Annotated in this window: 108 protein-coding genes, 1 tRNA gene and 2 pseudogenes (1 of these 111 running past the window's edge); 63 read left to right on the forward strand and 48 right to left on the reverse strand. The window is 61.1% G+C overall.

Going from position 1 to position 115,343, the window contains the following annotated elements; genetic code table 11:
• Positions 1-138 precede the first annotated feature (138 nt).
• The 10 genes from nagZ to LB554_RS20175 all read left to right on the forward strand — a co-directional run bounded on the left by nagZ (position 139) and on the right by LB554_RS20175 (position 9,371).
• On the forward strand, positions 139-1,158 hold the full coding sequence (nagZ, locus tag LB554_RS20130) for a beta-N-acetylhexosaminidase (RefSeq protein ID WP_224528112.1): 1,020 nt from the start codon (positions 139-141) through the stop codon (positions 1,156-1,158).
• Between the two features lie 62 nt (positions 1,159-1,220).
• Positions 1,221-2,021 carry a segregation and condensation protein A gene (locus LB554_RS20135; protein ID WP_140874440.1) on the forward strand — a complete coding sequence of 267 codons (801 nt, stop codon included), beginning with the start codon at positions 1,221-1,223 and terminating at the stop codon, positions 2,019-2,021.
• Positions 2,018-2,782 carry an SMC-Scp complex subunit ScpB gene (gene scpB, locus LB554_RS20140; RefSeq protein ID WP_140616077.1) on the forward strand — a complete coding sequence of 255 codons (765 nt, stop codon included), beginning with the start codon at positions 2,018-2,020 and terminating at the stop codon, positions 2,780-2,782. The genes LB554_RS20135 and scpB overlap by 4 nt, the downstream gene beginning before the upstream one ends.
• Positions 2,783-2,962: 180 nt before the next feature.
• Complete coding sequence (locus tag LB554_RS20145) at positions 2,963-3,184, forward strand: twin-arginine translocase TatA/TatE family subunit (RefSeq protein WP_015317533.1); 222 nt, start codon at positions 2,963-2,965, stop codon at positions 3,182-3,184.
• 29 nt (positions 3,185-3,213) lie between these two features.
• Positions 3,214-3,981, forward strand: a complete 768-nt coding sequence (gene tatB / locus LB554_RS20150; protein WP_224528079.1) for a Sec-independent protein translocase protein TatB — start codon at positions 3,214-3,216, stop codon at positions 3,979-3,981.
• Positions 3,978-4,853, forward strand: a complete 876-nt coding sequence (gene tatC / locus LB554_RS20155; RefSeq protein ID WP_023769965.1) for a twin-arginine translocase subunit TatC — start codon at positions 3,978-3,980, stop codon at positions 4,851-4,853. The genes tatB and tatC overlap by 4 nt, the downstream gene beginning before the upstream one ends.
• 102 nt (positions 4,854-4,955) lie before the next feature.
• Positions 4,956-6,260: a serine--tRNA ligase gene (gene serS, locus LB554_RS20160; RefSeq protein ID WP_224586467.1), complete on the forward strand. Its 1,305-nt coding sequence runs from the start codon at positions 4,956-4,958 to the stop codon at positions 6,258-6,260.
• The gene (surE, locus tag LB554_RS20165; protein ID WP_224586468.1) at positions 6,260-7,018 is read left to right on the forward strand and encodes a 5'/3'-nucleotidase SurE; all 759 of its coding nucleotides are present in this window, start codon (positions 6,260-6,262) and stop codon (positions 7,016-7,018) included. Before serS ends, surE begins: the two co-directional genes overlap by 1 nt.
• Positions 7,015-7,674, forward strand: coding sequence for a protein-L-isoaspartate(D-aspartate) O-methyltransferase (locus LB554_RS20170; RefSeq protein WP_015317538.1), 660 nt, complete (start codon positions 7,015-7,017; stop codon positions 7,672-7,674). Before surE ends, LB554_RS20170 begins: the two co-directional genes overlap by 4 nt.
• Positions 7,675-7,838: 164 nt before the next feature.
• Positions 7,839-9,371 (forward strand): peptidoglycan DD-metalloendopeptidase family protein, encoded by a 1,533-nt coding sequence (locus LB554_RS20175; protein WP_140716636.1) that lies wholly within the window; start codon positions 7,839-7,841, stop codon positions 9,369-9,371.
• A 103-nt stretch (positions 9,372-9,474) separates the two neighbouring features.
• Here LB554_RS20175 and LB554_RS20180 read toward each other — a convergent pair whose 3' ends face one another.
• The gene (locus LB554_RS20180; RefSeq protein WP_224586684.1) at positions 9,475-10,371 is read right to left on the reverse strand and encodes an NAD-dependent epimerase/dehydratase family protein; all 897 of its coding nucleotides are present in this window, start codon (positions 10,369-10,371) and stop codon (positions 9,475-9,477) included.
• 115 nt (positions 10,372-10,486) lie between these two features.
• On the opposite strand from LB554_RS20180, the gene LB554_RS20185 reads away from it, so the two are divergent.
• Positions 10,487-11,305, forward strand: a complete 819-nt coding sequence (locus tag LB554_RS20185; protein WP_224586471.1) for an AraC family transcriptional regulator — start codon at positions 10,487-10,489, stop codon at positions 11,303-11,305.
• A 39-nt stretch (positions 11,306-11,344) separates the two neighbouring features.
• Here LB554_RS20185 and LB554_RS20190 read toward each other — a convergent pair whose 3' ends face one another.
• Complete coding sequence (locus LB554_RS20190) at positions 11,345-12,220, reverse strand: ATP-binding protein (RefSeq protein ID WP_015317542.1); 876 nt, start codon at positions 12,218-12,220, stop codon at positions 11,345-11,347.
• A 291-nt stretch (positions 12,221-12,511) separates the two neighbouring features.
• On the opposite strand from LB554_RS20190, the gene yajC reads away from it, so the two are divergent.
• The 6 genes from yajC (at position 12,512) to LB554_RS20220 (ending at position 18,193) form a co-directional block, all read left to right on the forward strand.
• The gene (gene yajC / locus LB554_RS20195) at positions 12,512-12,853 is read left to right on the forward strand and encodes a preprotein translocase subunit YajC (protein WP_010909882.1); all 342 of its coding nucleotides are present in this window, start codon (positions 12,512-12,514) and stop codon (positions 12,851-12,853) included.
• Positions 12,854-12,904: 51 nt separating this feature from the next.
• Positions 12,905-15,454: a protein translocase subunit SecDF gene (gene secDF, locus LB554_RS20200; protein WP_224586473.1), complete on the forward strand. Its 2,550-nt coding sequence runs from the start codon at positions 12,905-12,907 to the stop codon at positions 15,452-15,454.
• Between the two features lie 27 nt (positions 15,455-15,481).
• On the forward strand, positions 15,482-15,874 hold the full coding sequence (locus tag LB554_RS20205; RefSeq protein WP_224586474.1) for an Mth938-like domain-containing protein: 393 nt from the start codon (positions 15,482-15,484) through the stop codon (positions 15,872-15,874).
• Position 15,875: 1 nt separating this feature from the next.
• The gene (locus tag LB554_RS20210; RefSeq protein ID WP_224586476.1) at positions 15,876-16,724 is read left to right on the forward strand and encodes a phytoene/squalene synthase family protein; all 849 of its coding nucleotides are present in this window, start codon (positions 15,876-15,878) and stop codon (positions 16,722-16,724) included.
• Between the two features lie 84 nt (positions 16,725-16,808).
• Positions 16,809-17,243, forward strand: a complete 435-nt coding sequence (locus LB554_RS20215; RefSeq protein ID WP_224586478.1) for a hypothetical protein — start codon at positions 16,809-16,811, stop codon at positions 17,241-17,243.
• Positions 17,243-18,193, forward strand: a complete 951-nt coding sequence (locus LB554_RS20220; RefSeq protein WP_224586480.1) for a sterol desaturase family protein — start codon at positions 17,243-17,245, stop codon at positions 18,191-18,193. The genes LB554_RS20215 and LB554_RS20220 overlap by 1 nt, the downstream gene beginning before the upstream one ends.
• 8 nt (positions 18,194-18,201) lie before the next feature.
• On the opposite strand, the gene LB554_RS20225 is transcribed toward LB554_RS20220, so the two are convergent.
• The 5 genes from LB554_RS20225 to LB554_RS20245 form a co-directional block, all read right to left on the reverse strand.
• Complete coding sequence (locus LB554_RS20225) at positions 18,202-18,528, reverse strand: type II toxin-antitoxin system RelE/ParE family toxin (RefSeq protein ID WP_140661125.1); 327 nt, start codon at positions 18,526-18,528, stop codon at positions 18,202-18,204.
• Positions 18,500-18,802, reverse strand: coding sequence for a type II toxin-antitoxin system ParD family antitoxin (locus LB554_RS20230; protein ID WP_015317549.1), 303 nt, complete (start codon positions 18,800-18,802; stop codon positions 18,500-18,502). The genes LB554_RS20225 and LB554_RS20230 overlap by 29 nt, the downstream gene beginning before the upstream one ends.
• Positions 18,803-18,871: 69 nt before the next feature.
• Complete coding sequence (trmFO, locus tag LB554_RS20235; protein WP_224586481.1) at positions 18,872-20,284, reverse strand: methylenetetrahydrofolate--tRNA-(uracil(54)-C(5))-methyltransferase (FADH(2)-oxidizing) TrmFO; 1,413 nt, start codon at positions 20,282-20,284, stop codon at positions 18,872-18,874.
• A gap of 562 nt (positions 20,285-20,846) precedes the next feature.
• The gene (locus LB554_RS20240; RefSeq protein ID WP_224586686.1) at positions 20,847-20,987 is read right to left on the reverse strand and encodes a DUF1127 domain-containing protein; all 141 of its coding nucleotides are present in this window, start codon (positions 20,985-20,987) and stop codon (positions 20,847-20,849) included.
• 48 nt (positions 20,988-21,035) lie between these two features.
• Positions 21,036-21,176, reverse strand: coding sequence for a DUF1127 domain-containing protein (locus tag LB554_RS20245; protein WP_013531315.1), 141 nt, complete (start codon positions 21,174-21,176; stop codon positions 21,036-21,038).
• A 235-nt stretch (positions 21,177-21,411) separates the two neighbouring features.
• Here LB554_RS20245 and LB554_RS20250 point away from each other — a divergent pair, with 235 nt between their 5' ends.
• Positions 21,412-22,530 (forward strand): DUF2157 domain-containing protein, encoded by a 1,119-nt coding sequence (locus LB554_RS20250; RefSeq protein WP_224586483.1) that lies wholly within the window; start codon positions 21,412-21,414, stop codon positions 22,528-22,530.
• Positions 22,527-23,111, forward strand: coding sequence for a GDYXXLXY domain-containing protein (locus tag LB554_RS20255; RefSeq protein ID WP_015317553.1), 585 nt, complete (start codon positions 22,527-22,529; stop codon positions 23,109-23,111). Before LB554_RS20250 ends, LB554_RS20255 begins: the two co-directional genes overlap by 4 nt.
• Positions 23,112-23,223: 112 nt before the next feature.
• Here LB554_RS20255 and LB554_RS20260 read toward each other — a convergent pair.
• Positions 23,224-23,306, reverse strand: a tRNA-Leu gene (locus tag LB554_RS20260).
• 360 nt (positions 23,307-23,666) lie between these two features.
• On the opposite strand from LB554_RS20260, the gene tig reads away from it, so the two are divergent.
• Positions 23,667-25,151 carry a trigger factor gene (gene tig, locus LB554_RS20265; RefSeq protein ID WP_140723678.1) on the forward strand — a complete coding sequence of 495 codons (1,485 nt, stop codon included), beginning with the start codon at positions 23,667-23,669 and terminating at the stop codon, positions 25,149-25,151.
• A 176-nt stretch (positions 25,152-25,327) separates the two neighbouring features.
• Positions 25,328-25,828, forward strand: coding sequence for a hypothetical protein (locus tag LB554_RS20270; RefSeq protein WP_224586485.1), 501 nt, complete (start codon positions 25,328-25,330; stop codon positions 25,826-25,828).
• Between the two features lie 155 nt (positions 25,829-25,983).
• Here LB554_RS20270 and LB554_RS20275 read toward each other — a convergent pair.
• The 6 genes and pseudogenes from LB554_RS20275 to LB554_RS20300 all read right to left on the reverse strand — a co-directional run.
• A pseudogene (locus LB554_RS20275) lies at positions 25,984-26,148 on the reverse strand (JAB domain-containing protein); the annotation flags it as partial.
• 103 nt (positions 26,149-26,251) lie between these two features.
• On the reverse strand, positions 26,252-26,482 hold the full coding sequence (locus LB554_RS20280; RefSeq protein WP_224586487.1) for a DNA-binding protein: 231 nt from the start codon (positions 26,480-26,482) through the stop codon (positions 26,252-26,254).
• Positions 26,483-26,996: 514 nt separating this feature from the next.
• A complete protein-coding gene (locus tag LB554_RS20285) occupies positions 26,997-28,679 on the reverse strand; it encodes an ATP-dependent helicase (RefSeq protein WP_224586489.1) in 1,683 nt (560 codons plus the stop codon).
• A complete protein-coding gene (locus tag LB554_RS20290; RefSeq protein WP_224586491.1) occupies positions 28,676-30,613 on the reverse strand; it encodes an ATP-dependent nuclease in 1,938 nt (645 codons plus the stop codon). The genes LB554_RS20285 and LB554_RS20290 overlap by 4 nt, the downstream gene beginning before the upstream one ends.
• Positions 30,614-30,628: 15 nt before the next feature.
• Positions 30,629-32,314, reverse strand: coding sequence for a hypothetical protein (locus tag LB554_RS20295; RefSeq protein ID WP_224586493.1), 1,686 nt, complete (start codon positions 32,312-32,314; stop codon positions 30,629-30,631).
• A gap of 53 nt (positions 32,315-32,367) precedes the next feature.
• Positions 32,368-33,423, reverse strand: coding sequence for a dsDNA nuclease domain-containing protein (locus LB554_RS20300; protein ID WP_224586698.1), 1,056 nt, complete (start codon positions 33,421-33,423; stop codon positions 32,368-32,370).
• A 174-nt stretch (positions 33,424-33,597) separates the two neighbouring features.
• On the opposite strand from LB554_RS20300, the gene LB554_RS20305 reads away from it, so the two are divergent.
• Positions 33,598-34,254: a DUF2971 domain-containing protein gene (locus LB554_RS20305; protein WP_224586494.1), complete on the forward strand. Its 657-nt coding sequence runs from the start codon at positions 33,598-33,600 to the stop codon at positions 34,252-34,254.
• A gap of 3 nt (positions 34,255-34,257) precedes the next feature.
• Here LB554_RS20305 and LB554_RS20310 read toward each other — a convergent pair whose 3' ends face one another.
• The 6 genes from LB554_RS20310 to LB554_RS20335 all read right to left on the reverse strand — a co-directional run bounded on the left by LB554_RS20310 (position 34,258) and on the right by LB554_RS20335 (position 40,310).
• Positions 34,258-34,533 (reverse strand): Shedu anti-phage system protein SduA domain-containing protein, encoded by a 276-nt coding sequence (locus tag LB554_RS20310; protein ID WP_318013214.1) that lies wholly within the window; start codon positions 34,531-34,533, stop codon positions 34,258-34,260.
• Positions 34,534-34,844: 311 nt separating this feature from the next.
• Entirely contained in the window at positions 34,845-35,744 is a 900-nt protein-coding gene (locus tag LB554_RS20315) for a hypothetical protein (RefSeq protein ID WP_224586496.1), read from the reverse strand.
• Positions 35,745-36,302: 558 nt separating this feature from the next.
• On the reverse strand, positions 36,303-36,629 hold the full coding sequence (locus LB554_RS20320) for a DUF1294 domain-containing protein (RefSeq protein WP_224586499.1): 327 nt from the start codon (positions 36,627-36,629) through the stop codon (positions 36,303-36,305).
• A 652-nt stretch (positions 36,630-37,281) separates the two neighbouring features.
• Positions 37,282-38,286: a zinc-binding alcohol dehydrogenase family protein gene (locus LB554_RS20325; protein WP_224586500.1), complete on the reverse strand. Its 1,005-nt coding sequence runs from the start codon at positions 38,284-38,286 to the stop codon at positions 37,282-37,284.
• Between the two features lie 129 nt (positions 38,287-38,415).
• Positions 38,416-39,408 carry an NADPH:quinone reductase gene (locus LB554_RS20330; protein WP_224586501.1) on the reverse strand — a complete coding sequence of 331 codons (993 nt, stop codon included), beginning with the start codon at positions 39,406-39,408 and terminating at the stop codon, positions 38,416-38,418.
• 29 nt (positions 39,409-39,437) lie between these two features.
• Complete coding sequence (locus tag LB554_RS20335) at positions 39,438-40,310, reverse strand: NAD(P)-dependent oxidoreductase (RefSeq protein WP_224586503.1); 873 nt, start codon at positions 40,308-40,310, stop codon at positions 39,438-39,440.
• Positions 40,311-40,405: 95 nt separating this feature from the next.
• On the opposite strand from LB554_RS20335, the gene LB554_RS20340 reads away from it, so the two are divergent.
• Positions 40,406-41,191, forward strand: coding sequence for a helix-turn-helix domain-containing protein (locus LB554_RS20340; RefSeq protein ID WP_224586505.1), 786 nt, complete (start codon positions 40,406-40,408; stop codon positions 41,189-41,191).
• A gap of 175 nt (positions 41,192-41,366) precedes the next feature.
• Here LB554_RS20340 and LB554_RS20345 read toward each other — a convergent pair whose 3' ends face one another.
• Positions 41,367-42,260 (reverse strand): LysR family transcriptional regulator, encoded by an 894-nt coding sequence (locus LB554_RS20345; RefSeq protein ID WP_224586507.1) that lies wholly within the window; start codon positions 42,258-42,260, stop codon positions 41,367-41,369.
• Between the two features lie 89 nt (positions 42,261-42,349).
• On the opposite strand from LB554_RS20345, the gene LB554_RS20350 reads away from it, so the two are divergent.
• Positions 42,350-43,234 (forward strand): MBL fold metallo-hydrolase, encoded by an 885-nt coding sequence (locus tag LB554_RS20350; RefSeq protein WP_224586509.1) that lies wholly within the window; start codon positions 42,350-42,352, stop codon positions 43,232-43,234.
• A 61-nt stretch (positions 43,235-43,295) separates the two neighbouring features.
• On the opposite strand, the gene LB554_RS29650 is transcribed toward LB554_RS20350, so the two are convergent.
• Complete coding sequence (locus LB554_RS29650; protein WP_224586510.1) at positions 43,296-43,559, reverse strand: LysR substrate-binding domain-containing protein; 264 nt, start codon at positions 43,557-43,559, stop codon at positions 43,296-43,298.
• Positions 43,560-44,022: 463 nt separating this feature from the next.
• Between LB554_RS29650 and LB554_RS20360 the strand changes: the two genes are divergently transcribed.
• Positions 44,023-44,484, forward strand: a complete 462-nt coding sequence (locus LB554_RS20360) for a MarR family winged helix-turn-helix transcriptional regulator (RefSeq protein ID WP_224586511.1) — start codon at positions 44,023-44,025, stop codon at positions 44,482-44,484.
• A gap of 84 nt (positions 44,485-44,568) precedes the next feature.
• Positions 44,569-45,498 carry an NmrA family NAD(P)-binding protein gene (locus LB554_RS20365; protein ID WP_224586512.1) on the forward strand — a complete coding sequence of 310 codons (930 nt, stop codon included), beginning with the start codon at positions 44,569-44,571 and terminating at the stop codon, positions 45,496-45,498.
• Between the two features lie 401 nt (positions 45,499-45,899).
• Here LB554_RS20365 and LB554_RS20370 read toward each other — a convergent pair whose 3' ends face one another.
• Together LB554_RS20370 and LB554_RS20375 are read right to left on the reverse strand one after the other, a co-directional pair.
• Positions 45,900-47,048, reverse strand: a complete 1,149-nt coding sequence (locus LB554_RS20370; RefSeq protein WP_318013215.1) for an ATP phosphoribosyltransferase regulatory subunit — start codon at positions 47,046-47,048, stop codon at positions 45,900-45,902.
• An 80-nt stretch (positions 47,049-47,128) separates the two neighbouring features.
• Entirely contained in the window at positions 47,129-49,837 is a 2,709-nt protein-coding gene (locus tag LB554_RS20375) for a 2-oxoglutarate dehydrogenase E1 component (protein ID WP_224586513.1), read from the reverse strand.
• Positions 49,838-49,988: 151 nt separating this feature from the next.
• On the opposite strand from LB554_RS20375, the gene LB554_RS20380 reads away from it, so the two are divergent.
• Complete coding sequence (locus LB554_RS20380; protein WP_224586514.1) at positions 49,989-50,711, forward strand: UTRA domain-containing protein; 723 nt, start codon at positions 49,989-49,991, stop codon at positions 50,709-50,711.
• Positions 50,712-50,772: 61 nt separating this feature from the next.
• A complete protein-coding gene (locus tag LB554_RS20385; protein ID WP_224586515.1) occupies positions 50,773-51,666 on the forward strand; it encodes an HpcH/HpaI aldolase/citrate lyase family protein in 894 nt (297 codons plus the stop codon).
• On the opposite strand, the gene LB554_RS20390 is transcribed toward LB554_RS20385, so the two are convergent.
• The 3 genes from LB554_RS20390 to LB554_RS20400 form a co-directional block, all read right to left on the reverse strand.
• The gene (locus tag LB554_RS20390; RefSeq protein WP_224586516.1) at positions 51,652-52,272 is read right to left on the reverse strand and encodes a HutD family protein; all 621 of its coding nucleotides are present in this window, start codon (positions 52,270-52,272) and stop codon (positions 51,652-51,654) included. The two genes, LB554_RS20385 and LB554_RS20390, sit on opposite strands and share 15 nt — an antisense overlap.
• A 63-nt stretch (positions 52,273-52,335) precedes the next feature.
• Complete coding sequence (locus LB554_RS20395) at positions 52,336-53,238, reverse strand: branched-chain amino acid aminotransferase (RefSeq protein WP_224586517.1); 903 nt, start codon at positions 53,236-53,238, stop codon at positions 52,336-52,338.
• Positions 53,239-53,262: 24 nt separating this feature from the next.
• On the reverse strand, positions 53,263-54,057 hold the full coding sequence (locus LB554_RS20400) for an N-formylglutamate amidohydrolase (RefSeq protein ID WP_224586518.1): 795 nt from the start codon (positions 54,055-54,057) through the stop codon (positions 53,263-53,265).
• Positions 54,058-54,158: 101 nt separating this feature from the next.
• On the opposite strand from LB554_RS20400, the gene hutU reads away from it, so the two are divergent.
• The 4 genes from hutU to LB554_RS20420 all read left to right on the forward strand — a co-directional run bounded on the left by hutU (position 54,159) and on the right by LB554_RS20420 (position 60,200).
• Positions 54,159-55,814, forward strand: coding sequence for a urocanate hydratase (hutU, locus tag LB554_RS20405; protein WP_224586519.1), 1,656 nt, complete (start codon positions 54,159-54,161; stop codon positions 55,812-55,814).
• 34 nt (positions 55,815-55,848) lie between these two features.
• Positions 55,849-57,129, forward strand: coding sequence for an imidazolonepropionase (hutI, locus tag LB554_RS20410; RefSeq protein WP_224586520.1), 1,281 nt, complete (start codon positions 55,849-55,851; stop codon positions 57,127-57,129).
• A gap of 47 nt (positions 57,130-57,176) precedes the next feature.
• Positions 57,177-58,712, forward strand: a complete 1,536-nt coding sequence (gene hutH / locus LB554_RS20415) for a histidine ammonia-lyase (RefSeq protein WP_224586523.1) — start codon at positions 57,177-57,179, stop codon at positions 58,710-58,712.
• 75 nt (positions 58,713-58,787) lie between these two features.
• The gene (locus tag LB554_RS20420) at positions 58,788-60,200 is read left to right on the forward strand and encodes an FAD-binding oxidoreductase (RefSeq protein WP_224586525.1); all 1,413 of its coding nucleotides are present in this window, start codon (positions 58,788-58,790) and stop codon (positions 60,198-60,200) included.
• Here the strand turns inward: LB554_RS20420 and LB554_RS20425 are convergent.
• Entirely contained in the window at positions 60,197-60,961 is a 765-nt protein-coding gene (locus LB554_RS20425; RefSeq protein WP_224586527.1) for a hypothetical protein, read from the reverse strand. The two genes, LB554_RS20420 and LB554_RS20425, sit on opposite strands and share 4 nt — an antisense overlap.
• A gap of 83 nt (positions 60,962-61,044) precedes the next feature.
• Between LB554_RS20425 and hisC the strand changes: the two genes are divergently transcribed.
• The 15 genes from hisC (at position 61,045) to LB554_RS20500 (ending at position 78,269) form a co-directional block, all read left to right on the forward strand.
• Positions 61,045-62,145, forward strand: coding sequence for a histidinol-phosphate transaminase (hisC, locus tag LB554_RS20430; protein WP_224586529.1), 1,101 nt, complete (start codon positions 61,045-61,047; stop codon positions 62,143-62,145).
• A complete protein-coding gene (gene hutF / locus LB554_RS20435; protein WP_224586531.1) occupies positions 62,142-63,566 on the forward strand; it encodes a formimidoylglutamate deiminase in 1,425 nt (474 codons plus the stop codon). Before hisC ends, hutF begins: the two co-directional genes overlap by 4 nt.
• A gap of 30 nt (positions 63,567-63,596) precedes the next feature.
• Positions 63,597-64,760, forward strand: coding sequence for a CoA transferase (locus LB554_RS20440; protein WP_224586704.1), 1,164 nt, complete (start codon positions 63,597-63,599; stop codon positions 64,758-64,760).
• 47 nt (positions 64,761-64,807) lie between these two features.
• Complete coding sequence (locus tag LB554_RS20445; RefSeq protein WP_224586533.1) at positions 64,808-66,487, forward strand: acyl-CoA dehydrogenase family protein; 1,680 nt, start codon at positions 64,808-64,810, stop codon at positions 66,485-66,487.
• Positions 66,488-66,497: 10 nt separating this feature from the next.
• Positions 66,498-67,313 carry a MaoC family dehydratase N-terminal domain-containing protein gene (locus tag LB554_RS20450; RefSeq protein ID WP_224586534.1) on the forward strand — a complete coding sequence of 272 codons (816 nt, stop codon included), beginning with the start codon at positions 66,498-66,500 and terminating at the stop codon, positions 67,311-67,313.
• A 24-nt stretch (positions 67,314-67,337) separates the two neighbouring features.
• Positions 67,338-68,309: a succinylglutamate desuccinylase/aspartoacylase family protein gene (locus LB554_RS20455; protein ID WP_224586536.1), complete on the forward strand. Its 972-nt coding sequence runs from the start codon at positions 67,338-67,340 to the stop codon at positions 68,307-68,309.
• A 323-nt stretch (positions 68,310-68,632) separates the two neighbouring features.
• On the forward strand, positions 68,633-69,733 hold the full coding sequence (locus tag LB554_RS20460) for an ABC transporter ATP-binding protein (RefSeq protein ID WP_411962640.1): 1,101 nt from the start codon (positions 68,633-68,635) through the stop codon (positions 69,731-69,733).
• 44 nt (positions 69,734-69,777) lie between these two features.
• Complete coding sequence (locus LB554_RS20465) at positions 69,778-70,911, forward strand: PotD/PotF family extracellular solute-binding protein (protein ID WP_224586540.1); 1,134 nt, start codon at positions 69,778-69,780, stop codon at positions 70,909-70,911.
• A gap of 129 nt (positions 70,912-71,040) precedes the next feature.
• Positions 71,041-71,943 carry an ABC transporter permease gene (locus LB554_RS20470; RefSeq protein ID WP_224586543.1) on the forward strand — a complete coding sequence of 301 codons (903 nt, stop codon included), beginning with the start codon at positions 71,041-71,043 and terminating at the stop codon, positions 71,941-71,943.
• Positions 71,940-72,749, forward strand: a complete 810-nt coding sequence (locus LB554_RS20475; protein WP_224586545.1) for an ABC transporter permease — start codon at positions 71,940-71,942, stop codon at positions 72,747-72,749. The genes LB554_RS20470 and LB554_RS20475 overlap by 4 nt, the downstream gene beginning before the upstream one ends.
• A gap of 51 nt (positions 72,750-72,800) precedes the next feature.
• Entirely contained in the window at positions 72,801-74,039 is a 1,239-nt protein-coding gene (locus LB554_RS20480; RefSeq protein ID WP_224586547.1) for an alpha-hydroxy acid oxidase, read from the forward strand.
• A 116-nt stretch (positions 74,040-74,155) separates the two neighbouring features.
• Entirely contained in the window at positions 74,156-75,400 is a 1,245-nt protein-coding gene (locus tag LB554_RS20485) for an MFS transporter (RefSeq protein WP_224586549.1), read from the forward strand.
• A gap of 295 nt (positions 75,401-75,695) precedes the next feature.
• The gene (locus LB554_RS20490; RefSeq protein ID WP_224586551.1) at positions 75,696-76,412 is read left to right on the forward strand and encodes a LuxR family transcriptional regulator; all 717 of its coding nucleotides are present in this window, start codon (positions 75,696-75,698) and stop codon (positions 76,410-76,412) included.
• A 242-nt stretch (positions 76,413-76,654) separates the two neighbouring features.
• Positions 76,655-77,293: an acyl-homoserine-lactone synthase gene (locus tag LB554_RS20495; RefSeq protein ID WP_224586553.1), complete on the forward strand. Its 639-nt coding sequence runs from the start codon at positions 76,655-76,657 to the stop codon at positions 77,291-77,293.
• Positions 77,294-77,315: 22 nt separating this feature from the next.
• Complete coding sequence (locus LB554_RS20500; protein WP_224586555.1) at positions 77,316-78,269, forward strand: LysR family transcriptional regulator; 954 nt, start codon at positions 77,316-77,318, stop codon at positions 78,267-78,269.
• Here LB554_RS20500 and LB554_RS20505 read toward each other — a convergent pair.
• The 16 genes and pseudogenes from LB554_RS20505 to LB554_RS20575 form a co-directional block, all read right to left on the reverse strand.
• On the reverse strand, positions 78,217-78,441 hold the full coding sequence (locus tag LB554_RS20505) for a DUF2274 domain-containing protein (protein WP_224586557.1): 225 nt from the start codon (positions 78,439-78,441) through the stop codon (positions 78,217-78,219). The genes LB554_RS20500 and LB554_RS20505 overlap by 53 nt on opposite strands.
• Before the next feature lie 3 nt (positions 78,442-78,444).
• The gene (locus LB554_RS20510) at positions 78,445-79,644 is read right to left on the reverse strand and encodes a TrbI/VirB10 family protein (RefSeq protein WP_224586559.1); all 1,200 of its coding nucleotides are present in this window, start codon (positions 79,642-79,644) and stop codon (positions 78,445-78,447) included.
• A complete protein-coding gene (locus LB554_RS29475) occupies positions 79,641-79,820 on the reverse strand; it encodes a TrbG/VirB9 family P-type conjugative transfer protein (RefSeq protein WP_411962641.1) in 180 nt (59 codons plus the stop codon). The genes LB554_RS20510 and LB554_RS29475 overlap by 4 nt, the downstream gene beginning before the upstream one ends.
• A gap of 33 nt (positions 79,821-79,853) precedes the next feature.
• A pseudogene (locus LB554_RS20515) lies at positions 79,854-80,393 on the reverse strand (replication initiator protein A); the annotation flags it as partial.
• A 19-nt stretch (positions 80,394-80,412) separates the two neighbouring features.
• Positions 80,413-80,694, reverse strand: a complete 282-nt coding sequence (locus tag LB554_RS20520; RefSeq protein ID WP_224586562.1) for a helix-turn-helix transcriptional regulator — start codon at positions 80,692-80,694, stop codon at positions 80,413-80,415.
• 138 nt (positions 80,695-80,832) lie between these two features.
• Positions 80,833-81,342, reverse strand: a complete 510-nt coding sequence (locus tag LB554_RS20525) for a DUF2285 domain-containing protein (protein ID WP_224586564.1) — start codon at positions 81,340-81,342, stop codon at positions 80,833-80,835.
• Positions 81,284-81,610: a transcriptional regulator domain-containing protein gene (locus LB554_RS20530; RefSeq protein ID WP_224586566.1), complete on the reverse strand. Its 327-nt coding sequence runs from the start codon at positions 81,608-81,610 to the stop codon at positions 81,284-81,286. The genes LB554_RS20525 and LB554_RS20530 overlap by 59 nt, the downstream gene beginning before the upstream one ends.
• Positions 81,611-81,730: 120 nt before the next feature.
• Positions 81,731-81,994 (reverse strand): DNA -binding domain-containing protein, encoded by a 264-nt coding sequence (locus LB554_RS20535; RefSeq protein WP_224586568.1) that lies wholly within the window; start codon positions 81,992-81,994, stop codon positions 81,731-81,733.
• A 131-nt stretch (positions 81,995-82,125) separates the two neighbouring features.
• The gene (locus LB554_RS20540) at positions 82,126-82,380 is read right to left on the reverse strand and encodes a helix-turn-helix domain-containing protein (RefSeq protein ID WP_224586570.1); all 255 of its coding nucleotides are present in this window, start codon (positions 82,378-82,380) and stop codon (positions 82,126-82,128) included.
• Positions 82,381-82,570: 190 nt separating this feature from the next.
• The gene (locus LB554_RS20545; protein ID WP_224586572.1) at positions 82,571-82,894 is read right to left on the reverse strand and encodes a DUF736 domain-containing protein; all 324 of its coding nucleotides are present in this window, start codon (positions 82,892-82,894) and stop codon (positions 82,571-82,573) included.
• Between the two features lie 585 nt (positions 82,895-83,479).
• Entirely contained in the window at positions 83,480-83,809 is a 330-nt protein-coding gene (locus LB554_RS20550) for a hypothetical protein (protein ID WP_318013216.1), read from the reverse strand.
• A gap of 248 nt (positions 83,810-84,057) precedes the next feature.
• Positions 84,058-84,225, reverse strand: a complete 168-nt coding sequence (locus LB554_RS20555; protein WP_224586574.1) for a hypothetical protein — start codon at positions 84,223-84,225, stop codon at positions 84,058-84,060.
• 518 nt (positions 84,226-84,743) lie between these two features.
• The gene (locus tag LB554_RS20560; RefSeq protein ID WP_224586576.1) at positions 84,744-85,676 is read right to left on the reverse strand and encodes a DUF2493 domain-containing protein; all 933 of its coding nucleotides are present in this window, start codon (positions 85,674-85,676) and stop codon (positions 84,744-84,746) included.
• A 318-nt stretch (positions 85,677-85,994) separates the two neighbouring features.
• Positions 85,995-87,032 carry a toprim domain-containing protein gene (locus LB554_RS20565; protein WP_224586578.1) on the reverse strand — a complete coding sequence of 346 codons (1,038 nt, stop codon included), beginning with the start codon at positions 87,030-87,032 and terminating at the stop codon, positions 85,995-85,997.
• A gap of 62 nt (positions 87,033-87,094) precedes the next feature.
• Complete coding sequence (locus tag LB554_RS20570; protein WP_224586580.1) at positions 87,095-89,188, reverse strand: ParB/RepB/Spo0J family partition protein; 2,094 nt, start codon at positions 89,186-89,188, stop codon at positions 87,095-87,097.
• A gap of 166 nt (positions 89,189-89,354) precedes the next feature.
• Positions 89,355-90,554, reverse strand: coding sequence for a DUF932 domain-containing protein (locus LB554_RS20575; protein ID WP_224586708.1), 1,200 nt, complete (start codon positions 90,552-90,554; stop codon positions 89,355-89,357).
• Positions 90,555-90,809: 255 nt separating this feature from the next.
• Between LB554_RS20575 and LB554_RS20580 the strand changes: the two genes are divergently transcribed.
• Both LB554_RS20580 and LB554_RS20585 read left to right on the forward strand, forming a co-directional pair.
• On the forward strand, positions 90,810-91,403 hold the full coding sequence (locus LB554_RS20580) for an SOS response-associated peptidase (RefSeq protein ID WP_224586582.1): 594 nt from the start codon (positions 90,810-90,812) through the stop codon (positions 91,401-91,403).
• Positions 91,404-91,654: 251 nt separating this feature from the next.
• On the forward strand, positions 91,655-92,869 hold the full coding sequence (locus LB554_RS20585) for a hypothetical protein (protein ID WP_224586584.1): 1,215 nt from the start codon (positions 91,655-91,657) through the stop codon (positions 92,867-92,869).
• Between the two features lie 183 nt (positions 92,870-93,052).
• Here the strand turns inward: LB554_RS20585 and LB554_RS20590 are convergent, their stop codons facing one another.
• Genes LB554_RS20590 through LB554_RS20600 form a run of 3 tightly spaced genes read right to left on the reverse strand, consistent with a single transcriptional unit; the run spans position 93,053 to position 98,512 of the window.
• Positions 93,053-96,319 carry an error-prone DNA polymerase gene (locus LB554_RS20590; protein WP_224586586.1) on the reverse strand — a complete coding sequence of 1,089 codons (3,267 nt, stop codon included), beginning with the start codon at positions 96,317-96,319 and terminating at the stop codon, positions 93,053-93,055.
• Positions 96,316-97,836 carry a Y-family DNA polymerase gene (locus LB554_RS20595; protein WP_224586588.1) on the reverse strand — a complete coding sequence of 507 codons (1,521 nt, stop codon included), beginning with the start codon at positions 97,834-97,836 and terminating at the stop codon, positions 96,316-96,318. The genes LB554_RS20590 and LB554_RS20595 overlap by 4 nt, the downstream gene beginning before the upstream one ends.
• Positions 97,751-98,512 (reverse strand): ImuA family protein, encoded by a 762-nt coding sequence (locus tag LB554_RS20600; RefSeq protein ID WP_224586590.1) that lies wholly within the window; start codon positions 98,510-98,512, stop codon positions 97,751-97,753. Before LB554_RS20600 ends, LB554_RS20595 begins: the two co-directional genes overlap by 86 nt.
• 266 nt (positions 98,513-98,778) lie before the next feature.
• Here LB554_RS20600 and dinB point away from each other — a divergent pair, with 266 nt between their 5' ends.
• Entirely contained in the window at positions 98,779-99,819 is a 1,041-nt protein-coding gene (dinB, locus tag LB554_RS20605; protein ID WP_411962642.1) for a DNA polymerase IV, read from the forward strand.
• A gap of 12 nt (positions 99,820-99,831) precedes the next feature.
• Here dinB and ligD read toward each other — a convergent pair whose 3' ends face one another.
• Positions 99,832-101,769, reverse strand: coding sequence for a DNA ligase D (gene ligD / locus LB554_RS20610; RefSeq protein WP_224586595.1), 1,938 nt, complete (start codon positions 101,767-101,769; stop codon positions 99,832-99,834).
• A 131-nt stretch (positions 101,770-101,900) separates the two neighbouring features.
• On the opposite strand from ligD, the gene LB554_RS20615 reads away from it, so the two are divergent.
• From LB554_RS20615 to LB554_RS20675, 13 genes are all read left to right on the forward strand, one after another.
• Complete coding sequence (locus LB554_RS20615; protein ID WP_128177328.1) at positions 101,901-102,083, forward strand: DUF3606 domain-containing protein; 183 nt, start codon at positions 101,901-101,903, stop codon at positions 102,081-102,083.
• A 19-nt stretch (positions 102,084-102,102) separates the two neighbouring features.
• A complete protein-coding gene (gene xth, locus LB554_RS20620; RefSeq protein WP_224586596.1) occupies positions 102,103-102,879 on the forward strand; it encodes an exodeoxyribonuclease III in 777 nt (258 codons plus the stop codon).
• Positions 102,880-103,583: 704 nt separating this feature from the next.
• Positions 103,584-105,119, forward strand: coding sequence for an AAA family ATPase (locus tag LB554_RS20625; RefSeq protein WP_224586598.1), 1,536 nt, complete (start codon positions 103,584-103,586; stop codon positions 105,117-105,119).
• Positions 105,119-105,967, forward strand: a complete 849-nt coding sequence (locus tag LB554_RS20630) for an HNH endonuclease (RefSeq protein WP_224586600.1) — start codon at positions 105,119-105,121, stop codon at positions 105,965-105,967. The genes LB554_RS20625 and LB554_RS20630 overlap by 1 nt, the downstream gene beginning before the upstream one ends.
• Complete coding sequence (locus LB554_RS20635; protein ID WP_224586602.1) at positions 105,964-107,034, forward strand: hypothetical protein; 1,071 nt, start codon at positions 105,964-105,966, stop codon at positions 107,032-107,034. Before LB554_RS20630 ends, LB554_RS20635 begins: the two co-directional genes overlap by 4 nt.
• Before the next feature lie 230 nt (positions 107,035-107,264).
• A complete protein-coding gene (locus LB554_RS20640; RefSeq protein ID WP_027061126.1) occupies positions 107,265-107,468 on the forward strand; it encodes a ribbon-helix-helix domain-containing protein in 204 nt (67 codons plus the stop codon).
• The gene (locus tag LB554_RS20645) at positions 107,455-108,624 is read left to right on the forward strand and encodes a DNA cytosine methyltransferase (RefSeq protein ID WP_224586604.1); all 1,170 of its coding nucleotides are present in this window, start codon (positions 107,455-107,457) and stop codon (positions 108,622-108,624) included. Before LB554_RS20640 ends, LB554_RS20645 begins: the two co-directional genes overlap by 14 nt.
• A gap of 72 nt (positions 108,625-108,696) precedes the next feature.
• Positions 108,697-109,644 (forward strand): Eco29kI family restriction endonuclease, encoded by a 948-nt coding sequence (locus LB554_RS20650; protein ID WP_224586606.1) that lies wholly within the window; start codon positions 108,697-108,699, stop codon positions 109,642-109,644.
• Positions 109,616-110,077, forward strand: coding sequence for a very short patch repair endonuclease (locus LB554_RS20655; protein ID WP_224586608.1), 462 nt, complete (start codon positions 109,616-109,618; stop codon positions 110,075-110,077). Before LB554_RS20650 ends, LB554_RS20655 begins: the two co-directional genes overlap by 29 nt.
• Positions 110,078-110,101: 24 nt before the next feature.
• Complete coding sequence (locus tag LB554_RS20660) at positions 110,102-112,453, forward strand: ATP-binding protein (protein ID WP_224586610.1); 2,352 nt, start codon at positions 110,102-110,104, stop codon at positions 112,451-112,453.
• On the forward strand, positions 112,450-114,126 hold the full coding sequence (locus LB554_RS20665; RefSeq protein WP_224586612.1) for a DEAD/DEAH box helicase family protein: 1,677 nt from the start codon (positions 112,450-112,452) through the stop codon (positions 114,124-114,126). The genes LB554_RS20660 and LB554_RS20665 overlap by 4 nt, the downstream gene beginning before the upstream one ends.
• Positions 114,123-114,653 carry a hypothetical protein gene (locus LB554_RS20670; RefSeq protein WP_224586614.1) on the forward strand — a complete coding sequence of 177 codons (531 nt, stop codon included), beginning with the start codon at positions 114,123-114,125 and terminating at the stop codon, positions 114,651-114,653. Before LB554_RS20665 ends, LB554_RS20670 begins: the two co-directional genes overlap by 4 nt.
• A gap of 2 nt (positions 114,654-114,655) precedes the next feature.
• On the forward strand, positions 114,656-115,343 hold the 5' portion of the coding sequence (locus LB554_RS20675) for a PIN-like domain-containing protein (protein ID WP_224586616.1). 443 nt of this gene lie beyond the right edge of the window; the window shows 688 of its 1,131 coding nt (coding positions 1-688); the start codon lies at positions 114,656-114,658; the stop codon falls past the right edge of the window.

Below are 115,343 nucleotides of genomic sequence, written 5' to 3' on the forward strand. Positions count from 1 at the left end.
CCCCCCCCCCCCCCCCCCCCCCCCCCCCCCCCCCCCCCCCCCCCCCCCCGACTTTTTCATGTGGAAGCCTGTTTTGCAGCCCGTCCTATGCGGTCAGGGAAGATTCCCTTTGACCGCGCGAAGCCCTAGACTCCTGAAATGACCGAATCAAAATCCATGATCCTCGGCTGTGCCGGGAAAACGCTCACCCGCGAAGAGATCCGTTTCTATCGCAATGAGTGCCCGTGGGCCTTCATCCTGTTTGCCCGCAACATCGGCGAGGCCGAGCAGATCCGCGATCTCGTCGCCGAGATGCGCGATTGTATCGGGCGCCCGGACGCGCTGGTGTTCATCGACCAGGAAGGCGGCAGGGTGCAGCGCCTGCGACCGCCGCTGGCGCCGAACTATCCGGCCGGTGGCGCGCTGGGGGCGCTTTGGCGCGACGATCACGACGCGGGCGCGCGGGCCGCCTGGTTGATGGCGCGGCTGCATGCCTTCGACCTCCTGCGCTACGGCATATCGGCGGATTGCCTGCCGGTGCTCGACGTCCCGATCGAAGGGGCCAGCGATGTCATCGGCGCGCGCGCCTATGGCAAGGATCCGCGTCCGGTCATCGAACTCGGCCGCGCCGCGGCCGAAGGCCTGATGGCGGGCGGCGTGCTGCCCGTGATGAAGCATGTTCCGGGGCACGGCCGCGCGTTTGCCGACACGCATTTCGAGCTGCCTGTCGTCGACGCGTCGCTCAGCGACCTGCAACGGCACGACTTTGCCCCGTTCCGCGAACTCAACCATCTGCCGATGGCGATGACCGCGCATGTCGTCTACAGCGCGATCGATCCCAAGAACCCGGCGACCACCTCCGGCAAGGTCATCGACGAGATCATCCGCCGCGAGATCGGTTTTGACGGGCTCTTGATGAGCGACGACACCTCGATGAAGGCACTTTCTGGGGATTTCCCGACAAAGGCCGCCTCGATCCTTGCGGCCGGCTGTGATCTGGTCCTTCACTGCAACGGCGTCTTCGAGGAGATGGCGGGGATCGCATCGCGCACCAAAGGGCTTGAAGGCAAGTCGCTGGAGCGCGCCAAGCGAGCAATGACCTATATAAAGACAAGCGACACGGTAGAAGAAACCGAGATACGCGCTGAATTCGCCACCTATTTCGACGCGGTGGCATAGCCAAGGGAAGTGACAGGGCAGTGGCGGAAGCATTGGAAAGCAAGGCTCCGAAGGCCGCACCGATGGATCGCCTGTGGGCCGAGAATGACGATTCACGCGTCACCGGCGATCCGTCGCTGGTCGTCGACGTGGCCGGCTTCGAGGGCCCGCTCGACCTTCTCCTGCATCTTGCCCGTACCCAGAAGGTCGATCTGGCGCGCATTTCGATCCTGGCACTGGTCGAGCAATATCTGACCTTTGTCGAGACGGCGAGGGCGCTGCGGCTCGAACTTGCCGCCGACTATCTGGTGATGGCGGCTTGGCTGGCCTTCCTCAAGTCGAAGCTGCTGATCCCCAAGCAGCCGGGCGAGGAGGGCGAAAGCGGTGAGGAACTGGCGGCGGTGCTGCAGTTCCGGCTGAAGCGGCTCGAAGCCATGCGCGACGCGTCTGCGCGTCTGGTCAACCGCAACCGGCTCGGTCGCGACGTGTTCGCGCGCGGCATGCCGGAAATGGTGATCATCGAGAAGCGCAACGCCTATTCAGCGTCGCTCTACGACTTGCTGACTGCCTATGCCCAGCAGCGGCAGAAGCAGGCGATCAACAACGTGACGATCGCCAGGCGCGGTGTCTGGTCGCTCAAGGACGCACGCGATATCCTGACCCGCCTTGTCGGGGCTGTAAGCGACTGGACGACACTGGAAAGTTTCCTGATCGTGTACATGACCAGCCCCGAGGAAAGGCGCACGGCGATCGCCAGTTCCTTCGCGGCAACGTTGGAACTGGTGCGCGACGGCACGATGGACGTGCGGCAGGATCAGACATTTGCCCCGATCTATTTGCGCGGCCGCACGCAAGCAATCAAGGCAGTCGAGGTGGCAACATGAGCGAACGCGCCAACGCTTCGGTTATCCCGTTCAAGGTCGAGGACGAGCCTGGGCAGGAGTTGTTCTCCGAGGATGTGGCCGAGCAGGTGCAGAACCCGGCCGAGCGTCTGCATATGGCGGAAGCCGTGCGCATGGCGGAGGCGATCGTGTTCGCCAGCGCCGAACCCGTCAGCGAAAAGCAGCTTGCCGCACGCCTCCCCGATGGCATCAATGTAGCGCTAGCCATGAGAGAGCTGCAGCAGATCTACGCCCGGCGCGGCGTCAATCTGGTGCGGGTCGGCGATGCTTGGGCCTTCCGAACCGCCGGCGACCTGGCCTTCCTGATGAGCCGCGATACGGTGCAGCAGCGCAAACTGTCACGGGCGGCGCTCGAGGTGCTGGCGATCATAGCCTACCACCAGCCGGTGACGCGCGCCGAGATCGAGGACATCAGAGGTGTCGAAACCTCGAAGGGCACGCTCGACACGCTGCTCGAAACGGAATGGGTGCGCATGCGCGGCCGCCGCAAAACGCCCGGCCGCCCCGTCACCTATGGCACCACCGAAACCTTCCTCGACCATTTCGCACTCGAGGAAATCCGTGATCTTCCAGGCATGGAGGAACTGAAGGGCGCCGGCCTGCTATCGGGCCGCATGCCGTCGAATTTCTCCATCCCGCAACCGCCGGCCGATCCCGACGCGCTGACCGAGGACGAGGATCCGCTGACCGACATCGACCTCGAGGAGCTCGGTCTGCTGACGCCGCGCGTCACGGAAGATTGACCACGAGCGCCTTTCAAAAGCTGCTTTGCGGCTTTACATGCGCCGTTTGGTAGCGGGCCGCATCGCCGAAAATGCGTGACATCCGTCGGCCTTTCATAAACTCTGTCGCGGTTGTGTTTGAATCCCAAAGCGAAAACGCATAGATCATCGCCAGGGAAAACATTCGAGAGAGATTTGGTTATGGGTTCATTTTCGATTTGGCACTGGATGATCGTGCTGGTGATCGTGCTGCTGGTGTTCGGCCGCGGCAAGATTCCCGAGCTGATGGGTGACATGGCCAAGGGCATCAAGAGCTTCAAGAAGGGCATGGCCGACGACGACGTTGCCGACGACAAGCGCACCGTCGAACACCGTGCCGATGAGACCGTTTCGGCCGCGAAGGAAAAGGCCAGCAAGAGCTGAGCCAAAAGTTCTAGTCGGAACAGATTGCCATGTTTGAAGTCGGCTGGACCGAAATGCTGGTGATCGCGATCGTCATGATCGTGGTCGTCGGGCCCAAGGATTTGCCCAACATGCTGCGCACATTCGGCCGCACGACGGCGAAGCTGCGCGCCATGGCCGCCGATTTCCAGAAGCAATTCAACGAGGCCTTGAAGGAAGCCGAGCTCGACGACGTCAAGAAGTCGGTCGACGAACTCCGGGGTCTCAGCCCAGTCGCCGAGATCAAGAAGCAGCTCAATCCGTTCGAGCAGGCGGCAGCCGATGTGCGCGCCGGCGTCGACGCGGCGATGAAGCCGAAGCCGGCCGCCGATCCATCGGCCCCTGCAGCGGCGACGCCCCAGGCGGCCGAGCCGTTGAAAAACGGTGCAACGACCATGCCTGGCGTCAATGGCCCGGAAGTCACGCCCCCAGCATCGATGTTCCCGGCGATGACCGATGAATCGGTGGTGGCGGCTTCCACGGAACCGAAGGCATCCAGGAAAACCGCCAAGGCGGTGCCGGCTTCAAAAGCGCCATCCATTAAGGTGGTGGCGGCAAAAGCCTCACCCGCGGGGGCGGCAAAAACCGCACCCACGCCCAAGGCGTCGACAAAGGCCACGACAGCGGCAGTTCCTGAAACCGCGGCTGTGACGAAGCCTGCCGTCGCCAAGGCGCCTGCAGCCAAGGCGCCTGCTGCCAAGGCGCCTGCGAAAACCGAACCGAAACCTGCTGGGGCCAAGAAGCCGGTAGCCAAAAAGACGGCTGGAGCCGCCAAGTGAGCGTTTCGGACAAGGAAAAGGACGAGATCGAAAAATCGTCGGCGCCTCTGATGGAGCATCTGATCGAGCTGCGCAGGCGGTTGATCTGGTCTCTCGGTGGCTTCTTCGTTGCCTTCCTGGTTTGCTTTTTCTTTGCCAAGAGGCTGTTCAACCTTCTGGTTGTCCCCTTCAAGTGGGCGACGAAATGGGCAGGGCTGGACCCGCACAAGGTCGAGCTGATCTATACCGCGCCGCAGGAATTCTTCTTCACGCAGGTCAAGCTCGCCATGTTCGGCGGCATGGTCATCGCCTTTCCGCTGATCGCCACGCAGATCTACAAATTCATTGCGCCCGGGCTCTACAAGAACGAGCGCAATGCCTTCCTGCCGTTCCTGATCGCATCGCCCATCCTGTTCCTGATGGGCGCCTCGCTGGTCTATTTCTTCTTCACGCCGATGGTGATGTGGTTCTTCCTCGCCATGCAGCAGGTCGGCACCGACGACCAGGTACAGATTTCGCTGCTGCCGAAAGTGTCGGAATATCTCAGCCTGATCATGACGCTGATCTTCTCCTTCGGCCTGGTGTTCCAGCTGCCGGTGGTAACCAGCCTGATGACGCGCGTCGGCATGCTGTCGTCCAAGGCGTTGGCCGAAAAACGCAAATGGGCGATCGTCATCGCCTTCATCGTTGCCGCGGTGCTGACACCTCCGGATCCGATGAGCCAGATCGGCTTGGCCATTCCGACCATCCTGCTCTACGAGGTTTCCATCTGGGCCGCGCGGTGGATCGAGCGCGACCAGGAGAAACAGCGGCTTGCGCGCGAGAAGCAGGAAGCCGGCGAGACCGTGGCCGACAAGGCGCCGGACGAGCCGCCAGCGCCGGCGGCCTCGTAGGGCATCGGCGGCGGCGGAAAACGACAACCGCCGCCCGGCCCATCTTGCATCGATCAAGGATGCGGTTTACGCCCCTCAAACCTAGCTTGAGGACGGATAACCATGCTTGACATCAAATGGATTCGCGACAACCCGAAGGCCCTTGTCGAGGCGCTCACCAAGCGCTCGTGGCCGGCGGATGAGGCGCAGTCCACAGTTGACGGGCTGATCGCCAAGGATGAGGCGCGGCGCGAACATGTCACCGAGCTGCAGACCAGGCAGGAGCGCCGCAACGCCGCCTCGAAGGAGATCGGCAACGCCATGCGTTCGGGCGATGCCGCCCTTGCCGAGAAACTCAAGGCCGAAGTCGGCGAGATCAAGACCTTCATCCAGAACGGCGAGGCGCGCGAGCGCGAGCTCGACAAGGCGCTGAACGATGCGCTGGCGGTGCTGCCGAATGTGCCGTTCGACGACGTGCCGGTCGGCAAGGACGAGCACGACAATGTCGTCAAGCATGTCGTCGGCAAGGTGCCGACACGGCCGAACTGGGTGAAGGAGCATTTCGAGATCGGCGAAGCGCTCGGCATGATGGATTTCGAGCGCGCGGCGAAACTGTCGGGATCGCGCTTCACCGTGCTCAGGAGTGGCCTGGCGCGGATGGAACGCGCCATCGGCCAGTTCATGCTCGACCTGCACACGACGGAGCACGGCTATGAGGAAGCGATCCCGCCGCTGATGGTGAAGGACGACGTTCTGTTCGGCACCAACCAGTTGCCGAAGTTCGAGGAGGATCTGTTCTTCACGCCACATGGGGAGGGCAGGCTTGGCCTGATCCCGACCGCCGAGGTGCCGCTCACCAACCTCGTGCGCGAAGAAATCACGGCGCATGAAAAGCTGCCGCTGCGCTTCACGGCGCTGACGCCCTGCTTTCGTTCGGAGGCAGGCTCGGCGGGACGCGATACGCGCGGCATGCTGCGCCAGCATCAATTCTACAAGGTCGAGCTGGTCTCGATCACCGACCAGGAATCCTCACTCGCCGAGCATGAGCGGATGACACAATGCGCCGAGGAAGTCTTGAAGCGGCTTGAGCTGCCGTTCCGGACCATGGTGCTCTGCACCGGCGACATGGGTTTTGGCGCGCGCAAGACCTATGACATCGAGGTCTGGTTGCCCGGCCAGAACGCCTATCGCGAAATCTCGTCCTGCTCTGTCTGCGGCGATTTCCAGGCGCGCCGCATGGATGCCCGTTACAAGGACAAGGATGGCAAGGGCAACCACTTCGTCCATACGCTGAACGGTTCGGGCACCGCTGTCGGCCGCGCGCTCATAGCTGTCATCGAAAACTACCAGAATGAGGATGGCAGCGTAACCATTCCTGAAGTGCTGCGGCCTTACATGGGCGGGCTGGAAAAGATCGAATCGAAATAATGCGCATTCTTCTGACCAATGACGACGGCATTCATGCCGAGGGCCTGGCCTCGCTCGAGCGCGTCGCCCGCACCCTGTCCGACGATGTCTGGGTGGTGGCGCCGGAACAGGACCAGTCGGGCTATGCGCATTCGCTGTCGATTTCGGAGCCGCTGCGGTTGCGGAAAATCGGCGAAAGGCATTTTGCCGTGCGCGGCACGCCAACCGATTGCGTCATCATGGGCGTCAAGAAGATCCTGCCCGGTGCGCCCGACCTGATCCTGTCCGGTATCAATTCGGGCGCCAACATCGCCGACGACGTCACCTATTCCGGTACCGTCGCCGGCGCCATGGAAGGCGCGCTGCTCGGCATCCGGTCGATAGCGCTCAGCCAGGGCTACAGCACTGTCGACGAGGATCGCGTCGTCCCCTATGAGACCACCGAAGCGCTGGCGCCGGCACTGCTGAAGAAGCTCGTCGCGACGCCGCTGCCGGACGGCGTCCTGCTCAACGTCAATTTTCCCAACTGCCTTCCCGAGGAAGTGGCCGGCACGGTGGTCACCACGCAGGGCAAGCTGGTGCACAGCCTGTGGGTCGACGAGCGCCGCGACGGGCGCGGCCTGCCTTATTACTGGCTGCGCTTCGGCCGCGAGCCGGTCGAGGGCAAGCAAGGCACCGATCTCTTTGCCCTGCGCAACAGGCTGGTGTCGGTGACGCCGCTGCAGCTTGACCTTACCGCGCATGAGATCCGTGACCAGCTGAGCAAGGCGCTTGCATGAATCAGGGCTTTCCAATCGATGATCGCGAAGGATTTGCCGCTTTCCTGCTGCGGCTGCGCGGCAGGGGAACGGTGCCGAAGGCGCTGATCGCGGCTTTCGAGGCAACGCCGCGACGCGGCTTCCTGGCAGCGCAATACCACCAGATCGCCTGGTCGGACCGCATGCTGCCGATCGAATGCGGCGAAGCGATCGAAGGGGCGGATCTGCAGGCGGCGGTGATCGCCGCATTGGCCATTGAAACGGGAAACCGCGTGCTCGAGATCGGCACCGGTTCCGGCTACACATCGGCTGTCATGTCGCGGCTGGCGGCGCGGATCGTGACCGTGGATCGGTACAAGACGCTGGTCGAGCAAGCCAGGCAGCGTTTCGAGGCACTCGGCATAGGCAATGCCATCGTGCGGCAGGCCGATGGTTCCAACGGATTGCCCAATGAAGGGCCGTTTGACCGCATCGTCGCCTGGGCTGCATTCGATAGTTTGCCGCGCTTCCTGCTCGACCAATTGTCGAGCGGCGGCATCGTCATCGCGCCGATCGGACCGGAGGAGGGCGAGCAGGTGCTGGCCAAGCTCACCAAGGTCGGCAGCCGTTTCGAGCGCGAGGATATCGGCCTCGTGCGGCTGCAGCCGATCCTGCGAAGCATTGCAGCGGTTATCTAGTTTCCGGCCGGCCGCCGGATCTCTTTCGGGCTCGCCATCGTGCCGCTGATCATCCCCAAATGTTTTAAGAAAATTTTCGTCGGATTCTAATGGGTTAACCGGCCAGTAACATTAACGCGCTTTAATCCTGTCCAGTTGGTGCAGCGTTTGTGCGGGTTAGTGCGATGCAACTCAGTGTTTTGAAGACAAATAGTCGCAATCTGGCGCGGGGCTGCGCTGTTCTGATGATTGCAGGCGCGGCGGCCGGGTGCAGTTCCCAGGCTTCGCGGTTCAACAGTGTCGACGACGTCTTCACGTCCTCGACCAACAATCAACGTGCCATCATCAACAAGCAGGATGCGGTGCAGCCTTATCCGGGCGACGTCTCGGCTGCTCCGCTTGATGGCAGCCACACGCAGTCGGTGAGCCGTTCCAGCCTCGATCCGGTTTCGAGCCGGCCTTTGCCGCCGCCGGCTTCCGCGCAAGCGCAGCCGGCTCCAGCGCTCGCGCCTGCCGCCAATCCGGTGCGTGTCGCATCGGCGCCGGCCTTGGTTCGGCCCGCTCCTCATGTCGACAGGACGACGACCGGCACTGTCGCGCCGGCCGCCAAGCCTTTCAAGAATGCCCAGCCCGACGAGCCGAGGATGGCCCAGGCAGGCACGCCGCACGCGACCGAAATCACCGTCAGGGACGGCGAGACCATTTCCGGCCTGGCGGCGCATTACAAGGTGCCGGCCGATGTCATCATGAAGGTGAATGGCCTGAGCCCGACCAAGGGGCTGAAGACCGGCCAGAAGATCGTCATCCCGGCCTATGCCTATTCGAGCAAGGCCGAGCCGAAGGTCGCCGACGCAAAGCCGGCAAAGGACGGCAAGCATGACCTGCCGGCCAGCGCGCCGGACAAGGTGGCGGTGCTGCCGCAGCAGCCTAAGCTGAAGGAGGGCAAGTCCGCCGCCCAGGTCGATGCGTCGGCCACGGCGAACCAGCCCAAGGAACCCAAGCCGGCGCAGATGGCCAAGGCAACCGGCGCCGCCGGTACGTATACGGTCCAGTCGGGTGACACGATGTCCTCGATTGCCAGAAAGACCGGCGTCGGCGTGGTCGCGCTGAAGCAGGCCAACGGCATGAAGGACGGCATATTGAAAATCGGCCAGACCTTGAAGGTGCCGGGCGGCGGAACGGCGACAGTCGCCAGCGCCAAGCCGGCCAAGGTCGATCCGGTGACCACCGCGACAACGCAAGCCCCGGCAAAGGCCACGCCTTCGGAAACGCTGGCCTCCTACACGCCGCCGAAGAAGGACGCCAAGGTCATCCAGCAGGCCGAGGACGACGACGCGGTGGCACCCGATGCCACCGGCATCGGCAAGATGCGCTGGCCGGTGCGCGGCCGGGTGATCTCCGGTTTCGGATCCGGCAAGGACGGCGTCGATATCGCCGTGCCCACAGGCACTCCGGTCAAGGCGGCCGAGAACGGTGTTGTCATCTATGCAGGCGACGGCCTCAAGGAATTCGGCAACACGGTGCTGGTGCGCCACGAGAACGGCCTGGTCACCGTCTATGGCCATGCCAGCTCGATCGAGGTCCAGCGCGGCCAGAAGGTCAAGCGCGGCCAGGAAATCGCGCTCTCGGGCATGAGCGGCACGACGGATTCGCCGAAGCTGCACTTCGAAGTGCGCAAGAACTCCGCCCCGGTCGATCCGTCAGGCTATCTCGAATAGAAGAAAAAAAGCGATATGCGGGCCGCCTGACCTCCAGTCCAGCCCGCCGGCTCAGCCCGTTCCGCAAGGAGCGGGCTTTTTCAGTTCTGTCGAAGGCCGGCCCTCAAGCGCGGAGATGATCACGCAGCGTGTCGGCGATCATGACCTCAAGGCTGCTGGCCTTGATACCGAGAAGCACCTCGGCGTCGGAAGAATCCACCAGCAAGGGGTTCTCGAAAAGATAGCTCATCTCGATGAGCTCATGCATACCCAATGCTTCCATCTCGGCAATCGAATAAGAACGGATTTCTGAAACCTCCTGTCGAAGCATCGCAGCGGTTTTCTGGATGAGCTCCCGGGGTGAGGCGTATTGCGAGGGGACGTGAAACGCCCGTCCCCATTCGCCCGTGAAGCGGGAAGCCGCGACCAGCGTCCTGGCGACGTCCTTGGTGAAGGCCGAGGCATGCGTCGCATCGAGGTTTCCAATGAAAGCGGTAGGCTTCCCTTCGATGATGGAGGGCAGGGCGACCAGCGAGAAGTAGCTGATCGCGCTGTGGCCGAGATAGTCGCTGGACCGCACTTCGATTGCCGGCACGTCGGCACGGGCGGCTCGCTGCCACATGATCGTCCTGGCCGTTCCCTTCTTCGAAGTAGGATCCAGGGACAGGTCGGAACGAAGCGGGCTATCGGCATTTTCCCCATAGCCATAGAGGTTGCCCAACACGATGAGTTTCGCGCCGACCGCTTCGGCCGCGCGCACGGTGCCGTCGATGATGGGGAAAAAATCGGTTGGCCACCTGTGATAGGTGGCCATGGCGCACATGAAGATGGCATCGGCGCCTTGGCAGACACGCGCGAGTTCCGACGCATCGGTAGCATCGGCCTGCATGGGCCGCACGTTCCGCAATGCGTTGGAGCCGACGCTTCGGCTGGTGAGAACGACATCATGTCCTTCCTCGCCAAGAAGGCGAGCGGTTTCGCGACCGACCGGGCCCGCTCCGACAACAACATAGAAACTCATGGTGTAACCTCTCGTCCAAGTTTGATGGAGAGGCGTGAGTACAGGTCGACGGCATTGAAAATCGCGCGGGAATTGCCAAATCTCGGACAGGTTTTGCCATGAATCGAGAGAGAGCATGCGGTCGCAATACGCTCCGGCTCAAGCCGTGTCCGATGTAACAATGGCCTCCCGGCATATCGAAGCCGGAGTCCACCGCCTGTCCCGGGCTCCACACCATCGCATCATGGTGCATGCCAGCGCGGCGACACGCTCCTACTGCGATCAGGTTGGGCGATATTTCGTCAGGCGCGCCGGGGATATCGACCTGGTGCCAGCCGGCCAGGAGGGCGGCTTCGAGGCCGAAACCCCGTTCGACACGATCGAGATTGCGTTGCAGCCAGCGCTGATGGAAAGGGTGGTGGCGGAGCTTGGCGGCAAGGGGCAAGCATTGCGGCTCGACACGCGCCACCTGCTTCGCGACCAGCGCATCGAACATCTCGCCCGGGCGCTCGGGAGCGAACTGAATGCAGATTCGCCGAGCGGCCCTTTGTTTGCCGACAGCATTGGCGCCGCACTGGCGGTGAGGCTGCTTGGCCTTGGTGAACCTGATATCCGCCGAACGAACCGGTTGTCGGATACCCAGCTCAAACGCGTGCTGGAGCACATCGAGGCGGCTCTTCACGAGCCGCTTTCGATTCATCGACTGAGCCGCGTTGCCGGCGCGAGCAGCTCGCATTTGCGGACATGGTTCAAAGTGGCGACGGGCGTCACCTTGCACCGCTATGTGTTACGGCGTCGCGTTGAACGCGCACGCGTTCTGCTTCAGCGAGGCGACCTCAGCACAAGCGAAGTAGCTGAAATGACGGGCTTCGCGCACCAGTCACACCTGGCGCATTGGATGCGCCGCGAGATCGGTCAAACGCCGCGCGATTTGCGACGGACGCCGCCCAAATGACGCTGTCGGTTGATCGGGTTGGCGACGCGATCCAACGCCTCAATCCTTCAATGGCTTGCCGAGCCTGCCGGCCAGATCCTGGGTGAATTGCCAGGCGACGCGGCCTGAGCGGCTGCCGCGTGTGGTGGCCCATTCCAGCGCTTCGGCGCGCAACTGCTCGGGGTCGATGTCGAGGCCATGATGGCTGGCATAGCCGTTGACCATGTCGAGATATTCGTCCTGCGAGCATTTATGGAAGCCGAGCCACAGCCCGAAACGGTCGGATAGCGAGACCTTTTCCTCGACCGCTTCCGATGGGTTGATGGCGGTCGAGCGCTCATTGTCGATCATGTCGCGCGGCAACAGGTGGCGGCGGTTCGAGGTCGCGTAGAAGATGACGTTGGCCGGACGGCCCTCGACGCCGCCTTCGAGTGCTGCCTTCAGCGACTTGTAGGACGTATCGTCATGGTCAAAGGACAGATCGTCGCAAAACAGGATGACGCGGAAGGGGGCCGCCTTCAGCAGGCCCATCAGCTTCGGCAGCGTGTCGATGTCCTCGCGGTGGATTTCTATCAGCTTGAGTGGCAGGCCGGGCTTCGCCTTGGCATTGATCCGCGCGTGTACGGCTTTGACCAGCGACGATTTGCCCATGCCGCGGGCACCCCACAACAGGACGTTGTTGGCGGCGAAACCGGCGGCGAAGCGCTCAGTGTTGTCGACGAGGATGTCGCGGACGCGGTCGACACCGCGGATCAGGCCGATATCGACGCGGTTGACCTTGCGCACCGGCTCCAGATATCCGGGATCGGCCTGCCAGACGAAGCAGTCGGCCACGTTGAGGTCGGTTTCAGGCGCCGGCGGCGGCGCGAGGCGGCTGACCGCCTCGATCAGGCGGTCAAGTTTCTGGTTCAGGGCGTCGATGCTGGTATCGGTCATGTCGGGTCTTTTTTGCTTCGGTTTTTGCGGTGGCAGGTAGGTCCGGTTCGATTCCGGCGGTTTCGAAACCGGTTGCAACCATTTGTTCGAGCGTGATCTTTTCCGAAAACCGGCTCGCGGTTTTCGCGATCCTGCTCTAACACGGCTAAACAGGCCGGAAAAGCAGCCGATTTGCCCGGCCGCGCAGTTGCATTGACAACTTTACCGACTATATTCCGGCCAAATTTCTAGGGGCCGCCAAATCCCGCTTGATCGTTTGGTGGCTGTTTTTCAAAATTCAGGAGTACCTCGATGTTCGTGACACCGGCATACGCCCAAGGCATCGGCGGCGCCTCTCCCGATATGTTCATCAGCATTTTGCCGTTTGTCCTGATTTTCGTGATCATGTATTTTCTGATCATCCGCCCGCAGCGGACGCAGCTGAAGAAGCGCGGCGAGATGCTGGCGGCGGTTCGTCGCGGCGACACTGTCGTCACCGGCGGCGGCTTTGTCGGCAAGGTGACGAAAGTGATCGACGACAACGAGCTGGAGATCGATCTTGGCGGCGGCACCAAGGTGACGGCGCTGCGCTCGACGATCGCCGATGTGCGAGTCAAGGGCGAACCGGTCGCCAACCAGAACGCCAAGAAATAACCAGATTCAAGGCGGAGCGATCCGCGGACACGCTCTGACGGACGACGCCCTATGCTTTATTTCTCGCGCTTCAAGATGATCCTGATCTGGCTGGCCGTGGCCGCCACAGTGATCCTCGCCGCGCCCAACCTGTTCCCCGCCAGCACGCTGGCTCAGCTGCCCAGTTGGGTGCCGAAGCGGCAGATGACGCTCGGCCTCGACCTGCAGGGCGGTTCGCACATCCTGCTGGAGATGAACCAGAACGATCTGATCAAGGATCGGTTGGAGACGACCCGCGACGAAATCCGCACACTGCTGCGCGATGCCAAGATCGGCTATACCGGTCTTGCCGGCAGCGGCAAGACCCTGCAGGTCCGCATCACCGATCCCGCCCAGCTCGATGCCGCCAAGAAGGCATTGAAGAGTTTGACCGATCCTGTCGCCGCCGGCTTGTTCACCGGCGGTTCCATCCAGGAAATGGCGCTCGATGATTCCGAGCCGGGCCTGCTCAAGTTCACCGTCACCGACGCCGGCATCAAATACCGCACGTCGACCGCGTTGGCACAATCGATCGAGGTGGTCGAGCGCCGCGTCAACGAACTCGGCACGACCGAGCCTATCGTGCAGCGGCAAGGCGAGGACCGCATCCTCGTCCAGGTGCCTGGCCTGCAGGATCCGCAGCGGCTGAAGGAAATTCTCGGCCAGACCGCGAAGCTGACCTTCCAGATGGTCGACCAGTCGATGCCGGTGCAGGACGCGCTCAAGGGGCGCCCGCCAGCCGGTTCGTCGGTGCTCTATTCCCAGGACGATCCGCCAGTTCCATACCTGATCGAGAACCGCGTTATCGTGTCGGGTGAAAACCTCGTCGACGCACAGGCGACGTACAATTCGCAGAACAACGAGCCGGTGGTTTCGTTCCGCTTCGATTCCAAGGGTGCCGCCCGCTTCGGCCAGGCCACCGCGCAGAACGTCGGCAAGCTGTTCGCCATCATCCTCGACAACCAGGTGATTTCGGCGCCGCAGATCCGTGAACCGATCCTTGGCGGCACCGGCCAGATCTCCGGCAATTTCACAGCCCAAAGCGCCAACGACCTCGCCGTGCTGCTGCGCGCCGGCGCGCTGCCCGCGACATTGACGGTCATCGAGGAGCGTACCGTGGGTCCGGGCCTGGGCCAGGATTCGATCCATGCGGGCAAGGTCGCGGGCATCATCGGTTCGATCCTCGTCGTGGCATTCATGTTCGTCGCCTACGGTTTCCTCGGCTTCCTCGCCAATATCGCGCTGGCGGTGCACGTGGCTATGATCGTCGGGCTGCTGTCGCTGCTCGGCGCGACGCTGACCTTGCCCGGTATTGCCGGTATCGTGCTGACCATCGGCATGGCGGTCGATTCCAACGTGCTGATCTACGAGCGTATCCGCGAGGAGCGACGCGCCGGCCGCTCGGTGATCCAGGCGATCGACACCGGCTTCTCGAAGGCGCTGGCGACCATCGTCGATTCCAATGTCACCTCGCTGATTGCGACTGTGGTGCTGTTCTATCTCGGTACCGGACCCGTGAAGGGCTTTGCCATCACCTATGCCATCGGCATCCTGACCACGGTCTTCACCGCTTTCACCTTCACCCGCCTGCTGGTGTCGATCTGGCTGCGCCGCGCACGTCCGAAGGAACTGCCGCGCGCACCGGTGACTTTCGTTCCGCCCGGCACGAAAATTCCGTTCATGGGTATCCGCCGGTGGACGTTCGCGCTGTCCAGCACATTGTCGATATTGTCCGTCGTGTTGTTCATGAGCGTCGGCATCAATTACGGCATCGACTTCAAGGGCGGTTCCCTGATCGAGGTGCAGTCGAAGAGCGGCGATGCCAATATTGGTGACATCCGCAGCAGATTGACGGAACTGAACATCGGCGAAGTGCAGGTGCAGCAGTTCGGTGCACCCAACGACGTGTTGATCCGCGTCGGCACGCAGGATGCCGGTGAAAATGCCGAGCAGACCGTGATCGACAAGGTGCGCGGCGAGCTGCAGGATCAGTATAATTTCCGTCGCGTCGAAGTGGTGGGCCCGACGGTTTCCGGCGAGTTGGCCAAGCAAGGCACGATCGCCATGATCGTCGCGCTGGCCGGCATCCTGATCTATGTCTGGTTCCGCTTCGAATGGCAGTTCGCGGTCGGCGCCATTGTCGCGACAGTGCACGATGTGGTCATGACGCTCGGTTTCTTCGTCATCACCGGGCTCGAGTTCAACCAGTCGTCACTGGCGGCGATCCTGACCATTATCGGGTATTCGCTGAACGACACGATCGTGGTCTATGACCGCGTCCGCGAGGATCTGCGAAAATACAAGCGAATGCCGTTGCCGCAGCTGTTGAACAACGCCATCAACGAGACGTTGTCGAGAACGACGCTGACGTCCGTGACGACCAGCTTGGCGCTGCTGGCGCTGGTGCTGTTCGGCGGCGAAGTGATCCGCTCCTTCACGCTGGCGATGCTGTTCGGCGTCGTGTTCGGCACGTATTCGTCGATCTTCATCGCGGCGCCGTTGCTCATCCTGTTCAAGCTGCGGCCGCAGGCTTCGGCCGACGAGGAAAAGCCGGTCAGCGGCGGCAAGGCCGTCGCGACCTGACGCGCGGCCCCGAGGGGTGATAGAGTGATGGCCGGCAAAGGCATCATTATCCGCGAGGCGCATTTCCCCGGCCGCGCGCAGATCGAGGCCTATGGCAATGGCGGCTTCCGCTTTGCCGACATGTCGCATCGCGGCTCTCTCATGTGCCTGCCCACAGGCATCCATGGTTGGGAGCCGGCAAATCCCCAAGCGCTGACCGTGGCGGATTTCGACAGGCTGCTCGCCGAGGCCGACAAGGTCGAGATCCTGCTGGTTGGCATGGGTCGGGATCTCAGGCCGTTGCCGGCGGCGCTGCGGGCCGCGCTGAAGGATGCCGGCATAGCGTCCGACCCGATGTCGACTGGGGCAGCAGTGCGGACCTACAATGTCCTTCTGGCTGAAAACCGCGCCGTGGCGGCCGCGCTCATCGCCGTCGATTGATATGTCGCAGAATACTGAAATCGTCATGGATGCGGTGCGCGTCGCCGACCATGATCGGTATCTCACCGCGCTCTACGCGCCGGCCGACAAGCGCAAGGCGCTGTTTTCGCTGTACGCATTCAATGCCGAGATATCAGGCATTCGTGACCGCATCCATGAGCCTTTGCCCGGGGAGGTCCGGCTGCAATGGTGGCGCGATGTCATCGCCGCCGGCGGCGAGGCGGGCGCGGGCCATCCCGTTGCCGAAGCCTTGAACACCACCATTGCGGCGTTCAAGCTGCCGAAACTGGCCTTTGAGAACATGCTCGAAGCACGCATTTTCGATCTCTACGACGATCCGATGCCGTCGCGCACCGATCTGGAAGGCTATTGCGGCGAGACGGCAGCCGCGCTGATCCAGCTTGCGGCAATGGTGCTCGATCCTGTCGAGGCGCCAAGGTTCGCCGAACTGGCCGGCAGGGCGGGCTGCGCGCAGGCAATGACGGGCCTTTTGCTTCTGTTGCCGCTGCACCGCGGGCGCGGGCAGTGTTTTGTCCCGGCTGACATCCTGGCGGCGGCGGGCTCGTCGCCGGAAGAATTTATTGCCGGCAATGGCGGTCCTGGTGCCCAGCGCGCCGTGGCCGCGATGATCTCGCTGGCGCGCGAACATCTTTCCGCCTTCGAACGGGGTGCTGCCGCGCTGCCGGGGTCGTTGCGTCCGGCATTCCTGCCGCTGGCGCTGTCGCGCGCTTATCTCGACAAGATGGAAGGCTCGCGCCGGGCTCCGCTCGGGGGCGTGGCGCGGCTGTCGGCATTGCGTCGGCACTGGCTGCTGTTGCGCCATGCGGGCAAGGGCTGGCCGACACATTGACGTAAACGTCAATCGTGTTAAGAAGTCCGCCTGCCGAGAACTGTCGCCTAAGACGACAGGCTGGCCCGAAGGAGATCCCCGTCCATGAGCTTGCCCGTGCTGGTCGTGATCGTCGTTCTGGGCATCGCGCTGTCGGTAGCCGCCGTGCATTTCACCGGCGGCAGCAATATGGTCACTCTGACCGGCGCGGATCAAGCCATGGGCCGTTTCGCACAGGACTTTCCCGACGAGATCGCGACCGCGGTTCGACTAACCGCGGACAGCCGGTCCGCTTTTCTCGATCTTGGCCATGGCCGCACGGGCATCGTCCACGGTATCGGCGACTGCTTTCTGACCCGCGTCGTGACGCCTCGGGACGTCGTTGTGTCCCATGCCGACGAGACGGACACGATCCAGCTGCGGTTGACGGACTTCACCTGGAAGGGCGGCCGCTTCCGCTTCGCCAACGCCGCCGACGTGCAGGCCTTGCTGAACGCTCTTGGGCCGCGAGACACGAGTTCCGGGAAGGAGGCAGCGTGATGGACAGCTACGACTTTCCGCAGGTCACCCAACTGGCCATTCCGTTTTTCGTCGTCGCGATCCTGATCGAGCTCTGGCTGGTGCGGACCGGTCGCGCCAAGGGCTCGTTCGAGACCCGCGACACGCTGACCAGCCTGATGATGGGCACCGGCAACGTCGTCGCCGGGCTGCTGCTCGGCGTCGTGTCCTACTGGGCGCTGTTGTGGCTGTGGCAGTTCCGAGTCTCCAATCTCGGCCTGTCGGTTTGGGTGTTCCTGGCGGCCTTCCTGCTCGATGATCTGCGCTACTACGTCTACCACCGCATCGCGCACCGGGTGCGCTGGGTGTGGGCGGAGCACGTCAACCATCATTCCAGCCAGCACTACAATTTGTCGACGGCGCTCAGGCAAAGCTGGACCGGCCTGTTCACCTTCATGTTCGTGCTGCAGGCGCCGCTGGTGCTGCTCGGCTTCCATCCGGCGGTGATTGCCTTCACCTTCGGTTTCAACCTGGTCTGGCAGTTCTGGATCCACACCGAGACGATCGGCAAGATGTGGAACTGGTTCGAGTTCATCTTCAACACGCCCTCGCACCACCGCGTCCATCACGCCACCAACCCGCGCTATCTCGACGCCAACTATGCGGGCACGCTGATCATATGGGACCGCATGTTCGGCACCTTCGTCGAGGAGTTGGAAGAGGACCGGCCGCGCTACGGCATCGTGAAAAATCTCGGCACTTTCAATCCGCTGAAAGTGGCGTTCCACGAATGGATCGGCATGTTCAGGGATGCCTTCGCGCCGGGGCTGACAGTGAGCGAGCGACTGAACTACCTGATCAAGCCACCAGGCTGGAGCCATGACGGCTCACGCGAAACTTCGGAGACGCTGAAGGCTGCTTATGTCAGGCGAAATCCTGCGGAGGCGGGCAAGCCAGGCTTGCCGTTAGCGACCGCCGAGCCGGCCGAGTAGCTGTCCGATCAAGAGGGCTTGTCGCTATCGCGCATCAGCGCTTCGTAGTCGCGGCCGCCGTAGAAGATGTTGACGATGTGAACGACATCGCTTTCGACCACGTAGGCTATAACAGCGGAGTGTTCGAAAGGAACCGTCCTCAGTCCCGGCGCGATGTCATCACGCGGGCGACCGCCACGAGGGACGTTTCCAACGCCCAGGCAGCGTTCCTTGATCCGGTCAACGAAACCGTTGGTGATGCTTTCGCTTCCGCTGCTCTCAAGCACATAGGCGGCGATAGCCTCAAGGTCGGATATAGCTCCTTCGCTAAGAACGACGGCGAGACGCTGAATCATCATTGTCTCGCGCCAGTTGCGAAATGCGGTTCTTTACTCTGTCGATTGCCTCATTGAGCGGAACGGCGGGTCTCGTATCCTCGATCGACGCCTTCACACGCGCCCTGATCGAGGCCATGCGCTCGGCGTGTTCCTCTTCTTCGCGTTGGAAAGCGCGAAGAGCTGCGCGGATAACCTCGCTGGCCGAGCCGAACGAACCGTCCTCGACTCTTTCGCGGATCATGCGTGCCATCGCGGGTGTGACGGTGACGGATAGTTTCTCGGCTGCTTCCATGGAACGGCTCCGCTCGGCGTAAAGTAGGATAGTATCCTACTTTACGCCGAGCGTCCATCAGGCCGCGAGCTATTCGGCAGCCTCAGCCGTCTGCGCCGGCACACCCAGCCATTCACGGCAGTCTTGCAGGGCACGCGAGGTGATGGCGTGGCGCTTGGCGACGGTCTTGTCCTTGCCGCGCATGCGCTTGCCCTCGCTCTTCGGCGCCTCGACCGGCGGGAACAGGCCGAAATTGACGTTCATCGGCTGGAAAGAGCGTTTGCCCGGCTCATCGTCGGAGACGATGTGGCCGCCGGTGATGTGGTTGAGCAGCGCGCCGAAGGCGGTGGTAAGCGGCGGCAGCGATGGTGCATGGCCGAGCCGCTCGGCCGCGGCGAAGCGCCCGGCGAGCAGGCCGATGGCGGCGCTCTCGACATAGCCTTCGCAGCCGGTGATCTGGCCGGCAAAGCGCAGGCCGGGTCGCGACTTCAGCTGCAGCGAGGCGTCCAGCAAGGTCGGCGAGTTGATGTAGGTGTTGCGGTGCAGGCCGCCCAGGCGGGCGAAGTCGGCGTTTTCGAGACCCGGAATGGTGCGGAACACGCGCACCTGTTCGGCGTGCTTCAGCTTGGTCTGGAAGCCGACCATGTTGTAGAGCGTGCCCAGCGCATTGTCCTGGCGCAACTGGACGACCGCATAGGCCTTCACCGTCGGATTGTGCGCATTGGTGAGGCCCATCGGCTTCATCGGCCCGTAACGCAGCGTCTCGACGCCGCGTTCGGCCATGATCTCGATCGGCAGGCAACCGTCGAAATAGGGCGTGCCTTCCCATTGCTTGAACTCGGTCTTCTGGCCATCGACCAGCGCCTGCACGAAGGCGAGGTACTGATCCTTGTCCATCGGACAGTTGATATAATCCTTGCCGGTGCCGCCAGGCCCGACCTTGTCGTAGCGCGACTGGAACCAGCAGGTATCCATGTCGATCGTGTCGAAATGGATGATCGGCGCGATGGCATCGAAGAAGGCGAGCGCATCGGCGCCGGTCGCTTCGGCGATCGACTGGGCAAGCGATGGCGCGGTCAGCGGCCCGGTGGCAATGATCGCCTGGTCCCACTCCGCCGGCGGCAGGCCGGGAACTTCCTCGCGCTCGATGGTGATCAGCGGATGTGCCTCGAGCTTTTTCGTCACCGCGTCGGAAAAACCATCGCGGTCGACGGCCAGCGCGCCGCCTGCCGGCACCTGGTTGGCGTCGCCGGCGCTCATGATCAGCGAGCCGGCCAGCCGCATTTCGGCATGTAGCAGGCCGACGGCGTTGTTTTCGGCGTCGTCGGAGCGAAAGGAATTGGAACAGACGAGTTCGGCCAGGCCATGGGTCTTGTGGGCATCGGTGCCGCGAACCGGGCGCATTTCATGCAGGATGACGGGAAGACCGGCCTCGGCCGCCTGCCATGCCGCTTCGGAACCGGCGAGGCCGCCGCCGATGATATGGATTGGATTTTTGCTCATGGCCGCCGGAATAATCGCTTGCCGCGGCGATTGCAATTGTCGCGTGGCGAAACGCCTGGGTTGGGAACACCTGCCCCTGAATACAACAACACCCGCCGGGGGAGGAGGTCCGGCGGGTGTCGTTTTGGGGGCCGACCCTCGGGAGGAGGTGAAGGCCGACCGTATTCGTCATCGCCGGGGAGGAGGTCGGCTCAGACGAAATTCTCTTCGCATTTTTAGAGAGGGCGAAACCTCTGGGGCAAAATTCGTTTGCCCCGGGGAAACAGCGCCCGCCGCGGGAGGAGGTGCGGCGGGCGCCGTTTGGGTGGCCAACCTTCGGGAGGAGGTGAAGGTTAGGCCTATTCGTCATCGCCGGGGAGGAGGTCGGCTTTGACGAAATTCTGTCCGCCATTCTGAGAGGGGCGAAACCTCTGGAGCAAATCATTTTGTTCCGGGGAAACAACGCCCGCCGCGGGAGGAGGTGCGGCGGGCGCCGTTTTGGTGATCATCCCTTGGGAGGAGGTAAGGGCTGACCGTATTCGCTTGGGTCGGGGAGGAGGTCGACCCCAGCGAAATTCCTTGATTAGATCGCCTGGCGGGCGATGATCTTGATTTCGTCGCGGACGATACCGAGATCATGCAGTTGGCGGTTCGAAAGGCGACCCAGCTCGGTAACCGTCTCGCGATAAACGCGCCAGTTACGGTAGTTGCGCATCAGGTTCATTGTCATGCTCTTCTCAAAACTGGTTCGGACCATTCGCGGTCCGAAGGATTAGACCGCCTTGCGAGCGACGTAAGGAATGTCGCTGCGGCTGATGCCGAGGTCGGTCAGTTCACGGTTGCTCAGGCGGCTCAGCTCGGAGACGGTGTCCCGGTAGCGGCGCCAGTTGCGGTAGTTGCGGATCAGGTTCATGGTAGTTCTCGTTTCGTCTTTCTTGCGGATCATTCCGTTTGTGTACGAACCATAAGTAGGGGGACCCATATCGATTTAAAAGCGCTATGGCTGCATGGCAGCAATGCAAATTGTGCAATGCAACATTAACGCGGCTTCACCGACCTGACACAAAGAAGCCAGAAATCAGAAAGTGCCGTGACGTCAACGGTTTGGGCTGATCGGCTGAAAAAAGACCAACTGGGGGAGAAGGGGAATGGCGGGCTATTCATCACGACTAAGGTCCGATATCGCGCGGTGGCGGCAGGCAGGCCTGATCGACGCCGCCACAGCCGATTCCCTGGTCCGTGACGTCGACGCCAACGCCCGCCAGTCGCTCAGCTTCGGCTCGATCCTCGCGATGATGGCGGCCCTGCTCTTTGGAGCGGCCATCCTGATCTTCGTCGCCGCCAATTGGGAAGCGATCCCGCGGCTGGCGCGGGTGGCCGCGCTGTTCGCCGTTATCCTTGGCGGCTATGTCGGCGGGGCGGTGCTGAAGACGCGCGACCATGCGGCGATCGGCGAAGCCCTGTGGATCGTGGCGGCGGCCGCGTTCGGCGCTTCGATCGCGCTGATCGGGCAGATGTACAATTTGTCCGGCGACGAGGCTTCCGCCCTGGTCACCTGGGGCGCCGGCACGGCATTGGCGGCGGTTGCGCTGCGCTCCAACGCGCTGACCGTGGCAGCGATCGGCATCGCCGACGCCTGGCTGTTCCTGAAAGGGTTCGACTATTACAGCCGCAGCGAGTTTCCGCACGCCTTCGTCGTCATGGCGGTGGTGCTGTTTGCTGTTTCGTTCTGGACCCGCAGCCAGCCGGCGCGGCATCTGATCATCCTGTCGCTGCTTTTCTATCTGGTGCTCCTGGCCATGGATCACGCGACGCTGCCGGTAGCGATCCCTCTGGTCATCGTCTCTGTCGCGCTTTTTGCTGCTGCCGCCCTTGCGCCGGAACCGGTCGACAGGATCGTGCAACTCGGCGGTCGTTTGCCCCTGCACGCGCTGCTTGGCTTCCTCACCGGCCTGGCCATCATCCAGTTCGAACTGGCTGGCGAGAGCACCTACAACAGCGGTTTCGCCATCGCTTCGGTCGTCGCATTGGCGGGGATCGTCGCGGCAGTCGTGTTCGCAGGCCGTGAGAGCCGTGGCCTGCGCTGGCTGGCCTATCTCGGCTTCGCCTTCGAACTCGCCATGATTTATGTCGTGACGCTTCAGTCGATGCTCGACACCGCCGGCTTCTTCCTTGCCGCCGCGTTGCTGCTCGGCGTGCTTGCGATCGTCATCATCCGCGTCGAAAAACGCATGAAGGGTCCGGCCATTGGGGGAGCCACGGCATGATGACCGGGAAGAGGCTTGTCATCTCGGCGCTGGTGCTGGCGCTCGTCCAACTCGGTTTTCTCAGTTGGATCATCGCCAGCCGGGCGGCGATCCTGCGTAACGGCAAGGAAGTGCTGCTGAAGATCGAACCAGTCGATCCGCGCGACTTGCTGCGCGGCGACTATATCGTCCTCGGCTATGACATCTCGCGCATACCGGTGAAAATGATCGCCAACATTGCGTCCGACAAACAGTCCAGCGACGACACCTCGATCGTGGTCCGGCTGAAGAAGGGCGCCGACGGCTACTGGACGCCGACCGCCGCCTGGTTCGGCACGGCGCCGACGCCGGCCGCCGCGGACGAAGCCGACATTTCGGGCCATGTCGCCGCAGGTTGGGACCTTCGCGGCGAAGGCATGACGATCGCCCCGGATTACGGCATCGAGCGCTTCTATCTGCCCGAAGGCGAGGGGATGGCGATCCAGAGCGACATGCGGGTGCGCCCGTTCGGGATCAAGCTGGCGCTCGCCGCCGACGGCACGGCGCAGATCAAGGCGCTGATGGATGGCGACAAGACGCTTTTCGAGGAGCCGCTTTATTAGGCCGTGGCACGCGCGATAACGACGCCGGTCCTCTTCGCCAGGTCTCGCAGGACGCTCCTTCGTCTAGCGAGCGTCGGGTGGCCTGCCACCCGACGCTCAAAGCGCGAAAAAGTGGTGCGGGTAGAGGGACTCGAACCCCCACGATCTCTCGCCAGAACCTAAATCTGGTGCGTCTACCAGTTCCGCCATACCCGCGTGGCCCGGCAATCCCATGTAGCCATCATTCTGTCAATGTCGGAGACAAGATGTCGGCTCAGGGCCGGAATGTTGGTTATTCGCCTAAACGCGAAGACTGTTGAAAATTAGGCTCGCCTGTGACAAAAGGCGTGTCAAATGTGACGGAACGCGACGATCCGCTTCTACAAGATGTGATAAGAAGTAGGAAAAACAAGAACTTATTCACATTTTGGAACGCAGTTTGGGAGAGTTTGAGCCGTATTTCCGGTCAAATCGCCAGGTTCCGTACCAAAAGCCATTCCCGGCAAGAATTACCGGCAGGCTGTGAACGGCAGGGAGCCGTATGGCAGCCTCATTGGTGAAAACAAAGGTTTTACGATGCAGGTCACCGAAACTCTCAATTCCGGTCTCAAGCGCGAGATCAAGATCACCGTGCCGGCCGGTGATATGGAAGCCAAGCTGATGGCGCGGCTGTCGGACGCCCGCAACAAGGTCCGCATCAACGGCTTCCGTCCGGGCAAGGTGCCGGTGCAGCACCTGCGCAAGGTCTATGGCAAGTCGTTCATGGCCGAAGTGGTCAACGAGATCCTCAACGACTCGACCCGCTCGATCATCACCGGGCGCGGCGAAAAGGCCGCCATGCAGCCTGAGGTCATCATGACCGAGGACGAGAAGGAAGCCGAGAAGATCCTGGCCGGAGGCGCCGACTTCGAGTTCCGCCTCAACTATGAGGTCATTCCGGCGATCGAGATCAAGGATTTCTCCGACATCAAGGTGACGCGCCAGGTGTTCGACGTTCCGGATTCGGAAATCGACGACCAGGTCAAGCGCGTCGCCGAATCGGCGCGCAGCTACGAGCCGAAGACCGGCAAGGCCGTCGAAGGCGACCGCGTCACGATCGACTATGTCGGCAAGATCGACGGCGAGGCTTTCGCTGGCGGCGCCGGCAACGACCAGCCGCTGGTGCTGGGCTCCAAGGAGTTCATTCCGGGCTTCGAGGATCAACTGATCGGCGCCAAGGCCGGTGACGAGAAGCAGATCACCGTGACCTTCCCGGAAAACTACCAGGCGGCGCATCTGGCCGGCAAGGAAGCGACCTTCGAGGTCACCGTCAAGGAAGTGTCGAAGCCCGGCGAGCTCGAAATCAACGACGAGACCGCCAAGAACCTTGGCCTGGAATCGCTCGAGCGCCTGCGTGACATCGTGCGCGGCCAGATCGAGAACCAGTTCGGTTCGATGACGCGCCAGAAGGTCAAGCGCCAGCTGCTCGACCAGCTCGATGCGGCCTATTCGTTCGAAGCGCCGTCGAAGCTCGTCGAAGCCGAGTTCAACAACATCTGGGCGCAGGTCAACCGCGACCTGGAAGCCGCCGGCCGCACCTTCGCCGACGAAGAGACGACCGAGGAAGAAGCGCGCGCCGAATACATGCGCCTTGCCGAGCGCCGCGTGCGCCTTGGCCTGGTGCTGGCCGAGATCGGCGAGAAGGCCGGCGTCACGGTTTCGGACGAGGAACTGCAGCGCGGCCTGTTCGAGCAGGTTCGCCGCTTCCCGGCCAACCAGCAGCAGGAAGCCTTCGAGTTTTATCGCAGCAATCCCGAGGCGCTCAACGCGCTGAGGGCGCCGATGTTCGAGGAGAAGGTTGTCGACCACCTGCTCGAACAGATCTCGGTCACCGACGTCAAGGTCAGCAAGGAAGAGCTGATGGCCGACGACGAGGAAGACGAGACCAAGGCCAAGGCGAAGCCGGCCAAGAAAGCCGCGTCGAAGAAGGCCGAAGCCAAGGCAAGCGATGCCGCTGACGAGACGGAAGAGCCGAAGAAAAAGGCCGCGCCGAAAAAGAAGGCCGCCAAGGACGCCGAATAGGCCGCTCATTGCAGCGAATTCCGAAAGGCCGCCTCCGGGCGGCCTTTTTTCGTTGCCAAACTGCAACATCGGATTCGTTCCTGATGGGCACCGGTGGCGATACGAAGCCTTGATCATTATCTGGTTGGTTGGAAGGCCAGAGGTAATTGGTGATGTCGTTGGGGGTGTTCGTGGGAATGAGGCGCGCTGCCGCCACGGTGCTTTTCCTTGCCTTGACCTGCGGCGCTGCCGGGGCCGGTACGGAGAATTGGCGTTTTGACACGGCCAATGACGGCCTCGTCACGGCGTCGGTCTATGCCACCAACAAGCTGATCACCGGCGGCGGCGCGCTGAGCTACAGCCCGGTGCTGACCATCGCTTGCCGGGCTGACGGCGAGCCGGCCTGGACCGAATGGCTGCAATTGAACGACGCAGTCTCCGCCAGCCGGAAGATCACCATGTCGGTGACCATCGACGGCGCCGGCAAATTCGACGAGAGCTGGTCGGTCGGCACGCGCGGCAGGCAGCTGATGCACGACGGCGCCGATGGCATCAAGCGCCTCGTTCCGGCAAACCGCCTGCTGCTGTCATGGCGCTTCGGATTGTTGTCGGGGCGTGGCCAAGCCGATTTCGACCTCGCCGGCTTCGACGAGGCGGTCAGCCAGATTGCCGGCAGCTGCAAGACCGATCGGCCTTGATTTTAGAAGAGTGGCGATCTTTTGGGCTGTCGCCACTGGAAGATTGATCCGCGAGTGCGCGGCATCAGCATCGTTCTTTCCACAATTGAATGATTTCAAATTCCGGCCAGGATAATCGCCAGCGCCGTGGCGTTGCCGTCTCGCGAATACAAGATCTAGATCAGCAGCAGGCCCTTCATGCTGGAATAGCCCTTTCGCCCGATGATGATGTGGTCGTGCACGGAAATGCCCAGCCGCTTGGCGGCTTCGATGATCTCTTTCGTCATCTCGATATCGGCACGCGACGGCGTCGGGTCGCCGGAGGGGTGATTGTGGACCACCCGTGGCCACTCCGTATCTACTTGATAGTTAACGTGAAAATTTTGATGGCGAAGTTGGTGAGGGCGGTTTCTGGGGTGTGTAGGGAGCTCTATTCGAGGAGGTTCACGATTGCTCATGTTCCTTCCCGTTGAGTCGATTTGTCGCGCGGCACTTAACGGTTTGCTCATTCGCCCACTGGTTTAGGTCGGCCACGGGATAGACGATGGACTTTCCAATCTTCACGAAAGCCGGCCCGACGCGCATTGCTCGCCAGTTGGCCAATGTCCCGGTCGAGATCGCGCCGCGAAAACGTTCGATCACTTCCTCCGGTTTCAGATACAGTGGTTCCGTCATCTTCTACCTCAAACCAAAGCTTGGTTGGGATGGTCGTGCCCGCGAATGATGAACGGAGACGACCTCCTACGCTCGGATCGACAAGGCAATCTTCATTGAGAACATTTGTCGATACCGGTGCCTCACGCATCTCTACGCTGACTTCGCGCAGGACTGAAAGGGGGTTCTGACCACGGTAGGACCGTCTCGGGCTGCCGGCTAGAAAAAGGCCGGAGGGAAGCGCGATCATTAAGTCTGATGCTCCGGGCAGGATCAACCAGCAGGGCCCTCCGAAGGCTGAGGGAACACGGTCGAATCCTTTCGGCCCGCCACCGCGCTGGTTACTGCCGAGGCGTCGGGAGCACCCCAGCGTAGCGTTGGCAGCGACCGATGGCCGAAAAAATGCTCCAACCGCGTCAGGCGATGACTGCTTAGCGCCTAATCTCGGTCGTAGAGGCACATTTTCGTGGTGCCTGAAAGCGGACCTTGCTGTCGATCCCGCGGAAGTTCGCGCCTGCGCCACCGACGATGACATTCAGAAGAGAGTGAGCGGAGGCTCTTCGGGTTCGGACTCCGTATAGGCCAGGAACTCGGCGTGCGGAACTCGGTTGACGGACCAGTTCCCTGCGCCCGCCGGGCGGGTACGTGTGCTGCAGGTGGTAAGGAACAGTCGCTCCTTCGCCCTCGAACAGGCGACGAAGAATGCCCGGCGCTCAGTGTCGGCGTTGCCCCAGAAGGTCTGCTCTTCGACCCCGAGCACTATGACCGTTCGGAATTCGAGACCCTTGCTTTTGTGGATCGTCATCACCCTTACGGCCCGGTCGGTCGAAAAGGCCTTGAGTGCCTTGACGATGTTGGGCTCGGCGGCCAACTGCTCATGCAGGAGGTCCACACATGTGCCGATAACCTCCTCAAGCCTTCCGGCCCGGGCATACTCGGGAGAAAGCGCCACAACTGTTTCCCTGCCGAGAGCAGAAACGAGGGCCTGCGCGAGCGCGGCCAGCGCATCCCGTGCGGCCAGGTCAAGCTGCCCCAATCTAATCCGTTTTCTTGTTTCGTCGACGAAGGCGTTCCATTTGCCGCGCGCTCGGTACTCGTCATCTTCATCGAGGTCCTGACCGTAAACGACCAAATCCAGCAATCGCTTGAAGGCCTCGGGATGCGGGCCTCCGACCGTTACGAGAAGCAGGTCTGTCAGCAACACGCATGCTGGCTCGGCTCCCGTGCTCTGGGACTGATCTTCGACACGGAAGGCGATGTGCGCGTCCCGCAGCGCCTGACGCAGCTTACGACCATAGAGATCCTCGCGCCTTGATATCAGTATCGCGATCTCTGACGGATTCTCGCCCTCGTCAATCCAGGTCTGAATGCGCGCAGCGAGCGTCGTCGCTTCCTCTGCATCATCCTGGAAGCCGAGGACCTCAATCTCCCCCTCTTCGCCCACGATATCGCAGTCGTCGACGGCTGCGTCCGCATCCATCACCTTTACCATTGCGTTCTGCATTCGGCGCAATACGGGCGCGGACCTGAAGTTCTGGTAGAGGTGGAGGGTCGTAGCGTGGAAATCTTCGGTGTAGGCCTCGAAGATGCCGTCCATCGCGCCGGCGAAACCCATAATGGATTGCTTGACATCCCCTACGGCTACGAGTTGCGAGCCGGTTCCAAGGAAACAGGCCCTAATGAGGCCGTACTGGAGATCGGTGCAGTCCTGGAACTCGTCCAAGAATACCTGGCTGTATGTTTTCCTCAGCGCGTTCCGCGCGATCACGCTGCCCTCGACGATCGTCTTCGCAAGAGGGATCATGTCGCTGAATGTAATCGACTGGCCCTGGATGCGAGCCGGCCCGACGGAGAAGTCCGCAGCCAGTACGTCCTGCCCGGTAAGCGCGAGCCGGAACTGCTGGATTATGCGGAGCGCGAAGCCATGGAATGTGAAGCTGTCGAAGCGTCCCGCAAGCTGGTGGCCGCACCGGCGCCTCACGCGCGCCTTGAGGTTCGTGCTGGCGTCGAGCTTGAAGGAGATCGCAAGGAGTCGCTTTGGGTATCTGCAGCTTCGCGTGCGCAGGAGAAAGTCGGCGCGTTGCGCAAGCATCTCCGTCTTGCCGGCTCCCGGTCCGGCAGTGAGCGCTAGGTTGGCTTCGGTCTCTGTTGCTGCCGCCAGGGCATTGGGTTCCAGAATGAATCCGTCCGAAGGTTTCCAATGTTCCGCACGGATCATTCAGGAAGATTTCCCAGCATTGTCCTCACGCGTTCGAGAAGCCGTTCGAGGACGTCCGGCATGTCGTCGCGGAGTTGCTCGTCGGTGAGGCTCGCCATCGCCTCGATATGAGATGAAGGTTTGCTTCCGAGCTGGAACTTGGAATGATAGGCATCGAAGTAGGAAAGCTCCGCCGCGACATAGTCGTGGGTGTTTCCGTGCGACTTTCCGATAACCTGCGTGATCGTGGTCGCATCCGGAGCTTCGAGGTCTGCCTCGGCGATGTCGTATTGGTCGCGGAACGCAGTCATCATCATGAAGTCAAGATCGAGCGGAGCCGAGAAGAACACGTCGTGTCCCTCGAGCCGCGCGAGCCATCCCTTATCGTCGGAGACGACGGAGTCGTTGCTATTCCACGTGGGTATCGAGGCTAAGGAAATTCCGTCCATCTCACCCTCCGGCGCCAGTCCGTAGTCGGAAAGCTTGTTGGCGGCGTTCCGTATCCTTCCCCATCCGCCCTGATAGCGACCGGCATCGAGATCCAGCAAGGTCACGAACGGGATCCCCAGGCCGCTCAGCAGTCGCCAGAAATGGTTCACGTGCCGGCCGCCCAACGGGACCACAGAGATCGACGCATCGTCGGCAAGGATTTCTTTCGCTGCCAGAAGGCGGGGCAGTACGATTTCTTCGCTGTCACCTTCTCCAAGCACGACGAGCCTGGAGAAATACAATTCGGGGAACGCCTGGACCGCCTCGCGAACGAACTTCCTTTCCTCCGTTCCAGTAGCTGGCAACCTGATGGTCCTGACCATTGTCGTACGGTCGGAGGCCAACCTCAGGTATCGGACGTATTCGGGAGGAATCCGGCGCATCATGGCCGGTGAGTGCGTTGCCAATACCGCCTGTCCTGCAACGCCGTTCCCGAACACTTTTAGCACCTTCACGACGCGCCCAAGATAGTGAGGGGAGAGACTGTTCTCGGGTTCCTCGATCGCGATTAAGGTGAAGACTGCGGGCCGAAGCTTGTCTACATCGAAGGCGCCGTCGAGGTCTCCGGCCATGGTCTTGATCCCGATCTCGTGCATTCCCAGTACGATCGAGAGGTAGAGCAGCGATTGCTGTCCGTCGCTCAGCCGCGAGAAGTCGACCAAGTTCTCGCCGTGGCCGGGTGTGAAGTCGATGCTGAGATGCCGGAGCAGTCGTTCGATATCACTGCGGGCGAAGGAGATCGATGGATCCTTGTAGAAATCGCCCTTGTGCAGAGCGCTCCAACGATCGGAAAGCGCATGCGTCATGCCATCGATTGCGGCGTTCGCTGAAAGCGTACTGCTGATCTGCTGGGTGAGGTCGCCTATGTGCTCCTTTTGCGCCGACCAGTCCGCAGCCCGCAAGGCACGTCCTATAAGGGCGTTCGCCGAATACGAGATGTGGTCGGCAGGATCACGGCGGGCAGGAAGGTAGTGTACCTGGATCGCATTCCGCTCCTGCTTCGATACCCTGCCTTCGGTTGCTGGTATCCCATGTTCGTCGACGGTGATTACGTATGTGAAGCGCTCTTCGATGTCCTCGTCGCCGTCCATCTCGGCAAGCAGCCGATAGCGTACTTGGGCAGGCCCGGTTTCGCCCATCAGCTGCATGTGGGTGAACTGAGTGGGTACGGCAGGATCATCGTCTCCGTTCGCTTCAAGGTCCGGGAACTCGAAATCCGCTTCGAGCCAAAGGACTCGTGACGCTGGCGCGTTGGCGGAATCCTCGTCGAATGGGACATGGAAGTCGGACTTCTGGATCCGGCGCTCCGCGGGGTCCAGGCTGAACATACTTGCCAGGGCCTGAAGTACAGTGGTCTTGCCCGCGCCGTTCGGCCCGAGCAGGAAAGTGGTGTCGTTGAAGGTGATTTCCTTCGCTTCGGGGCCGAATGAGCGGAAGTTGTAGATGCGGAATCGAACAAGCTTCACTGTGTCCTCCCGCCCCTAGGTCATCTGGTCAAGAAATGGTCGGAAGCGGGCCGCTACGGAGTCATACTTGTCAGCGGCGAGCACGGCACCCTTCTCGTGAAAGGTTATGACCTTGCCGTCAACGATCTCCTGATCGTGTAGCGAAACGGTCCCAAGGATCGTCTGTCCGTCCCAGGGGCGGCTTTCCACGATCAGCGAGATCATCGCTGCTACGTTTCCGGCATCCTGGTCCTGCTGGTTGGGGCTGTCGATAACCATCGGCGCCGTGAGAGCCGTTGAGAACTTGAAGATGGTTCGCATCAGGGCGAGATGGTACGACAGGACCGCGCGTGGTAGGTCGCTGCCTGTGTCGTTAATTTTACGGTCGATCTTCGTCACCGAGTCGTGATCAATGTTCTGTACCGCCAAAGCCTTGAGGAAGCTCAGCATCTCAGCCGCGTAAAAAGCCTCGATCTCCTTCTTGCGCTTCCGGGAACCCTTCTCGAATTCCTTGAGCTTATCATCGGCCGCCGCGATGTCGCCTGCGATGCTGGCCATCTGTTCCGAAAGTTCGGACACCTGCGCGTCCAACATAGCCCGGGCGCTCCTCCGGCTTTCGGCCTTGATCACGTCCTCGAGGGTGAGGTCGCCCCGCTTGTGTGCCAGGATCCGTGAAATCTCCTCCATGGTGTGGTCGGTCTCCCGCATGGAGTTCTCGATCACTTTTGCCCGGGATGCGATAACCCTCATGCGTTCGAGACAGTCGCTGACGAAATCAGAACATGCCTCGCTGTCGTCGACGATGGCAAATTTGTTGGCGAAATTGTTCTGGTGGACCGTACCGCAGGTCGGACACATTATCTCGCTGTCGTCGACTTTCGACACCCAGCGGAAATCCTCGTCGAATTCCTTTGCGGCGGCGGTTGCGATCTCCATTTGCTCGCGGACTATCGAGCGTTCGTCAACCAGGACGGTTAGCTCTGCGGCACGTCGCTGTCGTGCGTCCCTCAACGTCCGGAAGCGCACGAGCAGTTGCTCGACGGAAGCCTCATGTTCAACTCTACTGAGTTCAAGACCAGTGAAATCAGGTTCCAGGCCCAGCTTTGCGATGGCGTTTGCGACGGCCTTCTTGTCGCGTCCGACTTCATCCCGTTCGATCATGGCCTTCCGCTTTTCGGCGGTCAGTTCGTAAAATTCGTTGGAGCGGATACCGGAATGGAACTCGACGACACTTCTGCGGACGCCGGGGTATTGCTGGATGTTGTCGAATGATTCCAGCGTCTGGCCCCAGCCGTTGTCCTGATCAATGTAGAACGGCAGCAGGGCGAAGGCCGGAGGCGGCGTCCCTGACGAGCCATTCTTGTCGGTAAGGACCAGCCGGAAGTTCATCAATTCGGCAAAGGCAGGCCCCAGCTCGGAGGTGATGCTAGTGGTCGACAGCATCACCTTTGAGTCCTTATCGAACAGCGCGATCCTGGAACCGTCGCGGACGATAAAATGACGGTTTCCGTCGACGGTGAAGGTCACGAGCGCCTTCACCTTCGCCCTCTTCCAGGACGGGTGGGTCTTGGTCGATGCGCCGAACGCCCAGTACAGGCTCTTTATGACCGAGGATTTGCCGACGTCATTCTCCCCGTTGATCACCGTCAGCCGAGGGTGGAACTCCACCGTCTTCGCTTTCTTCTCGATAGTCGACAGGAGCTCTAACTTCTCGAAGCGCAAGCTTTTCATTCTGTCGCTTTCTCAGATTACGGATGAGGAGTCGGAACCTGGCACTATCCGACATAGCAATACTCGTAGAGCATGATTGCCCTCAGGTAGTCGTTGGACAGGAGCCCGTCGCTGGACCAATGGGATGCGATCTTCCGGACCTCGGGGAGCGCGGCGTCGAGCATCTCCATCAAAGATCTGCCTGTTTCCATATGCGGCACGACTAGCTTCCTCACGTCGCCTTGGAACTTCAGGGCAGACGCGCCAAGCCTGCTCTTGCGCTCGATATCGTAGGAGAAGAAGTGCGGCTTGATCGCTTGTGCCTCGGTGATGCTGGCAAACCAGCCCGAGACCTCGGACCACTGCACCCGGTTCTCATTCTTGTCCTTCAATTCCTGGAGCCACTGCTCCATGTCCGCCCGGGTCACAAACTTCGATTTCAGCAGCGCCGAGAGGTCGCTTATGTCCGAGAGCTGCCTCGACCGCCTGCGGCACTGGTCGACGAGCATGAGAGCGAACGCCTTCGGGCCGATGTTGTCGAGGCCCGTCTGATCGTGGATGAACGTGGTGACCTCGCCAAGTAGGGCCTTGTCGAAGCTCCCGAGGTTGAACGGCGAGTATGAGAAACTGAAGAGGCTCAAATGCTCTTCCTTGAACGAGCCGTCTTCTGCCTGCAGTGATTTGAGGAAGGATTCGAGTTCCTTCTTGGGAGCGTCCGTGAAGGAATAGTCCTTGTGATCGTTCCCGAGCGCCGGACACGGCTGGTTGCTGACGAACACCAGGCGTCGTGCGACCGCGCCAAACTTCTTCCGGTTCTCGAACATCCGCCATGCAAACGAAGGGGTGTGAACGCCCTTCACCTTCTTCCTTGCTGCGATCCTGTTCAGCGTCCAGTCTTTGGCCTTGTCGGTCTTGACCTGGTAGAAGGAAGCCTTGTCGGAGCTGTCTGAGCCGTTCAACTCGACGATATCATCATGGAACTCGAAGCCGACAGCGTATGGTTCACCGCCAGAGTGGAGCACCATCGCCCGCGATAGACCCCAGGCAGTCTGATAATCCAACCGCTCGATGGCGACCTTGCCGCCCCCTGCGGCGTCGGGGATCGTAAGTAACGACGCCACAACCGACAATGCATTCCCTCCGATTCAATCCTTGGATTGAACTGCCCCGAGCGGTTATAGATGTACTCTTTAGATTCATACAAGTTGCTTATTTGCTCTTGGGTCAGCTCCTCAAAGAGAAAATCGACGCAAAAGAGTGTCATGAGCATAGCGCGGGTGCATGGGGGACGCGAAATGAAGCTCTATCGATTCTTGGGTGCCGAGTACGGAATGCGCTCGATCTTGGAACGCCGGGTCAGGATCGGGCGAATCGAAGAGCTCAACGACGACTATGAATTCATCGGCGTGGCGCTGTCTGAAAAGGCCGATCGGATGGCACTGCGAGAAATGCGCAGGCACCTCAGCGTCAAGAACGGCGTGATCTGCATGAGCAAGGACTGGGACAGCCCCCTCATGTGGGCGCACTACGCCGACAGCCATAAGGGTATAGTCCTCGGCTTCGACGTGCCTGAAAAGGCATTCTATGAAGTCAACTATGTGAAAAAGCGTCCGACGCTCACAGACATGGGCCTCAACATTCTGGATGAAATCACCCCCGAAGACATCAAGCGTCTAATCCGGACCAAGGCCGATGGGTGGGCCTACGAGCAAGAATATCGCGCTTTCGTCGCGCTCAACGACGGCGTCGAGATCAATGGTGAGATGCACTATTTCATGCCCCTTTCGGAGAACATGACGCTGCGCGAGGTGATCGTGGGCTCACGCTACAAAGGCACGCGGACCGAAATGGTGGCGGCCGTCAACGACCCGAGCGTCGACGTCTACATGGCGCGCGGATCGTTCGAGGAATTCAAGGTGGTGCGACAGAACCAAGAGAGCATGTGGCCCTGACAATTACGGCTTGGGCGGCCCAGCTTTGGTGTCGCTGCTAAGGGCGGCGATGGTGTTGTTCAGCCGACGCAGCAGATCGTCGTATGTGATGACTTCATCATGTTCGCGTACTTCCTCTTGATGAGCTCGAAGTCGAGGAGTTGGCCACCAGTCATATCGGCGCCGCCGATTTTGATCGCGACCGACGATGATGATGGCTTTCGGGTTTGAAATCCGAATCGACATTCCCTTGGGCAATTCACCCGCATACCGTGCCGTGAGCGTCTTCTCGCCTTTCACGCCCCATTTCGAGAGGTGGAACAGGTATTTCTCGGCTGCATGATGCTGCCGCTCAGCTCCGAGGTAGGGATATTTCCGAAGATTTTGTCTTCGAAAGGCTTCTTAACCTCGATGACGTCGAGGTTCGCCTGTAGAACGGCAGCTTATCGCAAATCCCAGCCGAAACCCGCCAAGCCGGTAACGGCCCCACAAATGCTTCACTCGTCGGCCCGCCGGCACTGCATAGGACCGACCGCTCGTTCGGACATGGTGACCATCTTTCGCTACCAGCCGCTATTTTGCAGCCTTCGTGACGGAGGTGAGGCTGAGACTCAGCGACCGCTAGTTGCCTTTGTACGGAAGTGGGGAAGGAGAGAGCGCACCGTCGTCGCCATGCTCGGCGCATCGATCGAGAATGCCCAGGCCTGCGCTTGCGCGAGCGCCGTTATTTCAGCAAGCAGTGCTGCATCGAGAAGCGGATGAATGTCCGGTACAAAGAGGTGCGCCCTGATTGCACTCGCTTGCCCAATATCATGCGGGAAAACGCGCACGTTTGGGTCGATATTACCAGCGCTGAAGGACAATCTACCGTCCTTCGCCTCTTTCAGTAGGCAGGCGTAGAACATCAGTTCAGAGAGTGCGCCGACGGCGATCGCGCCGGGTTTCTTAAGTTCGAAGATATGCACTGCGCCCGTGCGATCGACGCCGATCAAATCGATTGCGCTCTTGCCCTTGGGGCAGAATAGCCTCCAGTTCTTCTTCCGAGGATCCTTATCGAACACACCGACCGGAAATTGGCGGCAAAGCGCGTAGCCCGAAGGGGAACTTGGACGCGGGGCAAGATTGAAGGCATGCGCGAGCTCTGCGACGAAGGGCGGGTGCTGACATAAGGCCAATTCCCAGTCGTCCTCGCTCCTAAGTGGGAATACGCCGCTGAACGTTCGATTCCGGCCCGAACCGCTAACATTGAGCCAACCCGTCACGTCGGGCCGCCAAGGATGCTGTTGGATGAAAGACGTCAAGCGATTGCCAATCTCAACCTCCTTGCCGAGTAACGCGATCAGCATCCGTATGCGAAACACGAGACGGCCTGAATGAGGGCTATAGGGCTCGTTCGCTGCTGGGAGGACAACATCGTCGCCAATCTCGATTATGAAGCGACGCACTCCACACCAATGGCGGATTGTCCAAAGCCAACCGTCGAAGGCACCGGCGGAGTGCTGCATGTTCAACGTGTTCACCGCCTGGTCACTAAGCCAGATCTCGAGCTGCTCCGGCCCTCCGCCGAGCTTCAGATGTCGTGGTTCTGGTGCGCGTATGGTCCTCGCCTTGATGTCAGGGTAGCGGGCCCGGTGAGCTGCCTTGAGCGCAGCCCCCCAAGCAGCATTGTCCCTCGTTCGTGGGGTCGAGCTGAACGTTGTCATGCTTCCTTCTTATTCCAGGATAATGCAGATGTGGGTGTAGAAACCATCCACTCGCGCTGCGGAATCACCGTTCAAGAGGTTACGCGACAAAAGCGCGATAAAATCCCATAGCGCTGCCGTCGACTACTAGATCCAATCTGCTCGATACGCCTTCCTCGGCGCTCGCTCCCTTCATTGCTACACCCATCTCGCCGCTGCTTGCGGCCCTGCTGCGGCAACAGAACTCATTGAGACGGGGTCTTTACTAACTGATCTAAGGAGGATGGACATCTGATCGGTTATTTCCGACGCTCAGGAATGGGAGCGGCCGCTTTCGCCGTAGCATTCTTCGAAGGTGCCATTCCACAGGCGGCCCAGGAACTCACCTCATAATGCAAGGAATTGCCAGAGCGCTTGGGGCGATCCCGTAAAGAGCAATCCGACTATAAGTGCGATTAGGGCGAGGAGTTGGAGCAGGACGATACCAACAAGCGTGGAGCGGAACGGCTCCTTGCGCGTCTTGTGTCGGATCGTTTGCTGCGCGATGACAGTTCCGATGCTACCGCCGATCATAGCGAGGCTCAGAAGCGTCGACTCGGGAATGCGTTGTAAACTGTTTTTGGCCCTCGCCTTGTCGAACGCCATAGCGGCGTACGCCAGCAAGTTTACCGCTAAAACGTAGCCGATGACACCGATTGCAAACTGCCCCGACATGCGCCCCCTCCGTCTTCGGGAAAGTATAACCGAAGCCCGTTAAGCCAACGCGAATGACAGCGGATCCAGCGGGTTTTCTGAAATCTCAGTCGTTGGTGTCCTCAAAAGACGGCTTTCGACAGTCGGGAGTCCAAAAGCCGTCATTCCGATTCCGGCCCCGTTGCGGTCAAGCGCTCGCGAACCGGAACGGGCGAAGCAGTGCGGCGATCTGCGCTGCAAGCTGCAAGGAGGCCCATCCAAAAAGCAAGAGCCGAAGCCTGTTCTGGCGGATGGCAAGCTGCCAACCGCCGCTGATGGATAAAGCCCACGCTGACTGCTCCGCCCCATTGCGAATGGTCGCTCTCGCCAGCGGCTTCGTCAAGCAGACCGTCGGGCGGCGCGGTGATCGGAAAGAGTTCGGCGTCTCCGCCGATGCGCGCTACCGTCCTCGAAATCTGCTTGGCGATGGCGAGTACCGGTCATGCGCGCACCTTTCTGCTCGACACAAGAACCCCGCAGTATCGCCGAGTTGCACCCAGTCCTGCGAAGGAGATCCGGCCTGCTCTGGCAGGCAATGGACGTCAGATAGCGGCATGCCAGTCCAGAAATCGTCAAGGGCTTGGATCGAGAAGTGCCTAGCGCAAGAGGACGGACGCTCGCCGCGGGGCGTCTCCTATGCCTGAAGGCTCACCACTATCTTTGCGCCCGACACCCCGCGTTTATGAATGTGCAGGGCTGTTTGGAGGCTCTCCAATCCGTGGCCAGCGATCTGCGCCGTTGGCGCAGGTTGGAATTTCCCTCCGGCGAGCGCATCGGGGAGAAAGTCGACATACACGATTTCGCTGACCTCGTTCTCTTTGAGGCTCGTCCCGAAGATCAGTCTGGTTTCGACGCCAGCCGCTAGGTCCGTTGGAGGGGGCAGCGTTGTGGACACGAACCGTCTCCCTTCGCAAACGGTGACTGCAGAAAAGCAATCCTGGATGTTCCCTGTCGCATGCAGGGCGCCAACGAATTCTCTCCCGCGCAGAGCTCCCACCACCTGATCTAAGACGTTTGCATCGGTGTGGTCGAACACCAGTGTTGCGCCGAGGCTCTTCACCATATCCATGTTGTGAGGCGATGCCGTCGTCACGCACTCGTAGCCAGCTGCAACAGCGAGCTGAATTGCGTTGCACCCGACACTAGATGAGCCGCCCCAGATCAAGATGGTCTTCCCGGTCGCTCTGGGTGTTAGCGACGGGTATTCCAGACCTAGATGATCCTTCTCAAACAAACCGCAAGCCGCAGTGCCGAGGCCGAGCGGCACGACGGCGGCATCCACATAGGAAATCTGCGACGGGATTTTCGAAGCCATGTTTGAGAGAACCAAGGTGAAGGTCTGAAATGCGCCATGCGCGGGCCGATTTGTGGTCGCCCCGACCGCTTGCCCGAGGACACGGTCGCCAACCCTAAACCTGTCGACATTGGTGCCGACGGCAACGACGTCTCCTGCGACATCGCTGCCGAGGATCGCGGGATAGTCCAGCCATGGGAACAGCGCGGTGTCCTGCAGCAACCAGTCCACCGGATTGATTGCGATTGCCCTGTTTCGGACAAGGATTTCGTTCGGACCGGGTTGCGGCACTTCAATGGGGGCCAACTGAAGTGGTTGACCTAGATGGGGCTGCCAAGCAGCCATAGAATGGTCCATGTTTTCCTACCCGATGTTTAAGAGTTGTTTGACTGCGGAGGTTGCCAACCGCCACCACGCCGACCGGTATTGTCCTGACTGGTTGCATGCCGATGCGCGCGTTTTTGCCCGGCACTTTCAATCACCGATCCGGACAAGAATTTTGCCGACGATCTTTCCGGACTCCTGGGCTGCATGTGCTTGGGCAATGTGCTGCATTGGCATGTCGAGGCCGATGTGCGGCCGATAGCGACCTGCGGCAACGCACGCCGTCACCTCCTTGACGGCGCGTTGAAATGCCCCGTCGGGAATGGTGGTGAAAAACACGAAGCGAAACACATAGCTTCCGAACATCGCTGTCCGGAACGGCATTATCAGTTTTGCTGCGGGGTCTTCTGTGGCATAGGCAGCGACAATCCCCCCTGGCGCCAAAGATGCGATGTCGACGTCGACATTCTTGGCGAGATCGACGTCAACTATCCGTTCAACACCTGCGCCTTTCGTCGCATGCCTGATGGCCGCAGCAACATCTTCGGAATGCCTGTTGATGGCTAGGTCGGCGCCAGCGTCGAGTGCCACCTTCTCCTGTTCCGGGCGACTGACGGTCGCTGCGACCCATGCTCCGGCCCACTTTGCGAGCAGAATGGCAGCAGTGCCGACAGCACCGCCGCCGCCCTGGACTAGGACCCGTCGCCCGCGGAGACCTCCATCGGCAAACAGGCACCGGTGAGCGGTAATCGCCGCAACGCCCAAACAAGCACCGGTCTCGAAGGAGGCGCTGTCCGGCAGAGGCACCGCCAGGTTGCTTGGAACCACCACAAACTCTGCAGCGGTTCCATATGGCCGATCGTATTGCGCGCGATAGAGCCAGACCCGTTCTCCCAGCCGTGCTTCGGCAACGCCTGGGCCGACCTTGTCGATCGTGCCTGCGCCATCGTGATGAGGAATGATGCGAGGATACGCCATCGGCGCGCCGGCAAAGCCCTTCCTGGCTTTGATATCGGTCGGGTTGACCCCGGAGATCGCGACCCTCACGCGGACCTCGCCGAAACCGGGTTCAGGATCGGCAACTGCTCCAACCACAAGGACGTCGTCGGCGGTCCCTTGCCGATCATAATAGGCTGCTAGCATGGTGCGCACTCACTTCTAGGGATGATCGTCTATGAAACGGCGCTGGCCATTCGGGCCGAACGTCCCAATGCGGTGGACCAGTCCTCGCCTCCAAAGCCCAGGTCTTGCGCTTGAGACAGGCTTTCACGGAGGGCCTTCAGAACTCGGTTGCTCAAGTGATATTCGGCGGAGATCGCCGCCAGCAGCCCCATATCCTTGATCGGCATCGCAAGTCCGCTCGCAGGAAGCGGCCGAGCACCAGTGATGGATGGCGCGTAGTTTTTGTAGATTGGCGACGCAAATATGGTCTCTGTCATCAGGGTCATGAAAGCCCCGGCATCGGCTTTCTCAGCCCTCAGTATGCCTGTCGTTTCCGCCATGGCTGCAATCGCGGCGCCGATCAGGAAGTTGCCGCAGAGCTTTGCGACGTTCGCTTGACGAGGCTCATCGCCTAGTGCCCAGACACGACCAAAGCTCTCGAGATAAGGACGTGCCTTCTCAAGCAGCCCGGGGTCGCCAGCGACGCATATATTAGCCGCCTTTTGCTCAACAGCTTCGGGTCGTCCGAACAGCGGCGCAGCCAGATAGCCCATACCCAAACTCTGATGCGTCAAGGTAAGCTCATCGGCGAGGATTGGGCTTAGCGTTGACAGACAGACGTGCAGAGTCTCTCGACTGGTCGCCGAAGCAATTGCCTCGTGCGTGATGACCTCGCGAACGGCGGCATCGTCGAACAGGATGGATAAGACCAACTCGGAAGCGAACGCGGCGCGGACGTCATTCAGCGGAGCTGCGCCCAGAGCGACCATCTTTTCGACGGCGGCAGGCGACCGGTTCCAAACCCTCACCTCTTCGCCGAGAGTGAGAAGGTGGGGGACAATGGCCGTCCCCATTTTCCCAAGGCCGACAACAGAAACCGACATAAACTTCTCTCCATTGCCAAGACAATATCGAGAGGCTTAAGGTGTTACTATGTGACTTTTATCCTGTTACTAAAGTAATAACTGAGGATGCTAGGATGACGGCGGAGCGATTGGCACGACCAGCGGCGCGAAACGAGTTGTCGGAGTTCGTCCGGTATTGTCGCGAGCAAGCCTCACCCGAAGAACTTGGCATAAACCCCGGACCCCGCAGACGGACAAAGGGTCTTCGCCGGGAGGAGGTTGCGACCTTAGCTGGCGTTGGCATCACCTGGTACACGTGGTTCGAGCAAGGGCGCGATATCCAGGTTTCCGATGATTTCCTCAGTCGCCTGGTCCGCGGTCTTCGGCTCGACCGTGCCGAGCAGGAACATCTTTACGCTTTGGCGGGGCGGGTGGCCCGGCGGTCTCAAGCGCAGGCTTCAGAGTTGCCCGTCGGGCTTTTGACCATGATCAACGCTCTTTCCGATCCCGCCTACATTCTCGACGAAAGGTGGGATGTCTTGGCCTTCAACAAGGCGGCGTCTGAGCAGTTTCCGATGTTCGGTGAGCAAAACCCGAACATTCTTCGCATCGTCTTTTTTTCCGACGCTTACCGGAACAGCGTGCGTGACTGGCAATCGACAGCCCGGCTTATGTTCCTCAAAGCCCGTCATGACTACCTTACCGGCGGCTCGGATCCGATCCTTCGTGGTTTGCTGGATGAAATAGTGGATGCGTTTCCTCTTGCGAAGAAGTGGTGGAGCGACCCGGAAATCGTCCGAATTGGCGACAGCCGAAAGGAATTGCATTCGGCCAACTTTGGCTGGCGGACCTTTCATCTCAGCGTGCTCGTTTACGAGGAGAGGCCCGACATTCGGATCATCGTCTACAGTATTGGGTGAGGATTTCTGATGGGCAGCCCGGAGGCTGCCAGGCCGTTACGGTCCGAAAGCGATGTCGGCTTAGTACGAATATCGCATCGGAGACCACTTCCGGTGCCGTAATGGCCGATGGAAGTCCTCGGATTTGCAACGATTGACTGCGTCGCGCGGGATAGCGCCGCTTCGCCAGGCAGTCTCAAAGGCCCGGCTGACGAATTGCCCGTTCCAGTTCCCACAAGGGGGAGGGAAGGTTGCCGCGGTGGACGTACATCAGATGAAAACCGGCGACTGGCTGCTGCCAGTCGGGCATGACCAGATGGAGCAGGCCTGCCTTCACCTGTGCGGCGACAAACTCGTGCGCGAGGAGTGCTATTCCCAGGCCTGCGATTGCGAATTGTCGCGCAGCGATTGCGCTGTCGACCGTAAGGCTGACCTCGCCGTCAATGCGCACGGTTTCGCGGTTGCGACTGAGCGACCAGGGCAGTCCGGCGCCGGACCGCGGCCGGCGGATCAGAATGCGGTGCCGAGCCAGGTGGTGCGGATCGGTAAAGGGGCCGGCGTGAGCCAGATAACTCTCGGACGCCACGAGGACGAGCCGGTCGTCCTTGCTCAGGCGACGCGCGATCATGTCCTTTTCCAACAGATTGCCGCGCCGGATGACAGCGTCCAAGCGCCGCGCCACCGGGTCCGCCAGCCTGTCCTCTACCACGATCTCGAGGGCGAAATCGGGATGGGCATCCCTGAAGCCCGGAAGGATCGGGGCGATCAGCAACTCCATCGCCGCCGCCGACACGCTTATGCGCGCGCGTCCGGTCGGGTGGCCCTGGTGGTCCGCAACCATTCTGTCGGCTGTCGAGAGCTGATCTAGGGCCGGTTTCACCTGACGAACAAGGGCATCCCCGGCTTCTGTAAGGGCAACGCTACGAGTCGTTCGGACGAACAGCCGGATGCCGAGCCGGGCCTCTAGCCGCCGGATCGATTGGCTGACTGCCGAGGGTGTCACCCCCAACCGAACCGCGGCCGATGCGAAGCGCCCTTCCTCGGCAACGGCCAAGAAGGTGTTGAGCTCAAGAATCTCGCCAGCGCGCATTCGTAAGGCTCAGTCACCAATGAATGAAGCTACAAACCGTTCATTCCTAATGAATTCAGTCCCATGTTCAAGGGAGAAAGGAGACTACGATGACCGGACCGGGCATCTATACGGTAGGCGACGCGCGCGTGGCCTGCGTGGTGGACTGCGTGCTTGATTCCTTCACACCACAGCGATTGCTGCCGGAATGGCAGGATGACGACGAGCGACTGGCGGGACAGATGTCAGGAGCCCTGACCACCGACGGGCGCCATGTGCTCTTGAGCATCCATAGCTGGGTCATTTGGCATGAGGGCAAGACGATTATCGTGGATACGGGCGCGGGCAATGACAAGGACCGTCCGTACGCACCCTATTTCAACCACATCAAAACGCCGTATCTCTCCCGCCTTGCGGCAGTCGGCGTTGCGCCGGAGAATGTCGATTATGTTCTTCATACGCATTTGCATGTGGATCACGTCGGATGGAATACGATGCTGGTCAACGGTCGCTGGCAGCCGACTTTCCCGAAAGCGAGACATGTCTTCTCAAGGAAAGAATACGCCTATTTCACGGACCCGGCCAACCTGACAAAGCGGCACCGGACGAGTTTTCAGGTCCAGGCCGATAGCGTTACGCCCATCGTCGAGGCCGGCCTCTCCGATATGATCGAGGTGACCGGAGATGAGGTCATTCCTGGCTTCTCATTTCACGCGACGCCAGGCCATACTATGGACCATGCGTCAATCATTCTTGATAGCGGGGGAGCCAAGGCGCTGTTCCCCGGCGACGTCCTGCACCACCCGCTTCAGGTCCTGAAGCCCGAACTTATGTCGGTTTTCGATCCAAACCACGAACTGTCTTTGCAGTCGCGGCGCTGGGCGCTTGACTATGCGGCGGACAAGAATGCGATCTGCTTCAGTTCGCATTTTCCGATGCCTTCCGCAGGATGCGTAACGCGCGTAGCTGAGGGTTATAACTGGCGCTTCGATTAACCGGAAGACGCCTGCATCGGCTGGGAAAACTGGAGAAGCACCAACACCGTATGGGCCGATTTCAAATCGTTGACCGTATTTGCGGCAAGGCGAAGCTAGTCACCAGGAAGTCGAGCAGCGCGCGGACGGCCGGTATCATGCCGCGTCTGGATGGGAACACCGTATGTACAACGCCGCCGGGCGTTTTCCATTCTGGTAGGAGCCAGGTGAGCACGCCCGTCTCGACTTCCTCTGCTACCAAGTGCTCCGGAACTAGCGCGGCACCAAGGCCGCCTAAAGCCGCGCCTTTCAGCGTGAGAAGATCATCGGTTGCGAGCCGTGGCACGATGGCGACTTCTGATTTCAGACCGGGTACGTGGGTCAGCCGCGGAATGGCAGGTCGTTTGAGCTCCGTTCGCTCTGCACCTGAAGGTGCAAAACGGCAAGATCAATCATCTTCAACTCTACGAGGACCTTCTGCTGATCACTCTGGCATTCGGTGCAGCCGACGGACCTCCGGCGGTGGGGCCGGGCGATCTGCCCAAGAGTCTCGAGACTGCTGAGAAGGCCGGGCTGAACAAGGCGCCCTAACACGACGCCGCTTCCTAGAGGGGATCAGAAACACTCGACTGTTGCCTGCGAACGTCGGTCGAGCCGCCCAATATCGGAGCACAAGGAGTGGCGACGGCATTTACCATCCATATTCCCGATCAACGCCTTGATAAGATCAGGCGCAAAGCGGCCGCGCTTCTCTCCTATCCTGATGAAGGAGCCCTTGACATTTGTCTGGCGGTTGACATTATTGTCAGGTGGCAGACAAAATCGAACCTCCCGACGTTGACTTGATCGCTACGTGGGTGAAGCGGTGCTACCTCGCAACCCGCGTCGCGATGGAAAGCGCCCTTCGGCCTTACGGGCTTGGTGCGACACAATGGTACGTGCTGCAACGGTTGGCCCAGCAAGGGCCGACCATGCAGCGCGACCTGCAGCGCCTGCTTCAGGTCGAACGTGCGACTCTGAGCGCCGTTGCCGGTGTACTGGTGGGCAAGGGTCTTATTGCGCAGGTGCCCGACCGCGTCGACCAGCGACAGAAGCTTCTGCAGATCACCCCAGAGGGAAAGGCGCTTTGGGATGAACTCCCTGACCTCGGCGCCATTTGTAGGGTCGCCTTCGGTGGCCTCGACGCCGGGGCGATCGCTGCCGCAATCGCGGTTCTCCGGACCGCCACCGACCAACTTGAGAAATTATCCCTCAAAGGAGGCGATTTATGACAATTCTGGTAACAGGCGCTTCAAGCCTTGTCGGTAAGAACCGCCTGGCAAGCCACACAAGAAATCCGTTGTGAGGCTGGCGATATGGGTTCGCTGATCGACGAAACAAAACAGCCGGATACTCGCCCTGTCCTAATCACCGGCGCGACCGGCGGTCAGGGCGGCAGTGTGGCCGCTCACGCCTTTAAAAGAGGCCTGCGCGTGCGCGCGCTCGTGCGCGATCTGAACAGCGAGGCTGCGCGGTCGCTGGCGGACACCGGCATTGAGTTAGCGGTTGGCGACTTCAACGACGCAAGCGCTCTTGCGGGCGCCATGGAAGGCGTGCGCGGTGTTTTCTCGATGCAGCAGGACGGGGCACCCTTGTCGGAGTTCCGCACGCTGCTTGATGCTGCGATTGCCGCAGGGGTGGAGCAATATGTTCACTCCACCGTCTCGGGCGTGCCCCAACAGGAAGAGATCTATCGGCATGACGCGGATGAACTGAAGCCAGACTATTGGCCGTCGAAGATCAATCAGGAGCGGTGGGTGCGTTCGGCCCCGTTTCGCTACCGTGCCTTCCTGCGGCCAGCTCTGATCCTGGACAACCTAGTGCTGCGCGCCAGCTTCCTCTATCCGCGCCTAGGAACGAACGGCGACATCCTGATCGCCATGCCGCCAGACCAGCCGTTATCGTTTGTTTCCTATGATACGATTGGCCGGGCGGGCGCCGAGATGCTCGCCGATCCACAGCGGTTCCACGGAGCGGAAATTGAGCTTGCCGATGCTTATGTCTCCTATGCTGAATTGGCCCGCGTGCTCCAAAGCGGCAGCGGAAAAGCGGTGAGCGTAACATCCGTTGACGTAGATGAGGCTGTTGCGCTCGGGCTGCCGACGAGGGTGGCCCGTTCACATGTCTGGTTGGCGAATGTCGGCTATCCCGCGCGCCCAGAAATGCTGAAGCGTCACGGAATCGAGCCTCTCGCCGTGACCGACTGGGTCAGCCGCTACATCGGCAGAATCAGGATAGGAAACTGAGAAGCGATACTGCTGGGTGCTGAATTTCCTGTATCGGCACGCACCCCGACATCTCGCGGCCGCATCGTCAATATATCCGATGAAGGGCCGACGACGGTCTATGAACTGGCGGAACTGGTGGGCCAGAAAATGGAACCCTCAGCCGAGGCAATGCAAAATCCATGGTACCTCCATGTTGACGCATCGCTCGCGCGGAGTCTTGGTTTCCGGCCGACCGTGAGGACGGTGTATCAGGTCGCGCAGTAAGGAATACTGTAGGACAATAATGCATGAGAAGCAGCGATCAGGCCGGCTGTCGCTGGTTGGATCTGTATCCGATTTCGGTGTGCGGGTTTAGGGCGGCCAGCCGCTCGCGAAGCTACTCAACAGGAGTTTCAATAATCACGCCTTTGTGAGTCTGTTTACGTCGTTTCATTGCGATAGAGCAGCTCCGGCCACAGTGAGAAGCCCACAGCTGGGATATCTGTCTCGGATCCCAGGAAGCTCAGGAGTCGGTCAAATCGGCCCCCTCCTACAAGAACAGCTGCATTCTTGTGTCGGGTGATCTCGAACACCAATCCAGTGTAGTAGTCCAGATGCCGGCCAAATCCGGCTTTATATGAAACACGGTCCATGTCGATGTCGGTATCGGCGAGTGCCTGGACCCTTGTTTCGAAATCTCCGAGCCCGACGTCAACGATAAGCCCGTTGTCTCTCAGAAATCTGTGGAGCGCGGCCGGTGCGTCAGCAAGGGGCATTTCCAACCCCAGAAAAAGCCTCAACGCCTCCAAATTCGCGTGTGAGAGTCGAGTTCCGTCCATCTCCATTTTTTCCAGCAAGCGGGATGCTATTTCGTTTGGTGAGCGCGACCGGCTGGTCGTATAGCCCGCCTCTTTCATGAAGGTGGCGATGTATCCTGAAAGTCGTTCCTGATCGCGAGTGCCAATTATCGCGCTAACGGCGGGATCGAATCCTGCTGCCGGGGTCTCGACATCGAGCTTCGCAAGCAGAATTTCGATCTGCGCGGTATTTCCGAAGGCACGGACCAATCGTCTTTGCCAGCCGCTTGGCAGACCAAGAGCCCTGATAACAGCCTCAAACATGGCCTGGTCACCGACAATTGCACTCAAGTCGGTAGACCGGGTCAGCCTTTTCGCAATCCCATACGCATCGGCTATTGCGCGAGCATCAGCCAGCGGAATGTTAGCATCACCAATGTCTTCTATTCCTCCTTGCATTATTTCACTCGGGCCATGCCGCTGCTGGCGGAATACCGTGCCCAAGTAAGAATAACGCTTTTGGGCGGAGAGCCCGCTGTTCAAGTGGTGCAGGCAAATCGGGATAGTAAAATCTGGACGCAGGCAAAGACTGGCTCCCGAATCGTTTTCCGTCATGAAGATCTTGCGCCGCAAATCTTCCCCAACTGCATCAAGGAAGGGAGCCGCCGATTGAACGACCGGAACGTCCACCAAGTCGGTTTCAAGGACAGCAAACATCTCAAGGAGTTCATCGAGTAGGGCAGGGCGATAAGGTTGTTCCATGACTTTGGAGCCAGCTATTATCAGTGCCATGATGACGAGTGCATCCAAAGACTCGCCAGCAGCGTCCAGCAGGTTGGCGTGACAATCTGATTTCGGCTGCGTGCAAGATCTTATTGAAATGCATCCGCAGTGAGCGCCGACTTAACCAGTTCATTTTGCTCATCTTCATGTCGCTCGATAGCGCCACCTGCCGGAGCCGGGATCGCTGGCCTGGAGACGACTTCAAGTTTGGGCTTCCTGCCACCCTTTGGTTTCGACAACGCCGGCTCAAGAATATCTCGAACGAAGGTCCAGCCACCTTGATTGCGAGGTTCCTCCTGGCACCAGATTAGCCGGGCTTCTCCATAAGGCTTGCACGCCTCGAGAACGGCTTGGAGAGGAAAGGGGTACAGCTGCTCAACGCGGATGATGGCGATCTTGTCCTCAAGAGAGAGCTCAGCGCGCATCCGCTCCAGATCGTACGCGACCTTGCCCGAACAAAGCATCACGCGATCGATCGATTTGCGGTGTTGAAAGGCAGTCTCATCCGGGATCACGGTTCGAAATCCGGTTCCAGGTGCAAAGTCCTCAATTTTTGAGACGCAGGCGCGATTTCTAAATAGCGACTTGGGGGCGGCGACGAACAGCGGCTTCCTGTAAGGCGCAACGATCTGACGCCTCAAGACATGGAAGAAGTTCGCCGGCGTCGAGCAGTTGACTACGAAGATATTGCCTCCGGCGCACATCTGGAGCAGGCGCTCAATACGGGCGGACGAATGCTCGGGGCCTTGCCCCTCCAACCCGTGCGGAAGAAGGACCGCCAGTCCCGACATTCGCATCCATTTGGGTTCGCCCGCCACGATGAACTGGTCGATGGCGATCTGTGCCCCATTTACAAAGTCCCCGAACTGGGCTTCCCAGACGGTTAGCCGGTTCGGATCGACAAGACTATGGCCATACTCGAACGACAGGACGGCAAATTCAGAAAGCGGGCTGTTTATCGCTTCGAAACGCGCGACGTCACCGCCGATACGGGAATGAACCAGATGCGTCTTCCCATTGACCGCGTCATGAAGGGCGAGATGCCGCTGGGTGAAAGTTCCGCGCACTGCGTCCTGGCCCGAGAGGCGCACCGAGTGTCCTTCCCCGACCAGGGACGCAAACGCCAGGGCCTCGGCCGTCGCCCAGTTCAGTCCTTCTCCGACGGCAATGGTGTCGCGGCGCGCCTTCAGGAAGGCCGCAACTTTGGGATGGACATTGAAGTCGGCGGGCACGGTACAAATCTGGTCACCGTACAGGCGCAGTTGTTCGATCGAGACGCCTGACGCGACGGGGCGGAGCATTTCCTCCTCGCCGGCGACTTGTATTGATTGCCAAAGACCGGTTAGCCAGCGCGACCTGTTCGGGCGGTAGCTTGCGATCTGGCCGTAACCATCTTCCAGCTTGGTGTGGAAGGCGTGAGCCACCTGTGTGGCAATCTCCTCGCCATTCGGCACTTGGCGCCGGTAAGAAAGCGCGACGGACTCCTTGAGGTCGATTGCTTCGTAGTCGCGCGGCTGGGTGAACCGCGGCTCATCCAGCTCGTTGTGGCCGTTGCGCCTGTAACACCTGAGGTCGATCAGCACATCTTTGCCGTAGCGCAGACGCCACTGGACGGCGATGGCGCCGATCCGTGCGACGGCCTCAACATCCTCGGCGTTCACGTGGAAGATCGGCGCGTCGATCATCCTGCCGATATCAGTGCAATAACGGGACGAACGCCCTTCTGACGCGGTTGTTGTGAACCCGACGTGATTGTTCAGGATGCAGTGAATCGTTCCGCCGACAGTGTAGCCGGCCAGCTGGCTGAGCTGAAGCAATTCGCTGATGAGGCCTTGCCCGCTGAACGCAGCGTCGGTGTGCAAGATCAGCGCCATCGTCTCCGGCGAGCCAACATCGCGTTTCGCGCGCGCCTTTCCGGCCGTTACGGGTGCGACAGCTATCAAATGGGACGGGTGCGGCAGCAAGCTTAGGCGCAGGTTCCGACCGTCGACCACCCGATCCGTCGAGTAGCCGAGATGATATGGAACGTCGCCGAGCAAGCCGGCCCCGTCGCTATAAAGGTCCCGCCCTTTGACTTCGGCCAGGATTTCCGCCGGCGGCTTGTCCATCACATTGACAAGCATGTTCAACCGCCCGCGATGCATCCCACCGATGACGATCTGGGCGACCTCGGCGCGGCTTGCGGCTTTGATGATTTCATCCACGAGAACCAGAAAGGACTCGCCGCCTTCCAGGCCGAATCGCTTCTTGGTTGGAAACTTGGAGTGAAGAAATCTCTCAAACTCAAATGCCTTGGTCAAAGCCTCGAGAATGGCCGACTGCCCATCCGGCCCGATCTGCGCATCCATGCTGGATTCGTAGAGCGACTGAAGCCATTCGCGGCTTTCACGATCTCGAAGATGCGCGGCCTCCAGCGTGGCACATCGCGTGTAGGCGGAGCTCATCCGGGCTATGAGGTAGTCGATTTCCGCCCAACGAGCCGCAGCCGAGTTGTCGGCATCGCTTGACCGGTGTCGCTCTACCCGCGCCAGACAGTCGGCAAGCTCAGGCGCCATGCCGCTGACCTCCATACCCAGGGGATCGACTTCGGCTGACAGATAGCCCCAACTGCGAAAGGTATCCCTGATTTCTCGCTTGGTCGCCTCGAACCAATCCTGATCGACTTTCTGCGGGAGGTCAGCGTCATCCAGGAGCAAGCGCCAATCCGCCGGGCAGCTGTTCGGGTCTCGGCGATAACGGGAAAGCATCTGGAGGTAGTAAGACATATCGCCGCCGAGAGCGATCAGACTAGCATTCATGTTGGTTACCTGATATGTTTATACCGGTATATACCAGATAGGCTCGGACTTGTAAACCAGCGGAGAGGCGCTATTGGTTAAGCGTCTTTCCCGTACTGGTCCCGCCTTTACGGGCGCAGGATCCCGAGATTGCAAGAAATGGGAATTGGATATGGCGAAGCAGGACGACGAGCGACCCTCAGCCCTCTATCACATGGTGAAACGCCACGTGCGCTCCAAGATTGAGAGCGGGGAATGGAAGCCTAATGACCGGCTTCCTTCCGAAGTCGATCTGGTCGCCCAGCTGGGGGTTTCGAGGATGACAGTGCATCGAGCTCTTCGGGAACTCACCACGTCCGGCGTGCTGTTCAGGATTTCTGGTGTCGGGACCTTCGTGTCGGACGAAGTTCCTGCCTCAGTGCCGCTGGCATTGCGGGATATCTCGGCTGAGATAGCCGCGCACGGAGGCGTCCATTCGGCAGAGGTCGTGAAGCTAGAGAAGATAGCTGCCGAAGGCGAGGTGGCTCGAGCCCTGGAAGTCAAGCCTGGAACCAAGATATTCCATTCACTTATCGTCCATCGCGAAAATGAAAAGGAAGTGCAGCTGGAGGAGCGCCACATATTGCCTGTTTATGCTCCCGAGTACCTCAAGGCAGATTTCACGCGAGAGACCACATTCCAGCACCTTTGGAAAAACTCAAAGCCAACGTTGATGGAGCAATTCGTTTACGCAGTCACGGCGGGCGATACTATATCCAAACTGCTCTCGGTTGGTAAGAATGAGCCCTGCCTTCTGCTTGTCAGAAGAACATGGGTTGGAGAGACGGTGGCCACGTTCGGTCGATTTTATTATCCGGGCAGTCGCTACAGACTCAAAGATCTGCACCAGTATTAGACCTACAAACTTGACGGCCGACACACTCTGGTAGGGTTACGTCCTGCTGAAAGGGGAACCCATGGACACGCGCAATGAAGAGGTCTCCGGCAATCCCGCGTGGCGTTCGATGCTGTTTGTGCCCGCAACCCGTGACCGATACATCGAGAAGGCGGCATCCTGTGGCGCTGACGCCATCGTCGTGGATCTGGAGGATTCGATCCTGCCGGAGGAAAAGGATGCCGCGCGCGCTCGCGTTGCGGCTGTTGCCCGGCGATTGCGCCTTGAAAACATTGACATCCTGGTCAGGATAAACCGCCCGTTTGACCTTGCTGTGCGTGACATCGAGGCGTCGGTGGGTGAAGACGTGGCAGGCCTGATGATCGCCAAGGCCGAATCCCCCGCTCACCTGGCGTATCTTTGCGAGGTTGTAGAAAATTGCGAGCGAAAGGCGGGGATCCCAATCGGAAAGACGGCAATCGTTCCGCTTGTGGAGACGGCCAGAGCGATCCACAATCTGGCCGAAATCTGCCTGGCGCCGCGCGTGGCTGCGGTAGCGTGCGGCGATGAGGACCTGGCGGCAGAGCTGGGCTGCGCACCCGATTCTCCGACAATAACCTCGGTCAAGTATGATCTGGTCGTTGCTGCTGCGCGGGGAAACTGTCATCCGATCGGCATGGTCGGGTCGATCACCGAGTTCAGGAATCTGGACAAGTATCGAGACAGTCTCGAGCTGACCAGGGCTGTCGGCATGCGAGGAACACTTTGCATTCACCCGGACCAGGTTGCGGTCGCCAACGAAGCCTTCCTTCCGACGCCCGGCGAAATCCGGCAAGCTCAAGACATTGTCGAGGCAGCACGCCTTGCGCACCTGAACGGCCTCGGCACGACGTCGGTGGGAGGCAAGATGGTGGACCTGCCTGTCATTCGCCGCGCCGAGCGCCTCATCCAACGCCTTGGGTCAGGCAACGCCTGAAGCCCGCGCTGGCGAGATCATGAACAGCACCAGCTCAGCGCCTGGAGTAGCCGTTTTCAGGAAGAAGCTGAATCCGGTGCTCGGATCCGGGTTGTTGCAGATGAAAGTTTCCCCCGCGCTGATTGTGTGCGCGCTTTCAGCGTCCACGCCCAGATCAATGATGCCGCTGAGGGCGAAACAGATAACGACGTTCACCCCCGTCCAGCCTAATTGACGGCTAACACTGAGCTTGATCGTCTCCGCCCGGGCGTCGATATCGCTCCTGCGGAAAAGCAGGTTCAGATCACGGCATTCCTCAGAGCTTGGCAGGTGCGCCTGGAGTGGGCGGTCACAGGAAAAGCGTCGCGGCACTGCTGGGTTGAGCTCAAGCGTCTCGCCATCCTCAAAATGAAGGACCATTGATGGTCCTTCGATGAGCGCGATGATGCGGTCAAGGCCCGGGAACAGCGAGAAAGGGCCGCTCTTTGTTATCGTGGCGAGACTCAGTCGCCAGACCAGGCCTTCTGAATCGTCCTGGCGCGCGATTTCCCGGGTCTGGCCGCCGCCATTCTTCCAGCTCATTTCAATATGGTCGCCATATCGAATCAAACGCGTGAGCGGCGCCATGGGCAGACCTCACCATCCAAGAGTTATCTGGTTGCGGAAGTGCAGGAGGCCGGCGGCGCCAAGCTAGCCAAGCTGCGCCTGGAATTGCATATCGATGGCGCTGACATTCTTCGACCGCACTAGGTCGGCATAAGCGCCTGTGAGCCAGCCTGTGACGCTTCCAGGTTTGTAGGTGACCGCATCTATGGCGCCGACCGGCGTTATTTCAGACGCAGTTCCGGTTAGAAAGCACTCCGTGAATGCCAATGTCTCGGCATGAGATATCTCCCGTTCGATCACCTTGAACCCCATGTTTTGGGCGAGAGCGATCACCGTCTGGCGTGTTATCCCGTTCAGGAAGCAATCCGGTGTGGGGGTGTGGATTTCCTCGCCAGCGACAAAAAAGATGTTTGCCGCCGACGCTTCCGCGACGTTTCCGCGCCAGTCGAGCAAGAGGGCGTCCTGAAATCCGTTCTTCAAGGCCGCGTGCTTGGCGAGCGTGGTGATCGGATAGTTCGAAGCGGCCTTTGCTTGCGGAGGGCTACATTCGGGTGGCGGCCTCCGCCATGACGCGGTCTGTATCTTGATTCCGTTCAGCCGGTCCTGCTCGTTGAAGTATGACGGCCAATCCCAGGCCGCGATGGCCATATGTATTCGATTGTTGGGGGCGGCCGCCGATATCGTCTCGCTGCCGCGCCAGACGACCGGCCGGATGTATGCATCCTTCAGCTCATTTGCCGAAAGCACGGCCAGCGTCGCCTCATTCAGCTCCTGCTCGCTGAACGGCAGTTTCATATCGAGCAACGCAGCCGACTGGATCAGGCGCTGCGTATGGCGTGTCAGCTCGAAAACGGAGCCGCCGTAAGACCGCTCGCCCTCGAACACGGAGCTCGCGTAGTGGAGCCCATGGGTAAGGACATGAAGCCTGGCTTCGCGCCAGGGACAGATCTCCCCATCAACCCAGATAAAGCCTTCACGTTCGTTCATAGGTACAGGCACAGCAATTTTCCTTTACGTGTTGGGCTTCCAGTTCGTTGCTGCCGCAACGAAAGCCTCAAGCGTCGGCTGGAGGAGTTCGCATTTCTCAAGAGCGATCGTCGGGGAGGGGTGCTCGCGCATATAGACCGCACGAGACATTTCCAGCTGGAAGGCATGAATGCCATTTTCGGGCGAGCCGTAGTGCCGGGTTATGAAGCCGCCCTTGAAGACCCCGTCCACCGCGACCGAGTACATCCCCGATAGGTTCAACGCGGACGCAAGGCTCTCGCGAAGCTCCGCCGCGCAACTTGTTCCGCCGGCCGTTCCCAGATTGAGATCAGGGATCTGTCCGGGGAAATACCTTGTCACGACTGAGCGGATCGAGTGGCAATCGAAAAGAACCGCGTAGCCGTGCCGGGCTCGCGCGGCACTCAAAGCGGCGGAAAGCCGGTCGTGATAGGGACGCCAGTAGCGCGCGACCCGCAAAGCGATTTCTTTAGGATGGGGCTCCCGTTCGCTCTGGTAGAGGGGAACATCATCAAAGTCTGTCGTCGGTACCAGACCGGGGTGCTTGATCGCCGCATCGAGCGGTTTTCCGGTGGGGTCGCGGGCGAGGTCGATCACATAGCGTGACAGGCGGGACGAGATGATCGTGGCATCGCTGTCCCATAAGAAACGATACACCAGGTCCAGATCCCAATCGGTATCGCTCACCATGCGTCCAGCAGCCGACATGCGCTGCTGCATCTCGATCGGAATGTAGCTGCCGATATGCGGCATGCTGACGACCAATGGGGATGCCCCCTGCCTGTATTCGTAGCTGTGCACAGCTCCTCCCAAATCGCCGTTGACGTTTATCTTAGACCGGTATAGACCGGACTATACAAAATGACAACTGCTCAATGTGAGCTCTGATAGGAAGGACGCCAATGAGATTGCCTCCCAATGAACGGATACTGGCCCCGCGCGGCTTGGAGCTGAACACCAAGGGCTGGCAGCAGGAGACGCCGTTCCGGCTGCTGATGAACAATCTGGAGGTCGCTGAAAAGCCTCGGGAGCTGATCGTCTATGGAGGGCGCGGAAAGGCGGCCAGGAATTGGGAAAGCTACTTCCAGATCCTTGAAAGCCTTCGCAATCTGGAGGGTGACGAAACCCTGATCGTCCAGTCAGGCAAGCCCGTTGCGGTCTGGCAGACCAATGAGTGGGCGCCGCGCGTCCTCATCTCGAACGCGATGCTGGTCCCCTATTGGAGCACGCTTGAGCACTTCAACGAGCTCGAGGCCAAAGGGCTGACGATGTATGGGCAGATGACTGCCGGCAGCTGGTGCAACATCGGGTCCCAAGGCATCGTGCAGGGAACCTACGAGACCTTCGCCACAATCGCCAAGATGAAGTTTGGCGGGACGCTGAAGGGCCGCATCTCGATCACTGGCGGCCTCGGCATGTTCAGCGGGATCATGCCCCATTGCATCACCTTGAACGGCGGTGTGAGCATCGGCGTCGAGATCGATCCGGAGCGGATCGCCCGCCGCATCGAGCTCGGGTTTGTCCACGAACAGGTCGACAATGCTGATGAGGCCTATCGTAGGGCTCAGGAATATGCCGCCCGCGGCGAAGCGCGGGCAATCGCCTTGCTCGGCAACATTGCGGATGTGCTGGATTATTACCTTGAAAAGGGCAACCACTTCGACATCGTGACCGATCAGTCCTCGGCCCACGATATGCTGGAGGGCTACGTTCCTGGCGGGATGACTTATCCCGAGGCTCTGGCACTCAGGCGTAGCGACCCGACCGACTATATCCGGCGGGCGCGCGAGACCAGTGTCAAGCAGGTCAAGGCGATGGTCGGCTATCAGCGCCGCGGGGCGATGGTCTTCGACTATGGAAACAACGTCCGGCAAGAGGCCCTCAACGCGGGCTACAAGGATGCCTTTGCATTTCCCGGCTTCGTCGAGGCATTCATCCGGCCGCTGTTTTGCGAGGGCCGCGGACCGTTCCGCTGGATCTGCCTTTCCGGCGAGGAAAGCGACTTGCGCAAGACAGAGGCGGCGGCGCTGCACGAGTTCGGTGACGACGAAGTCTTCGCCAACTGGATCAAGCTGGCCTCGAAGCACCAGCCCATCGAGGGGCTGCCCGCGCGTCTCGGCTATCTCGGTTTTGGCCAAAGGGCGCATTTCGGCCTCGTTCTCAACGAGATGGTGCGTTCGGGCGAACTCAAGGGTCCCGTCGCGATCAGCCGTGATCATCTTGACACTGGCTCGGTCGCGTCACCGAACCGCGAAACCGAGCGAATGCTCGACGGCAGCGACGCCGTTGCGGATTGGCCCATTCTTAACGCGATGCTCAACGTGGCATGCGGCGCCACCTATGTCGCCATGCATAATGGCGGTGGCGTTGGCATCGGCTATTCCACGCACAGTGGCGTGGTCGTGCTTGCCGACGGCACGGATCTCGGCGCCAAGAAGGTTGAACGCTGCCTGACGGTCGACTGCGGCATGGGTGTCGTGCGCCATGCTGACGCCGGCTACGACATCGCGATCAGAACCGCGAAAGCGAAAGGCATCAGAATGCCGATGCTTGCCTAAGTGCCAAAATCGCTCCGCAACAAAGGTGGCATAAATGCTGGCAGACCTGATTGTCCAAAACACGCGTGAGATCGTCACCCCCGTCGCAACGGGGGCGCCATTGAAGGGGGCTGAGCTTGGCGCGCCCCGTGTGCTGGCCGATGGCGCGCTCGCCTCGTATGAGGGCCGCATCGTCGCGGTCGGGCCCCGCAAGGATCTGCTTGCGGGGATCGAGCTTACTCCTGACGCCCTTGTCTTGGATGCAGGGCAACGTGTTGTCGTCCCAGGACTGGTCGACCCTCACACGCATCTGCTCTTCGCAGGCGGACGCGAAGATGAATTCCAGATGCGTGTGAGGGGGGAGAGTTATCTGGAGATCGGTCGCAAGGGCGGCGGCATAGTCAGGACCACGGCCGCAACCCGCTCTGCCTCGCAAGATGCGCTGGTGGAGCAGGGGCGGGCTCATCTCCGGATGATGATGCGCCAGGGCACAACATCGGTGGAGATCAAAAGCGGGTATGGCCTCTCGACCGAAAGCGAATTGGCGATGCTCCGCGCCATCCGGATCCTGCGTGAGACCGACAAGGCCAGCATTCGCTCGACCTTCCTCGGCGCTCACGCAGTGCCACCTGAGTACAAGGCAAGTCCCGACCGCTATGTCGATCTGGTCATCTCCGAAATGTTGCCGGCTGTCCATGCCGCAGGTCTCGCCGACTATTGCGACGTATTCTGTGAAACGGGCTACTTCGATGTCGACCAATCACGAGAGATCCTGCGTGCGGCCAAAAGCCTGGGCATGAAACTCAAGGTTCATGGCAATGAGCTTGCACCGTCTGGCGGATGCCGCCTGGCGGCGGAGATGGGAGCGGTCAGTGTCGATCATTGCAACTGCTTGGACGACGGTGACCTCGAAGCGCTGAGGGCCGTAGGAACGATGGCGGTTGGGCTGCCCGGCACTCCGTTCTTCAAGCTGGCTCCGACTTATGCCAATGGCCGGCGCATCGTCGATGCCGGCGTGGCCCTCGCATTGGCCACCGACTACAACCCGACAGCTTCCATCTCCTCGATGCATTTCGTGATGTTCCTCGGCTGTCTGGAGATGGGGCTGGAGCCGGCCGAAGCGCTGTGCGCTTCAACGCTCAACGCCGCTTTCGCCATGGGCGTCGAAGATAGCGCGGGCTCGCTCGAGGTCGGCAAATCCGCCGATCTCCTGATTCTCGATGTGGAGGACTTCCGTCATGTGCCGTTTTACGTTGGCCGCGACATCATCGATCTCGTCGTTAAGGGCGGCAAGCCGGTCGCCGGCAAGCGGCTCGCAGGCGGCACCTGGCATTGAATCCGCGATCGGCTGCCAGCAAAATCAGCTAACCTTGGAGTGCGCCTGTGACCATACAAAAAATCGAACTCAATCCCGGAGCAGTGACGCTCAAAACGTTGAAAAGGGTATTCTATCACAATGATCAGATCGAGCTCGCTCCAGGAGCCCGAGGCCAGGTCGAGGCCTGCGCCCGGCAGGTTCAGTCCATCATCGATAGCGGACAAGTCGTTTACGCGCTGAATACCGGATTCGGCAAGTTCTCGCAGACACGGGTAACGACGGAGCAAATGGAACTCCTTCAGCGCAATCTAGTGCTGTCGCACAGCACCGGGATCGGGGACCTGTTGCCGGACGAAACCGTTCGGCTCATGCTCGTCTTGAAGGTCATCGCCCTGGCCCGCGGCTTCTCGGGCGTGCGTTATGACGTCATCGATTTTCTGCTGAGGTTGATCAATGCGGAGGTCTATCCCTGCATTCCCGCCAAGGGATCGGTGGGCGCATCAGGGGATCTGGCACCGCTCTCGCACATGGCGTCGGCGATGATCGGCGTCGGTCAGATGCGCGTCAAAGGGCACGTCGTGCCGGCACAGGAAGGCCTGCGCGCCGCCGGGCTCGAGCCTTACAGACTTGGTCCGAAAGAAGGTGTCGGGCTGGTGAACGGCACGCAGACGTCCACCGCTCTCGCCCTTCAAGGGCTGTTTGTGGCCGAGCACGCCATGGCGGCGGCGATCTGCACCGGCGCCTTGTCCGTCGAGGCGGCGGCCGGCCTGCACGGCCCTTACGATCCGCGCATCCATGCCGCCCGGGGGCAGGCTGGCCAGCAGAAAGTGGCAGCCGAGATCCTTCGCCTCGTCACTGGCAGCGGGATCCGCCACGCCAACGGCAACAGCGGCAAGGTCCAGGACCCTTACTCCTTGCGCTGTCAATCGCAGGTTCTGGGTGCTGCCCTCGACGCCATGCATTACGCGGCTGGTGTGCTGGAGATCGAAAGCAACGGTGTTTCAGACAGTCCGCTTGTCTTCACCGAGGAGGGCGACGTGGTGTCGGGCGGCAATTTCCACGCCGAGCCGGTGGCCATTGCCGCGGACGTGCTCGCGATCGCGACCGCAGAGACCGGCGCGATTTCGGAACGCCGACTTGCCCTCCTGATCGATCCGATCTTCAGCGGCCTGCCAGCCTTCCTGATCAAGGACGGAGGCATCAATTCCGGCTTCATGAACGTCCAGGTTTCAGCCGCTGCCCTTGCCTCGGAAAACAAGTCGCTCGCGCACCCGGCCAGCGTTGACTCGATCCCCACGTCGGCAGGCCAGGAAGACCACGTGTCTATGGCGACCTTCGCCGCGCGAAGGACGGTCGATATGGCACGCAATACGAGCGCGATCGTCGGCTGCGAGCTTCTCGGCGCCGCGCAAGGCATCGATCTGCGCAGACCGCTGCAGACGACGCCGGTGCTCGAAGACTTCGTGTCGGCCGTCAGACAGCGTTCCAGCTTTCTGGAGGTCGATCGGTTCATGGCGCCCGACATCGAGGCGACGACCGGCATGGTCGTGGATGGATATTTCTATGACACCGTATCCGGGGTGCTGCCTTCGGCCGCGTGAGATCAGATCATCGTGTTGCGAGCGCCCCAGCCGTTGTTCGCGGCTGGGGCGGCCGGTCGCTTGCAGGAGGAGTCCATGGTGCTGTCCCCGGTTGAAAATGTCATTGCCCGAATCCGCGAGATCGCGGGAGACCGCGTCTCCCAAGGCCAAGCTGATCGAGAGGCGCATTCGCATGGGGAGTCCTGGCATGCTGCGCCATTGCCGGACGCCGTCGTCTACGCCCAGAATGCGGAAGAGGTCGCCCGCATCGCAAGGATATGTCACGACGCGCGTGTGCCGCTGATACCCTTCGGTACGGGCACATCGCTGGAGGGGCACGTCACCGCCGTGAAGGGCGGCATCACGCTCGATCTCAGCAGGATGAACAAGATCGTCGAGGTCAACTCGGAGGATCTGGATTGCACCATCGAGCCTGGCGTTACCCGGCTTCAGCTAAACGACCATATTCGTGATCGCGGCCTGTTCTTCCCGATCGACCCCGGGGCGGACGCATCACTCGGAGGAATGGCCTCCACGCGCGCCTCGGGTACCAACGCTGTCCGGTATGGCACGATGCGGGAGAATGTGCTCGCCCTTGAGGTGGTGCTGGCTGACGGGACAGCTCTACGCACGGGCACGCGAGCGCGCAAGTCCGCGGCCGGCTACGATTTGACAAAGCTATTTGTCGGTGCCGAGGGGACGCTTGGAATCATCACTAGGCTTAGTCTGCGGCTGCACGGGATCCCCGAGACGATCGTTGCCGCGGTATGCTCGTTCGAAACGCTCGGTGGAGCTGTCGATACGGTCATTCAAACAATACAGTCGGGCATTCCCATCGCCCGAGTCGAACTCCTGGATGACGTGCAGATGGACGCTGTCAACCGCTATTCCAAGCTTAGTTATGCGGCGACATCTACCCTGTTCTTTGAGTTTCATGGGACGCCTCGCGCCGTTGAGGAGCATGTGGCTAGGGTTCGTGAAATCGCTTCGGAGAACGGCGGCGGCGCGTTCTCCTGGGCCGAGAATACCGAACAGCGCAACGCATTGTGGAAGGCGCGCCACACAGCCTACTATGCCGCTCTTGCCTTGCGGCCCGGCTCCAAGGGCTGGTCGACCGACGTCTGCGTGCCGATATCGCGCTTGACGCAATGTGTTCTACAAACGAAGGCGGACATCGAAGCAAGCGGCCTCCTTGCACCAATCGTTGGTCACGTGGGCGATGGCAATTTTCACCTTGCTCATGTGATAGATCCAGACGACAGAGATCTGTTGGCGCGCACTTATGCCTTCAACGAGCGCCTGGCGGACCGGGCGCTCGCCTTTGGCGGCACTTGCACCGGCGAGCATGGCATCGGGACAGGGAAGATGCGTTTTCTCGAGATCGAGGCCGGCGAGGGCGCGATCGAGACCATGTCCCGAATCAAGCGAACTCTTGATCCCAACAACATCATGAATCCTGGGAAAATCTTGCGGCTTCCCGAAAACAGCGACGCCGCCAAGCTTTTTTAGCCTGCCATCAACTGGTCAAGAGAGTTCGGCAGGTCGGTGCCATCCGCGAGGCACATTGCATGTGTCATCATCGCCTGATTGCCGGTGAGCACGCGCCCTCGGAGCAGTGAAGCGTGCAGCTTCGGCAGTGCCTGCCAGGTTCTCATGGCGGTACAGGGAACGAGCAGCACGTCGGCCGATGGATCATCCGCTTCTGCCAGTGCCTGCCGGATCGACCCGATGCTGAGGGTGGACATGGCACGATCGTCCGCCAGCGACAATGTCAGCGCGCGCGCCACTTCAAATCCTTCGGCTTCATAGGCAGCTACTGTTTTCTGGTTGATGGCGGAATCCGCGGTGGTCAGCAGCAGCCCAATGCGCCGGACGCCTGCGGCTCTGAGCACGGCAATGGCCGCTGCCCCAGGATCTGTCACCTTCAAATTCGGCCGTCCGAGCTTCAGCATGGCCGACAGTTCGTCGCGGCCGATCGCGAGCGCGGCAGCAGCGCAGGCCACCGCAATGACGTCGAGCCTGTCGTCGCGAAGCAATGTGTCGGCTACCTTGGCGATTGGCTGGGCAAGATCGGCAAGGGATTGGCGAGTGAAGTCGCGCGGATCGGCAATCCGGGCGACATGTAGCGTTTGATCTTCTCTCGTCAGCGCATGGGCGCACTCGGTCTCGCAAACCGGATCACGGCCCAGAACCAGAAGCCCGATCCGACCGCGGGCGCCCGGGCCCGCATCGAAATTTTTGTCGGTCGTCACCGGCAGTACAGAAGGCATCTGAAACCTCGATTTCCTATTGACGGGTTCATGAGCAGTGATAAAAGTATATACCGGTATGAACAGCACAGCAAGGACGTCGCATGTCCCTTACAGTACGACCCGGAATCGAGCAGATCGTTGGTTATGTTCCGGGAGAAGCGCGATCGCCGGCGAACACGCGGCCCTTGCGCCTTGCGTCGAACGAACTGCCATTTGGTCCCTCCAAGGCCGTCAAAAGCGCGGCGTCGGCGATCTGCGCGGTGGCGAATAGATATCCTGACGGAGGCGCGGTGCTGCTCAGAGAGCAGATAGGCCGACTTCACCGGCTCGAGGTCGACCGGGTCCTTGCGGGATCGGGATCGGAGGAGCTGCTGCAGCTGGTATGCCGTGCATTCGCCAAGGACGGAGACGAGGTGCTTAGCAGCCAGTACGGCTTCATGATGTATCCGATCATCGCCAGAAGTGTTGGTGCCACCCCGACATTTGCGGAGGAACGGGACTTTCACGTCGATGTGCGCGCCATGCTGGCGGCCGTGACGCCGGCGACGCGCGTGGTGTTCTTGACCAATCCGGCAAATCCAGCGGGCACCTACGTCCCAAGGTCGGACCTTGAATTGCTCATCCGCGAGCTGCCTTCGGACGTCGTCTTGGTAATCGATGAGGCCTATGCGGAATTTGTCGACGCACCGGACTTTGCTTCCGCGCTGCCCTATGCGCGCGAGGCGTCGAACGTGGTCGTTACCAGAACGTTCTCGAAAATCTTCGGATTGGGTGGACTGCGGGTCGGATGGGCATACGCGCCGCGCGAAGTGGTCGAAGCGGTCAACAAGATCCGCCTGCCTTTCAATGTCTCGGCCGTCGGCCAGGCAGCCGCGATCGCCGCAATGCACGAGCCCGACCACGTCCAGCGGACACGCGCTTACATACGCCAGGCGCGCGAATGGACGTCGGAGCGCTTGCTCAAGCTGGGACTGCAGGTGGCGCCGAGCGTCACGAGCTTTATCTTAGTGGGATTCCCGACCGGGTGCCCCGGGACGGCCGCAGAAGCCGTTGTCGACTTGCGGTCAAGCGGCATTCTCGTGCGGCCACTAGGCGCCTACGGATTGCACAATCACATACGCATCACGATCGGGGCGCATTCGGACATGCGTCGGGTCGCAGCGAGGCTTGCCTCGTACCTGAAGCGAGCGGCACGTAAATGAGTTCGGCGTCACTGGCCGCGGATCAACCTGTAGCGTCGGTCAAGGCTTCGAGCGAGCGGCTGTTTGCTCGCACGGCCTTGCTGCCGCAGGGCTGGGCGCAGGATGTCGCAATCGACATCGACGGAGACAGGATCGTTTCGGTGACAGCCGGCGCAAAGCCGGCGGGCGAGATTCTCGACGTCGTGATACCGGGTATCCCAAATCTCCATTCGCACGCCTTTCAGCGGCTAGTCGCCGGTCTGGCGGAATCGAGAGGCGCGCGCTCGGATTCGTTCTGGTCTTGGCGCGACTTCATGTTCCGCGTGCTTGGCGCTCTCGATCCGGACACGCTTGAGGACATCTATGCTTTCGTCTTCGCTTCGATGGTTGAAGCGGGCTACACGTCCGTCGCGGAATTCCATTACGTCCACAACAATCCCGATGGCGGCTCCTACGATAACGATGCGGAAATGTCGTTGCGCGCGGTTGCGGCGGCGCGAACCGCCGGTCTGCCGATAACGCACCTGCCGGTTGTGTATTGCAGGGGTGGATTTCGTGACGAACCTTTAAGCGCTCACCAAAGGCGGCTCGCCTGCGAACTCGACCGTTCGCAGGCCATAGCCATCGCGGTGCGCGAGGCGTTCAAGGATTGGGATAGCCTCAACGTCGGGCTGGCACCGCACTCGCTTCGGGCGGTCGCGCCGTCACTGTTACGTCCGCTCGCCGATGCCGTCAGCGAGCTTGGGCCGGCCTCGGTGATGCACATTCACGTTTCCGAGCAGGTCCAGGAAGTCCAGGAGTGCCTGTCCGTCCATGGGCTGACCCCGATCGAACTTTTGTCTCGATCAGTCGACCTGAACGAGCGATGGAGCCTTGTTCATTGTACGCAGGCCAAGCCTGAGGAGCTTGCGGAGATCGCGCGCTGCGGCGCCACGGTTGTTCTGTGCCCAGTTACCGAGGCGAACCTTGGCGACGGTGCGATCGACTTGCCAGCCTTGGTCCAAAGCGGCGCGCGCTTCGGTATCGGCTCAGACTCGCAGGCATCGCTCGACCCGTGGCGTGAGTTCATGCTCCTTGAGTATTCGCAACGCTTCCGACTGAGGCAGCGCAATATTGCGTGCGACGATCGCCGGTCGGTTGGCCGCTTTCTTTCCCAGGACTGCGCCTCGGCAGGCGCAAAGGCTCTCGGCAGATCAACCGGGCAGCTTGCACCCGGCTACAAGGCCGACATAGTCGAGTTGCGGCGTGACGCGGATCCATGTCTGGCACTCCTGTCGGGCGACCAATTCCTGGACGCCTGGATCTTTGCTGCCCACCGGTCCCGCCCCGCTTCGGTCTTTGTGGGCGGCCGCCGCATGGTCGAGAATGGAATGCACAAGGCGTCACGGGCGTTGAAGCAACGCTATCTCAAAGCCGTCGAACGACTGCGCGGACAGCTCTAGGAGGTCGCGATTTACCAGCTGCTGCAAGATATTAAAGTCGTTGAGTGGAGCGCCTTTGTTGCTGCTCCGCTCGCCGGAATGACGCTTGCGCTGCTTGGCGCGGAGGTGATCAAAGTGCAGCCGAAACGCGGCGCGCCGGATCAAGGGCGATGGCCGCTCTCTGAAGAAGGCGCGAGCCTGTTTTGGCATGAATTGAACAAAGCCAAACAGACAGTCACCTGGGACTTCTCCGATACCGCGTCCCACGAGGCCTTTGTTGATCTTCTTGCCCATAACGGACGAATCCTGATTTCGAGTCTGCCGCTTCCCGACCCTGTCTCGATCGTCAGGCTGAAGGAGCGCATCCCGGACCTGATCGTGCTTGAGCTTCAGGGGCATCCCGACGGATCGCCGGCGGTCGACTATACAGTGCAGGCCATGACCGGCTGGCCAGAAGCGACCGGTCCCTCCCAAGGGGCCGAGCCGATCAACAATCCCGTCCCCACCTGGGATATTGCCACAGGCTATCTGGCTGCCGTCAGTGTTCTGGCGGCGGTCGACAGGCGGCGCCGCACTGGCGCAGGCGCGCATATCCGGCTCGCGCTGACGGATGTGGCGCTGTCGACGATGTGCGGTCTTGGTCTCGCCGCCGAAGTTGCGCTGACAGGCGCGACCACGCGCGCGCGTTTCGGCAACAACGTCTACGGCACCTTCGGCCAGGATTTCCAAACCAGGGACGGCCACCGCGTGATGGTGGTGGCAGTCACGCGGCGCCAGTGGACGGCCTTCGTCAACGCCATCGGCGTTGCGGCGGATCTTGCGAAGCTCAGCGAAACGACAGGGCTGAAGCTCGATGACGAGGGGCATCGCTTCCGTCTGCGCGAAGAGATCCGGCTGATCTGCGCGCCGTGGTTCCTCGATCGCGATGTCGACGGGATCGCAGCGGTTCTTGATCGGGCAGGAATCCTATGGTCGCGGTATAGGTCGATTGCTGAAGCTCTTTCAGACCCGTCCCGGTTTACCCACGGGACCGACATCGTGGAAACGATCGATCACCCTGGTGTTCCTCCGGTGCCGACAGCCGGGCTGCCGCTTCGTCTGGTTGACGAACCCCGTCTCGCCACCGCGCCAAGCCCCGAAGCTGTCCGCGCCTCGGCCCATGATGGCGACAAAAACATGATCGCCAGCGCCGATGACGGCAGGCGTCCAAAATAATCGACGATCGATTGATTAGCACAAGCAAGGCAGGAGCGGTTCGAGCAGTGGCCCTTGATGATGAATGTTTCGACGGCTTTTCACCCGCGCGCATTACCGCGCTTGAGGAAGCAATCGATGGATACGCCAGGCAGGCGATCGCGGTTGCGGCAACCGACCTCGCCGAGGCGACCGAGCCACGCGGGTTTGAGCACAGCCAGGGCCGTACCCACGGCGTGGCATGGATCGCGGCCTATGCCGAGGCGCTGCGCTCGACCATCAGATGGTACGCCGCTCTCCAGGAGAGCGGACAAGAAAAGCCGATCGATCGTCTGCTGTTTGCCGTGGGCGTGGGTCGCTACCTGGACGACATGACGCATGGGATTGCGTTGAGCGCGACGGAGACCGTCCGGCCCGCCACCGTCGGCCTTGGCCCCGCCGCGAGCGAGCTGGAAGCCAACCCTGACGTTGCTGCGCTGATTGGCTGCGCTCAAAGCGACAAGTACAAAAGAAGGCTTGCTGAGGAACTGCGCAGTCAACCGCGCGGTGAGTTGGGGAGCTTTGCGCAAGATGAGTCCCTTGAGTTGATACGTGGGCAGTTCCGGCGGATCGCGGAAGATCTCATCACGCCGGTTTGCTCGACCTGGCATGCCCGCGATCTTCTCATTCCGGACGCGCTGGTCAGCGAGCTTGGCGAGATGGGTGCGTACGGGATTACCATGCCCGAGCAGTTCGGTGGTTCCAATCTCGGCCTGGAAGCGCAGTGTGTTGTCACCGAGGAACTCTCGCGTGGCTACCTCGGTGCGGGCTCCCTGGTAACGCGAGCAGAAATCGCCTGCACTCTCATCCACGCCAATGGCACGCAGGATCAGAAGCGGCGCTACCTGGAGCCGCTCGCCACTGGTCGCTCTCTTGCCACCGCCGTGTTTACCGAGCCTGGAGCGGGATCGGACCTTGGCAGCCTCAAGACCAGGGCGGTTCGCGATGGCGATTGCTATCGCATTTCAGGTGCAAAGACATGGATCACCCACGCCGCTCGGGCCGACATCATGATGGTCCTGGCGCGCACCGATGCCGACCAGCCGGGCTATGCGGGTCTGTCTATGTTTGTCGTGGAGAAGCCGCGCGGCACCGACAGGGATCCGTTTCCCGCAGCAGGAATGAGCGGCGGTGAGATACCCGTCCTGGGTTACCGGGGCATGCGGGAATATGAAATATCCTTCGACAATTTCGAAGTCCCAGCTTCCGCTTTGCTTGGAGGCGAGGAGGGGCAGGGATTCCGGCAGCTCATGGCCACCTTCGAGTCAGCGCGCATCCAGACGGCCGCGCGCGCCCTCGGGGTGGCGCATAACGCGCTGGACCTCGCGCTTGACTATGCGAAGCAGCGAACTCAGTTCGACCGTCCGATCATCGAGTTCTCGCGTATCGCCAACAAGATCGCCAACATCGCCGCAGAGATCATGGTCGTCCGCCAGGCCGTCTACAGTGCCGCCAGACAACACGCGACCGGAGCTCGCTGCGACGTGGAGGCTGGCATGGCCAAGCTACTGGCCGCGCGCATAGCCTGGCTTGCCGCGGACGATTCCCTGCAAATCCACGGCGGCAACGGCTACGCGCTCGAATTCCCGATCAGCCGCGTTCTCTGCGACTCCCGCATCCTGTCGGTGTTCGAGGGTGCGGCCGAAATCCAGGCCCATGTGGTGGTTCGCGGGCTCGTTGCCCGAGCAAGGAACCTGCGCAATGCATAGTCAAACCGCGATGGTCGCGATCAACGTGGAAGGCGCGCGGTTGCTGGCGGCCACACTCAGCCTGGAGCTTGATCTCAGAGAGGGAACGGCTCTGCCCCCCTGCTGGCATTGGGTCTATCTCCATCCCCATGCCAGGACCGAGGACCTGCGTCAGGATGGCCACCCGCTGGAGGCGGCGCCTCATCCGGAGGCATCGCAGTGGCCGCGGATGTGGGGATCGGGATCTCTGCGCTGGCATGATGAGATCAGGCTTGGAGAGATGCTGCGCCACGAGCGCTCCATCGCCGATGTCAAAATGAAGACCGGAAGGTCCGGCCGCCTTTGCGTCTGCGACATCGTTCATCGATGGAGCCGGGACGCAGACCTGCTTCTCGAGGAAGTCCAGACGATCGTCTATCGCGAGCCAGGCGAAGCGCCGCAGGCGCGGCCCGACCGCCCGAGCAATAACGACCCGGTCACTTCCTGCCTCGCCGCGCCATCGTGGGAACATACTTTTTGCGAAACGGAGTTGTTCCGCTATTCGGCGCTAACGTTCAATGCGCACCGCATACATTATGACGCCGACTATGCGCGCGACGTCGAAGGCCATCCAGGCCTGGTGGTGCACGGTCCCTTGCTGGCCACGCTGACGGCAGGCTTCGCGCAGGCGTCGACTGGAGACCTCTCGCGCCTGTCGCAGTTTGAATACCGCATCATGGCTCCCGTGTTCTGCCGGCAGGAAGCGAGGTTCTTGTTCGACGCCAGCAGCGGAGCGGCCTGCGTCGTGTCAAATGGAAGAACCACTCTGACCGCCCAATGCCGGTTCACCGGCGAACGGCCGGCGTGACCAGCATTGCAACGAGGTGTGTTTATGCAACCGCGATTTGATCGGGACGGCAAAAACTGGGGCATACTGCCGGTTCCGCACTCAAGCCACGAATCGGCTTACGGACAGATCGAAGTACCGGTGGGCGTCATCAGGAACGGCGCAGGTCCAACGATACTGCTCGTCGCCGGCAACCATGGTGACGAGTATGAGGGGCAGTTTGTGCTCAGGCGGCTGTTTCGTGAAACCGAGCCTAGCGACGTGGGCGGCCGGATCCTGATCGTCCCTTGCGCCAACCCGCCAGCCGTGTTCGCCTCGTCAAGGACATCGCCGCTCGATCAGGGCAATTTGAATCGCCTTTTTCCCGGCGAGAGATCGGGCGGCCCAACCGCAATCATCGCCAATACGATGACCGAGATTTTGCTGCCTCTGGCCGACTACCTGGTCGACCTCCACTCCGGTGGATCTTCGCTGGAGTATTTGCCGTCAACGATCATCCAGCGCGTGCGAGACGAGAAGATCTACGCAATGCAGCAAGACATGGCGCGAGCCTTCGCAGCGCCCCTCAGCCTGGTCTACGACGCCCTTCCCGGTCTCGAGCGCTCGCTCAGCGGCACGGCCATCTACATGGGCGTGCCCAGTATCGCAACTGAGCTCGGCGGCGGCGGTGTATGTACCCCGGGCACCATAGAAATCGGATATCGCGGTGTTCGCGGCGTGCTCGGCCGACTGGGGCTGCTTACCGCCCAGGATCCTAGAGCCGCGGGTGAGACCCTGTTCGTCGACACAAATACAGACTATCTCCGATCGCCCGATGACGGTTTTTTCGAGCCTCGCGCCGAGCTGGGCGACGACGTCGAAGAGGGTCAGATCGCGGGACTCCTTCACCGATTTTCCGACCTGGATGAAGCCCCTCGGCTCTTGCGATTTGGCAGCGCGGGACGCGTCGTGTGCAGGCGCGCGCAAACCAGGAGCGGTCGGGGAGACTGCCTCTTTCACACCGCCAAAGCCGCCTGATCGCGCACGCCGATGACATGGTCCGGTATCAGTGGATCGGCGATGCCACAAGCTGCATGAACAGGATTCGCTAGCCCGCCCAACGCATGTGGGCTTGCCAGCCGCCTGACAATATGAGCCGGCGCGTCAGGCGCCGATCAGTCGCAAAAACGTTTGTCGCGCGAATCCATATTGCCGAGCGGTCTATACCAGTATATAGTAGAATGAACAGCTTGGCCTTAAAGCAAGCGAAGGGGAAATAGCGGGTGACAGAATTGACCTCAATACCTGGATTCCAGCTTGCAGCCCAAGGTTTGACGGAGGCAAGCGCACCCGCCAACGCCATCCCAAAGCGGGAAACGAAGGTGTTGGTTTCGGTGGACAAAGTGTCCAAGCGCTTCGGTGACTTCGTCGCCGTGGACGATGTCTCCTTTCAGCTCAACGCCGGGCAGTTCCTCACCATTCTCGGCCCGAGCGGCTGCGGCAAGAGCACGTTGCTGCGCCTTATCGCCGGCTTCATGGAGCTCAGCACAGGCCATATCCTGATCGATGACAAGCCGGTGGAGGCGGTCCCGCCGCACCGTCGCTCGATCGGCATGGTGTTCCAGCGCCTCGCTCTGTTTCCGCACATGACCGTGGCGGAGAACGTGGCCTTCCCGCTCAAGATGCGGCGCTTCGACCCCAAGACGATTCCCGCTCGGGTCGACCGGTATCTCAGCTTGGTGCAGCTCAAAGGCTATCAGAACCGGCGGATTTCGGAACTGTCGGGCGGCCAGCAGCAGAGGGTGGCGATTGCGCGCGCCCTGGTTTTCGAGCCGGCTCTTCTCTTGCTCGACGAGCCGCTCGCTGCCTTGGACAAGAAGCTGCGCGAGGAAATGCAGATCGAGTTCCGCAGAATTCAGCGGGAGCTCGGCGTCACAACGATCAATGTCACCCACGACCAGCGCGAGGCGCTGGTGATGTCCGACCGCGTGATGGTCATGAATGACGGGCGGGTGCAGCAGTTCGCAGCGCCGGAAGTCGCCTATCAGTCGCCTAGCAACCGTTTCGTCGCCGATTTTATCGGCATGACGAATTTCTTCGAGGGCGACTTCTCATCGAGCGAGGGCGCGCCGTCGGTCGAGATAGCGAACGCAAAGATCGAAGTTGATCCTCGCGACAATGGCGTTCTTCGCGAAGGCGCCCGTGTCCAGTGTGCAATCCGCGCGCACAGTATCCTGGTTGGACCCGACGCCGAGCGGGATGCTGACGTCAAATTCAAGGCGAATATTGTCGAGTCTATTTTCGAAGGAGAGAGATTGATCTTGGAAGTCAAAATTCCAGAATTGAACGACGTCATTTTCAAGATCATTAGTCATCACGTAGACGAGGCCGGCCAGTTGAAATTCGGTGCGAACACTACAATCGGCTGGAAAAAGGAAAAACTGCTCCTCTTTGAGGTGTGAATAAAAATCAGCTGTAGACCTAACTCTAAAATGGGAGAATAAACATGAGTGGGAATGACAAAAATCCAACAGTATCCGCGGTGACGCGTCGCGAGATCCTGAAAAGCACTGTCGCGACCGGCATCGCTGCGGCTCTTGGTGCCGGCGTCACCCTGTCGGCGCGCCCCGCGCGCTCGGCCGGCGAGCCGGACAAGCCGTCCCAGCTGATCGTCCGAGCTTGGGGCGGCAGCTGGTCGAAAGCGCTCGAGGACACCGTGTCGAAGCCATTCACGGAAATGACCGGCATCAAGGTCGTCCACGACAACACCTTCCATACGGAAATGAAGACCAAGATCTGGCAGGCGCAGGCGCAGAAGCGCGAACTGCCTTGCCACGTCACGTGGGATACGACCGCAAACGCGGTGACATCGGCAAGGCACGGTTCCGCCGTCGATCTCTCCGACCTCAGTAACATTCCGCAGATGCGGGACATCGCCGTTCCGAGCGGCGCCGGCGGCATTCCCTACATAAACATGTATATCTATGTCTATTGCATGGGCTATGCGCCAAGCAAGTTTCCCGCCGGCGCGCCCGACAGCTGGGCGGCGTTCCTGGATCCCAAATTCAAGGGTCGTGTCGGCCTGTTCTCAAGCGGCAACGGCACGATCCACATCGCCCAGATAGCTGCCGGCGGCAAGCTCTCGGACTATCCGGACAATATGGAGGCCGGCTGGAAGTGGATCGAGGCCGTGAGAGCGCAGAACCCGGTGCTCGGCAAGGATGAGGACATCACCCGATGGGTCCAGCAGCGAGAGATCGACGTGTCGATGAATGCCATCGCCGACATGATCGACTTCAAGCGCGCCGGCGGTGACATCGCCTGGACGGTACCGAAGGAAGGGGCCTATGCGACGACAGACTGCCTCTGGGTTCCGAAGGGCCTGCCTGAAAACGAGGAGTATTGGGCCAAGCAATATATCAACCTCTCGATGAAGGATGAGGTCAGTCAGAAGTGGTGTGACCTCCTCGGCAATCCGAGCTTGAACAAGAAGTTCGTCGCTCCCAAGGACTTTGCCAATGACCCGGCATATCCCTCTAAAGAAGAAGACTTCAAGCGGCTGGTGATCCTGCCCATGGACGTCGAAGTCGACAATTGGGACAAATGGGTGCTGCGCTTCAAGTCCATTATGAACGTTTGAGTTGAACGCTGCGAGGCGGGATGTGGGTCGTCGTCGTGCATCCCGCTTTGCGCTGAATTCACTGGGAAGATTGTCGTGGGCACCTCCAGCACTGCTAGCCGATCCTACCGCCTGCCTCTGCGATGGAGGGTGGCTGACGCCGTCGAACATCTGTTTGCTTTGTGCCTTGGCAAAACCGTCCGCCGAGCCGCGCCCTATATCTGGTTGATTCCGGCCTTCATCCTTGTCGGCTTGTTGGCCGCTGGCATGATGCTCATGGTGGTCGACAGCTTCCATCAGCTCGACCAAAGCACATTCCTTCTCTCGGACGCTTTCTCGCTGGCCAACTATCAGCAGCTTCTGGCTCAGCCGGTCTTCAAGGTCGTGCTGTTGCGTTCGATTCTGTACTCGCTCATTGTGACGGCGATAACGGTGCCGCTCTCATTTCCCTATGCCTACGTGATGGTGCGCACGAAATCGGCACTTCTGCGCCGCATTCTGCTTTTCTGCCTATTCGTCCCCTTCTTCATCGGCTCGGTTGTCCGCGCCTACAGCTGGATTATCGTGCTTGGCCGGTACGGCCTTGCCAATGAGATGATAGAATTCGTCGGCCTGGAGCCGATCAAGATGCTCTATACGCCCTTCGCGGTGGTGGTCGGGCTGACCCAGTATATGCTGCCCTTCTCCGTGCTGATGATTGCGCCCGCGCTCACCTCCATCCCGGAAGAGATCGAGATGGCGGCCGAAGGACTCGGGGCCTCATGGGTTCAGGCCTTGGCGCGCATCGTTTTCCCGATGGCCAAGCCAGGTATAGTCGCTGCCACGATCGTGGTGTTCACGCTGTCACTGACGGACTACGCGATGCCTGCCATGATGGGAGGCGGGACTTTCGACTTCGTATCGAACCTTGTCTACGACGTCTTTTTTGGAATGTCGGACTGGGGTTTGGGATCGGCCTTCATGATCCTCCTTGTGATCGTCGGAACCCTGATGGTGATCCTCATAATGGCCGCCTTTGATCTCCCCGCAATCTTGAAGAGGGCATTGAAATGAATGAAGCACCTCTTCGGCGGTTCATTTTTGGCAGCCTCACCCTGTTCTGTGTTGTCTTCCTGACGGTGCCAACCGTCATCGTCGTTATCTCATCCTTCAATGCTGGAAACATTCTGCAATTTCCGCCGGATGGGCTTTCGCTGAGATGGTATAGATCGCTTGCCAGCCAGACCGATATTCAATCGGCGGTCATACGCTCGCTCTATGTCGCGACCATCTGCACCGTGCTGTCGATCCCGGTGGGCACGCTCGCGGCTCTGGCGATGAACAGGTACAGGATTCGGTTTCTAGCCTTTGTCAGGCTCTACCTGCTTCTCCCCTTCACCATTCCCGTTGTTGTGTCGGGCATCTCGTTGCTTATTCTTTACGGAGAGATGAACCTGGTCGACAACCTATGGGGCGTTGGGGTGGCGCTGTGCGCGATCAATCTCCCCTTCATGATCTGGGCAGTGGCGGCAAGCGTCAACGCGCTCGATTTCGATCTCGAGAACGCCGCTGCCAATCTCGGCGCGCCGCCGCTGCAGTCGTTTCTTTTTGTGACGGTTCCCGCTGTCACGCCCGGCATCGTAACCGGGGCCTTGCTGATGTTCATTCTGGCAATGAACGAATTCGTGGTGAGCTTGCTACTGGTCAGCAAGCGGACCATGACGCTGCCTGTCCAGCTCTTCTTGTCGATCCGCTCGAACGTGACGCCGGACGTAGCGGCAGTCGCGGTGATTTACATCGTCATATCGGCTCTCGCGATCGTGACTCTGGATCGTCTGGTCGGGCTGGACCTGTTCCTGAAGTCGCGCATCACGGTCTAGGCGGTGCGTGGTGTCGACTTCCATGGACGCTCGCAGTTGGTGTGGAACGTCATGAGCGGTCAGCCCAGGCGGCCTCAGTCGATCGCGGAGTTTCGGGAAGCGGCCAGGCGGGCATTGCCCAAAATGGTGTTCGATTTTTTCGACGGCGGCGCTTACGAGGAGACCACGCTCAGGCACAATCGCGAAGCCCTCGACCAGAAGCGCTTGATGGCCTCGGCGCCCGTCGATGTCTCCATCCGGTCGCAGCAAACGACGCTTTTCGGCAAGACGTACGCGATGCCGCTGATCATCGGCCCGACAGGGCTCGCCGGCGTCGCCTGGCCTGACGGCGACGTCGCGCTGGCTCGGGCAGCCGGCAAAGCGGGTATTCCGTTCGTCATGAGCACGGCGGCCACCTGCACACAGGAGAAAGTCGCGGGCGCCACGCAAAACAAGTGGATGCAGCTTTACATTTTCAAGGATCGGAATTTTAGCCACAGGATCGTGGACAAGGCAGACGCGCTCGGCTTCGAGGCGCTGGAGGTCACGGTAGACAGCGCAGTCGCTGGAAGGCGGCTGCGCGATGTTCGCAACGGCTTCTCACTTCCGTTCCGATGGAGCCCTTCAAAGATATTCAGCCTCGCCACGCATCCGGCCTGGACCTTGCGAATGGCGCTGGCCGGGAGCCCTCAATTGGAAGTCATGGCCGCCGAGCTCGGGCTCCAGGAAACGCACACCATCTCGGAACTGATGCAGAGTCAGCTCGACCCATCGGTCACATGGGACGACATCGCTCGCTTGCGCGATCGCTGGAAGAAGCCGCTCATCGTAAAAGGCCTCCTTGATCCTCGGCATGTCAAACGCGCTATCGCAATCGGTGTTGATGGCATCGTGATCTCAAACCATGGCGGCCGGCAGCTGGACGGAGCCGCGTCTACAATCGATGTTCTGCCGGAATTCGCGTCCGAGGCGGGAGGCCGACTGACACTGTTGATCGACAGTGGTTTTCGCACTGGCGCTGATATTGCGCGCGCCTTGTCGCTTGGAGCTAGCGCAGTGCAGGTGGGCCGGGCAACGCTCTATGCGCTTTCGACGGGTGGCGAAGGTTCCGTCGCGCACGCGATTGCGCTTCTAAAACAGGAGCTTGATATTGTGCAGGCTCTGACCGGTGCAAGCCGCATCGAGAACTTCCATCCCAGGATGATCCACCAACAAAGGCCGATAGACGCGGTCACACTCTCCGAATCGCATCTTAGTGGCTCAGCGAAAAAGCGCTGGTCCGATGACAACTCGAGCACCACGGAGTCCTGAATAGAATCGTCGGAAAATGTTGCGCGACAATAGCGCTGTTTCGCTGCACGCGGATGCCGTCTGGCGGTGGCGCAGACAAGCGCCGAGCTGAGAACTATTGAAGGGACGCGAGGAAATTGCACTCCGTAAAGTCAAAAACGGCAGCCTTCGATGGCTGGCTTGTCGTGGCAGCCGCATTTATCGTCACCTTTATCGGCTTTGGCAGCGCCTATACCTTCAGCTCATTTATTGCGCCCTTACAACAAGAATTCGGAGCTTCCCGAGGGTCGGTGTCGCTCGTCTTTTCACTTGCAGCCTTCCTGTATTTTAGCTTGGGCACTGTATCCGGTCCGTTGGCTGATCGTTTCGGCGCGAGACCCCTTGTCGCAGGCGGAATGGGCCTGGTTGGCCTGGGTCTCATTCTGGCAAGTCAGGCTCAATCGTTCGTGCAAGTTTATGCGGCATACAGCATTGGCGTGGGCGTCGGTGTGGGTGGCGCATATGTTCCTACGCTGGGCGCAGTCCAGCGACGGTTTGTGAAATGTCGCGGATTCGCTTCGGGACTGGCCGTAAGCGGCATTGGCGTCGGCACGCTTGTGATGCCCTTGCTCGCCACATGGTTGATCGCAATCTTTGGCTGGCGGACTGCCTATCTCGTCTTGGGTGGCCTTGCCGTTGCCATCGGCTGCAGCGTCGCCCTCTTCATCATTGACGATCCAGGACAGCGCAGCCCTGCGCGAGATGGCCTACCTTTTCAATCCGTTCCAGCTGTGCATGGTGGGCGAGGGCTATCGATCGCAGAGGCCGTTCGCACGCCGCGCTTTGTCGGCCTTTATGCCGCCTGCCTTATCAGTGCATTTGGCGTCTTCGTGCCATTTGTGCATCTGGTCCCGTATGCTGTCGATCGCGGCGTCTCCCTTGGCTCCGCAGTAGCGCTTCTGAGCATGATTGGCATCGGAAGCACGGTTGGCAGGTTCTTCCTCAGCGGCATTGCCGACCGGATGGGCAGGGATGCATTCTTGGTCGGAATGTACCTCGGAATGAGCGCTTCGCTCGCGATGTGGGCGATAGCAGGAGAATTCTGGTCCCTAACATCCTTCGCTTTGCTGTTCGGTATTTTCTATGGCGGCTGGGTCGCGATACTTCCTGCCTTGGTAACAGACCACTTTGGCGGGCGCCATGTGAGTGGGATAATCGGCGTACTGTATACCAGCATCGGGTTTGGAACCTTGTTGGGTCCGAGCACAGCGGGTTATTTTTTCGATCTCAGCCATAGTTACTTTTTGCCAATAGTAGCCAGCGCGCTCGCTAATATGGCCGCCGTGGCTATCGCAGTCGCCACCAACAAGTCGAGATCGCCCATGAACACCGTGCAAACGTGACGAGCCCCGAAGTTCAATGGCTGTTACGATCGTCCTTGGCAGGCGACCGGGAAGCGCTGTCTCGCGCAACCGCGTATCACGTATTGACATCAATCGGCGCCGAGGCGGCCGCCAGGCGCAACGAGGGCGTTTTGAGCGTGCTGGTCGTGGCCAAGATGCCACCCCGGGTTGACGGGTACATCGCCCACATCGGCATTTTGTCGGTCCTCTCAGAGCGCTTTGGAGCCGGTCAGCCGCGACGGCTAACTGGCTCCTCCAAGGTCGAAGATGATCCAAGAATTTCGGGATAGCGTTAATGGCGCTCCACGATTTTGTCTTCAGGGATTTTGTTGACGCACTTGAAACCGCCCACGACGATGTTGGTTTCAGAGGTGCCGCAGATCGTTTTGCGAAGCGGCTTGGTTACCGATGGTTTGCCTATCTCGGGTTTTCGGAACCAGCGCTCAAGGTGCTTTCTTCCTATCCAACCTCCTGGGCACAGCAGTATATGGAGCAAAGGTATGAGGACATCGACCCGGTCATCGGCTTGGCTCGATCGTCGCGGCGATTGTTTCAGTGGAGTCGCCGAACCCTGCGCTTGCCATCAGCGTCTCAGCAGCGCTTTTTTGCGGAGGCCGCCAAATTCGGAATTCAGAGTGGCGCGACCGTTCCAATACCCGGAGGCTTCGGCCGCTTCGCCGCCTTTACAGTCGCGGGCAATGGGGAAGAAAGTCTGGAAGACCATCCAGCGGAAGTGATGGATACGTTGCAACTTGCCGGGCTCTACTATCATGCTCACGTGTACGCGAAACTCCAATTGGGCCTGGCCCGCGTTGCCGACGCACCTCTGACCCAAAGAGAGCGGCAGTGCCTTTCCTGGGCGGCGTCCGGCAAGAAGATGCCTGAAACCGCGAAAGTTCTCGGGATCACCACGCGAACAGTGGTTTTCCATCTCGAAAATGCCCGATCGAAGCTGGGCGCGTCTACGGTGGCGCAGGCCGTGGTCGAGGCTGCGCAACGCGGCCTCATCTAGTCCTGACAAAGCTCTCGACTCTGCTTCCCATCAGGCCGCCGCGGGCGTCGTGAAGCCCCAATCTGCTCGGTCTGATCGACATCAACCTATCGATGCAGCGCTCACTACAACTGTAGTGGTGGCCACCGTTCGCCAATTCTACGCTAGAGCCTCGTTCGCGCTCCCGACCTGTAAAACTCTACAGCTACGCGACTGGTCCCATCATGCTCTTTGTTTGCGGCAACCAAATAGGAGCCAATGATATGCGCGTAATTTCAGTTGATCACTTGGACTACTCTGAATTCCCTGATCTGATCGAGGGAATGCACCGATTGCGATATCGCGTATTTCGCGATCGTCTGAATTGGGATGTTTCTGTTTCGGACGATATGGAGATCGACGCTTACGACGCGCTCAAGCCGACCTACATCCTCGCTATCGACGACGGCCGCTCGGTGGTCGGCTGTGCGAGGCTGCTGCCTACAATAGGGCCAACCATGCTAGCGAACACCTTCCCTGCGCTACTTGGACCGCATCCAGCTCCGCGAAGCGAGAAGATATTCGAAAGTTCGCGGTTCTGCGTGGATACCAGCTTGGCTGACGGTGTGGCTGCGACCGGACTTCGTGACGCGACGTTTAGTCTTCTCGCGGGGATCCTCGAATGGGGCCTATCGAAGAGTCAGGAGGCAGTAGTCACCGTAACGGATGTTCGCTTTGAGCGCATTTTGCGACGGGCTGGATGGCCATTGGAGCGGTTTGCTCCGCCCATGCAGATTGACGACACAAAGGCGTTGGCAGGACACCTGCCGGTCTCTGAAACCGCGCTCATGAACGTCCGCCAGATGGGTCAGCTCCATGGGGCGGTGCTCGCAGCTCGCGTCACCCGACCGTTGGCAGCGTGATCATGGCTGCTGCAACTCGATAATGGCCATCGAACTGCGCCATCTTCGTTACGCTGTCGCCGCCGAGCACTACGGCAGCTTCCGTCGCGCGGCGGAAGCGCTTGGCGTCAAGCAGTCGTCGCTCAGCCGCCGCATCCAGCAAATGGAAGATCGCCTGGGTGTCGCCATATTTGAGCGCTCGAACAGCGGCGTGCGGTTGACAGCCGCAGGCACCGATATCCTGCGCACCTCCCGGCATCTGGTCGATGGGTTGGACGACATGATGACGTCGGCCAAGGCCGTAGGCCGAGGGGAGGCTGGCCGGCTGGCAATCGGCTTCTATACGTCGCTATCTGCGGGGAACCTGCGGGCCAGTTTAATGGAATACGCGCGGCGATTTGCGCAGGTACAAATCCGCACGGTCGAGGGAGCGCGAGCGAGTCTTTTCGCAGGTCTGCAGCATGGCGCGCTAGACGTTGCGATCGTCACCGGCGAGCCCACCGGTCGTGACGGGGGCGCAATGGCCTTGTGGGGCGAACGCATCATGGTCGCGCTTCCGGAGAACCATCCGCTGGCAGCGAGCGAGATCGTCTATTGGACCGACCTCAGGAGCGAGACTGTGCTGCTGAGCCATCGCGACCCCGGACCCGAGCTCCGGGACATCTTGGTGGCGAAGCTAGCGTCGCCAGGTGTCCAGCCCAAAATTGTCGGGAAGGACGTCAGCCGCGAAAGCACAATGAGCCTGGTCGGCATGGGGTTTGGGGTTAGCCTGATCTGCGAGGCCGGGATCGGCGCAAATTATGCGGGGGTTGTCTATCGCGATGTGCAGGACGGCAACGGCTCGAGCCGGATCAGCTACGCCGCCTATTGGCAGAGGAACAACGACAACCCCGCGCTGGCGCATTTTCTCAAGCTTTTGGAGGAGCGCTATCCCTCGCTGTCGACTAGGGTTGCCGAGTCCGCCGCGCCTTCGCGAACGCTCGATCACTCGCCATGAAGCGCTCGATCATCGGTACGATCAGCCTCGCCGGCTCGCCAACGGGCTGGCCCGTCTCACGGCCAAGAGCCTCGGCATAGGCGATGAGGTCGCGATGCAGAGTGGCCGATAGCTCAATCGAGATCTTGACCGGCTTGTCGTCGGCAATGATTCCAAGTTTCAGCCTCGTCATGGATCATCCTTCATAGGGTTCGAGCACGAGATCGTGGGTGACGATCACCCGAACGGGGAAGCCCGGCCGAATGGTGAGCGTCGGGGCGATATCGAGCTGGCGGCCAACGATCTGCTGCCCGATTTGGCTAATGCTGTTGGACGCGCCCTGGCGCAACGCGCGGGCGATATCACTTTCACCGCTCGACGATCCGCTCTCCGCACCGATGCTGAGCAGCGTGGATAGCGCGGCGGCCTTGAAGAGTTCGCGCCAGTGATAGTCGACACCGTCCTCGAGGCCGGCATAGCCTTCAGAGTCAGCGCCCGGCTGCCGTTCCAGCACGATGGACCTGCCGTTCGGCATGATGATGCGGTTCCAGACCAGCAGCACGCGGCGCTGACCAAAGCCAACGCCGTTGTCGTACTGACCAATCAGCCGCGCGCCCTGCGGGACGACGAGTATCTGCCCGGTTGGGCTGTCATAGACATTCTCTGTCACCTGCGCGGCAATCTGGCCGGGCAAGTCGGAGCGGATGCCGGTGATGAGGGCGGCCGAGATGATTGAACCTGCCTGCAGGATACTGGGCGCGGCCGGTGCTGCAACGCGATCGGGGCTGACGGTGCGACGGTCGACGGCGGCGTCGAGGAAAGCGGCTTGTCGTTCCTGCGCGGTGGGGGTCGCAGGCTGTGGCGCGAGGCCAAGGCCCGCGATCGTCGGCGACTCGGCTGGCGTTTGGCTCGGCGCGGGTGGCGCAGTGGCTGCTGCTGACCGCGCTTCGGTGCCGGCAAACAGGCGGCTGGTGCGCGCGGCTTCGATCTCCTGGAGCCGCCGTTGTTCCTCGGCGCTGACACCTGCGACGGGCTGCCCACGGTTCTGGGCGCTGAGTATGGGACGCCCCAGATCACCTGGAAGCGGGGGTCCTAGTTGTGGAACGTCGAGCTTTGCCACTCCGGAATAGTCGCGCGGGAGTCCGGCAAGTCCGTCCGCCGTGGTGCGGTTGTCGGTCGAATACAGTTCCTCGTTGCCGGGACCACCATGACGTGTTTGCAGCGCGTAGATCAGCGCGCCACCAACGCCGAGGCTGGCGACCAGGCCGAGCCCGGCCAGCACACGCCGGGACAGACGGGTGACGCGAGGCGGCTCGCCACGCAGACGCATGGGCTCGGGACCAGGCCCTCCGCCTGCCGCCGGCGCCTGTTCTTCCTCTTCTCGGTCATCGCTCATGACGCGGGCCTTCCGTCGGTGCGGATGATCCGGACGCGCTGTTGCTTGCGGCCACTGCCGTAGCGCAGCTCGGCCGCAGCGAACATCCGATCCACGATCATGTGATTGCCTCGGACGCGGTAGTTGACGAGTTCGGAAGTATCGCCCCCGGCGCCGACGATGAACAAAGGCGGCATTTCGCCCTGGCCGATGCCACGCGGGAATTCGACGAGGACCGCCCGATAGAACCAGTCGGGAACGATCAGTTCGATACCCGCGGGACGCCCGCGCCGATCCGTGCGCTCGACCCACTCGTTGATCCAGGAGAAGCGATGTCGACGGCCCTCTGCGGGCTGGCGAATCGTCGTCGCCACCGTTGTCGATTGCAGGCGATCGAGGGCCGCCTTGAGGCGCTGGTAATCGCGAGCGCCAACGCCGCGTCCGATGAAGGTGAGAATTTCGTAGGGCGTGGCCGCCATGAGGCGCGACGTGCGCAGTCCGGCGTCGCGCGCCTCGACGATCTGGCTTGCGGCCCAGATCAGGATATCGGCGTCCCAGATGGTCGCCATACCATGTTCGGGCACGGCTTCGACGCGAATGACAACGTCCCCGGCGGAGAAGTCGATGGGCTGTATGCGATGGGATTTGGAGAGGCTGAAAAACGGATAGGCCATGAGATCCTGCGTGTCGCGGGGTGCGAGATCGCTGCCGCGCGTACGGAACAGTTCGAGTTGTCCGCGTTCCGACAGGGGGCGACGGCGCACCGGCATTGAGGAAACGGCGCGACAGTCAGCGGGCGTGACGTCCGACTACGACGGGCGTCACGGCCTCGTGGCGTTTTGCGGGGAGGACGGCGCCGCGAGGATCGGAGGTTGAAGTAACGGCGCCCCGGTCCGCCCAGGCCTGCAAATCGTCGATCGAGTAGACGACGCGTCCGCCGAGCTTTCGATAGGATGGGCCGGTCCCGTAGGTCCGGTGTTTTTCCAGGGTGCGGCCGGATAGACCCAGGAATCGAGCGGCTTCGGGAGTGCGAAGAAAGCGCGGCGGCAAGCCGGTGAGGTTGGCGGACATGATCGGGCCTCCGTGGGTTCATTGAGGCCGCTGGCGATAAGCGGCGGACGAAGGCCACGGTGGCGGAGAGGAGCCGCGAGGGGGGATGGCGAAGAAGGGTGAACTAAATTCGCACCCCCAGTCGTGTTGCGAAGCGTGTCAGGACTTGCGGCGATGGCGCAGAAGCTTGCGATAGCCGCCGGCGATCATGGCGCGGCCGTCCTTGACGAGGTCGATGGTGCTGTCTCGAAGCGCCGAGGTCTTCCAGGAATCTGCTGCGACGCGAGGCGCGCCGTAGATGACCTTTGCGATCTCGCGATAGCTCGCGCCGTTCATGTTGCCATCGATGGCCTGCAGCATGTAACGCAGCCTTCGGCGTTGCTGTGCCGTCAGGCGGGTATCGGGGAAAACGCGACGGCTATGCAGTGCTCGCCAGAGCCGCGTGACGGCCTCGATGCGATCGAGGCCGTCAGCGTCAAGCGGAACAAGGGCCGCCAGCGGCTGATCGGGCCGCGCATCGCCAAGCACCAGAAGGCGGATGGCGGCGGCACCCTTGCCGTGCACGATGCTCAGCCCTTCCGGACCTAGGTGCGCGTTGCGGGGGTCGAGATCAGATGGCGCAAAGCCTTCCAAGCCCGGCCACGGCAATGGCGGGATCGCTGTGAGCATTACTGTGCCCGGATCGGCTCCCGGCGCCCAGAAGACTACCGTCTCGATGGCACTGAAAGTTGGGTCGACAGGGAAATCGCAGCCCCCAGCGCATTCGCAACATGTTCGTCAGGTGCTCACGGTCCGCGTCGGAGTGTTCGACTTCAGCGTGGTCGCGCTGATAGTCGGCGTTGCGGCGCAGCCATTCCCACGCGAGGTCGGCGGCGACTAGGTCGTCGAGATAGTCGTACGTCGACGAGGATCGCCACTGTGATGTGTCCGGCCGCATCAGTGTCCTCCAAGCGTGCATGTCTCTTACATGCTGGGAGCGACACGATTGCCGGATGGAAAGGCCTCGGGAAGCCCTCACGTGGACAACGCGCGATGCGGCCGCTGCATCGCGGTCGTGTTAGTGACGGCCCTCGCGAGCAAGCTTGCGGTAGCCGTGCTCTGTCATCCAGTGTGCTCGGGCAAGATGGGTGTCGTAGACGCGGCGGGCTCGTTCGGGGTCGAGGTCAGCATCTAAACCAAAGAGGATCGAGACTGCCTCGTGCCAGTCGGCACCGTCCGCCGCCGCGTCGAGCAGGCGGATATAGAGCGTCATGTGCTCGCGATCGTACCTGGTGAGCTCTTGGCTCTCTGGTGGTTGGTCCAGAAACGCTTTTTGTGTCACGCCGATCTCCCGCAGCCAGTCATCGCAGCGGCTGCATCATGGTCAGCAGTATAGGCTGGCACGCGAATGCGCGAGTGCACGATGGCATCAGGTGATGCGCGCTGCGCATCGCCGCGCCGGCCCGTGAGAGGCTAGGACGAACCGGGAGAACCGATCTTCGCACGAACAAGCATCACTCCTTCCCCTTGGTCGGAGGACAGAAAGACGATACCGCTGCTCTCAAGAGTCCGGCGCACCTGATCGCGTGTCGTCTCGTACACCTTGAAGTCGTTCTCGGACTCAAGGCGCTTCAACGCGGTCAGCGATACCAGGGCCTTCTCAGCGAGCGTCTCCTGCGTCCAACCAAGCAACGCGCGCGCGGCCCGCGTCTGTCGGGCGGTGATCATGCATGACCACGTCCTACAGACATAACTGCGCACGCCAGAACTACGGCTAAAATAGTCGTTCTTCTGTAATATGGCGAGAGAAAAGTGCCGCCCGGATCAGGCTTTGAGGAATTAAGCCCGAACTGATTCGGTCGCCCGAAAAGGGCTTGGCCCCGCCCGGTGTGTCCGGGCGGGGCGTTGTTCAGGCAGCTCACTCGCCGTTACGGCGGCTTGGGCGGGACCAGATGAGGCTGAAGCCTTCGCCTTCCTCGTCGTCGAAGAGGTTGGCGTAGATCGGGGCGTTGAAACTCGGGTCATCGAGCTTGAGGCCAAGGTAGTCACGGCCGTCGTTGGAGGTTTTGGACCAGGCGGCGCCGATCTCGGCTCGGCCGACAAAGACGCGGTGGCTTGGGGCGTTCTCGCCGACCTGGCGGCTCTCGGGGACGATGCGGACGTTCTTGGTCTGAAGGCTCAGGGTGACGATTTCGCCGGTGAATTCGTTGCCTGACTTTTTGAAGGTGCCGATGGTCGCCATGGTAGTTCTCCTTGATCTCTGCTTCGAGCCCGCACCATTGCGGCCTCGATGGCGATCGGCAGGCCGGAGGCGATCGACGCGGCATCGTTTGCGACCGCAGCGTCAGCGGAGGATGGCAGCAAGGCGACTTTGTTGTTTCGCGAGGAATGACGGCGCAGCCGGCAGGGGAAGAAAGTTGATCTGCGCCATTGCCGGATAGGCGGTCGAGGCATAGCCGACCTTCGGTCAGATCAGGCCATTGATGAGGCCGTTTTGGAGCGGTCGACCTGCAAGAGGACCTCAAGCGAGATCAAGGCGACCAACGTTCACTTCGAATAGCCGGCGTTGCTCTACGGCGCTCAGCCCGCCCTTCGACCATATCCGCGATGTCACCGGAGCCTCCCAGGGAGGAGACCACCGTTGCATCTGTGATCGACCGCCGCTCAGGGCCGTCATAGCGGTCAATACCTGACGGGGTACTGCTCGGATCTGAGCCGTGCGGGAGGGAACCCCTTGGACTTGAACGGTCTGTCCGTGACCCTGACGCTGCGAGGAGTGGCTTGGTAGTGATCCTCGCTGTCCTGGCTCTCAAGCTCCGGATGGCGCCTAGCCGCGAGCGACGCCTTCCATGGCTGGCCCGGGCGGTGCCATCGCCAGCAACCGAACCCAAGCGACAACGCCGACGGCGATCGCGCCGACGATCGAAAAAGCGATTTGCCATCCCAGGGACGGCATGGCGAGCTTCGCAAGACCATGTGTCGCGTGATAGCCGGCGACCGATGCTGGTGCGGCAAAGAGGAGCGTGACCGCAAGACGAGCCCAGACCGGGCGAACGAATGTGAAGGTGAATTGGCCGACCGCGAGCGTCGCACCGGCGGCGGCGATGCCGACGATGAACGCGCCGATCGGACCGGCTCCGGTGCCGTAGGCCCACACGCCCGTAGTCACGCCTATGAAGAACGGAAGCGCGTAGACAGCGAGCGTGAACAGCAGCCTGCAAAGGAACCCGATGCCGGCGATGCAAATGAGGATGCCGAGGATGATCGTGGTGGTGGTCTCCGTGAGAAAAGGTCTAACGGTTGCGCCTCCACCACCACCACGGCGCAGTCTGAACTATAGCCGAAGATGAGCGGCCGCGGGAGCGGAATCCGACAGGACTTCCGTTCCCGCGGCGAGGTGCCCGGTCACGAGGCGAAAGGATCGATCTCATGGACTATGGCGGCCGTATCGCCATCGTATTCACTCGCGGGCATGACGCTGAGGCTGCCGTCGCCGGCCTGAAAGATGACGATGGTGACCATGAGGGTTACGGCGAGGCTGAAGGCGAAGGCGTGAGCGTCGTTGAGTGACATTATTCGGCTCCTGTCCTGGAAGGCGGGAGACCATCCCCCGCGCGACAAGCGCCCGATGTGTTCGACCCGTGACCGCAATCACCGCAGGGGCGAAGCCTCAAGGCCGCACGCTTGCGTAGCGGACCCTTTACGGGTTGATGGCGTCAGGTCATGGGCCGGACCAAAGGATCAGCGCTCTTAGAGCGGGGAGGTGTTCGCTTGCCCAGGAGACGGTGTCAGGAGCCTTGGAGGCCCACTGCCTTGTGCAATCGGCGCGGGATGGTGAGTCAGATCATTCTGAAGGATGTGTCATGGCAGAATTCAAGAATCGCGATCGGCACCTGGTGAAGCGCCAAGCGGGGCGATTTCTGTCCGCGACGGATCAGAGCGACATTAGGGGCTGCTGGACCAGTTGATTGATGGCGATGTGGAACTGGAGCACATCCACGGGCTGCCCGCATCGCGGTGACGGGCAAACCAGTTTGAAAGCCGGTTTTCAGTGGAATTGGCGAAACCGCTTAACGGAAGTACGGCGGCGCTTACGCGCCGTCCTTCTTGCGGAAGTCGTAAGACTTGATGCCGAGCTTCTTCGCTTTGTCGGCGAGATTGTCCTGGATGCCGGTGCCCGGGAAGACGATGACGCCGATCGGCAGGATGTTCAGTATCGTATCGTTGCGTTTAAACGGCGCGGCCCGGCCGTGTTTGTCCCAGTCCGGGGCGAAGCCGATCTGGGGAACCTTGCGGGTGTCGGCCCATTTCGCGGCGATCAATTCGGCGCCTCGGGGTGATTTCCCGTGGATCAGCACCATATCGGAGTGCTTGGTGTGGACCTTGTCGAGCACGTCCCAGATGAGCTGGTGATCGTTGAAGTCGAGCCCGCCGGTCAGGGCGATCTTCGGGCCTGTGGGTAGCATCACCTCGGCGTCGGCCTTCCGCCGGGCGGCGAGGAAGTCGCGGCTGTCGATCATCGCCGAGGTGAGATCCCGGTGGTTGACCATCGATCCGGTGCGCGGTCGCCAAGCCGATCCGGTGTGCTGCTCGTAGTGGTCGCCAGCCTGGTCGCGCATCAGTTCGAAGGCGTCACGCCGTTCGATGATCGTCCGGCCCTGGGCGGTGAGGTTCTCGAGTTCGACCGCCTTGATCTCGGTGCCGTCCTGTTCCCGCTGCATGCGACGCTGCGCCTGCTCGTTGTCGTCCAGTTGGCGCTCGATCCGCAGCACGGCACGGTGGAAGACGTTGGTGACGGACCAAAGCAGGTCGTCGAGATCCGGTTCGAGGCGCGTATCCGCCAAGGTGGCGATGAGGGCATCGAAGATCTCCACCATGGCTCTGGCGACATGATCGCCGTCGGGAAGTGGTCGCGGATCCGGCTCGTCGGCGTAAGGACGCCAGCCATAGAGCTGGAGTTCGGTGAGGACGTGATCGGTTGGAGAGGCGGCGTGGTGTGGCTCGGTGTCGTCGTACTCGCTCACGGTATGCTCCCGTCGATTGGACCGCGACCCTCGCGGCCTTCATGGCGACGAAAGCTCACAGGCGGGATGGCCTCGCACCCGGAGCGACGCGGAGGGCCGGAGCGACAGCGGAGGATGGCAGAGACCGACTATTTTGGCTCGCGATGGAAAGGCGGCGCAGCCGCCGCCGGAAAATAGTCGGCCGACGCCATTGTTGGGCCGACCCGCTTGTGGGCCCGATCGCCCTCTCGAAGGCTGGGTCTGGCTCTCTCCGGCGGAGACTTCTGGGGCGCGTGACGCCGGCCTCGTGAACCGCACGGCGCCGCGCTCCATACCGGTTCAGGTCACACGTTCGAGGAAACGATGGCGATCCCGGTGAACCAGTTGGCCCGCGATCGATTTGCGGAGTGCGGCGAGGCCCAAGTAGCGTAGATCCTCGTTGAAGTCCTCCATCCTCGGCGAGAGGACGATCGCCTCGATCCCGGCACCGGTCGCCCGCTCGATCAGATTATCGCGGGCACCGTCACCGGCCGGATCGTTGTCGCGGATGATGTAGAGTCGGTTCAGCGTTGGCGGGAACAGGATGGCAGCGAGATGAGCCGCTGAGAGAGCTGCCGCCATCGGCATGTCGGGCAGGGCGCATCTGAGCGAAAGCGTCGTCTCGATGCCCTCGCCCGCAGCCATGACACTGCCGGGCACACCGAAACGAACGGCGTTGCCGAGGAGGTCACCCATGGCGCGGCGTGGTGTGTCGACGGGTGCCTTGCCGGTGCCGTCCGGTGCGATCCAGGTGCGGTGGGCGCCAGTCAAACGGCCTTCGACGTCGGTAACGGAAGCAATCATGGCCGCCCATGTCTCGGTCGGCCCATGATCGTCCGGTCGATAGTAGCAGCGGGGATGGAAGCGCAAGGCTCCGGTTCCGTGCAAGGTCGTAATGCCGCGTCCACGGAGATACGTTTCCACGATGGTTCCTATGATCGGCTGGGACGCGCCTACAAGCCGACGGACTGCCTCTGAGGAGCCGGCTGGAGCCTGGACACTCTTCCGGACAGGAGATGCCTGACACGCGGGTTCATGGGAGAGGCCGAGAAAAGCCCGCGCTTCCTTTGCGACATCTGCGAAAGCTCTGAGGCCAAGCGCCTCGCGCACCACGTCGAGCAGATCGCCATGCTCGCCGGTAGCGGCGTCGGTCCAGCGTCCGGCCGAACCTCTTGCGGAGTCTGCAAGTCGGACGAACATGGAGCGACCAGGCGTGTTGCGCACATCGCCGACGGTCCAATAGTTCCCCTGGCGGCGACCATTGGAGAGATAATGCCGGCAGACCGCCTCGGCCCGGTCGGCGAGGCGGCGTGCTAGCGCATGCGGCGGTTCGCGCATGGTGACCTCCTTCAAAAAGAAAGGCCCGCCGTTGCCGGCGGGCCAGTCGTAGGGTCGAGAGACTATTCGGCAGCCATGATCGCTTCGACGCCGACCCCGTCATCATCGGCGATGCCGTTTTCGTCGGCCATGGCCGTTTCGTCCGCTACCTCCGCCGTTTCTACGACGGCCAGTTCCACCGGTGATATGTCGGCGACTGTCTGCCGGCCCGGTGTACGGAGCGGCTCGGGCAACCAGCCAGTGCCGTTGAGCAGCGTCGTCGCTTCCGTCGCCATGTCGCCCTTCTTGAGATGGGCGATCCGGTCGGCAGCGCGCTGGCCCTTCGCCTCGGCAACGGCCTGTAGGATCCGCGCCTTGGTGACGCGACCGAGGAAGGTGTCGACGTTCGGCTTCCAGCGCGCCGACATGTCGAGGTCGACGGCGTCCGCCACCTGGTCGGCATGGGCGAGTGCACGGGGCCGTCGGTTCCAGGCTTCGTAGACCGCGTTGACCGAGAGGCTGACGACATGGGCGAACAAGGCGGCGCGGCTATCGCTGTCCCAGTCACGAAGCGTGTCCCAAAGGTCGGCCGAGTCCTTCGGCAGAGCCTTGGTCCAGCTCTCATGCCGCGCACGGATCGCCTCGGCCGAGACGCTGTCATTCAGCCCTGGCGCCTGGGCGCCGAAGCTGACGGTCTTGAGGTCCAGCTCGAGACAGCTATCCGAGCCATACTGGTAGAAGACCTTGAGTGTCAGGGCATGCAGCGCCGCACGGAAGGCCACACCAGGATGGTCGCCGAGGGCGTCGCGAAGGCCGAGAGTCCGGTGCGCCGTCAATTCGGTCATCAGACGGTCCGAGATCGGCGAAAGACCCTCGTCTTCCTCTGGCTCGGCCATGGCGTCACTGTTGGCATTGTGGTCGCCATCGGCATCGTCGCCGACTGTCGCTCCCTTACCCGTTGCGCCATCGGGGGCGTTCTCGGGTTCGGCTGGTGTATCATCCTCGGGCCGGACATAACCGCGATCGACGCGCAGACGGCCATCGCCAGCGATGCTGATGAAGGCACCGGCGCGCGCGATCTCTTCGGCATCGAAGGATAGCGGCCGTTCGTCGAATGCGTCGAGCGCGGTCTCGAGCTCGCCCAGCCGCTCGTCGACCTGGTCGGGCAGTTCGTCCGCGCCTTCATGCTCCGAAACAAGGCGATCGAACTCGGCCTTGAACGCGTCGCGCGTGGCTTCTTCCTCGGCCGTTAGCGGCACGGGTTCACCATGGAGCCGCCGCAGCCCATAGGTGTGGCCATAGGCGAAATCAGGCGCGACCTCGGTCCACTTCCAGCCCTCGGCGGCAACCGCCTCGGATTCGCCGCTGAGCTTGCCGTTCACCATCTTGTCGATCAGGGCGACATCCTGCAGCCAGCCACCATCATCGCCCTCGAAGAGATCGCGCAGCACCGAGCCGCCCGCTTCGACATACGCCTCGATGCCGATGAACTGCGCCCGCTTGTCAGTGGCACGGACGGCGCCCTCGGTCAGCATGCGCCGGATGGCGTACGCCGACTTGTCATAGGAGGTTTTCAGCCGTTCGAAGACCTGTTCCTGGCGTGCATGGTCGCCCGACACGGTGAACGCTTCGAGCTGGGCGAGCGTCATGCCATCTTCGGCATAGACATCGAGCAGCACCGGAGAGACCGATGCGAGCTTCAGGCGCTGCTTGACCACGTTGACCGAGACGAAGAACGCCGCGGCGACCTCGTCTTCGGACTGGCCCTTTTCGCGCAGGGTGAGAAACGCGCGGAACTGGTCGAGCGGATGAAGCGGCGCGCGTTGGACGTTCTCGGCCAGCGAGTCCTCCTCGGCGATGCCGCCCTCGCGGACCACACAGGGAACTGGGGCGGTCCTGGCCAGCCGCTTCTGCTTGACGAGCAGCTCCAGCGCCTGGAAACGCCTGCCGCCGGCCGGCACCTCGAACATGCCGGTCTCCGTGCCGTTTTCATCAACGACAGGGCGGACGGTGAGGCCCTGAAGGATGCCGCGCCGGGCGATGTCCTCCGCCAGTTCCTCGACCGAAACGCCGGACTTGATCCGCCGGACGTTCGACTGGCTCAGCACGAGTTGGTTGAAGGGAATGTCGCGCGAGGGCGACAGGGTGATGGTGGGCTTCTTCTTGGCAGCAGCCATGGGGATTTACTCCGCGACGGGCGGCCGGGAGCCTCTCTCTCGACCTCCAACCCGTCACGAAGATCGGCGCCGCCCTCTCACTCTGAGGGACGACGCCGCCCATCCGGCCTTCCGGAAAAGCACGCAGCCGGAGACACGGAAATCCGTATCGCCGGCTTCGCTGAAATCAGGCGGCCCGGTCGAGCAGCTTCTTGGCCTTGCCCTCAAGCTCGAGCCGGGCGTCCTGCTGCGGCTTGTCCCGCGCGACGGCGGTGATGCCCTGCACGAAGTCGAAGACGCTCGCGGGCTTGCGACCTTCTTCGGCGAGCACCGTCTCGATGATCTTCGCTGTGTCCGCCTTGGAGAACCCGCGCTTGCGGAGGAACTCCATGCGATCCTCGTCGCTGCGAGCGACGATCTTCTCCCGCGCTGCGCGGATGCCGTTGACGAAGGGCATGGGCGAGGAGTTGGCGAAGCGGGTTAGCGCCGGCGCCGCCTGGTGCGCGAAGCGTGAGGCAGCATATTTGGAGTGGCGGATGGTGATCTCCTCGAAGTCCTCGACGCCCCAAAGGTTGCGATTCTGGCACACGGCGCGGAGATAGAAGCTGGCGATGCCGAGTGTCTTCGCACCGACCTCTGAGTTCCAGCAGTAAAAGCCCCGGAAATAGAGGTCGGGCGAGCCATCCGGCAGCCTGCCTGCTTCGATTGGGTTGAGATCGTCGACCAGGAACAGGAACACGTCGCGATCAGAAGCATAGAGCGTGGTGGTGTCGGAGGTGATGTCGACACGGGGATTGTAGATGCCGGTGGACCAGTCGAGCACGCCGGGGATCTTCCAGCGCGTGTCGCCAGTGCCATTGCCGGCGATCTTCTGCACGGCCGCAACAAGTTCGTGATCATAGATGCGACCATAGTCCGGGCCAGTTACGGCGCGGAGTTCGACGCGACCGTTCTCAACCACGAGCGTCTTGACCTGCTCGGCGCGATGCGCGGTCAGGCCGTATTGCAGGTTGATGCCGGCGAGCGGTGCCGGAAGCTGGCGCAGGTAGGTCGCCGGGGCGCCCACGATGCCGGCGAGTTGGCCAAAGCTCCAATGCGTGGGGGCAACCGGTCTATCCGCACCCGGAAGCACCAGGGCAAGCCGCTCGGCATCGTCGCGGCCGGCTTCGATCCGGATCGCGGCGCTTTCGACGGTACGGGTCTGGCTGCGCTCGGAGCGCCCCTGCACCGACGCCATCAACTCGGACAGCGAGAGGTAGCGTTCGTCAGCCGGACGGTTGAACCACTCCGAGGATACGCGGCCGATGCGTTCGCCGCGGCTCGCATCCACCTTGTAGCCGCCGCGTTCGCCGCCCGCACTGCTGTCTGCAATCACTGAATTATTCATGGGAGTTCTCCATGACGGGCGCCGGAAGCCTCTCTCCCAGCCCTTCACCGTCATGGCCCTCCAAACCGCCCTCTCACTCTCGCGGTGCGCAAGGCCGACACCGAAGGAGGGGCTATGCTGTCGGCGCCGTGCCGCGTCAGGGATGGAAGCCCGAAGGGTGAAGACCCGCGAGCGGGGCTTCAGCGCCAGCCGAGAGCCCGCCCGAAGAGACGCCCCACCTCGAATTCGTTCCTGTTTCGCGATAGAGTGCGCGGCATGTGCAACGCTTACGAACAGCATGTGAAGTGGGTCGAATACGTCCAGATGATGCAGGCGCTCGAGCTTGGCATCCCGACGCAACAGACAGAACTCGATCTGCCGGAAAGCGACGATATCCGGATCAACGACACGGCGCCGGTCATGCGCGCTGCCGGCAACGGCATTGAACTGGTGCCGATGAATTTCAGCTTCCCGCCATCCAATCCGAAGGGCGGCCCAGTCTTCAACTACCGCTCTGACGGCCGGCATTTCGACAAGAGCAACCGATGCCTCATCCCTGCATCGGCGTTCTTCGAGTTCACGGGCAAGAAATACCCGAAAGCAAAACATCGGTTCACGCTGAACGATGCGCCATTCATGGCGATCGCCGGCATATGGCGCGACGGCGCAGAGGGCTCCAGCCCGGCCTTCGCCATGCTGACCACCGAGCCTGGGCCCGATATTGTTGCTTATCATGACCGCCAAGTGGTGATCCTGCGTCCCACCGACTGGGCGCACTGGATCTACCTGACGAAGACAGAAGCGGAACTGCTGCGCCCCCTGCCGGAAGGCTCACTCACGGTTGAAACTGTTCGACAGGGATCGGACTAGGGCGGCGTAGGCGGGCCAAACGGCGGAATGGGGCTCACTCCACTGCCAGCTTCCAACGCCAAGGCCGCAGTTCAAGAAATGACTCCCGAACTCCCAAGAGCTGCCATTCGGCGTCACAAGGCAATGTCGGCCTGGCGCCAGTAGCGGTCATTGGCGGACGGGTGAGAGGGCTGAAAAAAGAAGCGTAAATCCACTATAACCTAGAGCGGCCTTCGCCACCGCACGTCACCAGCCGAAATGCGAGATCGTTCATGCCCAAGAAAATTAAGAACGACCCGGAAGCGGACGAGGTGATGACGAAGATCCGCAAGCGTCTCAACAAGACTCTGGCAGGCTTCTCACCTGATTTCCCCGCCGGCCTGGATAGTTGGGATATGGAGTCGTCACGGCCACCCGCAGAGCTTTTTCCGGTGCCCGAACTGGTGCTCTTCACTTTCCGCAACATACTGGGCTGGCGGTGGAGTGGGGCCGGAGAAAAGGTGCGTTGGACGGTCTATGGCAGCGTGCTGGGTGAACCAGTGGGGTTTGAGCTGAGGAAGTTCGGCTTCACCATCCTTCGCGCCAAGGACCACAAGGTCCCTTACGATCGCATCGTCGGGCAGGTGGGCGCGGCCATGCGGCAGATCGAAGAGCTTCTGGCGCCGTTCGCGGCCGAACAAGCTCGCTTGGGCAACGTCCTGATCGTCAACCGCTTCGGTGAGTTCGAAAGCCGTTACCGCTACTTTCGCGGCAAGGCCAGGAAGGCCTTCGCCAAGGCCGACAAGCCGGCCCAGCTTCCCAAACTTCCAAAAGCAAGAAAGGAGAAAGAGAGCGAGGCAGGCTTGCCGGTGGGGATGATCGCGGCTGTGCTCAACCAACTGCATGCAGCACAGACCGAGGGGTACTTCCTCACCACCGCGATGATCGAGGCCTTCTTCAGCGCGATGGAGCACAGACTAATTCTTCTCCGGGCCTTCAGCGGCCAGCCGCTCGAGTCAGGAGGCCTTGAGGTGTTCCTGGAAAAATCATGGGACGAAAAGCTCAAGGCGGTTTTCCCACTCGACAACAATCATCAGGCTGGCGTCACATTAGGCAAGCTCCGGCGGATTAAGGAACGCCTGCGCAATCCTTTCAGCCATGGCGGCGTCGAAAACGACGGGGGATCGCTTTTCTTCCACCTTCCGGGCATCGGAGTCGTTCCAGCGAATTTTTCGGACTTTGCCGACAGTCCTCGCTTCTCATTCATTCCCATCAAGGTCGACAACTTTGAGGAATGCTGCTCGGTGTTCGATGCAGTCCACGACATGCTGTCGACGGGACCGCTAGTATTTCCGCACCGGTTCGTTGATGCGGGCGTCGATCCTTCATTTGATGCCAAGACACTCTCTGAGTATGCTGGCGCGATGGCCAAGGGAGCAGAAGCCGTCGCCCAGTGGATCGAGCTCTGGGGCCATAATTGGACCACCCACGCAAACATGGACTACTGACGGGAGCCCACAAGACTGCACGCCAAGCAGCGAAGTGCAGGTCCGCGCCGGAGCAAGAGCGGACGTGGTGATGACTAGCCGAAGGCCGACTTTCGCGAGTCAGATCCCGAAGGCTACCATTCAGCTTTCCACCCCATATCAGCCAGCGCTTTTACGTTTACGGCTGGCTGGACGATGAGAGCGCTAGCGAAAGTCTCGCGTCTTCACCTTGATCGGCTCAACCTGCAGCGTTGGATCGACGAGGTCCCGGGGCCGCAGACCCTTCGGCAAGCTTCGCGGATCGATCCCTGGTCCACCGTGATGGGCTTCGTCGCCTGGTCCATGCGGAAGCGGAAACGGTACATCGCGATTACCAACGCTGGCGAGCTCACCCGAAAGGTCGGTGAGGGAATTGGCGATGAGATGCACGACCTCTCCTTCACGCTGGATCTTGCCGCGCACGGCGAGCATCGACGACGAGAGCAGTACGCGGCGGAACTTTTCGAACACCTTGACCCAGACCACGACGTTGGCGGCGCCGGTCTCGTCTTCCATGGTCAGGAACATCACGCCCTTGGCCGAGCCGGGCCGCTGGCGGACAAGGACCAGACCCGCCGCCTCCAGCCAGCGGCCGTCACGCGCCTGCATGGCCTCGCGGCAGGTGACGATGCGACGCCGGGCGAGATCGGCACGAAGGAACGAGAGCGGATGATTGCGCAGGGTCAGGCCAACATGACCGTAGTCCTCGACGACTTCCCGGCCGGCCGTCATCGGCCGCAGCGCCAAAGCCGGTTCCTGGATTTCCGAGACGGTCTTCTGTTCGCGCGCCGAGGCGGCGGCAAAGAGCGGCAGGGGTTCGTCGCGCAGCCCCTTGAGCGCCCATAGCGCCTCGCGCCGGGCCAGGCCGGGATCGGGTCGGAAGGCGTCGGCTTCGGCGAGCTGGACGAGCGATGCCGCCGGCACGCCGGCACGATACCAAAGATCGTCGATGGAAGCGAAGGCCTCGTCGGCCCGGGCTGCGACGATCGCGGCCGCGTCGGCATTGGCAAGGCCCTTGACCAAGCGCAGGCCGAGGCGGACCGCGAAGCGGCCGTCCTCGCCGATCGGCTCCAGCGTGCAGTCCCAGCGGCTGGCATTGATGCAGACGGGCCGGATCTCGACACCATGGTCGCGGGCATCGCGCACGATCTGGGCCGGCAGGTAGAAGCCCATAGGCTGGGAGTTGAGAAGAGCCGCACAGAATACATCGGGATGGTGGCATTTCATCCAGCTCGAGGCATAGGCGATGAGGGCGAAGCTGGCCGCATGGCTTTCCGGGAAGCCATAAGAGCCAAAGCCTTCGAGCTGCTTGAAGGTGTTGGCCGCAAATTCCGGCGTGTAGCCATTCCTGATCATGCCGCCGATCAGCTTGTCGCCGAATTTGCTGACACCGCCGGTGTGCTTGAAGGTCGCCATGGCGCGGCGCAACTGGTCGGCCTCGCCGGCGGAAAAGACGGCGCAGACCATGGCGACTTGCATGGCCTGCTCCTGGAACAGGGGAACCCCCAAGGTCTTGCCGAGCACGCGTTCGAGCTCGGGGGTCGGGAATTCGACCGGCTCCTTGCCCGCCCGGCGGCGGAGATAGGGGTGGACCATGTCGCCCTGGATCGGGCCGGGCCGCACGATGGCGACCTCGACGACGAGATCGTAAAAGGTACGCGGCTTGATGCGGGGCAGCATCGACATCTGGGCGCGGCTCTCGATCTGGAAGACGCCGACCGTGTCCGCCTTGCGGATCATGGCGTAGGTCGCCGGGTCCTCGGCCGGAATGGTGGCGAGATCGAGGGTCATCCCCTTGTGCTCCGCCAGGAGGTCGAAGCTGCGCTTCATGCAGGTGAGCATGCCGAGCGCCAGGACGTCGACCTTCATGAATTTGAGGATGTCGATATCGTCCTTGTCCCACTCGATCACCTGACGGTCGACCATGCGAGCCGGCTCGATCGGCGCCAGATCGTCGAGCCGGTCATTGGTCAGGACGAAGCCGCCAGGATGCTGCGACAGGTGCCGGGGCGTGCCCTCGAGTTGCTGGGCGAGTTCGAGCGTCAGCCGCAGCCGGCGATCGTTGAGGTTGAAATTGAGCTCGCGGGCGCGCTTCTCGTCGATACCCTCGCCATGGCCCCAGACCTGGGACGAGAGCATCTTGGTGACGTCCTCGGGCAGGCCGAGGGCCTTGCCAATGTCATGCACCGCTCCCTTGGTGTGATAGCGCACCACGGTTGAACAGAGGGCGCTGTGGTCGCGGCCATAGGTCTCGTAGACCCACTGCATGACGATCTCGCGCCGCTCATGCTCGAAGTCGACATCGATGTCCGGCGGCTCTTTGCGCTCCTGGGAGACGAACCGCTCGAACAGCAGGTTGTTGCGCTCGGGATCGATGCTGGTGATGCCCAGCACGTAGCAGACGGCGGAGTTGGCGGCCGAACCTCGGCCCTGACACAGGATGTCCTTGCTGCGCGCGAACTGCACGATGGCGTTCACGGTGAGGAAGTAGGGGGCGTATTGCAGGGTCTCGATCAGGCGCAGTTCGTGCTTGATCAGCGCCACCACCTTGTCGGGCACGCCCTCCGGATAGCGCCGTTCCGCGCCCTCCCAGGTGAGGTGTTCGAGAGCCTGCTGCGCTGTCAGCCCCGGCAGCATCTTCTCTTCGGGATACTGGTAGGCGAGCTCGTCGAGGGAGAAGCGGCATTGCCGCGCGATCTCGAGCGCGCGGGCGAGAGCCTCGGGATAGCGCGAAAACAGCCGGGCCATTTCCTCGGGCAGTTTGAGATAGCGGTCGGCATGGCGCTCACGCCGGAAGCCCAATTCGTCGATGGGAATGTTATGGCGAATGGCCGTCACCACGTCCTGCAGGATGCGCCGGCCGGGTTCGTGGAACAGAACATCGTTCGTCACCACGGTGGGCACGCGCATTTGCGTCGCGAGGTTGGACAGTTCGTGGAGCCGGACGTGGTCGTTGGGGCGCCGGCGCAGGGTCAGCGCCAGATAGGCGCGATCGCTGAAGGTTTCCCGCAGCCGACGCAGTTGCAGGGCACAGGTGTCATCGGCTCGGTCAGGGACAAGAACGGCGATCAGGCCCTCGGCGTAGTCGGCCAGGTCGCTCCATTCGAGATGGCATTGCGCCTTGCCGCCACGTTTCTTGCCCAGGGTCAGCAGCCGGCACAGTCGGGAATAGGCGGCGCGATCGGTGGGATAGACGAGCAGGGACATGCCGTCGACGAGATCGAGGCGACAGCCGACGATGAGCCTGACGCCGGTGTCCTTGGCGGCCTGATGGGCCCGGACGATTCCGGCCAGAGAGTTGCGGTCGACAACTGCCAGAGCCTCGATGCCGAGAGCGGCCGCCTGCGCGAACAGGTCGTCGCAGGAACTGGCGCCGCGGAGGAACGAGAAATGGCTGGTCACCTGCAATTCGGCATAGCGTGGGGTGGTCATGCGAAGACCCCATGCAGGAACCATTTGTGGGAACCGGTCCCGGGATCCTCGCCGTCGCCGGCGCGGTAGATCCAGAAGCGCTCGCCGGACTCGTCCTCCACCTGGAAATAGTCACGCACCGCGATCAGTTCGGCATCGCGCTGCCACCATTCGCCAAAAACGCGTTCCGGACCGTCTGCCCGCGCGACGCGATGCCGGATGCCGCGCCAACTGAACCAGACCGGCGGATGGTCGGGCAGCAGGGCCATCGTCTCAATGGGTTCGGGGTGGGTCAGCAGGCGCGGCGGGCGAGGCCAGTCACCGGGCCAACTCGTCCCGTCGTCCGGCGCATTCGGCGCGATGCGGCGGACTGAGCGTTCGGCAACGTCACTCTCGACCGGGGCAAAGCGGTAGAGCCGCTGCTCGCCAATACGGTTGGCAAGCACGTCGATGAGATCGGTGATGTCGGGCTCCGGCTCCTCGACTAGCGAGGAGATGATTTGCTTGCTGCCGAAGGGCTCGGCGAGCGTCGCGGCCAGGGTCATCACCTCGATGCCGAAACCGGGATCAACAGTTTCGATCCGGTCGGTCAGGAGACGGGTCAGCCGTTTGACATCGCGCACTGGCACTGCGGTGCCGACGCGAATGGCCTCGATGCGGTTGTCCACGCGATGAAACAGCAGGTCCAACCGGCTGGCGCCGAGCCCCTTGGCCTCAAGTGCCTCGCAGAGGGTTGTGACGAGCTTGCCAGTATAGCGGGCTATGGTCTCGGCGGCGCCGATCGGCTCGCCGAAGGCCCGGCGAACCTCGATGAGTTCGGGAGAGCGGGCTGGCTCGAAGGGTTCGCTGCGCCGCCCCATGGCCTGGTCCAGGCGACGGCCGAGTTCGGGCCCGAAGCGAAGGGTGAGAGAGGCGCGGGGCGCCGCCTCGACCTCGCCCACCCGTTCGAAACCGAGCGTAAGGAGGCCTTCGACGATATCGTTGGGAAGCCTCAGGGCGCCGATCGGAAGACCGCGCATAATCGCCGGGGCGTGCCCCACTGGCGCGACGAAGGTCGGCCGGGCGAGAAAGCGCGCGCAGGCATGAGCGGCCCCCCAGGTATCCGCGACGGCGGCACGTGACTCGATTCCGGATGCCGCCATGCGCCACACCAGCCCCTCAAGCATCGTTTCCTCGCCGCCATGCAGATGGTCGGCGCCTGTGGTGTCGATGATGAGACCATCGGGTGGATCGGCGGCGACGATCGGTGCATAGCGCAGCGACCAAATTGCCATTCTCTCGAGGGCCTCGGCATCGGCGGCTGCATCGAGGTCGAAGCTCTGCAGGTTGGGCACCAGCATTTGAGCCTTGCTCGCTGGTATGCCCACGCGCAGGCCGGCCGCGCGTGCCGCCGCATCGGCGGACAGCACGAGCCGCCGGTTTCCCTGCCGACCGAGCATGACGATCGGGGTTTCAGCCGATGGCGCGGACTGGCCCATTGCGCGCCTTAGGCGATCCGTCGGCCAGGTCGGAAAATAGAGCGAGACGACCCTTGTCATCGCAGGCTTCCACTTCAAAATCGGCGCTTTCTCCCGCCCGTACCCGGATCAATTCCAGCTGCCAGCGAGCGCGGCCGACGCCTGGAACCGGCAAGGGACGGGAGGGGAGTGCGGTGACCCGCCAGCGGGTAACCGCGGCGGTTGGTTGTCCAAAATCGGTCGCCTCGGTTTGTCGTCGCCAACGGCGGATGGCGATGCCGATGGCACCGGACGCTTCGGCGGCGAGCTGCAGGCGGCGGGAGGCGGTCATGGAGAGGCGCGCCAGTTCGGCAACAACGGCGCCTAGACCGCCATGGCGAAGCCCTTCTTCGAAGCAGGCGAGCACGGAAGCTTCGTCACCGGCCTCGACATAGACGACACGGCCGGGCAGCAGACCGGCCTGGGCGAGGGCAGGGGCGAAGAGATCCTGCCGGGTGACGCACCAGAGCACCTTCCCTTTGGTGCGGGAGGCAATACCGGCGGCAAATAGCGCCGCCGCGGCGCCATCGATCGCTCCGTTACGGCCGCCGGCGACCTCGTGCAGAGCCCCGAGCGCCAGCCCGCCTCCCGGCAAGACCTTGTCGATCGTGGGAACGCCGAAAGGAAGTGTCGCACGGTTGCGCGCCGGCCCGCCTTCGAGGCGCGCGATTCGCTCGCGAAGCGCGGCGATAGCAGGGCTGGCGGCCGGCTGACCCATGAACGAAACACTCTCAAACTGTCTTCCCAATGGATTTCGGGGCTGATATGTTCCTTATTTGTTCTCTTTGCTGTCCGAGAGTCAATTGGACTCGTTGCGCCGCTCCGAGAGTTGATCCCAGACGGCCCTTGATCGAGGTGCGGTCTATCTTGATATGCCGCAGGTGATGCAGGGACGGCGAAGTGGGCGAGCGAAGCGACATAGGCCAAGAAATTGGTGAGCCGCGTGAAGGGACGGCCATCCTTCGCAAGATCATCCATGTCGACATGGATGCTTTCTTCGCCTCGGTCGAACAACGCGACAACCCTGACCTGCGCGGCAAGCCCGTGGCAGTCGGGGGCTCGGCGGCGCGCGGTGTGGTCGCGGCTGCGAGCTACGAGGCCAGAAGGTTCGGGGTGCGTTCCGCCATGCCTTCGATCACGGCGAAGCGCAAATGCCCGGAGTTGATCTTCGTGCCGCCGCGCTTTGACGTCTATCGCGCCGTCTCCCAGCAGATCCACGCGATCTTTGCCGAGCACACACCACTCATTGAACCGCTCTCGCTCGACGAGGCCTATCTCGACGTCACCGACAATCTACAGGGCATTCCGGTCGCGACGACGATTGCGGAAATGATCCGCGCGAAGATCAAGGCCGAAACCGGCCTGACGGCCTCGGCTGGCGTCAGCTACAACAAATTTCTGGCCAAACTCGCTTCCGGCCAGAACAAGCCCGATGGGGTGTTCGTTATCACTCCGAAGCAGGGTCCCGCCTTTGTCGAGGCCTTGCCCGTGCGGAAATTTCATGGTGTTGGCCCGGCAACCGCCGACAAGATGGCGCGGCTCGGCATCGAGACCGGCGCCGACCTGCGGGCACAGAGCCTGGCGTTTCTCGAGGAGAAGTTCGGGAAGGCGGGTCCGTACTATTACTGGATCGCCCGGGGCATCGACGAACGCCCGGTGCGGGCCGACCGCGAGCGCAAGTCCGTGGGGGCTGAGGACACCTTTGCGAGCGATCTGTTTGACGTCGAAAGTGCTCGCAAGGAACTGGCTCCATTGGTCGCCAAGGTCTGGCGCTATTGCGAGGAAAGATCGATCCAGGGTCGCACGGTGACATTGAAGGTGAAATTCGCCGACTTCCAGCAAATCACGCGCAGCCGCACGTTCGGAGGCGTCATCGAGGGCGAAGCCGACCTAGCGACCGTCAGCGGCACCCTCCTCGATCAGGTATTTCCTGTCAGCAAGGGGATCCGCCTGCTCGGGGTGACACTTTCAAATCTAAGCGGAAAGAGAACCGAGGCCGATCGGCAGATGTCGCTGACGATCTAGGACTGGCTGCAGCTATCGGACTGCTTTTCGGATACGCTCTGTCAGCGTTTGTTCGACATCGAAATAGCCCTCCCAGGCGTCGGACTCCTGAGCCCGGGCGGCGGCAGCGAAAACGTCAAATGCGCTGGCACTCTTGAACGTCGGCAGTTCATCCCAAGTGACCGGTACGGCGCACGACGCACCGGACCGCGCGCGGGTCGACCACGGGCAAATCGCCGTGGCGCCCTGTCCATTGCGCAGATAGTCGATGAACATGCGGCCTTTGCGCCGCGCCTTGCTCATATTCGCGACGAAACGGGACGGATCCGTGCGGGCCAGCAGTTCGGCGAAGTCCTGGCAGAAGTTCTTGACTGCTTCCCAGTCGGCCTCGGGAACGAGCGGCACGACGACATGCACGCCCTTGCCGCCGGATAGCAGCGGCCAGGATTGAAGGGCGAGTGCATCTAGAACGCCGCGGATGTCGATCGCGGCCTGCTTGACGTCATCAAAGCCCAGGCCCTCGTCCGGATCGATGTCGAAGATTATCCGGTGTGGAAGGTTTGGCTGCTGGCGCAAGCTTCCCCAGACATGGAACTCGAGCACGTTGATCTGGACGCCGGCGATCAGCCCAGCCAGGTCGTCGACCCAAAGAATGCGGCTCTCCTTGCCGGACATCTTCTCCAACTGGCCGTCATGGATTGCCCTGGGCATGCCAGGCAGCTTGTGCTTCTGAAAAAAGGTCTGCTGCAGGTCGCCGTCGGTATCGCGCACCAGCGAAAGGGGCCGATGCTGGATGTGCGGCAGCATCCTCTCGGCAACTGCGGCGTAGTAGGCGGCGAGCGTCGCCTTTGTCACCGCAGTGCCGGGATACATCAGCTTGTCGGGATGGGTCAGGTTAACGCCGACAGCGCGGGCGATCTCCTTGCCCATAGCGGGATCGAGATTGGCCGTGGCGGTGGTCGCGACGGTCTTGGGCATTTCCATCACGACCTGGTCGGCGCGCTTGTCTTCGCGCATGCCTTGAAAGCTCGGGTGACGCAGGCTGCCGTCCGGTGTCATCTCGGAATAGGTGACCTCGGCAACGAGTTCGGGCTTTACCCAGCGGGCGCGTCGCGCAATGTCGCGGGGCACGGAGACGAAGGCGGGTTTGTCCAGCGGCCGCTTCTCCAACTGCGCGAGAATGGATTTGCGCATCGCCTCGGTGAATCCGGTGCCGACGCGGCCGCGGTAGATCAGCTTGCCGTTTTCGTAGGTGCCCAGGATCAGCGAGGCTATGCCACGGCCGGTGTCGCTTGGGCGGTAGCCGCCGACCACGAATTCCTGTCGTTTCGTGCACTTGATCTTGAGCCAACTGGCAGTGCGGTCGCCGACATAGCGACTGTCCGCGCGCTTGGCGATGATGCCCTCGTGGCCGCCGGCGCACATGGTGTCGAAGACCTTCTTGCCGTTGTCGGCGATATGGCTGGAAAACTGCAGGCTGTCGTCCGGGTCCCTCTCGCCCAAAAGGTCCGCAAGCCGGTCCTTGCGCTCGAGCAAGAGCCGGTCGGTCAAGTCCTCGCCGTTCAATTCCAGCAGATCGAAGGCGTAGAACTTGAGCGGCATGCCGGCAGCAATGCCGGTTTTTAGCATGGAGAAGTTGGTGCGGCCCCGGCTGTCGATGGCCACGATCTCGCCATCGATCAGCGCCGAACCCTTCGTGAGCGCCTTAAGCGACGGCAGGATTACCTTGAACTGGCGGGTCCAGTCGTGGCCGTTGCGGGTGTAGACGACGACTTCCGAGCCCGAGATGGCGACCTGGGCGCGATAGCCATCGAACTTCATTTCGAAGAGCCAATCGGCGCCAGCCGGTATGTCGTCGGTGAGCGTGCAGAGTTGGAAAGGACGAAAGCGGGGTAGGGGGTATCTCGGGGTAGATTCTGAGTCCCGGCGCCGTGCGCGCTTTTTGGGGAAGGCGGCCTCTACGGCCGACATGGGGAACCCGAATACATAGTACGATTCAATACTCTGCCCTGGGTTTCAGTTCCATACCGCGTGCCGATGAATTGAACCGGAAGAGTCTGGGCGCGTTGTTGGGAATTGGAACGCAATCCCTGGAGGAAGAAATGGCCACTACTCAAACAACTCGCGGGCGCAGCCAGGACCGCGCAAAGGTCGCTGGCGGGCAGGACCATGAGGTGAAGTACGAGGCGGGCAAGACGGGGGCCAGCAAGGCCGACGTCAAGTCAGCCGTGAAATCGGTCGGCAATAGTCGCAAGAAGGTCGAGGACAAGCTGGGTAAGAAGTGAGCCACGGCCGCGAGGACAGATGGTTCGCATCGCTACTTTCAATGTCAACGGCGTCAATGGTCGACTGCCCGTGCTCCTCAAATGGCTCACGGCTACCAACTACGACATCGTCTGCCTCCAGGAACTCAAGACGTCCGACGAGAAATTTCCGGCCCAGGCCATCCGGGAGGCGGGGTATGGCGCTATCTGGCATGGCCAGAAATCCTACAACGGAGTGGCCATTCTATCTCGCGGGGTAGACCCGGTTGAACGGCGGCGCGGCTTGCCGGGCGATCCCGATGACTCCCACAGCCGCTACATTGAAGCCGACGTGAAAGGACTCGTTGTCAGCTGTCTCTATCTGCCGAATGGGAATCCAGCGCCTGGTCCCAAGTTCGACTACAAGCTGCGCTGGTTCGACCGCCTGATCAGCTATGGCCAGGACCTGCTCAAAGCGGGAACGCCGACAGTGCTGTGTGGAGACTACAATGTCGTTCCAACTCCGATTGACGCCGTGGCGCCGCGACGATGGCTGGGGGATGCGGTTTACTTCCCCGAGAGCCGGCAAGCCTATGCCGAGATGCTCAAGGATGGGTGGATCGATGCGGTTCGGCGCATCCATCCGGACAAGGGCATCTACACCTACTGGAATTTCTCCTTTGGCGGCGGCTACGACAGGAGTTCTGGCCTGCGAATGGACCATCTGCTCTTAAGTCCGTCGTTGACACCGCAGCTACGAGGGGCCGGGGTGGATGACAAAGTGCGAGGGTGGGAAAAGCCAAGCGACCATGCCCCTACATGGATCGAACTCGACTAATCTTACGAGGCTGTGCGGGTGCGAATGATGCTTCCAGGCGCCGTGCCGTACGACCCGACTGAAACCCATTTCTTGCCGTGGTATGCTTTGAGTGCTCTTCCCGAGCATAGGCAGTCATGGGGCCGTTTCATTGACAACAAGCGAAAGCATCGAACTTCATTTCAACGACGCGGATAGCAAACTCTACGGCAAACTGCATGCTGCGCGGCACGACTTGGCTGCTGCTCAGAGCTACGGGCTGTTTCTCCTAAAGAAGCGGTGGAAAGCTAAACCTTGGAGTCGCGGATCCACATACCTGCAGCAATCCGCGTTCGTGACTGCGATGGTTACCTCGTATGGTCGCGCGTTCGGAGGCAGCAGAGGATGGCCACAATTTCCCAAGGAGCTTCTGGATGTCTAGGACACCGCAGAAGGTGCTCTGCACAGGAATGTCATCCGCCTGCGTCACCAGGTTTACGCTCATTCTGACTCGCAGAGCTATCTTGTTCGACCGTGGCGGTCGGACTACCATACCGACATCGAGCAGGTGCCCATCTTGGAGTTGGATGCGGCGAGTACCCAAACGCTCGTGACGATGTCTCAGAAGATGATGGCAGCCGTCGGCACGGCGATGCATCGAATAAAGGATCGGTATCCCTAGATCCGTCCCTGCCTTTCTTGTCGAGATGCTGGTATGAATTTCTATTCGCGGCGGGGGGGAGAGCGTGTTTTTTACAGTATTGCCAGTCGGCGGCCGGCCACCGACCAACGCTCGATCGCGCGCATTTCTTGTCACCGACAATTGGGACGACTGGTTTGAATTTGCGACCATGTATTTCCTGACCTATGTCGACGCCGATGGTGAGCGTCAGGACGTCGGGTCGGTGAAAATCGGCGAACTCGGGATGGGGAGATCTCAGCGGCGTCCCGACATTCCAGAGCGCTTCGATGCCTTGGAGGAGCAGTTCTTCTCTTTGGGGCAAGACGATACCTATTATGAGGCATTGAACGAACTCGGGCCCGATCTTCGCGACCGGATTCTCGAAGGCCTCAGAGACATCGCTCTCGATGAAGATCTTTTTGAGCGCGCCCTGCAAGAGCGTGTCACTGGATTATCGCTGCTTCGTTCCGTGTCGCCACAGGCGGTGCGTGGGCAGTACCGCCGGATGGCAAGCGGTGGGGCTCGCGTTACACCTTTCGAATTCTCATACCGGATGGCTCGCGATCGCAGGTCGTCCGCGAGGCGAATGGAGCTGACGTTTGGGGTTTTTCCCGAAGCTCAGCCACCGACCAACATCCATGTCATCACAGGTCGGAACGGTGTGGGCAAGACGTACCTGCTGAACTCGATGACAGAAGCCTTCTTGGAAAGTGAGGATCGCGCAAAGGGGCGCTTCGTCGTCAATGACGAAGACGAAGCCGCCGGCTCGTTCACAGGGCTCGTGTCGGTCAGCTTCAGCGCGTTTGACGATTTCACTCCACTCAGCGTTCCAAGAGACAGATCTTCGGGTCCGCAATATTCCTACATTGGCCTCAAGCGGATCGGAGTGTCCTCCAGCGGCAGGCCATTGGCACCGAAGAGCCCCAACTACCTGGGTCGGGATTTCAGTGAAAGCGTCCAGATTTGTCGGCAGGGCGCCAGGGTCTCCCGTTGGAGGCGAGCCCTACAAACCCTGGAAGCGGATCCCATCTTCAGAGACGCAGACGTCGCCAAGCTGGCAACTGAGGATGAGGAAGACATTGCTCCAGAGGCGTCGCGTCTGTTCGCAAACCTCAGTTCCGGACACAAGATCGTTCTGCTGACGATTACGCGTTTGGTCGAGACGGTCGAAGAGCGGACCCTGGTGCTCCTCGATGAGCCTGAGGCACATCTCCATCCACCGTTGTTATCCGCATTCATTCGCGCGGTCTCGGACTTGCTGATCAATCGCAATGGCGTGGCGATTATTGCAACGCACTCCCCCGTCGTGTTGCAGGAAGTGCCGATGAGTTGCGTCTGGAAGGTTCGACGCAACGGACGCACAGTCGTCGCCGAACGGCCGGAGATTGAGACTTTTGGTGAGAATGTTGGAATATTGACCCGCGAGGTCTTTGGTCTCGAGGTGACGGATTCGGGCTTCCATCGCATGCTGCGAGATCAGGTGGCATCGGGCGGCGACTTCGACGAGATAATCGAACACTTCGGCGGCCAACTCGGACTCGAGGGGCAGGCGATCGTTCGAGGCCTGATCGCTGCGCGTGACGCGAATGGCGATGACTGATGTGGAAATTGCCAAAGCCCGAACAAACCGCCGAAGACGTGTTCACGACGACGATCAGCAAGGTGGCAAATGCAGAGCTCAAGCAGCGTCTCACCGGCATTACCGCCGCAATCGTCGAGGCATCGATTGAGTTCGATGACGCAGCCTCCAGCAATGAAATTCACACCATTGCCCCAAGCACCAACATTGGCCTTGTAACCGTCAAGGAAATGTCGCGAGTCTACTCGGGGAGGCTCGCGGCGAAGGGAGCTCCTGGGCGGGAAATCTACGATGCGTTGATGGCTGTGCCAAAGCACGGTCGATGCCCGCTCTGTGGCCAACACGTGGTCTCAACGCTCGACCATTACCTGCCGAAAACTCAGTTTCCGGCGCTCGCTGTAGCTCCGTGGAATCTAATTCCGGCCTGCCATGATTGCAATAAAGCTAAGGCGGACGTTCGGCCGTTGACGGCGAGCGATGAGACGATTCATCCCTATTACGACGATATTGAGGGTGAGCGCTGGCTTGTCGCTGAAGTCGTAGATGGCACCCCCGCCGCTCTACGGTTTTTCGTTTCGCCACCGGCCGGCTGGAGCGAAGTTTTGACTGCTCGAGTCCAACGCCAGTTTCAGATGCTCAGTCTTGCGGCTCGATACGCCGCGAAAGCGGCCCAGGAACTCACCGAACTGAGCGACCTGATGACCACAAACTACGCAGATGGCGGGGTGGACGAGGTGCGTTCGCTTCTGCAGAAGACGGCAGATAGCTGTCGGTTGGTGAATGTGAATGGCTGGCGCACGGCCTCCTACCAAGCTCTCTCCGACAGCGACTGGTATTGCCAAGGCGGCTTCGCGATGAGTGCGGCATGAGAAGGATTATCAACGGGGTCGTGTACGATACTGACACTTCCGAGCGATTGGCTCGAGGCGATCATGGCGACGACAGATCGGATGCGTCCTGGACACTTTATCGGACGCCGACCGGCGTATTCTTTGAGCTGGTGGCAGGTCATGATGGTGTGTTGGAGGGGTTCTTTCCGCTAACCGACCAAGAAGCGCGCAAATTTCTAGAACGCCATGCCAATGATCGGGTCGAGGAGTATTTGGGACCCGCTCGCGAGGCGGCCCGACCACTCTTTTCCCGCAGGACGATTATTGCGGCGGCCGACGTTCTGGAAAGCCTCACCCAGGCTGAAATCAGTGCGCTGCTCACCGATTTTGGACCGAGTGTCTATGAGCACATCGGGGGTGGGAGCGCTAAAGCGCGCATGGTTGAGTTGAAGCGGTTTATCGATAGAAATCCGAGACACTCGGTTGACGATGGACTGCTTGAAAACGTGCTGGTAGAGCGCGCGACCGCGCGCCTTCCAGCAATTGAGCCGGATTATGAATGGTCGACGGCGAGGGTTGAAAGGCCTGAGTTTCAGAAGCTGCGCTACGCCCTGGAGCAAGACGGGTATAGGATTGTGGATGGCACGCTCCGACGCAGCCTCCCTAGCGATATTGGACTCCCACAAACCGACTCCGAGTTGGTGGCGCTTCTAAAGAAGCATCGGTTCGAGACGTCCCTCGGTCATCTTGTTCAAGCACAGGATGCTCACGCCCGTGGGAACTGGGCATCCGCGAATGCTCAACTCCGATCATTCTTCGAGGGGCTGCTGAACGAGATCGCCACTGGCCTAGACGCGAAGGTGGAAGAGTTGAAGGAGAGTGAGAACAAACGCGCATATCTGGCAAAGGTTGGCTTCTTGGCCGAGGACCTCAACGAGTGGGGATCAAACGGAAAAAACTTTACGAACGGTCTTCTTCGGCGACTTCACCCGGAAGGATCTCATCCAGGACTATCAGACAAGGACGATTCCACATATCGGCTGCACCTAGTGCTTTTGACCGCTGCCCTGCTCATGCGTCGGTATGATGGCTGGCCGCGCACGTGAGGGTGCAACAACGTTTGAGCCGCCATGGTGGCGCGCGCACTGGGCCTCTCTGGGCCTCACACCCGCTTGACCAAAAGACAAGATTGAGCAATATGTTCCGCATTTGTTCTTCTCCCGGATGCTTGAGTCGAGGATAAGGCAGCCACGACGACCCGCGTGGGTTGAAAAATTAGCGATTCGGCCTCAGGATAATGTGCCGCGGATTGCCGCGGATTGCCGCGGAGGCCGGATTGGGTAAAGACGGTCGCGACGCCGAGCGTGTAACCACTACGTTGACGCGCGCGCAAAAGGCAGAGCTCGATCGACTTGCGAAGGCGCAAGGCGTGAAAGTTGCCTGGCTGGTCCGACGATCGGTCGAGAGGTTTTTGGAAGAAGCCGCTGGCGGGCCGATGTTGCCGCTGGACTTTAAAGGGGGCGAAGATGCAAAGCGCTGAACTCTTCGCCGGCTGTGGGGGGCTGGCCCTCGGAATGTCCCGAGCAGGATTTCAGCACCAGCATATGGCGGAATTTGATCAGGACGCTGTGGCGACGGTCCTGCACAATAAAACAAAGGGCGTGGAGCACGTCCGAGATTGGCCGATGGGTCTTCAAGATGTGCGGGAGATCGATTGGACGAAGCTGACCGCCCTCGATTTGGTTTCGGGTGGGCCTCCGTGCCAGCCTTTTGGAATTGGCGGCAAGAAGCATGGTCAGGACGATCATCGCGATATGTGGCCGGAAGCTATTCGAGCGGTGCGGGAGGCAGGGCCTCGATCATTTCTCTTCGAGAATGTCAGGAACCTTGCTGGTCCGCGTTTCCGCCCGTACCTCGAATGGATCATCGCCCATCTAGAGCGGCCAGGGTTGGTCCGGACATCGAACGAGTCGCATGCTGAGCACCGCGCGCGACTGGCAGCGTCCAAGTCTCGCAAGGAATTCAATGTCGTGTGGCAGCTTGTGAATGCTGCTGATTATGGCGCCGCGCAAATTAGGCATCGCGTTTTGATCTTTGGCATCAGAAGCGACCTCGATGTTCCCCCCGCGCTTATGATTCCGACCCATAGTCGCGATCGGCTTCTCTGGGAGCAATATGTTACCGGCGAGTATTGGGTGCGGCACGGCCTCAGGAAGCGCGAACGTCCCATACTCCAACAGGATCGCGCACGCGTTGAGAAATTGAGGCGGTCCAACATCGAGCCGGTCGGATCCGCTTGGATCACGGTTCGTGATGCCTTGGATGGTCTCGGTGAGCCGGACGGAAGGAGCAACCATATCCTTCAGTTGGGCGCGCGGGTATATCCAGGCCACACGGGAAGTCCTTTGGACCTGCCCGCGAAGGCGCTCAAGGCTGGAGACCATGGTGTTCCTGGCGGCGAAAACATGATGGTCCGAGATGACGGGTCAGTTCGCTATTTCACCACGCGTGAAGCTGCGCGGCTGGTGGGGTTGCCGGACGACTACGAGTTTCCGCGTTCCTGGACAGAAAGCATGCGGCAGCTGGGTAACGCGGTCCCTGCTCCCTTGGGAGCGGCGGCGGGTCGCTGGCTTGCCACACAGCTCGACCGCGCAAGGGCCAGCGACGGCCTAGCTTCCACACGTCGCGCCGCGTAACATTGATTTTTGTATCAGCCGGAGGGCGAGTCGCAGCCGCTAGACCTCGTTCGGCTACGAAGGGGTTAGTGGATGGCGTTGGCACCAGATCGAGCCGCCATAAAGGCACTTGAGGACGCGCTCGCGGCGGTGCTCTTGGCTGCCGGCAGCAATCCTCCTCAAGCGGTGGTTCGTCGGATCCGTGAAGGTTTGGCCGCACACGCCGACGCAGTTGAGGCCGTGCGCTCGTCTACAGATCCAATACGCATGCCTCGCGCGACCTTTGACCCAGCCGACCCAAAGGCGATTGGGCGAATGGTCTCGATCGCGCTCATTGCGCAGCCGCTGGTCGCGCTAACTGACGTCCGGCCTGCCTACGGCTCGGGTGTCTACGCGATTTACTATCGCGGCGATCACCCGCTCTATGGATCCATCTCAGGATCTGAAACGCCGATCTATGTTGGTAAGGCCGATCCGGCGAAAGATGATGCCAGCACGACGCGGGAGCAGGGCGCGAAGCTGACAGCCCGCCTGTTGGAGCATGCGGGGACAATCGGGACCGCGGAGGGCTATTCTGACAAGCTGCCGGCCCATCTATCGCTCATAAAATTGGCGGACTTTGTCTGCCGCCGCCTTGTGTGCGCGACGAACGCCCAACTGGTAGCCGAGAAGCATCTCATTCGTACCTTTTGGCCGATCTGGAACTCAGAGACCAAGGCCTGCTGGGGAATGAGCAAGCACGGCGACGCGGCTAAGACGCGAGCCAACAAGCGCTCCCCATGGGACGTCGTGCACCCGGGGCGTCTCTGGGCATTGGATGAGCGGCTGATAGACTCCCTGACGCCGGATGAGATTTCCAAGCGGATCGCCGCGACCTTGGAGCGTGTGCCACCGCGACAGGATCACGCAGCGTTACTGGAGGAGATGCTGGCCGGGTTCCGCCAGGACGACGCAGTGTTGGCGAACCCCGAGATTCCGCCGGTGGGCGAGGACGTCGCGGGTCCCGAGCCCGATGAGGCTGGTGGTGTCGACGACGAGTGAGACGGAAGCCGCAAGAAGCGTTCAGATGTCGCGCATTCGAGGGCGGGACACGAAGCCGGAAATGCGCGTGCGCAAGGCGCTCCATGCGGCGGGATTGCGATATCGTCTGCATGCGGGGGATTTGCCCGGAAAGCCTGATCTTGTGTTTCGGAGCCGACGGATAGCCCTGTTCGTGCATGGATGCTTCTGGCACCAGCATCCCGATCCGAATTGCAAGCTCTCAAGAATGCCAAAGTCGAAGATCGATTTCTGGCGCCCAAAACTCGAGGGCAACAGATTGCGCGACGAAAAAACGCGATCCGCCCTAGAAGCGCGAGGTTGGACCGTCGTCGAGGTTTGGGAATGCCAGATTAAACCTGATGACTTGCGGCAACTGGTTGCTAGACTTCAGATAACAAAGCCGCTGAGCGCGGCGGAGAAAAAACCCGATTGAAAGTCGGGTAGGAGGGGCGGGGAAATGACTCAGGAACTGGATCTTACACCGGCGCCGCGCGTGCTGCAGATGCTCGGCGAGATCAATCTTGAGCAATGGCGATGCCTGGCCGAGCTCATTGACAATTCTATTGATGGTTTCATCGATGCTGCCAGAGCCGGGATACTGATCGCCCGGCCTGAAATCACGGTCGCCATCCCAACCGCCGACACCGAAAACGCGCGGGTGTCCGTCAAGGACAACGGGCCCGGCATGTCCCTGGAGACGTTGGAGAACGCGCTTCGGGCGGGTTGGTCGGGAAATGATCCACTGTCAAAGCTCGGCCTATTCGGTATGGGTTTCAATATCGCCACCGCGCGTCTTGGTATCGTAACAGAGGTCTGGACCAGCCGGCGGGGGGATCCGGAACAAGTCGGTGTTCGCATCGACCTAGAGGAACTGCGAGCATCCGGAAATTACAAAGTGCCCCGTCAAGTGCGAGCCAAGTCGAACCATGAGGATCATGGGACCGAGATCGTGGTCACTCGGCTCAAGCCCGAACAGCGCGCCTATCTGGCAAGAGCGAACAACCGCACGACCATCAAGAAGCATTTGGCCAAAACATACTCCGCGTTGTTGTCGAGTTCAGAAGCGGGTGTAATCCGGCTGATGCTGGGCGGCGTGAGGGTCACGCCGCTCCGCCCTTGCGTCTGGGATTCGAGCCGATCGGTTGAGCTACCTGATGGCACCGTCGCTAGCGCGGTGGAGCAGTTCGATGTCGCGCTCGCCCCGCGACGATATTGTGAGCACTGCATGCGCACGTTAGCGAGCGATCAAGAACAATGCCCCACCGGAAGCACGCATTGCGCGATCGTCGAGACCCCGAGAAGAGTTAAAGGTTGGGTCGGCATCCAAAGATACTTGGACAAGACCGACTTCGGAATCGACTTCATCAGAAATGGTAGAAAAATCGAGATCGGAAGCAAGGACCTCTTCATATGGAACGATGGGGAGACACAGGAGGTCGAGTACCCAATCGATGATCCGCGAAGCCGAGGTCGCTTCATTGGAGAAATCCACCTCGACCACTGCCAAGTGAGTTACACCAAGAATCGCTTCGAGCGGGACGATCCGGCATGGAATGAGATGGTGCGCGTGGTTCGCGGCGAGGGACCATTGCGGCCCAACACCGCGCGCCAAAAAGGCTTCGATGGCAACCAAAGCCCTCTGTACAAGCTGTTCCAGGCGTTCCGCCGCACCAGCCCTCAAGGTAAGAACGGATTGTGGTCCAAGATCATGGTGGTCCAGGACAATGATCGCGCGCTGCAGATGGCCGGGCAGTTCGCGAACGCGGACCCCGATTACCTAACGGATGAGCACTGGTGGCAGCTCGTCGAGGAGCAGGACGCGAAAATTCTCGGTGATACACCGGGTTCCGGCGATGGCGCCGCTATCCCGGAGGGCTTCCTAGGTGGTGCCAACCCCGAGGACCCAGCCGCTGGCGTTGGTGGCGGATCCCAACCCGGCGGGGAACAGCCAGCCGCCGCTGGTCCCGTAGCGCCCGAGCCCGCCCCTCCACCCGCGCGGCGACCGATATTTGACCTCACTCGCAAGTATGTTCATCCTACATATCGCGCGGAGTTCGACGTCGAGGCATTCGCGGTCGATCCAGCCGATCCGCAATTGCCCTCGGGCCAGCCGTGGGCGGTTCGCTTGGATAATGTGGCGACGCGTACCTATTCGTATCTCGTCGATACGACACACAACGTGTTTCGATCCTCGACGATGACGCCGATCGACGCCTTGCTCGTTGACCTGACCTACCGAACTATCGAGTTCCTCCGCGGGCACAGCCAGGAAGCGACAGCGGCGAGTGTCCTCGCGGATTTTCGCGCTGAGTACTGCGGCGACACACGATTGGACGAGCAAGAGATCATCGCCCTCGCGGGGAGTATCCTGAGCGATATCTGCCGGTCGGTGGCCGGCCTTGTGGGAGAACAATCGGCCGAGATGTATGGCGAGCTATCGAATCGCGAGAAAGAGGGCATCGCGCGGCGGATGGCAGGCCGCGGTGTCGCCGACCCACGAGCGTTAATTGACGATGGTCGATACTGGGACTATGCCGACGGAAGCACCGTCCGCAGGCTATTCCTGAGGCATGCCGAGCTATTTCTTGATGGAAGCTACTGGGAGGATGCCTATGCGGTCCTCGACTTCGGCGCTCCCGACGTGACGAACGATGCCAAAGCGGCGACGGTCGCCCGCTATGACGCATACCTCGGGGACGCCATTTGGCTTGCCGATCAAACGCCAGCTGACCTGGCGCGCGCGTCGCGGGACACCGTGATCCGAGCGACGTGTTCGCTCCGGCTCCTCAGACCGGATGTTGTGGTGTGACCGCGGAGCCCTTCCTCCACGCCCAGCGACTGCTAAGGGGACCATGGCAAGCCTTCGAAAGGGATGTTGCTCGGCTGCTGGTGTGCAACGGGTTTGAGGACGTCCGGCTCATTGGTGGTTCCGGCGACGCTGGCGCCGACATCCTCGGCGTCAAGAATTCTGAACTGTGGGTAATCCAGTGCAAGTTCACCACCGGCGGTTACCCGTCGCCGACGGCAGTGGACCAAGTCGGCGAGGCGGCGCGGTATTATCAGGCCGACCGACTCTACGTCGCCACGAGCCGCCGCGCCGGGCCCGCGATGCAGGCCTCGGTCCGACGTTGGGCCGCTCTTGGCGTCGAAATTGGTGTTCTGGAGCCGGCGACGTTGCTGGAGATGGCGAGGCGCAGTCCGGAATATCCGCCGAGCAGGCGGGATCTTCGCGACTATCAACTCGGGGCTGTCGAACGGTTTGTCGGAGCCTTGCGCGAAACGGGCCGCGGGCAGGTGGTCCTCGCGACCGGACTTGGGAAGACGGTGGTGCTGGCGGAGAGCCTAGCCCAACTCTTTCGCGATGAGGCGATCACGGGAGGGCGGGCTTTGGTGCTCGCCGGCACGAGGGAATTGGTCGATCAGCTGCAGAGGGCATTTTGGGACCAGCTTCCAAAATGGATTCCAACGCACCGCTTGATCGGCGGCGAGTCTCCGAGCGAGTGGAATGGCATCACGTTCGCGACTGTTCAAAGCGCGGTGTCGCGGCTCGACGACTTGCCTGACTTCGGAGTCGTGCTGATCGATGAGGCGCACCATGTCGGCTCCGACACCTTCCGCCGCGTCACGGATAAAATGACGGAGGCGATGATCGGCGGCGTCACTGCCACCCCGTGGCGGGGCGATGGCTACGATATTGACCACCTGTTGGGCCCGCCCGTCATTCGGATCGGTATCGCGGAGGGTCTGAGACGAGGATTTCTTTGCGAGGCGGATTACCGGCTGCTCGCGGACAACATTGATTGGTCGTTTGTGCGATCGCACTCACGCAACAGCTATTCGATCAAGCAACTCAACAAGCTCTTGCTGCTACCAACCCGTGATGAGGAGGCGGCGCGCGCGATCCGAGACACATTCGATAAGGAGGTCCGACGTTCGGCGATAATATTCTGTTCCTCGGTGACCCACGCCAAAAGTTTCGCGGCCATGCTGAGGTTGTTCGGTTTTCGCGCTGAGCCGATCACCGGTGACATGGCGCCTCGGGAACGAGATCGGACCATGGCCGCCTTTCGAAAGGGGACGCTCGACGTTGTTACCACTCGCGACCTTTTCAACGAAGGCGTTGATGTGCCGGACGTCGACATGATCGTCTTCATGCGTGTCACGCACAGCCGTCGGATATTCGTGCAGCAGTTGGGTCGGGGACTGCGCATCAGCCCGAGGAAGAAGAAGGTCGTCGTTCTAGATTTTGTCAGCGACCTGCGGCGCCTAGCGGAGGTTGTTGAGCTCGAGAAAGCCGTGCGAGGGGACGTCGAGCGATTGCGTCTACCAGGTGTCATCCAGTTCCGCGACGAAGGTGCTGGCACATTCATGCTCGATTGGATGAAGGACCAGGCAGACCTGTTCACCCGTGAGGGGGATCCAACACTAGAATTGCCTGCCTTCGATTTCCCGGCGCCTCATACCAGGGGCGGAATTCAGTGACCGGAATATCAGCAGCTCTACGCGATGCTCTACAGGACAGGCTCTGGCAGCAGTGCGACGATCTCGGATGGATGTCACTCCAGGACGTTGAGCGGGCGCGCTACTACGAGCTCTGGACGCGAGACGCATCAATTGGTGGGCAGCTGGCCCACGTGATGGATGCCAGAAAAGTGCGCGTCTACATCAAGGATTCCCTTGTGAAGCCATATGTTCGCGCCCGCCTGTCTCTAGACGAGGGCGAGGTCTGGCGCCTACTTGGACTCACCCCTGCCGATCGCGTCGTTCACGTCTACATCAAACCACACGGGCGCAGGACTGACGACGGTAGGGTTATCGGGTGGGGTCGAAGCCGCGATTGGAAGTCTGTGTTAATGGCGGTCTTCGAGCGCGGTCGCGCACAAAGTTCATTCACGTCGTTCGGTGTTGTTCTGCTTGAGAGTGGGAAGACCGAGGCGGAACGATCCCGGACCCTCGTTAAAGAGGCCGCGCGGAGACTCGGAATTGAGAAATTAGCCTGGTTGGAGTGATGATGAGAGAAAAGTATCCAGGCTGGTATCCAAAGTCGGCGGCTGAGGCCTCGGCCTTGTGGGACAACGCTATTTTTGTCCCGGATGCGAATGTCCTGCTGCACTGCCTCCGTCATCCCGCCGCCGTTCGAGAGGAACTTCTGCGCCTGTTCGACGCGCTAAAGGAGTCTCTATGGATTCCGTACCAAGTTGGGCTGGAGTTTCATCGCAATCGTCTGGATGTCGAGCTTGGCGCGCAGGATGCCTACGACGCCTTGATCAAAGACCAGGAAGCGACGATCGAAAAGGCGCGGGAGCGGCTGAGGCAGCTCCGCGCCCATCCAACGATAAGTGTGCCCAAAGAATTGGCCGCCTTGGATATGTTCTCGGCGGATTTTCGTTCTCGAATGGCGGCCTCGCAAGCGGCCCACCCGACCGAGGATATCGCGGCTTCTGTCACGCGCCTTACGCAGCTTCTGGATGGTCGAATTGGGGACAAGTGGAAGGTCGAGCAGCTAGCTGCCCTCAAGAAGGAGGGCGATGATCGCTATGCGAAGAAGGTTCCGCCCGGATACAAGGACGCCAAAAAGGACGCTGGCGAGTTCGACAAGTATGGTGATCTAATTATTTGGAAGGACATGATCGGCAAGGCCAAGGCGGAGAAGCGACCGATCATTTTCATTTCGGATGACGCCAAGGAAGACTGGTGGT

Source organism: Mesorhizobium sp. CO1-1-11 (genome assembly GCF_020164995.1).
GTDB classification, from domain to species: domain Bacteria; phylum Pseudomonadota; class Alphaproteobacteria; order Rhizobiales; family Rhizobiaceae; genus Mesorhizobium; species Mesorhizobium australicum.

Bases quoted from the DNA above. Each gene is read 5' to 3' on its own strand.
- nagZ (WP_224528112.1), top strand. From the start codon at position 139: ATGACCGAATCAAAATCCATGATCCTCGGCTGTGCCGGGAAAACGCTC.
- LB554_RS20135 (WP_140874440.1), top strand. From the start codon at position 1,221: ATGGATCGCCTGTGGGCCGAGAATGACGATTCACGCGTCACCGGCGAT.
- scpB (WP_140616077.1), top strand. From the start codon at position 2,018: ATGAGCGAACGCGCCAACGCTTCGGTTATCCCGTTCAAGGTCGAGGAC.
- LB554_RS20145 (WP_015317533.1), top strand. From the start codon at position 2,963: ATGGGTTCATTTTCGATTTGGCACTGGATGATCGTGCTGGTGATCGTG.
- tatB (WP_224528079.1), top strand. From the start codon at position 3,214: ATGTTTGAAGTCGGCTGGACCGAAATGCTGGTGATCGCGATCGTCATG.
- serS (WP_224586467.1), top strand. From the start codon at position 4,956: ATGCTTGACATCAAATGGATTCGCGACAACCCGAAGGCCCTTGTCGAG.
- surE (WP_224586468.1), top strand. From the start codon at position 6,260: ATGCGCATTCTTCTGACCAATGACGACGGCATTCATGCCGAGGGCCTG.
- LB554_RS20170 (WP_015317538.1), top strand. From the start codon at position 7,015: ATGAATCAGGGCTTTCCAATCGATGATCGCGAAGGATTTGCCGCTTTC.
- LB554_RS20175 (WP_140716636.1), top strand. From the start codon at position 7,839: ATGCAACTCAGTGTTTTGAAGACAAATAGTCGCAATCTGGCGCGGGGC.
- LB554_RS20180 (WP_224586684.1), bottom strand. From the start codon at position 10,371: ATGAGTTTCTATGTTGTTGTCGGAGCGGGCCCGGTCGGTCGCGAAACC.
- LB554_RS20185 (WP_224586471.1), top strand. From the start codon at position 10,487: ATGCGGTCGCAATACGCTCCGGCTCAAGCCGTGTCCGATGTAACAATG.
- LB554_RS20190 (WP_015317542.1), bottom strand. From the start codon at position 12,220: ATGACCGATACCAGCATCGACGCCCTGAACCAGAAACTTGACCGCCTG.
- yajC (WP_010909882.1), top strand. From the start codon at position 12,512: ATGTTCGTGACACCGGCATACGCCCAAGGCATCGGCGGCGCCTCTCCC.
- secDF (WP_224586473.1), top strand. From the start codon at position 12,905: ATGCTTTATTTCTCGCGCTTCAAGATGATCCTGATCTGGCTGGCCGTG.
- LB554_RS20205 (WP_224586474.1), top strand. From the start codon at position 15,482: ATGGCCGGCAAAGGCATCATTATCCGCGAGGCGCATTTCCCCGGCCGC.
- LB554_RS20210 (WP_224586476.1), top strand. From the start codon at position 15,876: ATGTCGCAGAATACTGAAATCGTCATGGATGCGGTGCGCGTCGCCGAC.
- LB554_RS20215 (WP_224586478.1), top strand. From the start codon at position 16,809: ATGAGCTTGCCCGTGCTGGTCGTGATCGTCGTTCTGGGCATCGCGCTG.
- LB554_RS20220 (WP_224586480.1), top strand. From the start codon at position 17,243: ATGGACAGCTACGACTTTCCGCAGGTCACCCAACTGGCCATTCCGTTT.
- LB554_RS20225 (WP_140661125.1), bottom strand. From the start codon at position 18,528: ATGATTCAGCGTCTCGCCGTCGTTCTTAGCGAAGGAGCTATATCCGAC.
- LB554_RS20230 (WP_015317549.1), bottom strand. From the start codon at position 18,802: ATGGAAGCAGCCGAGAAACTATCCGTCACCGTCACACCCGCGATGGCA.
- trmFO (WP_224586481.1), bottom strand. From the start codon at position 20,284: ATGAGCAAAAATCCAATCCATATCATCGGCGGCGGCCTCGCCGGTTCC.
- LB554_RS20240 (WP_224586686.1), bottom strand. From the start codon at position 20,987: ATGAACCTGATGCGCAACTACCGTAACTGGCGCGTTTATCGCGAGACG.
- LB554_RS20245 (WP_013531315.1), bottom strand. From the start codon at position 21,176: ATGAACCTGATCCGCAACTACCGCAACTGGCGCCGCTACCGGGACACC.
- LB554_RS20250 (WP_224586483.1), top strand. From the start codon at position 21,412: ATGGCGGGCTATTCATCACGACTAAGGTCCGATATCGCGCGGTGGCGG.
- LB554_RS20255 (WP_015317553.1), top strand. From the start codon at position 22,527: ATGATGACCGGGAAGAGGCTTGTCATCTCGGCGCTGGTGCTGGCGCTC.
- tig (WP_140723678.1), top strand. From the start codon at position 23,667: ATGCAGGTCACCGAAACTCTCAATTCCGGTCTCAAGCGCGAGATCAAG.
- LB554_RS20270 (WP_224586485.1), top strand. From the start codon at position 25,328: ATGAGGCGCGCTGCCGCCACGGTGCTTTTCCTTGCCTTGACCTGCGGC.
- LB554_RS20280 (WP_224586487.1), bottom strand. From the start codon at position 26,482: ATGACGGAACCACTGTATCTGAAACCGGAGGAAGTGATCGAACGTTTT.
- LB554_RS20285 (WP_224586489.1), bottom strand. From the start codon at position 28,679: ATGATCCGTGCGGAACATTGGAAACCTTCGGACGGATTCATTCTGGAA.
- LB554_RS20305 (WP_224586494.1), top strand. From the start codon at position 33,598: ATGAAGCTCTATCGATTCTTGGGTGCCGAGTACGGAATGCGCTCGATC.
- LB554_RS20320 (WP_224586499.1), bottom strand. From the start codon at position 36,629: ATGTCGGGGCAGTTTGCAATCGGTGTCATCGGCTACGTTTTAGCGGTA.
- LB554_RS20325 (WP_224586500.1), bottom strand. From the start codon at position 38,286: ATGGCTGCTTGGCAGCCCCATCTAGGTCAACCACTTCAGTTGGCCCCC.
- LB554_RS20330 (WP_224586501.1), bottom strand. From the start codon at position 39,408: ATGCTAGCAGCCTATTATGATCGGCAAGGGACCGCCGACGACGTCCTT.
- LB554_RS20335 (WP_224586503.1), bottom strand. From the start codon at position 40,310: ATGTCGGTTTCTGTTGTCGGCCTTGGGAAAATGGGGACGGCCATTGTC.
- LB554_RS20340 (WP_224586505.1), top strand. From the start codon at position 40,406: ATGACGGCGGAGCGATTGGCACGACCAGCGGCGCGAAACGAGTTGTCG.
- LB554_RS20345 (WP_224586507.1), bottom strand. From the start codon at position 42,260: ATGCGCGCTGGCGAGATTCTTGAGCTCAACACCTTCTTGGCCGTTGCC.
- LB554_RS20350 (WP_224586509.1), top strand. From the start codon at position 42,350: ATGACCGGACCGGGCATCTATACGGTAGGCGACGCGCGCGTGGCCTGC.
- LB554_RS20365 (WP_224586512.1), top strand. From the start codon at position 44,569: ATGGGTTCGCTGATCGACGAAACAAAACAGCCGGATACTCGCCCTGTC.
- LB554_RS20370 (WP_318013215.1), bottom strand. From the start codon at position 47,048: ATGGCACTGATAATAGCTGGCTCCAAAGTCATGGAACAACCTTATCGC.
- LB554_RS20375 (WP_224586513.1), bottom strand. From the start codon at position 49,837: ATGAATGCTAGTCTGATCGCTCTCGGCGGCGATATGTCTTACTACCTC.
- LB554_RS20380 (WP_224586514.1), top strand. From the start codon at position 49,989: ATGGCGAAGCAGGACGACGAGCGACCCTCAGCCCTCTATCACATGGTG.
- LB554_RS20385 (WP_224586515.1), top strand. From the start codon at position 50,773: ATGGACACGCGCAATGAAGAGGTCTCCGGCAATCCCGCGTGGCGTTCG.
- LB554_RS20390 (WP_224586516.1), bottom strand. From the start codon at position 52,272: ATGGCGCCGCTCACGCGTTTGATTCGATATGGCGACCATATTGAAATG.
- LB554_RS20395 (WP_224586517.1), bottom strand. From the start codon at position 53,238: ATGAACGAACGTGAAGGCTTTATCTGGGTTGATGGGGAGATCTGTCCC.
- hutU (WP_224586519.1), top strand. From the start codon at position 54,159: ATGAGATTGCCTCCCAATGAACGGATACTGGCCCCGCGCGGCTTGGAG.
- hutI (WP_224586520.1), top strand. From the start codon at position 55,849: ATGCTGGCAGACCTGATTGTCCAAAACACGCGTGAGATCGTCACCCCC.
- LB554_RS20420 (WP_224586525.1), top strand. From the start codon at position 58,788: ATGGTGCTGTCCCCGGTTGAAAATGTCATTGCCCGAATCCGCGAGATC.
- LB554_RS20425 (WP_224586527.1), bottom strand. From the start codon at position 60,961: ATGCCTTCTGTACTGCCGGTGACGACCGACAAAAATTTCGATGCGGGC.
- hisC (WP_224586529.1), top strand. From the start codon at position 61,045: ATGTCCCTTACAGTACGACCCGGAATCGAGCAGATCGTTGGTTATGTT.
- hutF (WP_224586531.1), top strand. From the start codon at position 62,142: ATGAGTTCGGCGTCACTGGCCGCGGATCAACCTGTAGCGTCGGTCAAG.
- LB554_RS20450 (WP_224586534.1), top strand. From the start codon at position 66,498: ATGGTCGCGATCAACGTGGAAGGCGCGCGGTTGCTGGCGGCCACACTC.
- LB554_RS20455 (WP_224586536.1), top strand. From the start codon at position 67,338: ATGCAACCGCGATTTGATCGGGACGGCAAAAACTGGGGCATACTGCCG.
- LB554_RS20465 (WP_224586540.1), top strand. From the start codon at position 69,778: ATGAGTGGGAATGACAAAAATCCAACAGTATCCGCGGTGACGCGTCGC.
- LB554_RS20475 (WP_224586545.1), top strand. From the start codon at position 71,940: ATGAATGAAGCACCTCTTCGGCGGTTCATTTTTGGCAGCCTCACCCTG.
- LB554_RS20480 (WP_224586547.1), top strand. From the start codon at position 72,801: ATGAGCGGTCAGCCCAGGCGGCCTCAGTCGATCGCGGAGTTTCGGGAA.
- LB554_RS20490 (WP_224586551.1), top strand. From the start codon at position 75,696: ATGGCGCTCCACGATTTTGTCTTCAGGGATTTTGTTGACGCACTTGAA.
- LB554_RS20495 (WP_224586553.1), top strand. From the start codon at position 76,655: ATGCGCGTAATTTCAGTTGATCACTTGGACTACTCTGAATTCCCTGAT.
- LB554_RS20500 (WP_224586555.1), top strand. From the start codon at position 77,316: ATGGCCATCGAACTGCGCCATCTTCGTTACGCTGTCGCCGCCGAGCAC.
- LB554_RS20505 (WP_224586557.1), bottom strand. From the start codon at position 78,441: ATGACGAGGCTGAAACTTGGAATCATTGCCGACGACAAGCCGGTCAAG.
- LB554_RS20510 (WP_224586559.1), bottom strand. From the start codon at position 79,644: ATGAGCGATGACCGAGAAGAGGAAGAACAGGCGCCGGCGGCAGGCGGA.
- LB554_RS29475 (WP_411962641.1), bottom strand. From the start codon at position 79,820: ATGCCGCCTTTGTTCATCGTCGGCGCCGGGGGCGATACTTCCGAACTC.
- LB554_RS20520 (WP_224586562.1), bottom strand. From the start codon at position 80,694: ATGTCCGCCAACCTCACCGGCTTGCCGCCGCGCTTTCTTCGCACTCCC.
- LB554_RS20525 (WP_224586564.1), bottom strand. From the start codon at position 81,342: ATGCTCACAGCGATCCCGCCATTGCCGTGGCCGGGCTTGGAAGGCTTT.
- LB554_RS20530 (WP_224586566.1), bottom strand. From the start codon at position 81,610: ATGCGGCCGGACACATCACAGTGGCGATCCTCGTCGACGTACGACTAT.
- LB554_RS20540 (WP_224586570.1), bottom strand. From the start codon at position 82,380: ATGATCACCGCCCGACAGACGCGGGCCGCGCGCGCGTTGCTTGGTTGG.
- LB554_RS20545 (WP_224586572.1), bottom strand. From the start codon at position 82,894: ATGGCGACCATCGGCACCTTCAAAAAGTCAGGCAACGAATTCACCGGC.
- LB554_RS20555 (WP_224586574.1), bottom strand. From the start codon at position 84,225: ATGTCACTCAACGACGCTCACGCCTTCGCCTTCAGCCTCGCCGTAACC.
- LB554_RS20565 (WP_224586578.1), bottom strand. From the start codon at position 87,032: ATGCGCGAACCGCCGCATGCGCTAGCACGCCGCCTCGCCGACCGGGCC.
- LB554_RS20570 (WP_224586580.1), bottom strand. From the start codon at position 89,188: ATGGCTGCTGCCAAGAAGAAGCCCACCATCACCCTGTCGCCCTCGCGC.
- LB554_RS20575 (WP_224586708.1), bottom strand. From the start codon at position 90,554: ATGAATAATTCAGTGATTGCAGACAGCAGTGCGGGCGGCGAACGCGGC.
- LB554_RS20580 (WP_224586582.1), top strand. From the start codon at position 90,810: ATGTGCAACGCTTACGAACAGCATGTGAAGTGGGTCGAATACGTCCAG.
- LB554_RS20585 (WP_224586584.1), top strand. From the start codon at position 91,655: ATGCCCAAGAAAATTAAGAACGACCCGGAAGCGGACGAGGTGATGACG.
- LB554_RS20590 (WP_224586586.1), bottom strand. From the start codon at position 96,319: ATGACCACCCCACGCTATGCCGAATTGCAGGTGACCAGCCATTTCTCG.
- LB554_RS20595 (WP_224586588.1), bottom strand. From the start codon at position 97,836: ATGACAAGGGTCGTCTCGCTCTATTTTCCGACCTGGCCGACGGATCGC.
- LB554_RS20600 (WP_224586590.1), bottom strand. From the start codon at position 98,512: ATGGGTCAGCCGGCCGCCAGCCCTGCTATCGCCGCGCTTCGCGAGCGA.
- dinB (WP_411962642.1), top strand. From the start codon at position 98,779: ATGGATGCTTTCTTCGCCTCGGTCGAACAACGCGACAACCCTGACCTG.
- ligD (WP_224586595.1), bottom strand. From the start codon at position 101,769: ATGTCGGCCGTAGAGGCCGCCTTCCCCAAAAAGCGCGCACGGCGCCGG.
- LB554_RS20615 (WP_128177328.1), top strand. From the start codon at position 101,901: ATGGCCACTACTCAAACAACTCGCGGGCGCAGCCAGGACCGCGCAAAG.
- xth (WP_224586596.1), top strand. From the start codon at position 102,103: ATGGTTCGCATCGCTACTTTCAATGTCAACGGCGTCAATGGTCGACTG.
- LB554_RS20630 (WP_224586600.1), top strand. From the start codon at position 105,119: ATGTGGAAATTGCCAAAGCCCGAACAAACCGCCGAAGACGTGTTCACG.
- LB554_RS20635 (WP_224586602.1), top strand. From the start codon at position 105,964: ATGAGAAGGATTATCAACGGGGTCGTGTACGATACTGACACTTCCGAG.
- LB554_RS20645 (WP_224586604.1), top strand. From the start codon at position 107,455: ATGCAAAGCGCTGAACTCTTCGCCGGCTGTGGGGGGCTGGCCCTCGGA.
- LB554_RS20650 (WP_224586606.1), top strand. From the start codon at position 108,697: ATGGCGTTGGCACCAGATCGAGCCGCCATAAAGGCACTTGAGGACGCG.
- LB554_RS20655 (WP_224586608.1), top strand. From the start codon at position 109,616: ATGAGGCTGGTGGTGTCGACGACGAGTGAGACGGAAGCCGCAAGAAGC.
- LB554_RS20660 (WP_224586610.1), top strand. From the start codon at position 110,102: ATGACTCAGGAACTGGATCTTACACCGGCGCCGCGCGTGCTGCAGATG.